This window comes from Kitasatospora sp. NPDC051984 (assembly GCF_044593455.1).
Lineage (GTDB): Bacteria > Actinomycetota > Actinomycetes > Streptomycetales > Streptomycetaceae > Kitasatospora.
Genome location: NZ_JBIUCB010000009.1, coordinates 54,586 through 153,096, shown reverse-complemented (window position 1 = coordinate 153,096; position 98,511 = coordinate 54,586). Strand labels below are relative to the sequence as shown.

Below are 98,511 nucleotides of genomic sequence, written 5' to 3'. Positions count from 1 at the left end.
AGCCGCTGCCGGGCCATCGGGACGCGGCCGGCAGCCGGATCGGCGTCGGCGCGGGCGAGGGTGGCTTGCAGGGGCATGAGGGGATGCTGGCCGAGTGGCGGCGGGGTGGTCAACTCGGTTTCTTTACAGGTCAGCGGGTGGACCGCAGGTCGGTCGGGTGGTCCGCGATCAGGCTGCGCAGCCGCTGCCGGGCCATCGGGACGCGGCCGGCAGCCGGATCGGCGTCGGCGCGGGCGAGGGTGGCTTGCAGGGGCATGAGGGGATGCTGGCCGAGTGACGGCGGGGCGGTCAACTCGGTTTCTTTGCAGGTCAGCGGGTGGACCGCGGGTCGGTCGGGTGGTGCGGGGGTGCTCGGGGAGCGGTGGTGCGGCGGTCAGTGGCTGGAACGCAGGTTGAGCAGGATCACGCCGACGATCACCAGGGCGATGCCGCACCACTGGAGACGGCCCAGTGACTCGCCGAAGAAGGTGGCGCCGATGGCCGCGACCGCGGCCGTGCCCGCGCCGGACCAGACCGCGTACGCGACGGAGACCGGTATGTGCTTGAGGGCGCGGCCCAGCAGGTAGAACGACAGCACGTAGCCGACGGCGACCGCGAGGCTCGGCCACAGGCGGGAGAAGCCGTCGGTGAGCTTGAGCAGGCTGGTGGCGCAGACCTCGCTGGCTATCGCGAGGGCGAGCAGCAGATACGGCATCAGGACGCCGGGGCGGCGGTGAGGGAGCCGAGGAGCGCGAGGTCCGCGCGCTCCAGGCTGTCCAGCACGGTGATGCCGTCGCCGGCCGGGATCGGGACGGTGGACGGCACCGCGAGGACGGCGCAGCCGGCGGCGTGCGCGGAGGCGACACCGGTCGGGGTGTCCTCGACGGCGACGCAGGCGGCCGGGTCAAGGCCGAGACGCTCGGCGGCGGCCAGGTACGGGTCCGGGGCGGGCTTGGTGCGGGGGGTGTCCTCGGCGGCGAGAGTGGTGGCGAACCAGTGCGGGCCGAGAGCGCTCAGCACGAGATCGACGACGCGGCGCGGGGACGCGGAGACCAGGGCGGCCGGGATCCGGGCCTCCTGGAGCGCGGCGAGCAGGGCGAGGGCGCCCGGGCGGGGCACGATCTCGGCCTCGACCTTGGCGGCGAAGGTGTTGTTCAGGTGCTCGACGAGCTCGGACTCGGCGCGGGCGGTGCGACTGGTGCGGTGCAGGTGGGCGGCGGTGTGCTCGACGGCCTGGCCCAGGACGTCCGGCAGGTCGGCGTCGGTGAGGGTGAGGTCGAGCTCGGCGGCGAGCTCGGCCGCGGCCTGCCACCAGAGGTGCTCGGTGTCGACCAGGGTGCCGTCCATGTCGAACAGGACGGCGGCGGGGTGGGTTGCAGGCATGGCGGTACCTTACGTGGCTCATCGGGCAGCGCGACGGGTCGCGGTGCGAGGTGACGCGGTGCGGCGGGACGCGGTGCGGGGCGGCAGGTGGTTGTCGGAGGGCGGCTGCGGCTCGTTGCCTTGCGCTTCGCGCAGTTCTCCCCCAGCCCTGGCGGGCTGGGAGGTGCCCCCACGCGCCCCTGCGGGGCGCGGAAAATTCTTGGGGGCGAGAGGAACGGAGAGGGCGCTACGGGGCGGCAAGTGGGTGTCGGCGGGCGGCTGCGGCTCGTTGCCTTCCGTCTCGCGCAGTTCCCCGCGCCCCTGCGGGGCGCGGGATTTCAGCGGCACTGACGCTCAGGGTGCGGGACTTGGGCGCAGGACGACGGTGCCCTGGCGGGGCGTCAGGATGCGGCCGGGGCCCGGTCGACGAGGACGGGGCGGGTGGGGAGGGTGAGGGTGGCGTGGGTGCCGAGGGGGAGGGTGGCGGCGGTTTCGGTGGGGAGGTCGGACTTGATTTCGGTGCCGTCGGGGAGGCGGACGGTGAGGCGGGTGACGGCGCCGAGGAAGGAGGCGGCGATGACCTGGGCGGGGCCGTCCGTCGCGGGGGTGAGCTGGACGTTCTCGGGGCGGACCAGGACGTGCAGGTCGCCGTCGGCGGGGAGGGTGCCGTCGACGGGGTGGCGGCGGCCGAGCACCTCGACCTGGCCGTCGGCGGTGCGCACGCACGGGATGCGGCTCATGGTGCCGACGAACTCGGCGACGAACGCGGTGGCCGGCCGGGAGTACAGCTCGGAGGGCGTCGCGCACTGCTCGAGCCGGCCGGCGCGCAGGACGGCGACCCGGTCGGCCATCGAGAGGGCCTCTTCCTGGTCGTGGGTCACGAACAGGGTGGTGATGCCGAGTTCCTGCTGGAGGCGGCGGATCTCCTCGCGCAGCGAGAGGCGGACCTTGGCGTCGAGGGCGGACAGCGGCTCGTCCAGGAGCAGGACGCGCGGCTGGAGGGCGAGCGCGCGGGCGAGGGCGATGCGCTGCTGCTGGCCGCCGGACATCTGGTGCGGGTAGTGGTCGGCGCGCTGCGGCAGGCCGACGAGTTCGAGCAACTCGTGGGCGCGCCCCCGGCGTTCGGCCTTGGCGGCGCCGCGCATGCGGAGGCCGAAGGCGACGTTGTCGGCGGCGGTGAGGTGCGGGAAGAGGCTGTAGGACTGGAACACCATGCCGGCGTCGCGCTTGTGGGCGGGGATCCGGGTGATGTCCTCGCCGTCGACCAGCACCTCGCCGGAGTCGTGGGTCTCGAACCCGGCGAGGATGCGCAGCGCGGTGGTCTTGCCGCAGCCGGACGGGCCGAGCAGGGCGAGGAGTTCGCCCGGGTTGACCGTGAGGTCGAGGCCGTCGAGGGCGGTGGTGGCGCCGAACTGCCGCCGCAGCGAGCGGAATTCGACGGTGGCGCTGGTGCCGGTGGCTGCGGTGGGGGCGGCGGTGGCGGTGCTCATGGGTGGTGGTCTCCGGGGAGGCTCAGGAGGCGGTGGCGGTCTTGTGGCGGCGCTCGCGGCCGGCGGCGGCCAGCAGGAGCAGCAGCACCCAGGTGATCAGCAGGCTGAGCACGGACACCGCGACGGACATCTGGCCCTGGCTGTTGCCGACCGAGTAGATCCACACGGCGAAGGGCTGGTAGCCGAGGATCGAGGCGGTGGTGAACTCGCCGAGGACCATGGCCAGGGTGAGGAAGGAGGCGTTCAGCAGCGCGCCGCGCAGGTTCGGCAGGATCACCTGGACGACGGCCCGCGGCCAGCTCGCGCCGCAGTTCCGGGCGGCCTCGACCAGGGTGCGGACGTCCACGGCGCGCAGGCCGGAGTCAAGGGCGCGGTAGGCCAGCGGCAGCGCCATCAGCACGTACGCGATCACCAGGACCAGCGGGAACTCCGGCTGCTGGATGAACACGAAGGTCTGGAAGAACGGGGTTTCCATCAGGTAGTCCGGGCCCCAGCGGAGCACGCCGATCAGGCCGGCGGTCAGCGCGACCGGCGGCACCACCAGCGGCAGGGTGCAGACGATTTCGAGCACCGGGCGGAGTTTCGGCGAGCCGAGCCGGACGGCGATCATCGCGGGCACCAGCAGGAGCAGCAGCACCACCACGGTGACGGCGGCGAGCTCCAGGGTGAGCAGCAGGCTGTCGGTGAAGCCGGGGGCGGACAGCAGGCCGGTGTAGGCGTCGAAGGTGATGCCGCCCCGGTTGTCGATGGAGAACCACACCGACGCGGCCATCGGGATCAGGAAGTACAGGCCGGCCAGCAGCAGGACCGCCCCGCGCCAGACCCGCAGACGGGAGATCAGCTGAGCCATCGGGCACTCCGGCGCTGGAGGGGCAGGTAGACGGCCATCACCAGGACGGCGACGATGATCATGTCCAGGCTGAGCGCCAGTGCCAGGTTGCCCTGGCCGGTCAGCACGTTGCCGGACAGCGCGTCGGCGATCTGGCGGCTGATCAGTGGCACGGTGGCGCCGACCATCGCGGCGGCGGTGGCGTACGCGGCGAACGCCGAGCCGAACAGCAGCACGAAACCGCCGAGCAGCGACGGGAACAGGATCGGCAGGGCGACGTGCCGCCAGTACTGGAGGCTGGTGGCCCGGTTGTTCTGGGCGGCCTCGCGCCACTGGACCCGCAGGCCCTCCAGCGCGGGGGTGATGGTGAGCACCATCAGCGGCACCAGGAAGTACAGGTAGGCGACCGTCAGGCCGGTGAAGCTGTACAGCGACCAGCCGTGGTCGGTCAGGTGGAACATCTTGGTCAGCTCGCCGGCGTTGCCGAGGGTGGCGACGAAGGCGAACGCCAGCGGCAGGCCGCCGAAGTTGGCGAGCACGCCGGAGGCGGTCAGCACCGCTTCGCGCAGCACCCGGAAGCGGGAGGTGAGCACCGCCTGGGCGATCGGCACGCCGACCGCGGTGGCGATCAGGGCGGTGAGCGCGGACAGCTTCACGCTGGAGACCAGCGCCGTCCAGTAGGCGCCCTGCACCGAGTCGGTGAGGTTCGCGGTGGTGAACGAGCCCGCGCCGGTCTCCGCGTCGCTGGAGACGGTGAACGCTCCCGTGACGATGGCGACGGCCGGCAGGCCGAAGCCGATCAGGAAGAAGGCCAGCAGCGGGACGGTGGCCAGCCAGGACTTGCCGCGCAGCAGGCGGCGTCCGGCGGCCTCAGGGGTGGAGTTCAGCGGGGTGGGGGCGGGGGAGGTCGTGGCGGTGTCGGTGGCCACCGGGCCGCCGCTGAGGTCAGCGGCGGCCGGGGCCGGCACCGGGGTGGGAGCCGTGGTCATGTCGGTGATCAGCCCGCGATCGCCTTGGCCCAGTTCTCGGTCACGACCTTCTTGGCCGCGTCGATCTGCTCCGAGCTGGGGAAGGTGGTGAACGGCTTCTCGACGACCGGCAGCTTGGCCGCCGCGGCGGCGTCCAGGGTGCCGTCCTTCTTCATCGCGTCGAACAGCGCCGGGGTGGCGTAGCCGCCCATGAAACCGTTCTGGCCCTCGGCGGAGTACAGGTACTCCATCCACAGGCGGGCGGCCGCCGGGTGCGGGGCGTCCTTGTTGATGGCCTGGTTGTAGAACTGGGCGTAGGAGCCGTCCGAGGGGATCGACACCTGCCAGTCGACGCCCTTGCCCTTGAACTCGTCGGTGTAGCCGGCGTTGAGGTACGACCAGTCGATCGAGATCGGGGTCTCGCCCTTCTCGACGGTCGCCGGGGTGGACTCGACCGGGTTGAAGTTGCCGGACTGCTTCAGCTTGGCGAAGAAGTCGATGCCGGGCTGGACGTTGTCCAGCGAACCGCCGTTGGCCAGCGCCGCCGCGTACACGCCGCCGAACGCCGAACCGGACTTGGTCGGGTTGCCGTTCAGCGCGACCTGGCCCTTGTACTCGGGCTTGAGCAGGTCGGCGAAGGTCTTCGGGCAGTTGGCGACCTTCTTGGCGTCGCAACCGATCGAGACGTAGCCGCCGTAGTCGTTGACCCGCAGGCCGGCCGCGTCCTTCATGGTGTCCGGGATCTTGTCGAACGACGCGACCTTGTACGGGGCGAGGATGCCCTCCTTGGCGGCGGACAGCGCGAACGCCGAACCCAGGTCCAGGGTGTCGGGCGCGCGGTCCTGGCCCTTGCGGGACTTGACCGCGTTGATCTCGTCCTGGCTGGAGCCGTCCGGGTTCTCGTCCTCGATCTCGATGCCGTACTTCGCCTTGAAGTCGTCCATCAGCTTGCCGTAGTTGGCCCAGTCGCGCGGGAGGGTGATGACGTGCAGCTTGCCCTCCTTCTTCGCGGCGGCCACCAGACCGTCCATGCCGCCGAAGTCGGCCAGCGAGGTGGCGGTCTTGGCGTTGCCCGAACCGCCCTTGGCGTCACCGGACTTGGCGGCCTGGCCGGCGGAGCCGCAGGCGGAGAGGGAGAGCGCGGCAGCGGTCAGCACGGCCGCGAGGGCGGCGGCGCGGTGGCGGTGCACGGTCACGGGAGGGTCTCCTGAAGGAAGTGGAGCTGCAGAGATCACGAGAGGTGTTCGGTGCGCGGCGCGGGATGTGTCGGGTAGTGACACGTGTCGGGTCCTGGCCAAGTTGGCCAGCCAACTTCCGTCGCCCGAGGTAAGTACGCCCGAGGCCGGTGACGGGAAAGTGAACGGACGGCCCAGTGCAGGGGGCGGCTGTCGGAACGGTCGCGCCCGGCGCCGGACGGTGCGGTGACAGCGGTTACAGTCAATGGTGTACGCGCGATCACAGCGCGGACACGGCCCAATCTCCTTACCAGGCAAGGGAAATCGACGCACGTGGCATCCGACCAGGACAGCGCCGCCGGCTCGCTCTACCGCAAGGTGGCCGCCGACCTGCGCGAAGCGATCACCTCCGGCTCGTTCGGCGACGCCGGACGACTGCCGGCGGAGGGCGCCCTCGCCGAGCAGTACGGCGTCTCCCGCGGCACCGTCCGGCAGGCCCTCGCCCTGCTGCGCGCCGACGGACTGGTCACCTCCCGCCGCGGCACCCGCCGGGTCGTCCTCGGCAGCGCCCGCGTGCAGTCCTTCTCCGAACTGCTCTCCTTCACCCACTGGGCCCGCTCCATGGGCGAAGAACCCGGCGGCCGACTGGAATCCATCGTCCGCCGCCCCGCCGACGCCGCCGAACGCGAACAACTGCGCCTCGAACCCGGCACCGAGGTCTACGCGATGCTCCGCCTGCGCACCCTCTCCGGTACCCCCGTCATGGTCGAACGCACCGTCTACCCGCCCCGGGTCGGCGAACTCGTCGCCCAACTGCCCCCCGACGCCGTCTCGCACACCGAACCGCTGCGCGAACACGGCATCCTGTTCAGCGACGCCGACCACACCATCGACGTGGTCGGCGCCAACGCCGACGACGCCCGGCTGCTCGGCTGCCGGCGGGGCAGCCCGCTGCTGCGCGAGAAGCGCCGCACCACGGACCCGACCGGCACGCCGGTGGAATGGTCGCAGGACCGGTACCTGCCCGGGACGGTGGCCTTCTCCATCCACAACTCCCTTGCCTCGTCGGCACTTTCGCGGCACGCGCGGGAGAACGACTGATATTCGGGTGCCCGCGGCTCCGCTCGCGGGGCATCATCGGCGGATGACCGACATCACCCGCATCAGCCCCGCCGAACTCCACCCCACCGCCGGCTACGCCCACATCACCATCACCGAGACCGGCCGCACCGCGCACCTGGCCGGGCAGTGCCCGCTCGACCGCGACGAGCTTCTGGTCGGGGAGGGCGACCTGTTCGCCCAGATCGACCAGGTGGTGGCCAACTCGCTCGTCGCCCTGGCCGCCGCCGGCGTCGGCCCCGAGCGGGTGGTCCGCTCGGTGATCTACGTCGTCAGTGACCGGAGCGAGGAGCTGGGGGCCGCCTGGAAGCACCTGCAGGACGGCCCGCTCGCCCCCGCGTTCGCCACCGCCAGCACGCTGCTCGGCGTCGCCGCGCTGGGCTACCGCGGGCAGTTGGTGGAGATCGACCTGACGGCGGCGCTGCCCTAGCGAGCCGGCGCGGCGGCCTCGTCCTGGCGCTGGCGTCTCGCGCTGGCGCCTCGCGCTGGTGGCGCGGCCGCTCGCACGCGTCGCGGCGACTGTCGTGTTCCGGGTGGCTGTGGGCTCACCCCCCGGGGCGTCGTCCCGGGGGTGGACCGGACGCTGCCGCGTACGCCCGCACGGCTACGTCAGTGGACTGACGCACCGTCAGGTTCGGAGCCGCAAGATGGAGTTGTCGCCGTCCGGGCCGCTTCCCGGCCGCCCGCCTCGGTCAGGACAGAGCTCCCATGTACCGCACCGCACTGCGCAATCTGCTGGCCCACAAGGGCCGACTGCTGATGACAGCGCTGGCCATCATGCTCGGGACCGCCTTCGTGGCCGGCAGCATGGTCTTCTCCGACACCGTCGACCAGGCCACCAGGAACAGCTACTCACGGAGCTTCGACGACCTGTCGGTGATGGTCACCGACCCCGCCGCGAACGCCGCCGGCGGCTTCCGGGGCCCGCGGAGCCCCGCCCAGCTGAACGAGGAGACCGTCGCCAAGGTCGCGGCGCTCCCCGGGGTGGCGAAGACCCGGGCGGTGGTCAGTGACTTCACCGGCGTCGCCGACAAGCAGAACAAGCTGATCGGCCCGGCGTGGAGCGCCAGGTCCGCGAACTTCGTGCCGGACGCCTCCGGCAACGACCCGCGCTACCCGATGGTCCAGGGCCGCGGCCCGCGCGCCACCGGCGAGATCGCCCTCGACCGGAAGACCGCCGAGTCCGGCGGTTACCAGGTCGGCGACACAGTGCGGATCGCCACCAACGGCCCGGCCGTGGACACCCGGCTGACCGGGATCTTCACCACCACCGACCCGATGGTCGCCGGCGGCGGCTCACTGACCCTGCTGGACACCGCCTCCGCGCAGCAGGCGCTGCTGACGCCCGGCCAGTACAGCAGCATCGAGGTCACCGCCGAGCCCGGCGTCTCCGCCCAGGCGCTGCGCGAGCAGATCACGCCGGTGGTGGCGTACAGCAAGCGGTTCACCGTGCAGACCGCCGAGCAGCTGCGGACCGCCCAGTCCGAGACGATCTCCCGCCGCACCCACAGCCTGGAGCAGGTCCTGCTGGCCTTTGCCGCGGTTTCGCTCTTCGTCGGCATCTTCATCATCGCCAACACCTTCACCATGCTGATCGCCCAGCGGACCAAGGAACTGGCGCTGCTGCGCGCGATCGGTGCGGCCCGGTCCCAGGTCACCGGGTCGGTGCTGGCCGAGGCCGCGCTGATCGGCCTGGTCTCCGCGGCGGGCGGCCTGCTGGTCGGAATCGGCGTCGGCGCCGGCCTCCAGTGGGGCCTGAAGTCGGTCAACCGGGGCATGCCCACCGGCTCGCTGGTCGTCTCGCCGGGTACCACCGTCACCGTGCTCGCCGTCGGCGTGCTGGTCACCGTGGTCTCCGCCCTGCTGCCCGCCGTCCGGGCCTCCCGGATCGCGCCGGTGGCCGCGATGAGCAGCGGCGACCGGCCGGCCACCCCGAAGAGCCTGCTGATCCGCAACAGCATCGGCGGGCTGATCACCGCCCTCGGCCTCGGGCTGATCACGCTCGGCATCGTGTCCGACCACAGCAAGCAGCAGTTCATCCGGCCGGGTGCGCCGCTCGCCGCGATCGGGATCCTGATCCTGCTGCCGCTGCTCTCCCGTCCGGCGATCGGCCTGGCCCGCCCGGTCCTGGTCCGGCTGTTCGGCACCCCCGGCAAGCTGGCCGCACTGAACGCGGTACGCAGCCCGCGCCGCACCGCGGCCACCGCCGGCGCGATCGCCATCGGCCTCACCCTGGTCACCGCGATGACCGTGGTCGGCGCCTCGGTGACCGACGTGACCGCCCGATCCGTGGACGGCGCGGTCAAGGCCGACCTCGCCGTCGCCATGACCAACGGCCGAGGACTGTCCGCCCAGATCCCCGCGGACATCGCCAAGGTGCCGGGCGCGACCTCGGTCAGCGCCGTCACCTCGATGAACGCCAAGGTGAACGGCAACCCGCACACCGTCGAGGGCCTGGACGCGGACACCTTCGACCAGCTGGTCAAGCTGTCCATGACGGCCGGCTCCGCCGACACCCTGAAGCAGGGCCAGCTGCTGATCGACGCCGGCCTGGCGAAGAGCGAGGGCCTCGAGGCCGGCTCGACCGTCAAGATGAGCAACCCCGACGGGACGGAGAGCGCGCTGACCGTCGGCGGCGTCTTCGAGAACAACCAGCTGCTCTCCCCGGTCCTGCTCGCCAACTCCGTGATCGCCGCGCACAACCCGCAGCCCTTCATCGTCCAGGCACTGGTCAAGGGCAGCAACGGGCCGACCCGGGCACTCAAGCAGGCCATCGCCACCGCCACCGGGAACAACCCGGTGATCGTGATCCGCGACAAGCAGGCCATGGCGGACGACTACAGCTCCACCGTGAACGCCACGATGAGCCTGCTGTACGTCATGCTCGGCATGTCCGTGCTGGTCGCGGCCCTCGGCGTGGTCAACACCATGGCGATGTCGGTCTTCGAACGAAAGCGTGAGATCGGCCTGCTGCGCGCACTCGGCCTGGACCGGGCCGGCGTCCGGCGGATGGTCCGGCTCGAATCGGCCGTCGTCTCGGTCTTCGGCGCCGTGGTCGGCATGGCCCTCGGCAGCTACCTGGCCAAGGCCGCGGTCAGCACCCTGTCCGTGCCGCTGCCCGGCATCAGCACCGTGCTGCCGTTCGGGGAGCTGCTCCTGTTCCTGGTCACCGCCGGCGTGGTGGGCACCATCGCCGGCCTCTGGCCCGCCCGGCAGGCTGCCGGGACGGACATCCTGCACAGCATCAGCGCCTCCTGAACCGACCGTCCCTGACGGCCGGACGGACCACCGGCCCTGGACCCTAGCTCCGGGACAGGACGGTGTCCGTCCAGCGGCGGAGCAGGGTGAGCAGGGCCGTGAGGCGGCGTATTCCGCCCGGGAAGGCGGGCAGGAGCAGGACGGCGGGCAGGCAGGCCACGGTCACCAGGATCATGGGCAACAGGGCCAGGGCCACGACCACTGCGCGCTGGCAGGCGGCCAGCTGTCGGACGACTGCGGTGAACATCAATGCGCCTTTCGCTGCGGGGGGTTGAGGGTTTCTCCTAGTCTTCGACGCAGGCCGAGGGTTGCACCAGGCGCAACGGGTTGCCACTTCCCGGCAACGGCCGGGGAGGGGAGCCCATGACGCTCGAACCGCAGGGCGGCGAGCCGGAAGTCGCTGCCTTCACGGCCTTCCTGGGCCAGCTGTTCCAGGCCCTGCGGACCTCACTCACCCGCTACGCGGCGCGCTGCAACTACGACAAGGGCACTGTCTCGCGGTACCTCAGCGGGGTGCGGATCGCTTCGAAGGACTTCGTGGACGAGCTGCTGCGTCAAATCGCGGAGACCACGGGGGAGTCGGTCACCTCCGAGGTGCAGGAGCACGTCCACCGGCTGCGGATGGAGGCGTTGCGGGTGCGCAACGCCTCCCGGCACGAGGTCGAGGAGCTGCGCGACCGACTGGGCGCCGCGGAACGCGAGTTGCAGTTGGCGGACGTGCGGGAACGGCACCTGCTGGCCTCGCTGAAGGCGACGGAGGCGCAGGCGCAGCAGGCCGAACAGCGCTACCGGCAGCTGGAGGCGGACCGGGCCGCGGCGCGTTACGGGACGGGCGAGCTGGAGCGGTGGGCGGACGGGCCGGACACCGAGCACGCCCGGGAGGAACTGCGGTCGCTGAAACGGGAGTTGGACCTGCTGCGGGCGGAGCTGGCGCGGGCCCAGTCGCTGCGCCACGACGCGGAGGAGCAGTGCGTCCGCCTGGAGGCCCGGCTGCTGGCGGCAGAGGCCGCGCTGGCCACGCAACGGGCGCGCCACGAGCGGGAGTTCAGGTACCGGGCGGAGCTGGAGTCGCCGGTGGCGGTGCTGACGCGGGAGTTCGGCCGCAGGGTTGGCACCACCGTGGACCTGGACACCACGACCACCGAGCTGTGCGAGGTGTTCGTGCCGGGCTGGGCCGACCTGGCCTCGGTCTATCTGCGGACCGAGTTCGTCTTCGGCTCCCACCCGGAGGACGAACTGCCGTGGCGGAACAGCAGGTTTCAGCTGGCCGGTCACGCCGGGGACAGCGACGGCCTGCTCGGGCTGTCGCCGCGGATAGGCGCGGTACTGATTATCGGGCCCGGCACCCCGATCGGCCGCGCCCTGCAGGGCGGCGAACCCGTCCTCACGCTGGTGGACGAGGGTCACGAGCCCGGCCCGGAATCGTCGGTGCTGGCCCTCCCGCTGACGGTTCGGGGGCGGGTGTTCGGGGTGCTGCAACTGTTGCGGATGTCCAGCCGGGTGCCGTTCGAGTCCGCCGACGTTCCGCTGCTGCGCGGACTCGCCGAGCGCGGGGCGCTCCTGCTGGACAGTGCGCGGCTGCACCAGGCGGAGGCGCGGCTGGCGGAGGCCCTGCAGCGTTCGATGATCCCGCTCGACCCGCCCAGGATCGCCGGTGTCCGGACCGCACACCGCTACCTGCCCGGCGACCGCAAGGCCGGGGTGGGCGGCGACTGGTTCGACGTCATCCAACTGGCCGGCCAGCGGGTCGCCCTGGTGGTCGGCGATGTGATGGGCCACGGTCTGGAGGCCGCCCAGACGATGAGCCGGCTCCGCGCGGGGGTGCAGGCCTTCGCCCTGCTCGACGTACCGCCCGCACAACTGCTGCGGCACCTGGACGACTTGGTCCTGCGGCTCGGTGTCGCCCAGCTGGCGACCTGCCTCTACCTGGTGTACGACCCGATCGCCCGGCGCTGCGAGATGGCCTCGGCCGGCCACGCGCCCCCGCTGCTGCGCCACCCGGACGGCAGCGTCGAGTGGCTCGCCGTGCCCTCCAACCTTCCGGTCGGGACCGGGGGGCTGCCGTTCGAGGCCATCACGGTGGACGTCCCGGACGGAGCCATGCTGGTGCTCGGCTCCGACAGCCTGCTCCCGGTGCACGACTACGACGGGTTCGGGGAGTTCGCCGACCGCTGCGCCGACCTGATCGGGCCGGAGTCCACACCCGGCCAGGTCTGCGCGGACCTGCTGGACGAACTGTCCGCGACGGCCCGCCGGGACGACCTCGCCCTCCTGGTGGTGGGGCTCGACGGCATCCCCGCGGAGCGGGTGGCGCACTACCTACTGGTGCCGTGGGAGCAGGAGGTGCGGGCCGCCCGGCGGTTCGTCCGGGACCGGATCGCCGAGTGGGGCGTGGAGATCGACCTCGACCTCGCCGAACTGCTGGCCGGTGAACTGATCACCGACGCCGTGCTGGTGGCGACAGTACCTGTCGGGGTGCGGCTGGTGCACACCGATCGCCTGCTGGTCGAGGTCACCGACGACCACCACCGGCTGCCCGTCCTGACGGCAGTCGATCCGCTCGACGAGGAGGCCGATCGCGGTCTCCTGATGGTGGCCTGGTCCGCCGACGGATGGGGGGCCGAGCTCCGGCCGGATGGGCGGACGGTGTGGTTCGAGCTGCGGCCCCGGGAGCGTTAGCTCGTCAACTCCCTGAGCAGCGGCCGGAATTCGGCGAATGCCGGGATGTCGGCCGGCGGGTTCTCGGCGGGCATGACTTTCGGCAGATCCGCAGGTGGGGGCGGCCCCCGTAGGGTCGTGGGCATGCGGATGAGTGGGGCGGCGCTGCCGGTGGTGGCGGCGGGGTGTGTCGGGCTGGGTGTCACGAGCCTGTGGTGGGTGTTGCCGGCGGTCGGGTTCTCGTTCCTGGCGGGGCTGCGGACGGAGCGGGTGCGGTCGGCGGTGGTGGTGTTCGCCGTGCTGGTGGCGGGCGGGGTGCTGGTGGTCGGGGCGGTGCCGGCCTGGATCCTGTTGGGGCTGCGGTTCGTCGTGCTCGCCGTGTGCACGGGGATGGGGCCGTGGTTGCTGGGCCGGTTCTGGCGGCAGTCGCAGGAGTTGGTGCGGGCCGGGTGGGAGCGGGCGGAGCGGCTGGAGCGGGAGCAGCAGTTGGTTGCCGAGCAGGCGCGGTTGCGGGAGCGGGCCCGGATCGCGCAGGACATGCACGACGCTCTCGGGCACGATCTCAGCCTGATCGCTCTGCGCGCCGGGGTGTTGAAGCTCGCCCCCGACCTTGCTGAGCCCCATCGGGAGGCGGCCCAGGAGATCCGGGCGGGTGCGGCCGCTGCCGTCGATCGGCTGGGCGAGGTGATCGGGATCCTGCGGGACGAGGGCGACGCGGGTCGCGGGCCGGCCGACGCGGACATTCCGCACCTGGTGGCGGAGGCGGCCGCGGCCGGCCTGGCCGTCCGTTCGGAGATCACCGGTGAGCCGGACGGGTTTCCGCGCGCCACCGAGCACGCCGCGTACCGGGTGGTGCAGGAGGCGCTGACCAACGCGGCCAAGCACGCCCCGGGGGCGGGCGTCACCGTGGAGGTGGCGTACGCGTCCGAGGGTGCCCGGGTCAGGGTGGCCAACGGCCCGGCGCCCGTCGCCCCGGGAGTGCGGGCGGCGGGCGGTGGGCGTGGCCTGGTCGGGCTGGCGGAGCGGGTCCGGCTCGCGGGTGGGAGCTTCGCGCACGGTCCGGGAACGGACGGCGGGTTCGAGGTGGTGGCCGAGCTGCCGCGCCGTCCCGCCGGGCCCGTTCCGCCGGGGCCCGCCGCCCCGCCGTCGCCGGTGCGTGAACTGCGGCGGGCCCGGCGCAGGGTCGGCCGGACGCTGGCTGCCGTGGTGCTCGTCCCGCTGGTGACGGCCGTGCTGCTGACCGTGGCGCTGCGGGTGTGGACGCTGTACGTGGTCAGCCTGTCGGTGCTGGACCCGGAGGTGTACGCCACCCTCCAGGTGGGGCAGGACCAGGCCTCGGTCGAGCGGGTGCTGCCCGGCCACCGGCTGCCGTACCAGGTGCCGAGCGGGCCGTCGACGCCCGCGCCGCCGTCGGGGGAGGGCGTTTCGTGCGTGCACTACGCCATCACCGCGCAGCTGTTCGTGGACCGGGCGGACGACGCGTACCGGCTGTGCTTCCAGGACTCCCGGCTGGTCTCGCGCGACGTGCTCGTCTCCTGACCATCCCCCATACGTGCTGAATACGTGCCGAACGACCGACAGGAGTTGCTGATGACACCCGCACCGATCCGGGTGCTGCTCGCCGACGACGAGCCGATGATCCGCGCGGGGCTGCGCGCCGTGCTCACCACCGACCCGGGCATCGAGATCGTCGCCGAGGCCGGGGACGGCCGGGAGGCCGTCGAGCTGGTCCGGCGTCACCGGCCGGACGTCGCCGTGCTGGACATCCGGATGCCGGGGACGGACGGCATCGCGGCCGCCGCCGAGATCCGTCGCAGCGGCCTGGCCACCGGGGTGCTGATGCTGACCACCTTCGGCGAGGACGACTACATCCTGCGCGCGCTCAGCGGGGGCGCGAACGGCTTCCTGATCAAGTCCGGCGAGCCCGAGGAACTGCTCGCCGGGGTGCACGCGGTGGCCGCCGGGGCGGCCTACCTCTCACCCAAGGTGGCCGCCCGGGTGGTCGCCCACCTGGCCGCCACCGGGGCCGGTGGCCCCGCCGACCGGCGTGCCGGGGCCCGGGAACAGGTAGCCGCCCTGACCGCCCGGGAACGGGACGTGCTGACGCTGATCGCGGCCGGACTGTCCAACGGCCGGATCGCCCGCCGGCTGGGCGTGGTCGAAGGCACCGTGAAGGCCCATGTGAGCTCCATCCTGGCGCGGTTGGGGGTGGCCAACCGGGCGGCGGCCGCCGTCCTCGCGCACGAGGCCGGGCTGACCCTCGGTGCGAACTGCGCGGGCGGTCCGCGGGACTGAGGCGGGCGGGGCGGACAGCAGCCACCCGAGCACCGGCACCCCGGTCAGGGCCGACACGGCGCGGGTGGCCGCCGGCCGCAGGGCGAGGACCACGGCCGCCGTGACCGTTTCGCCGAGCGCGGCGCCGGCGAGCACGTCGTGCGGGTAGTGCACCCCCGCCGCCACCCGCAGCGCGGCCGTGGCCCCGCCGACGGGGACGGCCAGCAGCGCCCAGCGCGGGCGCAGTAGCACCAGCCCCGTCGCCAGCGCGACCGCCAGGGTGGCGTGGTTGCTGGGGAACGACCAGTCGCCGGGCGGCGGGCAGTCGCCGACCGCCGTGCCGGGCAGCCCGGTCAGTGCCCGGCAGGGCCGCTCCTCGTCGAGGAGCACCTTCAGGACCTCGCTCGTCCCGTAGGCCAGCACCGTGCCGAGCCCGACCAGCGCCACCCCCGCGACCACCCCGGCGGCCCGGCGGGCCCGGGCCGTCCACCAGCAGTACGTCAGCAGCAGCCCCAGCACCAGCAGCCCGGCCTCGGTGGCCGGCTCCAGCAGCGCGGCCACGGTGTGCGGGGCATCGCCGACGGCCTCCGCCACCCGGCGGTAACCGTCGGCCGACCACCGCGCCGGTTCCGTTCCGCCGCCTTGTTCCGGTGCCAGCAGCGCCACCGCCGCGGCCCCCGCGCTGAGCACGGCCGCGGCGAGGACGGGCCTGGACCCCGTCCCGGATTTCCTGTGCGTGTACGTCATGGTCCGGACGGTACGAGTCGGCGCACCCGTGTGGCCCGGCCCGAAAGTCAACCGGCACCCCTGACGATGGTCAGGGTTGACACCGGCGTGTCAGCTCATCAACTCCAGGAGCAGCGGCCGGAATTCGGCGAACGCCGGGGTGCCGACCGCAGGGTCCTTCGCGGCCTCGTCCCAGCGGCGGACGGTCACGGCGTCGGCGGCGAACGGGCCGGCGGCGAACTCCTCGGCCTCGGTGGGGGTCATCGGGCCGCCCTGGAGGCCGAGGGTGTGGACGGAGGCGGGGGAGAGCTTGGCGAAGTAGTCGGGTTCGGCGGTGCAGAGGTAGCGCTTGGCGGGGACGTGCAGGCGGACGGGCTCGGTGACGGCGGTGGGGAAGTACCGGGAGAGCCAGTCGGCGGCGGTGTCGCCGTGGCGGTTGTCGGTGCCGGCCATCAGCTTCAGGCCGCTGCCGTGGAAGTGGCCGATGTCGTGGAGCAGTGCGGCGGCCACCAGCGCGGGCGGGGCGCCGGCCGTCCGGGCCAACTGGCCCGCCTGGAGCATGTGTTCGGCCATGGTGACGGCCTCGCCGAGGTACTCACCGGCGCCCTCGCCCGCGAACAGGGCCTCCAGTTCGTCGAGCGCGGCGACGTTGCGGCGCAGCACGGAGAGGGTCGAGGAGAGCGAGTCGAGGTCGGCGTAGCAGCCCTGGAGGTGGCGGCCGCCGGCCTGTTCGAAGGCGGTGCGGGCGTGCAGCAGACGGGTGTTGTCGAAGATCAGGCAGTCGCCCGGGCCGAGCCGGAACTCGAGCCGGAGTTCCGGGCGGAGGGTGATCGCCGCGAAGCGCCGGTACGCGGCGTAGAAGGCGTCGAGTTCCGCGCCGTCGAGCGTCCGCAGGGTGTCGATGGAGCGGTTGTTGAAGCGGATCTCGCGGATCGCGCCGCGCGGGTCGAGCCCGATCATCGGCAGCTCGGCGGCCAGGTCGGCGGTGCGGTCCCGGTAGCGGAACGGCACCGGGGTGCGGGCGAGCAGCGCGAACGCCTCCGGGTCCTCCTCGCGCAGCAGCGCGGCGGCGCGGAAGCCGTCCACCAGGCCCGAGTCGCCGCCGGCGGCCTCGTTGCGCAGGCAGTGCAGCAGCTGGAGGGTGGGGACGGGGTCGCGGTACGGGTTGTCGGTGTGAGGGGCGATGGCGGCGTCGGTGAACGCGAAGTTCACCGCGTCGGGCTCCACCCGGACGTCGAACAGCTCGCCGTAGTTGGTGTCCCGCACATACCCGAACGTCCCTGCCACGGCGAGGACTTGACGCTCCTCCGCCGGGACGCCGCGGAGCACCGCGAAGCCGGAGCGGCGGACGGCGGAGAGGACGGCGATCCTCTCCTCCGGGTCGGACAGGTAGCTCGACCAGTCGGCCTCGGGCAGGCCGCGGGCGAAGTCGGCGGCCTCCCACAGGCGCTTGCCGTGCTCGGTGCGGTGGTCGCCGGCCGCCTCCTCGGGCGCGTCCCAGCCGGTCGGGTAGTGCGAGCGGTGGCCGTCGGACCAGAGCACGTGCAGCCCCGTTTCGTCCCGGTGCGCCTCGGTGGCGGTCAGGCCGTCCGGCAGGTCGCCGATCTGGAACCTCTTCTGCCCGCTGCGCGGGTTGCGGCACTCGGTGCACGGACAGTTGTCGCGCAGCCAGTAGGGGTTGGGGACGGACATGGGAGCAGCCTCCGGTTGTACAGACAACTTCGCGGGGCTGCTCAGCCAAGTCCGCGCTTGCGTACACCGGTTGCCCAGGCGGTGAACGGTCGGCCACCGGAAGCCGAACCCTGTCCGTGGGGGCCGCTAGCGTGCGAGGCATGACGCTGGACCTTGCCCGTGACCTGCCCGCCGCCCTCGCCGACCGCGCCGCCGCGTGGCGGCTGATCGCCGACCTGGCCGCCTTCTGGGGTGCCCCGCTGATCCCGGACAGCGGCTGCACCGATGCCGAACTCGACGCCGCAGAGGCCCGGTTGGGGCTGCGCCTGCCCGCCGCGCTGCGCGAGGCGTACCGGCTGATCGGCAACCGGCCCGACCTGACCAGCAACCAGGACACCCTGCTGCCACCGGACAGGCTCTACCTCGACCAGGACTGCCTGGTCTATCGCGTGGAGAACCAGTCCTGCGCCTACTGGGGTATCCCGCTCGCCGCCCTCGGCCAGGACGACCCGCCGACCGTCGCCTGGCCGGACGTCGCACCGTCCGTGCAGGTGGAGCTCACCCCGTGGACGGCCGGCTTCTCCGCCGAGTGCCTGGGCATCCTGCTGGCCGAGCCGCTGTTCGACGACAGCGCGTTCGTGGACGGCGCCGAGGCCGACCCGAACGACCTGACTGGCTGGACGGAGCTGCCGCGCGTGCACGCACCCGGCGTGGACACCCGGTTCTTCGCGCGCCCGGACGCCCTGCTGATGATTCAGGAGGGGGCGTGGCTGGCAGTGCGCGCGGTGGACGAGGAGGCCCTGGACGCGATCTGCGACGAGCTCCCGGCGGCGCCCTGACTCGAACACCGAGTCAGAGACTGTGTGCCAGCCGCCAGGCGTCGAGCGCGGCCACCGTCCGCTGCCCGACGACGGTCGGTGCGAGCGTCGGCTTCAGCCCGGTCATCGCGTGGACGACGTCGACGAACGGGGAGTCCAGCAGGGCCCGCGCCACATCGTCCGCGTGCGGGTCGCCGTCCTGGACCAGGGTGAACCAGTCGCGGATGTTGGAGCAGGCACGGTGGAAGGCGTCCAGGCGGCCCTTGACCAGGTCGCCCCGGTTGAGGCCGAACACCTCGATCGTGCGCCGGCCTTTCCTGGACCCGACGACCGGTTCGTACTCGCCGCTCCTCAGGAACAGCACCAGGTGGTCGGCGGGGTCCTCGGCGGTCGGGTCGATCAACAGGCAGGTGCCGTCTGTGTCGACCGGGTACGCGTCCCGCTTGGCGTTGCTGTTGCAGAAGGAGCAGGCGAAGAGGTGGTTCGGCCAGTCGAACGCCCGCAGCGGGGCGCTGTCGATCGGTTGGAAGTGGTCGATGCCGGTGCCCCGGCTGTCGTCGCAGTACATGCACCGGAGGTTGCCGCGGGCCATCGGTTCCAGGGTTCGGTGAATGTGCTGCTTGGGTGCCGCGGCCCGCTTCCAGTGGTCGCGGGCCGTTTTCGAGTCGCCGCCGGCCGCCGCCACGCGTCCGGTCCACTTGGTCAGCAACTGCGCGGAGTCGGCCGGCAGGGGTGTGCGGGGGAGCGGGATCACCGGTCCGGCTCCAGCCTGGCGGACACCTCGGCCACCCTGCTGCTCAGTGAGCTCGTGAGCCGCTCGCCGAGTTCCTGGTACTCGGCGATCTCCTCGGCGGAGGCCGTTTCGGCGTACACCTTGCGCTCCAGCGCGACCAGCCGCCGGCGTTGTCGTTCGGCGCGGTTCGAGTAGGGCGTCTCCAGGCCGAACAGCTCCGAGAGCACGGCGTCGTCGCCGCTGCCGTAGACGACCCTGTGGTACAGGTCGTCATCGACGACCGCTGCGGGCTGCTGCTCGTCGACGCCCGGGAGGCGGATCAGGCTGCCCGGGTCGGCGGCCTGGCAGATGTAGGGGCTGTGGCTGGTGACGATGAACTGGATCGCCGGGAAGTGCTGCCGCAGCCAGTCGCCGATCTTGCGCTGCCAGGTGACGTGGAGGTGCGCGTCCACTTCGTCGATCAGCACCACGCCGGGCAGGTGGACCGCGATGCCTCCGCCGGGGATCGGCTGGGAGAGCAGGGTGCCGTAGGTGCTGTGGAGTTGGCGCACGATGTCGAGCACCAGCGCCACCACCGTTCGATAGCCGTCGCTCATCTCCCGCAGCGGGAAGCCCCGTCCGTTCCGGCCGTGCTCGCGGACCCACAGCCCGTCGGCCGTCACCCGCTGGATCTGGTACTGGTCCGGCAGCAGCCCGTCCTGGAGCAGGCCGAGCACCTTTGCGAGCAGTGCCGCCGCTCCGCCCGGCCGGTCCTCCTCCTCGTACGCCCGCAGCCGCAGGTCGATGAGCCAGGCCACGCCTTCGGCCAGCGAGGCGTCCTCGTGGAACAGCGTGGCCAGGCGACCTCGAGGCCCCTGATTGATCATCAGGCGCTGGGCCTCGCTGGACCCACCGGTGAGTCGCCGGAACGGGCCGTAGCCGGCGCAGAACCAGCCGAACGAGTTCTCCGCCCAGGGCCCCCGGGAGCCGCTCTTCGTCGTGCTGGGGAAGGCGCTCAGGGCGGGGCGGGCGGGGTGATCGGCATCGGCGGGCGGACGTGTCCAGCGCAGTCCCAGCGAGATGGGTCCCTGCGGGGTCTTGCCTGCTCCCGCGAAGCTGTCCAGCGGCGATTTGTGGGTCACCTCGATGTCCACCGCCCCCTGCCTGGCCCCGGTGGTCACCCACCCAGTGAAGTCCGGCACCAGGGCCTGGGCGACGCTCGGGCCGCTCACGGCCAGGGCGATCGCTTGGAGCACGGTGGACTTGCCCGAGCCGTTGCGTCCGGCCAGGACGGTCCAGCCGCTGCCGCCCGCCAGCGGCAGGTCCACGGCGCGCTTCCCGGTGAAGCCCTTCACGTTCCTGAGCTGGACTCTGGTGATGTACATCCGTGCTCCCTCGTCGTCCCGGACCGCCGCCGCAGGCTGTGGCGCAGCGTCAGATCGCCTGCTCCCAGGCCTCGGTGGCTGCCGCCACCGCTGCCGCGGCCGAGACGTCGGTGGCCTGGGCGAGGGCTTCCAGGGTGGCGATGACCGTTTCGGCGGTGGCGGCCGGGCCGTAGTGGTTGAGGCGGAGCATGGTGGTGGCGAGGGCGCCGCCGCCGGCCTGGACGGGCAACTGGGGGGCGTGGCGGCGGAGTTCGGCGGCGAGTTCGGTGGCGTCGAGGCCGTCGGCGGTGCGCAGGGTGGTGGCGACCGGGGCGGCGTGCTCGGCGGCGCGGACGTAGGGGGTGAGGGTGCCGAGGGCGGTGGCGCCCGCGCGGGTGGCGGCGGCTGCGGCGCGGTGGCGGGCGATGACTGCGTCGAGGGTCTCGGCGGTGATCGCGTCCAGGCACTCCTCGAGTGCGAGCATCTCCAACTGGGCGGGGGCGTGCGGCAGTTGGGTGCGGCCGGCGTCGGTCCAGCGGGCCTTCCAGTCGAGCAGCGAGAGGTAGGAGCGGCGCGGCGCGGCCGGGTTGGCCTCGATCCGCTGCCAGGCCCGCTCGCTGACCGAGACGGCCGAGACGCCGGCCGGGCCGCCCATCGCCTTCTGGCCGCCGATCACGCACAGGTCGATGCCCCAGGCGTCGGTCAGCAGCGGCTCGGCGGCCACCGAGGCCACCGCGTCCAGCATCAGCAGCGCGCCGTGCTCGCGCACCACGGCGGCGATCTCGGCGACCGGATTGGTGTTGCCGGTGGCGGCCTCGGCGTGCACCAGCGAGACGAAGTCGATCTCCGGGTTGGCGCGCAGCGCGTCCGCGACCTGCTCGGCGGTGACGGCGGCGTCGAACGGCGCGGCCAGGTCGACGACCTTGGCGCCCGCGTCGCGCAGCCAGCCGCCGAAGGTCTGGCCGTAGGGGCCGGTGATCACGTTCAGCGCGGTCGAACCCGGGTGCGCCGCGCCCTTGATCGCCGCCTCCAACGGCAGCAGCGCCTCGCCCTGGGTGACGATCACGTCGGCCTCGGTGTGCAGCAGCGCCGCCACCTTGTCCTCGATCGCGGCGAACCGGTCGGCGGTCATCGGGGGAAGGTCGAGCAGCATGCGGGGAGGCCTTTCGGGCAACGGGGTTTCGCCGGGGCGACGAGGGGGTCGCCGTCGAACAGTGTGCCGCAGATCGCCCCGTGCGCCCGCACGGCTGCCGAGTACAGTGCCAGGCATGACAGACGGTGGGGTGCTGCACATCAAGGGCCGGGTGCTGGTCGGGCCGGAGGACGTCCGGGACGAACTCTGGGCGGTGGACGGCCGGGTGACCTTCGCGCGGCCCGCCGCCGAACCCGCCGCCACCCTCACCGGCTGGGCGCTGCCCGGCCTGGTCGACGCCCACTGCCACGTCGGACTGGACGCGCACGGCGCCGTCGACCGGGCCACCAGCGAGAAGCAGGCCCTCACCGACCGGGACGCCGGCACCCTGCTGATCCGCGACGCCGGCTCCGCCGCCGACACCCGGTGGATAGACGACCGCGCCGACCTGCCGAAGATCATCCGGGCCGGGCGGCACATCGCCCGCACCCGCCGCTACATCCGCAACTACGCGCACGAGATCGAACCCGGCGACCTCGCCGCGTACGTCACCGCCGAGGCCCGGCGCGGCGACGGCTGGGTCAAGCTGGTCGGCGACTGGATCGACCGCGGCGTCGGCGACCTCGCCGCCTGCTGGCCCGGCGACGCGCTCACCGAGGCGATCGCCGCCGCGCACGCCGAGGGCGCCCGGGTCACCGCGCACTGCTTCGCCACCGAATCGCTGCCCGACCTGCTGGCCGCAGGCATCGACTGCATCGAGCACGCCACCGGCCTCACCGAGGAGTTGATCCCCGCCTTCGTCGAACGCGGCGTGGCGATCGTCCCCACCCTGGTCAACATCGCCACCTTCCCGGGCCTCGCGGACGGCGGCGAGACCAAGTTCCCGCAGTGGTCCGCGCACATGCGGCGCCTGCACGAGAACCGCTACGCGACGGTGGGCGCGGCCCACGACGCCGGCATCCCGATCTACGTCGGCACCGACGCGGGCGGCTCGCTCGCCCACGGCCTGGTCGGCGAGGAAGCACTGGAGCTGACCAAGGCCGGCCTCACCCCCACCGAGGCCCTCGCCGCCGCCACCTGGTCCGCCCGCGAGTGGCTCGGCCGCCCCGGCCTCACCGAGGGCGCCCCCGCCGACCTGGTGATCTACGACGCGGACCCGCGCGCGGACCTGCGGGTGCTGGGGGCGCCGCGGCACATCGTGCTCAACGGCGCGGTGGTGTGACGTGGAGCGGATGACGGACGAGCAGGCGCTCGCGTGGTTCGAGACGCTGCCCGCCGACGTCCGCGCGCAGGTGGACGACAAGGTGCTGCAGTTCCGGCTGGTCTGGGCGATGAAGATCCTGCTGGACGCGGGGCGGGTCAGCCATGGGATCGGGCTGCACCAGGCCCAGGCGATCGTCGGAGCGCGCTGCGAGCACTACGGTGACCGGGTCGCGAACCCCGCGAACGTTCCCCTCGATCCGGCGGCGGTGGTGCGGCGGGCCGGGGAGGTCGGCGAGCGGGTGCTGGCGGTCGAGGCGGTTTGGGACGGGGACACCATCCAGAACTGGTTCGTCGACCTGGTCGCGGTCGGCGGGAGCCGCGACCACCGGCTGGTGACCGTGTACTGGAGCAACGCCGCCCGCTACCTCGGCTCCGACGACCGGATCGACGGCCGCCCACACATCGCGGTCGCCGCCGAACGGATCGGGCGCGGCGTCGCGGCGCAGCTCGGCGTCCCGTTCCACTTCGCCAGCCCCGACCGGCCGGACGACAGCGCCCCGCGCTGGGTGCGGCCGCGGGCGACGCCGTGATGACGGACGAGGAGGTTCTCGCGCTGTGGGAGGCGCTGCCCGCCGAGGCGCGTGAGCAGGTGGACGACCTGGCGCGGAAGGATAAGACGTACGGGATCGTGGTGCTGCTGCAGACGGCCCACGGCTTGAGCATTCCGCAGGGGTTGGGGATCGCTGTCGCCCGCCACGCGCTGCTGCGGCCGCCGGTCCCGGACGGGCCGGTGGATCCCCGGGTGCTGATCCGGAAGGCCGGGGAGGTCGAGGAGCGGGTGCTTGCGGTCGAGGCGGTCTGGGCCGGTGACTTGGCGCACGGCTGGTTCGTTTGGCTGTTCGCGATCGGTACGACGCGGGACCACCCGCTGGAGCCGGTGTACGCGAGCACGGCGACTCGGCACCTCGGCTCGGAGGAGAGCGACGACGGGCGGCCGCACATCGCGGTGGCGGCGGAGATGATCGGCGTCGCGGTGGCGCGGGCGCTGCGGGTGCCGTTCCACTTTGCGAGTCCGCGGACGCCCGACGGGCGTGCCCCGCGCTGGGTGCGGCCGTCGACCTCGTGAACTGGCGTTGTCAGTGCGGCCGATAGGCTTTCGTCATGGCTGCTCGACCCTTGCACGAAATCGTTGAACCCGGCTGGGCCCAGGCCCTCGCGCCGGTCGCCCCGCAGGTCGCCGCGATGGGGGACTTCCTGCGCGGCGAACTCGCCGCCGGGCGTACCTACTTGCCGCCGGGGCCGCAGGTGCTGCGGGCGTTCCAGCAGCCGTTCGCGGATGTCCGGGTGCTGATCGTCGGTCAGGATCCGTACCCGACGCCGGGTCACGCCGTCGGGCTGAGCTTCTCGGTCGCCCCCGAGGTGCGTCCGATACCGGCGAGCCTGGTCAACATCTACCAGGAGTACGGCAACGACCTCGGCTTCCCGCCGCCGTCCAACGGTGACCTGACGCCGTGGGCGAACCAGGGCGTCCTGCTGCTCAACCGGGCGCTGACCACCCAGACCCGCAAGACCAACGGACACCGCGGCAAGGGCTGGGAGGCCGTCACCGAGCAGGCCATCAAGGCGCTCGCCAACCGCGGTGGCCCGCTGGTGGCCATCCTCTGGGGCCGCGACGCCCGCGAACTGCGCCCGTGGCTCGGGCAGGTGCCGAGCATCGAGTCGTCGCACCCCAGCCCGTACTCCGCGTCCAGCGGCTTCTTCGGCTCCCGGCCGTTCAGCCGCGCCAACGACCTGCTGGTCCGCCAGGGCGGGCAGCCCGTGGACTGGCGCCTGCCGTAACTGTCCGGGGGCACATGGGTGGCCCGGGTTCGGGGCCCGGGCCGGTGGGGTCAGTGCTGGGCGACCTGGAAGCAGGCGACGTCGTACTGGGACGGGGCGCCCGCGTTGTTGTAGGCCGCTCCGCCGGTGCCGCCGTTGGTGCTGCCGAAGCCGGGCTCGTTGAAGACCGAGCCGGGTGAGGTGCCGGAGTGTCCGGGGGCCCCGGCGCCGGTGCCGGGGGTCTCGAAGCTCTGGCAGGACTGGTTCGGGGGTCCGGTCCCGCTCGGGTTGGCGGCGGCCATCGCGGTGGCCGCGCCGCCGAGGCAGAGCAGACCGGTGAGGAGCCCTGTCGCCACGATGCGCAGCATTTCTCCTCCTTCGGTGGAAACGCTCACGTGAAGCCGGACGGCTTCATGTCTCCCCACCCGTGAGTACGTACCGTGGCGGCGAAGTGTTCAGCGTTGTCGTCCGCAGTCCGAACTCCCGGCCGGGTGGCGGCGGGTGGCGCATGGGGTGGGGCCATGGCCCACACGATTCGGGTGCCGATCGCGGACGACCAGGCGCTGCTGCGCGGCAGCTTCCGGCTGGCTCGGTCCTCACCACGGGTGTAGGTGTGGGGTATGGCGCGGTTCGGTACCTGGCGAGCCGCCCTGTCGCGTGGCAGAGAGGCGGCTGCAGAACCGCGGTCGTCAGGCTCTGCGGCTGATCGGGGCGGTTCCGGCCGGCGACGGCGCGCGGCGTTCCTCGTCCCGCGCAGCCTCGCGGGCCGGGTGTTCGTGATGCAGCTGGTGGTGGTGCTGCTGCTGGTCGTGACCGCCCTGGCGGAGCTGCTGGTCCAGGCACACGACGACATCAACGAAAGGGCCCGGAGCCGGGCGATGGCCGTCGCGCAGACCTTCGCCAACTCGGCCGGGGTGGTGCCCGCACTGGCCACCAGCAACCCGTCGGCGATCCTCGAGCCCAAGGCCCTGGCAGCGTCGCAAGCCTTGGGCGACACGGGCATCCAGGTCATCAACGCGCAGTACGTCCGCGTGACCGACCGCTACCCGTACCGGGTCGGCACGATGGTGGAGCCCAACATCGTGCCCACCCTGTCCCGCGACCATCCGAACTTCGCAATCGTGCACACCAGCGCCGGTGGGAAGCAGATGGTCGCCCGGGTCCCGGTCTACGACAACGGCCGGTTCGTCGGATGGGTGGCCGCGAGCACTCACATCAGCGACATCAACGGTGTCGTCGGCATGCGCGTGCGCGTCCTCACCATCGGGGCTGTCGGTGCGCTGGCGGTGTCGGTGCTGGGGACGGCCTTGATCAGCCGGAGGCTCAACCGGCAGACCCGGGGCCTGGGGCCGGCCGAGATGACCCGGATGTACGAGCACCACGACGCGGTGCTGCACGCGGTACGCGAGGGTGTCGTGATCGTCGACGGTGAGGGCCGGGTGGTGCTCGCCAACGACGAAGCGCGGCGCCTGCTGGATCTGCCGCCCGACTGCGAGGGCCGCTTGGTGCCGGAGCTGGGTCTGGAGTCGCCGACGGCGGACCTGCTGGCCGGTGGCACCACGGTCAGCGACGAGGTGGTGGCAGCCGGAGAGCGGCTGCTGGCGGTGAACATCCGGCCGACCGGCCAGGTTGACGGCCCGCCCGGCAGCGTGGCCACCCTGCGTGACACCACCGAACTGCGCAGCCTGTCGGGACGGGCGGAGCAGGCCCGCGGTCGCCTGCGCCTGGTGCACGACGCCAGCACTGCCATCGGGACGACCCTGGACGTGACCCGCACCGCCGAGGAGCTCACCGAGGCAGTCGTGCCCCGGTTCGCCGACTTCGTCACCGTCGACCTGGCCCCCGGAGTCGTATCGGGCGAAGAGCCCACCGAGCGGGACTGCCGTGAGGTGGTCCGCGTGGCGATCGGCGGCATCCGTGACGACGCCCCCTTCTTCCCGATCGGCCGCACCATCGCCTTCGGCTGGGCCACTCCCCAGGGCCGGAGCCTGGGCACCGGACGCGCCAGGCTCGCACCCCGTCTCGCCGACGACGCCGCGTGGCAGGAAGTGGACCCGCCCGCCGCCCGCGCCCTGCTGGACCACGGCGTGCACTCGATGATCGCGGCCCCGCTGCTGGCCCGCGGCATCATGCTCGGGGTGGCCGAGTTCTGGCGCGCCGACACCACGGCACCCTTCGAGGAGGACGACCGCTCCGTCGCCGAGGATCTCACCGCGCACGCCGCCCTGTGCATCGACAACGCCCGCCGGTACACCCGCGAGCACACGCTCGCCGCCACCCTCCAACGCCGCCTGCTGCCCGGCGAATTGCTGCCGCAAGCCGCCCTGGAGGTCGCCCACCGCTACCTGCCCGCCCAGGAAGGGGCCGGCGGCGACTGGTACGACGTGATTCCCTTGCCCGGCACCCGGGCCGCCCTCGTCGTCGGTGACGTCGTCGGACACGGGATCCACGCCGCCGCGACGATGGGCCGCCTGCGCACCGCCGTGCACAACTTCTCCGCTCTCGACATCCCCCCGGACGAACTCCTCGGCCACCTCGACGAACTCGTCCAACGCATCGACCGGGAAACCGCCGACGCGGAGGACACCATCACCGGCGCCACCTGCCTGTACGCCATCTACGACCCCACCGCCGGTCACTGCACGCTGGCCACCGCCGGCCATCCGCCGCCCGTCGTCGTCCACCCCGACGGCAGCGCCTACTACCCGGACATCCCCCAGGGGCACCCTCTCGGCCTGACCGCTCTGCCTTACGAGACCGCCCGGATCGACCTGCCGCCGGGCAGCCTCCTGGTCCTCTACACCGACGGACTCATCGAGAGCCGCGAGCAGGACATCGACAGCGGCCTCCAGCTGCTGCGCGAGACCGCCGCCCACCCGCACCGCACCCCGGAGGAGACCTGCACCGCCATCCTGCGCCGCCTGCCGCCCACCCACCGGAACGACGACGTCACCCTCCTGGTCGCCCGCACCCGCACCCTCAGCCCCGGCAGCATCGCCGAATGGGACGTCCCCCAGGACCCCGCCGCAGTCGCCCACGTGCGCGCGGCGGTCAACGAGCAACTCGACGCCTGGGGCATCGAGGAAGAAGCCTTCGCCACCGAGCTCATCCTCAGCGAACTGGTCACCAACGCCGTCCGCTACGGCGCCCCACCCATCCACGTGCGCCTGATCCGCGACGCCGCCCTGGTCTGCGAGGTCTCCGACGGAACCAGCACCGCACCCCACCTGCGCTATGCCGCCACCACCGACGAGGGCGGACGCGGACTCTTCCTCGTCGCCCAACTCGCCGACCGGTGGGGCACCCGTTACACCGAAACCGGCAAGATCATCTGGAGTGAACAAGCACTTGATCACGTCTCCCCACCCGTGACTACGTAGCGCGGCGGCGAAGTGTCCGGCGTTGCCGCCCGCAGTCCGAACTCCCGGCCGGGTGGCGGCGGGTGGCGCATAGAGTGGGCCATGGCCGACACGATTCGGGTGCTGATCGCGGACGACCAGGCGCTGCTGCGCGGCAGTTTCCGGCTGCTGGTGGACTCCACGCCCGGCATGACGACGGTGGCGGAGGCCGCCGACGGGGCGGACGCCGTCCGGCTCGCGCGCGAACTGCGGCCGGAGGTGAAATCCCATATCGGCAGCCTGCTGGCCAAGTTGAGCGCCGGGGACCGCGCCCAGCTGGTGATCATCGCCTACGAGGCGGGGGTCGCCGAGCCCGGCATGTCGCAGCTCTGACGCCGGCAGCGAGTTAGTGTCGGCGGCATGGTGTCCGCATTCCGAAAGGCTTACGTGGTACGGAAGTTGATCGCGATCGACGCCGCCGTCGCGCTGGGGTTGGCGTTGCTGCCGGCGTTGTCCCCGTTGCGGGGGCAGGTCGGGGACGGTGTGCCCGGGTGGATGCTGTGGGCGGCTGCCGCGGCGGTTCCGTTGGTGGTCCGACGGATCTGGCCGTGGCCGGTGTTCCTCACGGTGCTCGCGGTGGCCGTGGCCTCGGTGCCGCTGGGCCTGGCGCCGACCGCGTTCCTGGCCGCCGCCTTCGCCGCGTACCCGGTCGCGCTGCTGACCGGTCCGCCGCCGTTCGGGCGGAGCGCGGCGGTGATCGGCGGGACGAGCGTGGCGGGCGTGGCCCTGCTGGCCGTCGGCGGCAGCCCGCACTACCCGGGCGGGACGCAGGCCGTGCAGGTGCTCTTCGGCGTGCTGGTGCTCGGCGCCACCTGGGCGGCGGGCCTCGCCGTGCGGGAACGCCGGGAGGGCGTGCGCCGGACCATCGAGCAGGCCGGGGAGCGGGCCAGGCGCGAGGAGCGGCTGCGGATCGCCCGGGAGATCCACGACGTGGTCATCCACCGCGTGGGCCTGATCGCCGTCAAGGCGGGCATCGCCAACCACGTCTCCGCCACCCGTCCCGCGCCGGCGCTCGGCCTGCTGCGGCTGCGGCGCTGGGGCGGTTGAGGGGTGGCGGGTCACCACTTGGAGGTGGTGCCGAGGGTGACGGCGGCGCCGGTGTCGGTGCCGGCCACGAAGACGCACACCTGGTAGGCGTCGAGCAGCGAGCCGTGGGTCCGGCAGGCCGACCAGCCGCCGCGGCTGTCGGTGGCGAGCGGCCAGCCGGAGGCCGTCAGGTGGCCGCGGACCTGGTCGAGGACCTGGCCGGCGTTCTGGCCGGAGGTGCCGCCCACGTCCAGGTCGTGCTCGCAGAAGTCCGCGGATCCGCTGCCGCAGCCGGAGCGCTCGGAGGTGATCAGGAGCCCGGCGGGCAGCGGGGCCAGCTCCGAGGCGGCCGGGATCTCGGCGGGTCGCCCGTTGTCGTGCAGGAACGAGCCGAACAGCCAGCTCGCCGCCCCCACCAGCAGCGCGCAGCCCACCATCAGCGCGGCCGCGAACCCCCGGCGGTCGCCGCTCTCGCCCTTGTGCACGGGCCATACCAGGGCCAGACCCACCAGCGGCACCACGGCCAGGACGCACCCGGCGCCCACCAGGCCCGTCCAACGCACCTGCTGGGGAAGCCAGTTCAGCATTCCGGCCGCCGCTGTCAGCGTCGCCGCCGCGAGCACTGCCGCGATCACCGGCCTGGCCCACCCCTTCGGTGCCGCGAGCAGCCAACAGCCCAGCGGTACCGCCAAGATGATGATTCCTACCGTCATGGTTGGCCACTCTGCCCTGTGACCCGCCCCGCCGGGAAGGCTCCGATGTGTGCCGGAATCCCTCCGGAAACGGTCAGTCCGGATCGTCAACCTCACCCGAAGGAGTGAACTGACGCTCCGTGTTGCTGGGGTGACGCACGGTTCGAGAAGACTGGCGGCAGTCGAGAGCGCGAGCCCCCTCCCCGTGCCGGTGTGCCGGGTGAGGTCGCGGGTGCGCTCTGTCGTTCACCATGTGTGGGGGTTCCTGTCATGTCTGTTCTGCGCACGGTTGCCGTGTCCACCCTGGCCGTGTCCGCGCTCGCGCTCGCACTGCCGCTGCCGGCCTACGCGGCCGACGGCAGTACGCCGGCCAAGCCCGGGAAGGCGAGTGCCGTGACGGCCGAACTCGCCCTGAACGTCACGCTGTTGAATGCCGTGAAGGTGCCGGTCGAGGTGGCCCTGAACAAGGTGGAGTCGCCGGCCCAGCGGGACGGGGCGATGCTCACCGCCACGGTCGACGGCGTGGACAACGGAAAGCCGGTGAACCTGGTGAAGGCCCAGGTCGGCAAGTCCGTGACCAAGGTGGACGACAAGCTGGCCACCGCCTCGGTGCAGCTGGTCGGCGCGGACGTGCACGTCCCCGGCCTGCCGCTGACCACGCTGCTCGGGCTGGACGCGATGAGCACCGAGGTGACCTGCCCGGTGGACGGCCAGCCGACCGCCAAGGTGACCGCCCCGGTGAAGCTGACGGTGCTCGGGAAGTCGGTGACGGTGGGCCTCAACTCGCCCACCCACGTGGACGTTCCGGCGATCGGCTCGGTGGACGTCGAGTTCTCCAAGAAGACCGTCACCAGCAGCACCGCCGCCGCCTCCGCGCTGGAGGTGCAGGTGTCGATCAACCCGCTGAACCTGAACGTCGCCAAGGTGGACGGCAAGGTCACGGTCGCCGGGGTGTCCTGCGAGAAGCCGGTGGCGGCCGTCACGCCCGCCGCCGCCACCTCCGGCGCGCCGAGCCCGTCCGGCTCCGCGGCCGGGACCGCGCAGAACCGTACGGCGCCGAAGGAGGCCGGTGAGGAGCTGGCGTACACCGGCTCGACCGGCACCACCGCGATGGCCGCCGCCGGCGCCACCCTGCTGGTCGCCGGCGGGGCCGCGGTCTGGATGACCCGCCGCAAGCGCGCCGCGCACGCCCGCCAGCGCTGAACCCCGGCGGTGTGCTCACGCTCCGGCGCCTCCCGGAGGGTGAGCACACCGCTGCGGTCCGTTGGTTCACATGGGCGTTACATAGGAGGAACAACCGGGAAACGGCGGCTTGCGAGGCTACGCAGGCACCCACCACCCGAGCAGTGAGGTTCACCGCGATGGCAATCAAGGCCGAGTACATCTGGATCGACGGCACCAAGCCGACTGCGAAGCTGCGCTCCAAGACTCGGGTCCTGCCCAACGCGGACAAGATCCCCACCTGGGGCTTCGACGGCTCCTCCACCAACCAGGCTGAGGGCCACGCCTCGGACCGCGTGCTCGACCCGGTGCGCGTCGTCCCGGACCCGATCCGCGGCGGCGACAACATCCTGGTGCTGTGCGAGGTGCTGGAGACCAACGGCACCGCCCACGCGTCCAACAACCGCGCCCTGCTGCGCGAGGTCGCCGAGAAGTACGCCGCCCAGGAGTCGATCTTCGGCATCGAGCAGGAGTACACCTTCTTCAAGGGCTCCCGCCCGCTCGGCTTCCCCGAGGGCGGTTACCCGGCCCCGCAGGGCGGCTACTACTGCGGCGTGGGTGCCGAGGAGGTCTTCGGCCGCGAGATCGTCGAGCTGCACCTCGACCGCTGCATCGACGCCGGCCTGGCGATCTGCGGCATCAACGCCGAGGTCATGCCCGGCCAGTGGGAGTTCCAGATCGGCCCGGTCGACGCGCTGACCGTCTCCGACGACATGTGGATCGCCCGCTACCTGCTCTACCGCACCGCCGAGGAGTTCGGCATCGACGCCACCCTGGACGCCAAGCCGGCCCGTGGCGACTGGAACGGCGCGGGTGCGCACACCAACTTCTCCACCAAGGCGATGCGCGAGGGCTACGACGCCATCATCACCGCCTGCGAGTCGCTCGGCGCCTCCCAGGAGAAGGTGCTGGAGCACGTCAACCAGTACGGTGACGACATCCAGTCCCGCCTGACCGGCAAGCACGAGACCGCCCCGTGGAACGTCTACTCGTACGGCGTCTCCGACCGCGGCGCGTCGGTCCGCATCCCGTGGCAGGTCGAGGTGGAGCAGAAGGGCTACATCGAGGACCGTCGCCCGAACGCGAACGTCGACCCGTACGTGGTCACCCGCCTGATGATCAACACCTGCTGCGAGGCCCTGGAGAAGGCCGGCCAGGTCTGATCCGCCACGCGTCACGCAACGGCGCCCGCTGAACCCTTGCTCGGGGGTTCGGCGGGCGCCGTCGTGTTTCTCGGTTACATCTTGACGAAGCCGTGGGTGCGGCCCACCGTCACGAAACCGCGCCGGGCGTACCACGCCTGCGGCCAGTCCTCGGCGTCCGCGACCAGGAAGCGCAGGCCGTCCGGGGCCTGCTCGGCGGCCAGGTGCAGGGCGGTGGTCAGCACCCGGTCCGCGAGGCCGCGGCGCTGATGGTGCTCCGCCGTCGCCAGATCCTCGACCTGCGCGGTGCCCGCCGCGTCCTGGTACAGGTCCGCCCAGGAGCCGAACTCGCCGTCCTCGTCCCGCGCGGCCAGGATCAGCACTCGCTCCGCGCCGGCCTCGCGGGCCGTGCGCCGCGACACCAGCTGCGCGATCGAATCGTCCGGGGCCGACGGCAGCCAGCAGCGCCACTGGCGCTCCAGCATCGGCGCCAGCTCCGCCAGTTCGACCTGTTCGGCGCCGCCGCGAGCGGGCACCGGGCCCTGGTGGACCATCACCAGCTCGACCTCGTGCCGGTACCCCGCCGCGACCAGGCCCGGGGCCAGCGCCTGCGCGGACGCGTCGTCGAACACCGCGATCCGCCGGTGCTCCAGGTGCCCGAGCACCTCCTCGGCCAGGCCCGCCACGTCAACCCCGCTCGGCGGGGCGTCCAGGATCAGCTGGTTGTGCTCGTGCGAGTACCGGTATCGCTCGCTCAACACCGCGAACCCGTCCGGCAGTTCGGTTACCTCGTCGGCCTGCCGGCGGGCGAACCCGCGACGGAAGTCCAGTGCAGTCCGCAGACTCTCTTCGCCCACCATCGGGCCATCGTAGGCCGGACCGCCCGCTCCGGCCGAAGGGATATTCGGCTTCAGTCTCCTGTGGGGGGAGACCGCAGAGTCGGGGTCATGGACGGCGAGGAGCTCGTGACGATCGGGGCACTGGCACGGCGGTGCGGCTGGCCGGTGCCGCCGCCGCTGACGCCCGTGTTCGGGTGGCTCGCGGCGGCGTCGGCGGCCTGACGGTCGGCCGGGCCGCTCGGCGGGTGGCAGGCGCCGGGCGCCCCCGATTTCGCGCCCGCCTGCCTCTCGCTCGTCCGGCGGCGCCGGGCGCAGGGGTCCGACGGCGCGCCCGGTCACTACGCTGGGGGCATGGCCGACACACCGACCCCCGTTCCGTCCGGTGACTTCACCCCGCAGGAGGTGGCTCGCGGCCGGGCGTTGCGGCGGGCGCAGCTGCCGTGGGCGCTCGGCGGGCAGCTCGCCTCGCTGGCGCTGTCGGCCGTGCTCGGGTTCACGGCGGCCGGGGCGGGGCTGGTGACGGCGGTCGGCGGCTGGTTCGGCGGCAGCTGGGCGGCCGAGGTGCTCGGCGGGAGCGCCGCGCTGGTGCTGCTCGGACGGGCCGTGACGCTGCCGTTCTCGGCCAAGGTTCGTACCGCCCGCGCCGGTTTCGGCCTCGTCACCCAGGGCTGGAAGGGCTGGGCGGTGGACGCGGCGCGCGGGACGGCGGTGACGCTGGCGCTGTTCCTGCCGCTTGCGCTCGGCCTGTACGCGCTGATCGGGCACTCGCCGACGGGCTGGTGGGTGCCGGGCGCGCTGGCCGCGGCGCTGCTGACGGTGGCGATGTCGTTCCTGCACCCGCTGGTGTTCGAGCCGCTGTTCAACCGTTTCTCCCCGATGCCGGACGGCGAACTGCGCACCGCCCTGTTGGAGTTGGCCCGCCGCGACGCCATCGCGGTGCGCGACGTGCTGGTCGCCGACGCGTCCCGCCGCACCACCGCGCTGAACGCGTACGTGTCCGGCTTCGGCCCGACCCGGCGGATCGTGGTCTACGACACCCTGCTGGAGACCGCCGAGGCACGCGAGGTCGAACTCGTCGCCGCGCACGAACTCGGCCACGTCAAGCACCGCGACGTCGCCACCGGCACCGTGCTCGGTGCACTCGGCGCGGCCGTCGTGGTGCCGGTGCTGGCCGCGCTGCTGGCCTGGCAGCCCCTGCTGGACGCGGCGGGCGCCGCCACCCCGCAGGACCCGCGTTCGCTGCCCCTGCTCGCGGCCCTCGCCGCCCTGCTCGGCGCGCTCAGCCTCCCCGCCCAGTGCGCGGTCAGCCGCCGGATCGAGACCCGCGCCGACCGGCACGCCCTCGAACTCACCGGCGACACCGAGCAGTTCATCGCCATGCAACGCCGCCTCGCGGTCGCCAACGTCTCCGACCCCAACCCACCACGCGCCCTGGAACTCCTCCTCGCCACCCACCCCAGCGCCACCCGCCGCATCGCCGCCGCCCGCAACTGGCAGGCGGAGCAGCATTCCTGACTGCGGGTGCCCTGGGACCCGGCCCGCTTGGTCCAAAGCGGTGGTCGGACGGCCCGGGTGCGGGAGAGAATCCGGCACGGGCCGACCGAGGGGGAACACATGACAGACCGTCCGTTGCTGATGCTGGACGTCGACGGGCCGATCGCCCCGTTCGACCGCTTCTTCCGCCCCTGGGGCTACCGGACGCACCGGGTGCCGTCGCAGACCTGGCGGCAGCGGCAGCTCGACAAGGGCGTGACCGACCCGAAGCCCTTGCGGGTCTGGCTGAACCCCGCCCACGGTCCGTCCCTGCTCGCCCTGCCGTACGACCTGGTGTGGGCCACCGCCTGGCAGGCGGAGGCGGACGAGCACCTGGCGCCGCTCCTCGGCCTGCCGCAACTGCCCTACGTGAGCTGGGAGTCGATGCACCACAAGGACCCCGACGGCCTGCACTGGAAGACCCGGCAACTGGTCTGCTGGGCCGACCAGCGGCCTTTCGTCTGGATCGATGACGAGATCGGACCCCAGGACACCGAGTGGATCGCCGCCAATCACCCCGGCGAGGCACTGACGATGAAGATCGACCACCGGTCCGGGCTGCGGCCCGAGCACTTCGCCCGACTCACCGCCTGGGCCGGGGAGCTCGGCCGCTGAAGGTCGCCGCGCCGCGCCGCCCCGAGGGCAAAAGCGCTGGCCGGAGGGTGCGCGGGTGGGGGAGAATCCGGCATCGGCCGCCGAGGAGGAACGCATGACGGACCGTCCCTTGTTGATGCTGGACGTCGACGGACCGATCGCGCCGTACGTCGGGAGTCCGTACCGGCGGCCCGAGGGGTACCTGACGCACCGGGTGGAGTCGCAGGCCTGGCGGCAGCGGCAGCGCGAGATGGGCGTGCGCAATCCGAAGCCGCTGCGGGTGTGGTTGCATCCCGGCCACGGCCCGTCCCTGTTGGCGCTGCCGTACCGCCTGGTGTGGGCGACCACGTGGCGGGCGGAGGCGAACGAGCACCTGGCGCCGCTGCTCGGGCTGCCGCAACTGCCGTACGTCGACTGGGAGTCGATGCACCACGGCGATCCGGACGGCTTGCACTGGAAGACCCGGCAGTTGGTGGCCTGGGCGGCGGGGCGGCCGTTCGCCTGGGTGGACGACGAGATCGAGCCGCAGGACGCGGCGTGGATCGCCGACCATCATCCCGGGCCGGCCCTCACCCTGAAGATCGATCACCGGTACGGGCTGCGGCCCGAGGACTTCGTACAACTCACCGACTGGGCCGAGGAGATCACCCGTTGAAGGTTGCCGCGCTGTACCGCCATCCCGTGAAGTCGATGCTCGGCGAGGAGATCGTCCGGGCCCGGATCGACGAACGCGGCATCGAGGGCGACCGCCGCCGCGCCCTGCTGGACGTCACCACCGGCCGGATCGCCAGCGCCAAACAGCCGCGCGCCTGGCGGCAGTTGCTGACGATGAGTGCCGAGACCAAGGACGACGGGGTACGGATCACCGGCCCCGACGGCGGCGAGCTGGACGAGGACGGGATCAGCGCGCTGCTGGGCCGCCCCGTCCGGCTGATCACCGAGCGGCCGGCCGGCTCCGTGCTGCTGCGCTCGGTGCCCGAGCAGGTGCTGGCGGACGGCATCGAGGCCGAAGTGGAGTACACCGTCCAGGACTTCGGCAAGGCCGCCGCCCCCGGCAGCTTCTTCGACTTCGCGCCGCTGCACCTGATCACCACCGCCAGCCTGGCGGGCACGCCGGCGGTCCGTTACCGGCCCAATCTGGTCCTGGAGACGGACGGGGAGCCGTTCGACGAGAACGCCTGGGTCGGCCGCGAGCTCACCGTCGGCCCGGACCTGCGGCTGCGGCTGATCGCCGCCAGCCCGCGCTGCGCCGTCCCGACCCTCGCGCACGGCGAGCTGCCCGCCGACCCGGAGGCGCTGCGTCGCCCGGCCCGGCTGAACCGGGTCGAACCGCTGCCCGGCATGGGCCCGTTGCCGTGCCTGGGGGTGTACGCGCAGGTGCTCACCCCGGGCACCGTGGAGGTCGGCGACCGGGTGGAGGTGCACTGACCGTCAGCGGGAGATCGCGGCCGCCAGGGCGGTGAGGAAGCGGTCGGTGGTGTCCCGGTCGCGGACGGCCAGGCGCAGCCAGTCGGGGCCGAGGCCGGGGAAGGTGTCGCCGCGGCGGACGGCGAAGCCGGCGGTGCGCAGGCGGTCGCGGACGGCGGCGGCGTCCGGGAGCTGGATGAGGACGAAGGAGGCGGCGGGGTCGCCGTGCACCCGGACGTCCGGGAGTGCGGCGAGGCCCTTCAGCAGGTGTTCGCGGTCCAGGGCGGTGGCGCGGGCGGCGGCGTCGGCCTCGGCGAGGGCGGCGGGGGCGGAGCAGAGTTCGGCGGCGGCGAGCGCGGGCGTGGAGACCGGCCACAGCGGCTGGGCGGCGGCGAGTTCCGTGACCAGCTCGGCGGGGGCGAGCAGGTAGCCGATCCGCAGGCCGGCCAGGCCCCAGGTCTTGGTGAGGCTGCGCAGCACCACCACCCGGCCGGGCAGGTCGCGGGCCCCGGCGAGGGTCTGGGTCTCGCCCGGGTCGGTGTCCATGAACGCCTCGTCGACCACCAGGGTCCGCCCGGGCCGGGCGAGTTCGGCCAGGTCGGCGGCCGGGTGCAGGATGGAGGTGGGGTTGGTGGGGTTGCCGACCACCACCAGGTCGGCGTCCTCGGGAACGGCCCCGGGCAGCAGGCGGAAGCCCTGCTCCGGCGTGAGGAGGACGCGGTGGACGGTGCGCCCGGCGTCCCGCAGCGCCGCCTCCGGTTCGGTGAACTGCGGGTGCACCACCACCGCGTGGCGCGGCCGCAGCACCCGGGCGAGCAGCACGAAGGCCTCCGCCGCGCCGGAGGTGAGCAGCACCTCGGCGACGGGGCGGCCGTGCCGGGCGGCGACGGCGGCGCGGGCCGCGGTGCCGTCCGGGTAGGCGGCCAGGGTGTCGAGGGTGGCGGCGAGGTGCGCGCGCAGCCAGGGCGGCGGGGTGCCGGTGCGGACGTTCACCGCGAGGTCGACCAGGCCGGCGGAGCGGACTTCGGCGTCGCCGTGATGGCGCAGATCGGGCTCGGTGTTCACCTGGTGGCCTCCTGGGCGGGTACGGCGAGGGCCGCGGTGGCGGTCGCGGTCGCGGTGCGCGGCGCGAGCAGGCGGCCGCCGGGCCCGGCCGAGGTCAGCGCGGCGGCCTCCGCGACGCTCGGGGTGCCGACCGCGGCGGCCACCCGGGCGGAGCCGACCACCGGGACGGCGGCCAGCGCGGCGGCCGGGTGGCCGACCAAGGGGACGTCCAACTCCCTTGCGGCGGCGCACAGTCCGGGCTCGGCGAGCTTGCTCTCCAGGGTGGCGACCAGGGCGACGGCGGAGCGGTCGAGGCCGCAGGCGGCGAGCGCAGCGTCGGCGGTGCGGAGCAGTTCGGCGGCAGGGGTGCCGCGGCGCAGCCCGAGCCCGAGCACGACACGGGGAGTGGCTGTCACGCCCGGCCCTCCCGTTGCTCGTTCACCTGCTTGTTCACCTGCTTGTTCACCGCGCCGGTCGTGCGCTCCGGGCCGGAAAGATCCCACCATGTCGGTCCGAGGCGGGTCAATCGGGACAGGTGTGAGCCGCGCCGCTTCTCCGCTGGCCGAAAAGCGCCCGTGCGGGCTTGTGGGCCGACCAAGCGTTCGCTTGTTCTTAACCTGTCAAAAGGCGTGCCGGTCACCGCTCACCCCTAGCGTTTCCGGCGCCCCAAGCTCCAAGCTCCGAGCTCCAAGCTCCGAGCTCCGAGCTCCGAGCTCCGAGCTCCGAGCTCCGAGCTCCGAGCTCCAGGTTCCAGGCTCCAACGCGTGTTCCACCAAGCGTGCTCCAACAGCCCTGTCCCGCACGTTCCTTGCCCCGGAGGGACCTCGCCATGACTGCCGCACCGCTCAGCCGCCGCACCAAGCGCCGCCTGACCGCGATCGGAAGCACCGTCGCCCTGGCCGCCGCCTCGCTCGGCCTGTGGGCCGCCACCGGCTCCACCGCGCAGGCCGCCGCGCTGCCCGCGCCCGACCACGTCATCGTGGTGGTGATGGAGAACCACGCCTACAGCCAGGTGATCGGCAGCTCCAGCGCCCCGTACCTGAACGGCACCCTGGTGGCCGGCGGCGCCAACCTCACCCAGTCCTACGGCCTGACCCACCCGTCCGAGCCGAACTACTACATGCTGTTCTCCGGCTCCAACCAGGGCCGCACCGATGACAGTTGCGTCAAGGTCGGCTCGATGACCGCGCCCAACCTGGCCTCCGAGCTGATCGCCGCCGGAAAGAGCTGGGGCTCCTACAACGAGACCCTGCCCAGCCAGGGCTCCACGGTCTGCTCCAGCGGCAAGTACGCGCAGAAGCACAACCCGTGGTTCGGCTTCTCCAACGTGCCGACCAACACCGCCTACACCTTCGCCCAGTTCCCCACCGACTACACCCTGCTGCCGAAGGTCTCCTTCGTGGTGCCGAACCTGTGCAGCGACATGCACGACTGCTCGGTCTCCACCGGCGACACCTGGATCAAGAACAACCTCAGCTCGTACGCCACCTGGGCGCAGACCCACAACAGCCTGCTGGTGGTCACCTTCGACGAGGACAACAGCCTGTCCGGCAACCGCATCCCCACCGTGGTCTACGGCCAGCACGTCATCCCCGGCTCCACCAGCGCCACCACCTACAACCACTACAACGTGCTGCGCACCCTGGAGGACCTGGCCGGCCTGAGCGCCCACGCGGGCAACGCCGCCTCCGCCTCCGACATCACCGGCATCTGGAACTGACGCCGGATGTACCTCGCGGACGCCCGTTCCACCAAGACGGCCGCCGCCCCGGGCACCCGCCCGGGGCGGCGCGCCGCCGTCCCCGGCACCGTGCTCGCGCTCGGCGCGGTCAGCCTGGTCACCGACGTCTCCTCCGAGATGGTCAGCGCCGTCCTGCCGCTGTACGTGGTCGCCGCGCTCGGCCTGTCCCCGCTCGGCTTCGGCCTGCTCGACGGCATCAACAACGGCGTCGGCGCGCTGGTCCGGCTGCTCGGCGGCCACCTCGCCGACCGCAGCCCGCGCGGCCACAAGCTCGTCGCCGGGATCGGCTACGGCCTGTCCGCGCTGTGCAAGCCACTGCTGCTGCTCGTCTACACCGTGCCGCTGATCGGCGGCGTCCTCGCCATCGACCGCACCGGCAAGGGGCTGCGCACCGCACCCCGGGACGCGATGATCTCGCTGGCCACCGCGCCCGAGCACCGCGGCCGGGCGTTCGGCGTGCACCGCGCGATGGACACCACCGGCGCACTGCTCGGCCCGCTGCTCGCCTTCGCGGTGCTGCGGATCGCCGACGACCGGGCCGAACGCGCCGGCTACAGCGCGGTGTTCACCGTCTCCGGCTGCATCGCGGTGCTCGGCGTGCTGCTGCTGGTGCTGTTCGTGCCGGGACGGGCCACCACTACTGTTGTCGAGTCGGGGGCGCGCCCCACCCTGCGGGACGCGCTCGCGCTGCTGCGACGCCCCGCGCTGCGCCGGCTCACCCTGGCCGCCGTACTGCTCGGCCTCACCACCGTCAGCGACTCCTTCCTGTACCTGCTGCTGCAACGCCGACTCGGCCTGCCCGCCCACCTGTTCCCGCTGCTGCCGCTCGGCACCGCCGCCGTCTTCCTCACCCTCGCCGTCCCGCTCGGCATGATCGCCGACCGGATCGGCCGCCGCACCCTGTTCCTGGCCGGCCACGCCCTGCTGCTCACCGGGTACGGCGTGGTGCTCTCCCCGCTGCGCGGCGCGAGCGCCGCCGTGCTGGTCCTGCTGCTGCACGGCACCTTCTACGCCGCCACCGACGGGGTGCTCGCCGCCGCCACCGCCGCGACCGTCCCCGACGGGCAGCAGGGCGCCGGGCAGGCCCTGGTCGGCACCGGCCAGGCGCTCGCCCGCTTCGTCTGCTCGCTCGCCTTCGGCGCCGCCTGGACGCTGTGGGGACCGCGCGCCGCCCTCACCGGCACCGCCCTGGCCCTCGCCGTCGCGGCCGTTGCCGCCACCCGCCTGCTCCGTCCGACCGCCGTTCCCGAACCCCCGTCCGGAGGGCACCTCGCATGACCGCTCCCGTTGCCGTAGACCCGGACCCCGAGGCGCCCGAACCCCCGGTCGGGGACGCCCAGTTGCGGCGGAAGCTGGTGGTGCTGGTGGCCGCCGTGGTGCTGCTCGCCGGCATCGGGACGTTCGCCGTCCGGTACGCCGCCGGCCGGGCGGACCGGCGCAACCAGGAGCAGGCCGGCGGGCCACCGGTGCGCGAGGGGGCGGTGACGCTGGAGCCGGCGGGCCGTCAACTGCTGCTGCGCAACCTGGCCTGGGGCCCGCACCGCGACGAGGTCGCCGCCGTGCCCGCCGACCACCCGGACGGCGCCCGCACCGCGTCCGGTGTGAAATGCCTGCGCTTCCACGCCGCCGCCGGCACCGGCATCTGCCTGCAGGCCGAACACGGCGCGCTCGACGACACCTACCACGCGTCCGTGCTGGACGCCTCGCTGCACGAGATCAAGCGCTTCCCCGCGCCCGGCATCCCCACCCGCGCCCGGGTCTCCCCGTCTGGACACCTGGCCGGCTGGACGGTGTTCGTCAGCGGCGACTCCTACGCGGGTACCGGCTTCTCCACCCGCACCGCGATCGTCGACACCCGCAACTGGCAGTTCTACGACAACCTGGAGACCTTCCAGGTACTGAAGGACGGCCACCCCGTCCAGGCGTCCGACCTCAACGTCTGGGGCGTCACCTTCGCCACCGACGACAACCGCTTCTACGCGACGGTCGCCACCGGTGGCCAGACCTACCTGGTCCAGGGCGACCTCGCCGCCCGCACCCTGACCACCCTGCACCAGAACGTCGAATGCCCGTCACTCTCCCCGGACGGCACCCGGGTCGCCTACAAGAAGCGGGTGGCCGGCGCCGACCCGGCCGCGCCGTGGCGGCTGTACGTGCTCGACCTCGCCACCATGACCGAGACCGCGACCGCCGAGCAGCGCAACATCGACGACCAGGCACTCTGGTCCGACGGCCACACCCTGATGTACTCGCTCCCCGGCGACTACGGCTCCGACCTGTGGACCGTCCCCGCCGACGGCACCGGCGCCCCCGCCGTCCTGGTGCGCTCCGCCGTCGCCCCCGCGTATCTCGGCTGACAGCCCGGCCGCGCCGCCGGTAGGGTCCCCGCGTCAAGATCGACACGAAGGACGCGATGAACGAGAAGACCGGTACCGGCCGGCCCTGGCGCGGGTCGCTGTACGCGCTGCTCACCCTGCTCTGCTGCGCGGCGCCGATCGGCCTGCTGACCTACCTGTTCGGCGGCTCGGAGGCCGTCGAGCTGCTGCACGCCGTCACGCCGACCGCGCTGATCCTGGTGGTCGCGCTGAACTACCGCACCCCCCGGGGAGGGGTGGCGGCATTCGTCGCCGGCGGGCTGGCGCTCTGGCTGAGCTTCGCCGGGATGGCGGCGGTCCGGACCGGGTCACTGGCCGACCACGGGCAGCAGATCACCGTCACCGTCACCGCCGTCCACCCGCGCAACGGCACCCACCTCCCCACCTGCGAGGTGAGCCGACCCGACGGCACCGCCATCCGCCACCCGCTCGACGCCTGCAACCTCCATGTCGGCCGCCAGCTGACGGTGACCGCCGACCCGTCCGACCGGCAGGCCCCGATCTGGGAACCCCTCGACGCGGACACCCCCCTCCACTGGACGGCGGGCGTCGGCACCGCACTGGTCGCGCTGCTGGTCTCCCTCCCGTTCTGGGCCGGCCGCCGCCGGCAGCGCCCCGGCGGGCCGTCGGAGCCGGTGGCCGCAGGCGGGCCCGCGGACTGGCGGGTGTAGCCGGCCACCGACGGCCGGCAGCTGCTCGCGACGGTCGTCGGACGCTCGCCGTGGTCACCGCCACCCACCCCCGCCAGGGCAAGCGGTGGGCCGGGCACCCCGACTGACGGTGGCTCATGGGCAGGAGTAGTGTCCCTCTTGATCCGAATGATCAATGGGGGGATCGACATGGACGTGAAGTCCGAGGAACACCCGCACCGTTTCTGGGCGTGGTACACGGTGCCCGCGCTGTTCGGGAGCCTTGCGCTGTCGTGGCTGGCGGTTTGGCAGTTCGGCGCGGCCAACCCCGTTGCGTGGGTGGTGATTTGCCTGCTGGGGATAGCTCTGACGGGTCTGGTCGGGTATGCGTACCGCACCCAGGCCACGTCGATCGCGGCGCTCCTCGTCCTCGTGCTGTTCGCCGGGATCGGGTTCTTCGGCACCGGCGCGGTGAGCGGGACCGTGCTGAGCACGGACGGGAAGCGCACGGTCGCCCAGATCACCGCCGTCCATCCCCGCAACGGTAAGGCGGCCGGGTACTGCCTGCTGCGCACCGCCGAGGGTCAGGACATCGCCAAGCGGCTGAGCCCCTGCGAGGGCCGCGACGTCGGCAACCGACTGGAGGTCACGTACGACCCGGCCGGCCGGCAGTATCCGACCGAGAACCTGCCCGATCCGGGCGGTGCGGTGCGGTGGACCGCGGGGCTGGTGGCCGTGCTGGTCCTGTTGGTCCTCTCGATGCCGCTGTGGGGGCCGCGGGGCCCGCGGGTGCGGGAACGGCAGCGATAGCGGTCGCTCACTTCTCGCGGTCGCGCCAGCGCTGCATCATCTGTTGGAGCTCGACCCGCAGGAAGGCGAAGAACTCCAGGGATTCGGCGAGGCGTTGACCGGCCGGGGTGTCCGGGCCGAGCGCGTCGACGCCCTCGGCCAGGCTGGAATCGAAGCGGGACAGTGTGCGGTCGCGGTTGGCGGTGGCCTCGTACCAGACGTGGTCGTGGATGCGGTAGCGGTCCCGGCGGGTGCCGGGTTCGCGCTCGCGGCTGACCAGGTCGACCTGGGTCAGGTAGCGGACCGCGCCGGAGACGGCGGCGGGGGAGATCTGGAGCAGTTCGCCCAGTTCGGCGGAGGTCAGCCGCCCGGAGTCGGCGGTCAGCAGGGCGGTGAACACCCGGGCCGACATCCGCGGGAACCCGGCGTCCGTCAGCACCGTGGCGAACCGCTCCACGAACTCGGACACCGCCGCCGGATCCCGCTGCGCGTCCACGCCGCTCACGTCGCCCACCTCACTCACCTGCACCACCGGAACCCTCCCCGACATCCGTCCGACCGGGCGTCCGCCCACCTTCACACACCTTCGGCGGCAACGCGAAGATCCGGGACTTTCGGCAGCTTCACGGATTTGTGAAACAAGAGTAGCGTCGAGCTCATGACGACCGCCATCTCGGTGTCCGGCCTGGTGAAGACCTTCGGCCGCACCCGCGCCCTGGACGGACTGGACCTCACGGTCGAGCAGGGCGAGGTTCACGGGTTCCTCGGCCCCAACGGGTCGGGCAAGTCCACCACCATCCGCGTCCTGCTCGGCCTGCTGCGCGCCGACTCCGGCACCGCCACCCTGCTCGGCGGCGACCCGTGGCGCGACGCCGTCCCGCTGCACCGCAGAATCGCCTACGTGCCGGGCGATGTGACGCTGTGGCGCAACCTCTCCGGCGGGGAGGCGATCGACCTGCTCGGACGGCTGCGCGGCGGACTCGACCCGATCCGCCGGGCCGCGCTGCTGGAGCGCTTCGAGCTCGACCCCACCAAGAAGGGCCGCGCCTACTCCAAGGGCAACCGGCAGAAGGTCGCGCTGGTCGCGGCGTTCGCCGGCGACGCCGACCTGCTGATCCTGGACGAGCCCACCTCCGGCCTGGACCCGCTGATGGAGGAGGTGTTCCGCGAGTGCGTCGCCGAGGCCCGCGACCGGGGCGCCACCGTGCTGCTGTCCAGCCACATCCTGTCCGAGGTGGAGGCGCTCTGCGACCGGGTGTCGATCATCCGGGCCGGGCGCACCGTGGAGACCGGCACCCTGGACGACCTGCGCCACCTCACCCGCACCTCGGTGGACGCCGTCCTCACCGGGCCGCCGCCGCACCCCGCCTACGCCCACGACCTGACGATCGACGGCAACCGGCTGCGCTGCCAGGTCGACACCGAACAGCTCGGCACCCTGCTCACCGAGCTCACCGCCGTCGGCGTGCACAGCCTCACCAGCCGGCCGCCCACGCTGGAGGAACTCTTCCTTCGCCACTACGAGAACGATCCGGCCGACACCCCCTCGACCTCGACGGCGGCCGCCCGATGAGCGGCTACGCGCTGACCGGCACCGGCACCCTCTACCGCCTCGCCCTGCGCCGCGACCGGATCGCCCTGCCGGTGTGGGTGTACGTCGGCACCGGCATGGTCGCCTCCACCGCCTTCTCCTTCCGCACGCTGTACGGCGACGAGGCCTCCCGGCGGACCTTCGCGGCCAGCATCGACGGCAACGGCTCGCTGCGCGCCCTGTACGGCCCGATCTTCGACGGCTCCACCATCGGCGGGCTGACCGCGTGGCGGATGGGCGTCTTCGGGGCGGTGCTGGCCGCGCTGATGTCCACCCTGCTGGTGGTGCGGCACACCCGCGCCGAGGAGGAGGACGGGCGGCTCGAACTGATCGGCGCCGGCGCCGTCGGCCGCCGCGCCCCGCTGACCGCCGCACTCGCCACCGCCCTCACCGCCGACGCCGCGCTGGCCGCCCTGGTGACGATCGTCCTGCTGGCCGCAGGTCAATCCGCCGCCGGGGCGCTGGCGTTCGGCCTCGCGCTCGGCGCCACCGGGGTGTTCTTCGCCGCGCTGGCCGCCGTCACCGCGCAGATCGCCGAGACCGGGCGGGCCGCCAACGGCCTTGCCGGGGCGGCGATCGGCCTCGCCTTCGTGCTGCGCGCCGTCGGAGACTCCGGCAGCGGCACGGGCTGGGTGAGCTGGCTCTCCCCGATCGGCTGGAGCGAGCAGGTCCGCGCGTTCGCCGGCGACCGCTGGTGGGTGCTGGTGCTGCCGCTGGGCGGGGCCGCGCTGCTCACCGCGCTGGCCCGCACCCTGGTCGAACGACGCGACCTGGGCGCCGGGCTGCTCCCGCAGCGCCCCGGCCCCGCCGTCGCCGCGCCCGGCCTGGCGGACGCCGCCGCACTGGCCCGCCGCCTGCAGCGCGGCGCCCTGATCGGGTGGACACTGGCCTTCGCGGCGGGCGGCGCGGTGTTCGGCAGCGTCGCCAAGGGCGTGGTCGACCTGGTCGGCGACAACCAGCAGATGGCCGACGTGATGGCCCGGCTCGGCGGACAGCAGGGCGTGCTGAACGCCTATCTCTCCACCATCGCCGGGGTGTTCGGGATGATCGCCGCCGTGTACGCCGTGCAGTCCGTGCTGCGGCTGCGCGCCGAGGAGAGCGCCGGCCGGGCCGAACCCGTGCTGGCGGGTGCCGTCTCCCGGCTGCGCTGGGCGGGCGGACACCTGCTGTTCCCGCTGCTCGGCACCACCGTGCTGCTGGCCGCCGCCGGCCTCACCGCCGGGCTGGCGCAGAGCGCCGCGCTCGGCAGCGCCGCCGGCCACGGGACGGGCGACGCCGTCGCCCGGATGCTCGGTGCCACGCTGGTCCAGCTGCCCGCGGTGTGGCTGACCGCCGCCGTGGCGCTCGCCGTGTACGGCCTGCTGCCGCGCTGGACGGCGGCCGGCTGGGTCGGCTTCGGCGTGTTCGTGCTGGTCGCCTGGCTCGGCCCGATCCTGCAACTGCCGCAGTGGGTGCTCGACCTGTCGCCGTTCACGCACCTTCCGCACCTGCCCGGCGGGACGTTCACCGCCGCGCCGCTGCTGTGGACCACCGCGCTGGCCGCGCTCGCCGCCGGGGCGGGCCTGGCCGGGCTGCGCCGCCGCGACCTGGGCTGACGAACGGGCGCGGCCCGACGCACCGCCACCGGCCGGACGAACCCCGGACGGACGGGTGCTGATCGGGCCGCGCACCGGCCTCACCCGGCCTTCGGGCAGAACGCGTCCCGGGCCGGGCGGCGGCCAGTGGCCAGGAACTCCGACACCAGCGCGTCGCCGCAGGCGTTCCCGTGGGACAGGTAGGAGCCGTGGCCGCCGGAGTCGACCGTGACCATCCTGGCCCGGTCGCCGAACGCCGCGCGCAGCTTGAGCGCCCCCGCGTAGGGCGTGGCCGGGTCGCGCAGGTTCTGCACCATCAGCACGTTGGACGGCCCGTCGTCGGTGACCCGGACCGGCGGCTCGGCGGGCTGCCAGTGCCAGAACGCGCAGGCCGAGGCGTTCACCGGCATGCCGGCCGTGAGCGGGTGCGCGACCCGGTCGGCGGCCACCGCCGCGGCGTACGAGCCGAGGTCGCGCGGCCAGCTGACGTCGTTGCACAGGGTGGCGACCGTGACCGCCGTGGAAGCCTGCATCTGCGCAAGCTCCGCCGCGTCCGGCGCGGGCCCCTGCTCGGGCAGCGGGCGGTGGCCCTGGGCGGCCTGGATCAGAGCGGCCGCGGCGGGGAACTTGGCGTCCGCGTACAGGCTGTTCAGCAGCGTGCCGCGCACGCCGTTGCCGTCCAGTACGCCCGGGTTGTGGCCGGGCCAGGGCAGCGGGGCCGCGTCCAACTGCTGGGCGGCCGTCAGGTAGGCGGTGCGGACCTGCTCGGGGGTGTCGGCGATCCGGAACTCGCCGGCCTCGGGGGAGGCCGCCCAGGCCGCGAAATCCGGGAAGCGGTCCTCCGCGCCGGTGGCGAAGGCGGCCAGCCAACTGCGCTCGGCCAGGACCGGATCCGGGTTGTCGTTGCTGTCCAGCAGGATCCGGTCGGTGCGGTCGGGGAACATCGTGGCGTACGCGGCGCCCGCGTAGGTGCCGTAGGAGACGCCCCAGGTGGAGATCCGGCGCTCGCCGAGGGACTGCCGGATCCGGTCGATGTCCCGCGCCTCGTTCCGGGTGGTGATGCTGCGCAGCACCGGGCCGCCGTTGGCCGCGCAGCGGTCGGCGATGCGTTGGCCGGTGGTCAGGTTGGCATCGCCGCCGTGCCCGTCGGGCGCGGGCCAGGGCAGCAGCTTGCCGGGCGCCAGGTCGGCGTAGTCGAGCCCGCAGGAGACCGGACTGGAACGCCCGACGCCGCGTGGGTCGAAGCCGATCAGGTCGTACCTGTCCAGCACCGACTGGGGCAGCCGCTTCACGGCGCTGCTCGGCCCGTTCAGGCCGGAGCCGCCCGGCCCGCCCGGGATCAGCACCAGCACGCCGCGCCGCTGATCCGGCTTGGCGGCGGTGATCCGGGAGACCGCCAGCGTCAGTGACGGCCCGTCGGGTTGTCGGTAGTCGACCGGGACCGTCACCTCGGCGCACTGCTGCCGCCCGTCCGCCGCCCCGCCCGTGCAGGCGGCCCAGGCGGGCCGGGCAGGGGCGGGAGCGGCGGCGGCGAGCGGCGCCGTCAGGCCGAGCAGGACGGTGGTGGCGGCGGCGAGGGCGGCGCCTCGTTGAGTGATTCGCATGACCACGAGTCTTCGCCGTCATCACGCCCGGATCGATCCGGCAGGCCTCCGTCTTTCTCCTGGAGTCAGCCTCAGCGGAAGCACTGTAGCCAGCTATACCAAGGAAGTTGACTGAGCATCAAGGAGGTCCGTCAGGAGGCGGCGCGCACCGTGATGACGGGCTCGTGGTGGACCGGGAAGTTCACCGAGGACGCGATGAAGCAGTCCCGGCCGGCCGGGCCGTGCAGGGCCTCGGCCTGCTCGCGCATCGACTCGTCGGCGATCTCCACCCGGGGCCGCAGCATCGCCTCGGTGAAGTGGCCGCCGCCGCCCGCGGTCTCCATGGTGGCCTCCGCCTCGTCCGTGTAGGACAGCACCACCACGCCCTGGCGCGCGCAGTGCGACAGGTACGACAGCATGTGGCACTGGGCGAGCGCGGCCAGCAGGAACTGTTCCGGGTTCCACCGCGAACGGTCGCCGCGGAACGTCGGGTCGGCGCTGCCGAGCAGCGTCGGCACCCCGTCCGAGGAGATGTCGTGGGCGCGGGAGTACGAGCGGTAGGTGTCGGTACCGGTACCGAGGTTGCCGGTCCAGTCGACACGGACCGCGTAGTGGTGGGACAGGGCCATCAGGTCACTCCTTCTCGGGCGGCCGGGCGGCGGCGCAGGTGTCCAGGACGTGCCGCCGGGCGGCCGCCCCGGCAGCGGCCGGATCCCCGGCGATCACGGCGGCCAGCAGCTCACGGTGCTGGTCGTCCACCAGGGCGGTGCGGTCGGGCGCGTGCAGAGAACGGTGGGTGGAGACCTGGATCTGGTCCCACAGCCGCTCCAACGAGTGCAGGGCGACCGGGTTGGCGGAAAGCTCCGCGACCCGCCGGTGGAACTGCCGGTTCAGCCGCACCGCCTCCGTCAACTCGCGTTCCACGGTGGCCCGGTGCGTACGGTCGGCGAGCGCCGCCAGGTCGGTCAGCTCGGCCGGGGCCAGCCGGCCCGCCCGCTGCCGCTCGGCCGCGAGCTCGGCGGTCAGCGCCTCCAGCGCGGCCCGCACCCGGTAGACGTGCGACAGCTCCTCAGCGGACAGCTCCACCACCCGGACGCCGCGCCCGGCGGCGGCCAGCAGGCCGTCCGCGGTCAGCGTCCGGAACGCCTCCCGGACCGGCGTGCGGCTCACCCCCAGGGTCTCCGCGACCTCCACCTCGCCCAGCCGCGCCCCCGGTGGGTAGCGGCCGTCCAGGATCAGTTCCCGCAGGCTGCGGCGGGTGCTCTCGGTCTGCACGGCGGCAGCGTAGTGCGATGCATGCATTGCATGCAATGGTCAGGCTCCTGGTGCTGGAACTTCGGCGCGGAACTCGTTGGGAGAGCGACGGACCGGTCCGCTATATTCGCGCAGCCGTCGAACAGTTCCACGCCCCAAGGGGGAAACCCATGTCGTTCGACCAGGAGCGCTCCGGGGAGGCCGTCCCCGACGCCGCCCGGGACGACTCCCCGACCACGCCCGCCACGCCCACGGTTGACGCCGCAGACGCAGGGCCAGCGGCCGCGGTCTCCTTCAGCAAGCAGCCGGCCGCGCCCGAGTCGGCCCCCGCCGCGGAAGCGGCGGACGCGGGGAGCGCTGACGCCGTCGCGGTCGGGCCTGCCGCGGATGCACCGGCGGCGATCTCGTTCAGCAAGCAGTCCGACGCGCCGGAGCCCGCGCCCGTCGACGCTCCGGCTGTCGCCGCCACGTCAGTTGACGCACCGCCGGCCCCCGCCGCGGAAGCGGCGGACGCGGGGAGCGCTGACGCCGTCGCGGTCGGGCCTGCCGTGGATGCACCGGTGGCGATCTCGTTCAGCAAGCAGTCCGACGAGCCGGAGCCTGCGTCCGTCGACGCTCCGGCTGTCGCCGCCACGCCAGTTGACGCGCCGCCGGCCCCCGGCGCGCCGCCGGCGCCCGCGAACCCGTGGGCGCCGCCCGTCGCGCCGCCGCCCGCCCCTGGCGTCGCGCCGGCCGGTGCGCCGGTGCCGCCCGGGGCGAACCCGTGGGGCGCGGCCCAGCCCGACGCGACCGCCGGGGGCAACCCGTGGGCGCCGACGGGTGTTCAGCAGCCGTGGGGGGCGGGCGGGTACCCGCCGCCCGGCGTGCCCGGCGCGCCGACCGGGCCGATGGTGATGTACCCGCAGCAGCAGCGGTCGCTGTACACCAACAACCTGGCCATCGCCTCGCTGATCACCGGCATCGTCTGCTGCTACTTCGGCTTCATCGGCATCGGTCTGGGCATCGGCGCGCTGCGCCAGATCAAGCGGACCGGTGAGCGCGGCAAGGGCCTGGCCATCTCCGGCATCGTGACCGGCAGCCTCGGCATGGTGCTGTTCGTGCTCTCGGTGATCGGCGGCACCTTCAGCGTCCAGGACTTCGAGGACGACAGCTCCACGCCCTCGCACGTCACGTCGACGTCGAACGCCGCCACGCCGGACTCGCCGTTCCGGCTGCGGGTCGGCCAGTGCTTCAACCGGGCGATGACGGGCTTCGCCAAGCCCGTGGACTGCACGTCCTCGCACCACGGCGAGGTCTACTGGACGCAGCCCACCAGCAAGCAGGACGGCAAGTACCCGGGCGAGGACGCGCTGAAGGCGGAGGCCGACGAGGTCTGCCCGGCGCATGTCGACACCTATGTGGCGGACACCTGGACGATTCCGGACTCGGTGTCGACCTTCTACTACTTCCCCGACCGGCTGGGCTGGAACACCTCCGGCAGCCGCCGCATCGTCTGCTTCCTGGGCAACGAGGACAAGTCGTCGCGCACCGGCTCGCTGCAGAAGTACCCCAGCACTCTGACCACCGACCAGCGTCAACTGCTGGACGCCACCAACCAGTTCGACCGTGCCTGGATCAACGGCCCGGACGAGGACAGTGAGGTCGAGGACGACCCGCAGGCGTTCCGGACCTGGGCCAAGGACATGAGCGTGGCCGCCACCAAGCAGGCCACCATGCTGAAGGCCGCGCACTGGAACACCGCCGACAAGGCGACCGTCGACCGCCTGATCGCGAAGTCCATGACCGCGTCCGACCACTACCTGGCGGCCTACCGGTCCACCGACAACGCCACCCTCCGCCGTGAACTGGGCGTCGCCGAGGACAACTTGGGCGACGAGGAAATCATCTCGCTGCGCCGCGCGCTGGGTCTGGCGACCGCGCAGGAGGAGCCGTCCAAGAAGGGCAGCCAGCCGGTCTGACCGGCCGTCCCCCGGCCGTCCCCCGGCCTGACCGGCCCGGTCGGCCGCGCGAGCCCGGCTCGCGCGGCCGATCCGTCGTCGGCTCCCGTCAGCTGCCGGCAGCTCCGGCAGCTCCCGTCAGCTCCCGTCGTGCGAGGCGGCCCAGGCGGCGGCGTGCCGGACCAGCCGGGTCGGCAGGGCGGGGGCCCCCGTCCAGTGCAGGTGCAGGTAGGAGGCGTGCACCGAGCCGTGCAGGTGGCCCTCGGTGTGCGGGCCGGTGGGGGTGCGCCAGCCCCAGGCGGGGGACGGGCCGGCCGCCGGGTCGGTGACGGTGCGGTGGAACTCGTGGCCCCGCACCCGGGACCCGGCCGCAGCGAGCGGCGAGTCGGCGAGCGCCACTGCCTCCCGGTAGCCGAGGGTCAGCCGGGGCGTCATCCGTGCCGTCGTGTCCAGTACCCCGCACATCGGCAGGCCGTCCAACTCCCGCCCCAGGTACAGCAGTCCGGCGCACTCGCCGACCACCGGGGCGCCGCTGGCGGCGAGTTGGGCGACCGCCGCCCGCAGGGAGGCGTTCGCGCTGAGCTCGGAGACGTACACCTCCGGGAAGCCCCCGCCTATCACCAACGCCGAGGTCCGCTCCGGCAGTTGCTCGTCGTGCAGCGGGTCGAAGGGCACCACCTCGGCCCCGGCGGCGGTCAGCAGTTCGGCGTTCTCCGCGTACGAGAAGGAGAACGCCGCGCCGCCGGCCAGCGCGATCCGCGGCCGGGGACCGACCAGCGGTTCCACCTCGGCCGCCGGGTCCCACGCCGTGCAATCCAGCGGCGGGGCGGTCCGGGCCAGCGCCAGCACTTCGTCCAAGTCGACGGAGGCGGCGACCAGTTCGCCCATCTCGCGGACCGCCCGCAGCGCCTCCGCCGAGCGTTCGACGGCCGGCACCAGACCCAGGTGGCGGGACGGGGTGTCCACCGCCTTCGCCCGCCGTACCGCGCCGAGCACCGGCACCCCGGAGCCCTCCTCCAGGGCCTCCCGCAGCAGCGTCTCGTGCCGGTCCGAGGCGACCTTGTTGAGGATCACCCCGGCGAGGCGCACCTGCGGGTCCCAGGACGCGAAGCCGTGCACCAGCGCCGCCACCGAACGGGACTGCGAGGAGGCGTCCACCACCAGCACCACCGGCGCCCGCAGCAGCTTCGCGACCTGCGCCGTGGACGCCAACTCGCCGCGCCCCGCCGCCCCGTCGTACAGGCCCATCACGCCCTCGACCACCGCCACGTCCGCCCCGGCCGCGCCGTGCGCGAACAGCGGGGCGATGCGCTCCGGGCCGCTCATCCAGGCGTCCAGGTTGCGGCCCGGACGCCCGGCGGCCAGCGCGTGGTAGCCGGGGTCGATGTAGTCCGGGCCGACCTTGTGCGGGGACACCTTCAGCCCGCGCGCGGCCAGCGCCGCGATCAGGCCGGTCGCCACCGTGGTCTTGCCCGCGCCGGAGGACGGGGCGGCCACCACCAGCCGGGGAATGCTGTCGTTCAAGGGTCTACCACTCAATACCGCGCTGGCCCTTGCGGCCCGCGTCCATCGGATGCTTCAGCTTGGTCATCTCGGTGACCAGATCGGCCAGTTCGAGCAACTGCTCGGGCGCGTTGCGGCCGGTCACCACCACATGCTGGCTGCCCGGTCGGTCGCGCAGCACCTCCACCACCTCCGCCACGTCGATCCACCCCCAGTGCAGCGGGTAGGTGAACTCGTCCAGTACGTAGAACCGGTACGTCTCGGCCGCCAAGTCCCGCTTGACCTGCTCCCAGCCTTCCCGGGCCGCCTCCTCGGACGACTCGATGTCGCGCTGCACCCACGACCAGCCCGAGCCCATCTTGTGCCACGCCACCGTGCCGCCCTGCCCGGACTCGCCGAGCACCCGCAGCGCGTTCTCCTCGCCGACCTTCCACTTCGCCGACTTGACGAACTGGAACACCCCGATCGGCCAGCCCTGGTTCCAGGCCCGCAGCGCCATTCCGAACGCCGCCGTGGACTTCCCCTTGCCCGGACCGGTGTGGACCGCCGTGATCGGCAGCGTCCGCCGCTGCCGGGTGGTCAGTCCGTCGTCCGGGACGTTCTCCGCAACTCCCTTGGGCATCCTGCTCACGCCGCCTTTCGTGTCGTAGAGGTCGTAGAGGTCGTGGAGGTCGTAGCAGTGGAGGTCATCGCCGTCCGGGCCTCGCGCACCAGCGCGGCCACGCCCTCGGCCCGCAGCTCGTCCAGGCTCACCGCGTCGCCGTTCAGGTGCGCCGCCAACTCCCTTGCCAGGCCCAGCCGGACGGGGCCGGACTCGCAGTCCAGCACCACCGCGGCCACCCCCTGCGCAGCCAGCAGCCCCGCCGCCCGGTGCGACCGCGCCACCGCGTCGCGCGTGCCGGTCGCCCGGCCGTCGGTCACCACCACCAGCAGCGCCCGCCGGTCCGGGTCGCGCAGCCGCTCCACCCGCAGCACCTCGTGCGCCCGCAGCAGGCCCGCTTCCAGCGGCGTCCGCCCGCCGGTCGGCAACTGCTCCAGCCGGGCCGCGCCCACCTCCACCGAGGAGGTCGGCGGCAGCGCCAGCTCCGCGCCGGAGCCCCGGAACGTCACCATGCCGATCTTGTCGCGCCGCTGGTAGGCGTCCATCAGCAGCGACAGCACCGCGCCCTTGACCGCCGTCATCCGCTGGCGGGCCGCCATCGACCCGGACGCGTCCACCACGAACAGCACCAGGTTCGACTCCCGCCCCCGGCGCACCTGTTCGCGCAGATCGTCCCGCCGCAGCACCAGCGCCCGGCCGGCCCGCCCGCGCGCCACCTGGTGCGGCGCCGCCGCGCGCAGCGTGGCACTCAGGTGCAGCCGGGTCAGCCGGCCCTGCGGCCGGCGCGCCCGCACGGTGTGCCCGGCGTCCGTCTCGGCGGGGGAGCGCCGTCCCTGCGCGCCCCGGCCGGTGCCGTCCACCTTGAACAGCCGCGTCCGGTAGGGGTGTTCGGACGCCACCGGGGACGACTCCCGGGAGCCGCCCGGCCGTTGCTGCGGCGGCGCGGGCGGGGCCTCCGAACTCGCCTCCTGCGCAGGGGAGTTGGGGTCGGACGGTGCGGGGGAGCCGCCGCCGTCCGGGCCGTTGCCGCCGTCGCCCGGACCGTCGCCCGGACCGTCGCCCGGACCGTCGCCGGGGCCCTCGTCGTCCGGGCCCTCGCCGTCCGGCTCCTGGTGCTCGGCCAGCGTCCGGTCCAGCTGCTCCTGATCCAGGCCCGGCGCGTCGAACGGGTTGCGCCGCCGCCGGTGCGGCAGTGCCAGCTGGGCGGCCTTGCGGACGTCCTCCTCGAGCACCTCGGTGCGCCCCGCCCACGCGGCCAGCGCCACCGCGGTGCGGGCCATCACGATGTCGGCGCGCAGGCCGTCCACCTCGAACGCCGCGCACACCGCCGTGATCTGACGCAGCGCCAGGTCGGAGAGCTCGACCGACGGCAGCAACTCCCGTGCCGCGCCGATCCGTTCGGCGAGCTCCCGCTCCCGCTCGTCCCAACTCGCCGCGAAACCGGCCGGATCGGCGTCGTACGCGAGCCGGCGGCGCACCACCTCGGCGCGCTCGTCCGCGTCCCGGGTGGCCGCGATCTCCACCGTCAGGCCGAACCGGTCCAGCAGCTGCGGCCGCAGCTCGCCCTCCTCCGGGTTCATCGTCCCCACCAGCAGGAACCGCGCCGCATGCCGCACCGACACGCCCTCGCGCTCCACGTACGAACGCCCCATCGCCGCCGCGTCCAGCAGCAGGTCCACCAGGTGGTCCTGCAGCAGGTTCACCTCGTCGATGTACAGCACGCCCCGGTGCGCCTTCGCCAACAGCCCCGGCTCGTACGCCTTCACGCCCTCGGCGAGCGCCCGTTCCAGGTCCAGCGAGCCGACCACCCGGTCCTCGGAGACGCCGACCGGCAACTCCACCAGGAATGCCGGACGTTCTGCCGCGCCTTCATCGGAGTGCGGGCCGTCCGGGCACTGTGCGTCCGGCGAGGCCGGGTCGCAGGCGAACCGGCAGCCGGCCACGGTGGCGATCGACGGCAGCAGCCCTGCCAGCGCGCGCACCATGGTCGATTTCGCGGTGCCCTTCTCGCCCCGCACCAGCACGCCGCCCACCGCCGGCGACACCGCGTTCAGCAACAGGCCCAGCCGCAGGTCGTCCATCCCCACGACAGCCGTGAACGGGTAACGGGCATCGGTCAGTTCAGTCACTTCGACCTCTCCATCTCCACCGGGGCCGGAGCTCCGGGCGGCACGAACGGCAGACCTGCCGGCGCCCCGTTCTCGATCAGCTTCCACAGCGCGTCCGTGTCGGCGTGCTCCGCCACCAAGTCGCCCAGCGCGTCCAGCCGTTGCTCCCGCGCCGCCGCGAACGAGGTGTCCGGCGCCGGGACGAACGCCCGTCCGGCGGCGCGGGCCACCTCGGCGAGGAACGCCCGGCGGAACGCGTCGTTCTCCAGCACCCCGTGCCAGGTCGTCCCCCACACCGGCCCGACCCGGCAGCCGTCCAGCGCCCGGCCGTCGGTGTCGGTGACGAACGGCTCGCCACCGTCCACCGACACCACCCCGTGGTGGATCTCGTAACCCGCCACCCGCTCACCGAGCGCCACGCCCGTCGGACGCGCCAGCACCTTGTCCGCGCCGAACACCACCCGGGTCGGCAGCAGCCCGAGCCCGTCCACCGTGCCGGCCCGGGACTCGACCGCGTCCACGATCTCCCGGCCCAGCATCTGGTACCCGCCGCACACGCCCAGCACCGGCAGCCCCGCCGCGACGCGCCGCGCGAGCGGCTCCACCAGGCCCTGCGCCCGCAGCCAGGCCAGGTCCGCGACCGTCGCCCGCGTCCCCGGCAGCACCACCAGGTCGGCGTCCGCGAGCTCCTCCGGACGGGTCGCCCAGCGCACCAGCACACCCGGCTCCTGCGCCAGCGCGTCCACGTCCGTGAAGTTCGACAACCGCGGGAACCGCACCACCGCGACCCGCAACACCTCCGCCCCCACCGGCCCACCCGCCGCCGGGCGCTGCGCGACCGACGCCAGATCCAGCGAATCCTCCGCGTCCAGCCACAGCCCCTGGAGCATCGGGAACGTCCCCAGCACCGGACGCCCCGTCAACTGCCGCAGCATCTCCAACCCCGGTGCCAGCAGACGCGCGTCACCGCGGAACTTGTTCACCAACCAGCCCGCGACGAGCGACTGGTCGTCCGCCGACAGCAGCGCCAGCGTCCCGAACATCGAGGCGAACACCCCGCCGCGGTCGATGTCCCCGACCACCACGACCGGCAGCCGGGCGGCCGACGCCAGGCCCATGTTGGCGATGTCCCGGTCCCGCAGATTGATCTCCGCCGGCGAGCCCGCACCCTCGCAGACCACCACGTCGAACCGCGACCGCAGGTCCGCCAGGCACTCCAGCGAGCGCTCCAGCAGCACCGGCTTCCGGTCCCGGTAGTCCAGCGCCCCGACCTCCGCCACGGCCCGCCCCATCAGCACCACCTGACTCCGGCCGTCCGCCCCCGGCTTCAGCAGCACCGGGTTCATCGCCGCCTCCGGCTCCACCCCCGCCGCCTGCGCCTGCATCGCCTGCGCACGCCCGATCTCCGCCCCGTCGGCCGTCACGAACGAATTCAGCGACATGTTCTGCGCCTTGAACGGCGCCACCCGCACCCCCTGCCGCCACAGCCACCGGCAGATCCCCGCCGTCACCACACTCTTTCCGGCGTCCGAGGTCGTCCCGGCCACCAGCAGCGCGCCGTTCACCGGCGACCTCCTTCGAATCGGGCGAAAGCCCAACAATCGTCGAACTCGCCGTTCCGCACGGCCAGTTGCACCCACCGCGCGGTCGGCGCGGCCGGGTTCACCCGCGCCGCCGTCCGGCCAGAGCCGCCCGCGCGGCGAGCGTCACGCCAAGCGCGAGCACGCCGACCCGGCGGGAGAGACGGCAGGCACGGTCGATGTCGGCCGGGCCGACCGGCGGCAGGCCCGCGCCCAGCACCGGCCGGTGCTCGACCCGCTCGCCGTAGCGCAGCGTCCCGCCCAACCGCACACCGAGGGCACCGGCGAACGCGGCTTCCGCCTGGCCTGCGTTCGGGCTCGGGTGCGCGGAGCCGTCCCGGCGCCAGACCCGCCAGGTCCGGGCGGGGGAGTCGGACGCTGCGACAGTCAGCAGCGCGGTGAGCCGGGCGCCCGGCCAGCCCGCGAGGTCGTCGAGACGGGCCGAGGCCCAGCCGAAGCGGCGGTAGCGCGCCGACTTGTGACCGACCATCGCGTCCAGCGTGTTCACGGCCCGGAACGCCAGCAGCCCCGGAACGCCCGCCAGACCGCCCCACACCAGCGCGTTGACGACCGCGTCGGCGGTGTTCTCCGCGACGGACTCGACCACCGCCCGGGCCACCTGCTGCTCGTCCAGCCCCGACGGGTCACGCCCGCACAGGTGCGGCAACCGCTCCCGAGCCGCCGTCAGATCCTCGGCGGCCAGCGACCGTCCGATGGCCCGGGCCTCCCGGGTGAGCGACGTCCCGCCCAGGACGGTGAACGTCGCACCCGCGGTCAGCGCCGCCGCGGCGAGCGGCGAGCGACGGACGGCCCGCGCGACGAGTGCCGCCCCGCCCCCGACGGCGCCGACGGCGAGTGCGGTGTGCAGGGCTCCCACCCCGCGGTGGTCGCGCCACAGCCGGCGCTCCAGCCGGGTCGCGGCAGTGCCGAACAGGGCGACGGGGTGTCCGCGCCGGGGGTCTCCGAGCCGGGCGTCCGCGAGATACCCCGCGACCGCGCCCACCAGGTACGGGGCAGCCCGCATGGCGTTGTGTCCTCACTCAGGGTCCGCGCCCTGGATCGACGGAACGAAGGCCAGAGTCTCCTGACTTCCGGTCACCCCCGCGCGGGGTGAACGGTCACAGTGGCGGGACCGCGCCGGACTCGAACCGGCTTCCTCTGCTTGCCTCCGTTTGGCCCGAAGATCCCACCACGCCCGCTTCGGGCCAGTCAACCGAGGCGCCGGACGAGTTGGTCACACCCCGCCCACTGCTGGGGCCGAGGTCAGCGCGCATCCGACGGGCCCTAGGATGCAGCCACGTTCGACGCCCGGACGGGCGGGGCGGGGGAGGAATCGTGCGACAACTGGTCCGGCGCACCGTGCCGGTGGCCGCGGTCCTGGCCGCCCTGGTGGCGCTCTCGGGGTGCACGGTTGCGAGCGATGCCGTCGCCGGGATCTCCGTGAACGAGGACGGCCGGCCGCTCGGCGTCATGCTGGTCTGCGGCCACCGGATCGACGGAGCGACGCTCTCCACCAGCGAGGGCAGCCACCAGGAGACGATCGGCACCTGGACCGCCCGCACCGCCCTCGAGCCCGGGCTGACCACCTGGACCCTGGACGCCCCCGCCGACGGCTGGGAGACGGGCAAGTCCGCCACCACGCTCGATGCCGGCACCACCTACCACCTCCACGGCTGGACCAAGGACAACTCCCGGTCGTCGACCGCCACTTCCTTCACCCCCGAGGACCTGAAGCAGCTCACCCCGGGAACCGTCCGCTACGACGGCACCGCCTCCGACGGCAGCGGCACCACGCTCACCGTCCCCGTCGCGGAGTTCCAGGCCTCGGCCTGCCGGAAGCGCTGACCGCGCCCGGGCCGAGCCTCATCCGCACCCTCGCCGGCCCCGGTTGGTGACCTGCGTCACGGGAACCGGTGTGCCTGCCCGGACAAGGCATGACGTGAACCATCCACACTCCCGGCTGCGCGCCGGGAATCCCGAAGCGTTCCGTGACCTGTTCCGGGACCACTCCTCGCTGGTGTACCGCCACGCCGTGCGCGTGACCGGGAACTGGGCCCTGGCCGAGGACGTGGTCTCGCTGACCTTCCTCGAGGCCTGGCGCCTGCGCGGGAAGCTCCGCGACGAGGGCGACAGCCCGCGCCCCTGGCTGATGGGCATCGCGGTGAACGTGCTGCGCAACACGACGCGCGCCGCCCGCCGCCACAGCGCGGCCATGTCCCGGGTACCGGCCGCCGACGTGGTCCCCGACTTCGCGGACGAACTCGTCGGCCGGATGGCCGACTCCGAGGAACTCGCCGCCGCCCGCAAGGCCCTGGCACGGCTGCGGCGCTCGGAACGCGAGGTCTTCGCGCTGTGCGTCTGGTCCGGGCTCGGCTACGCCGAAGCGGCGACCACCCTCGGCGTACCCGTCGGCACCGTGCGCTCACGCCTGTCCCGCGCCCGCACCCGACTGCGCAAACTCGCGGACGAAGAATTGCGCACCGCGAGGAAAAACCCGGAACCCCTCCCGATCCCCGGACAAGTACAGGGCAGCCGCGACACCGCGGCCCGGCCGCACAAGGAGACGCACCGATGATCCGCAACCTGCGGCGGCGCAACGAACCGCTCGACCACGCGGAACTGGCCCGCCTCCTGCCCGCACCGGCCGACCCCCGCCTGGCGGCCGACCGCCAGCACCTGCTCGAGGAGCACCTGATGAGCGAGATCCACCAGTCCGACCCCACCCCCGCGCCCGTCCCGGCCCGGCGCCCGCTGCGCCGCACCGCACTGATCGCGGTGCCGGTCGCCGCGGCCGCTGCCCTCGCCGTGGTCGTCTCGATGGCCGGCTCGCCCGACACCACGACGGTGGCGGCTCCGCAGCTGGTCAAGGCGCCCGTCGTGCAGATCGACGAGGGGAGCGCGGTCAAGGTCACCTCGACGGTGCGCGAGCTCGCCGCCGCCGCGACGGCGAACCCCACGCCCCAGCCCGGAGCGGGCCAGTACATCTACATCAAGAGCCGGGTCTCCTTCCTGGCCTCCAGCTTCAACGGGGACACCGGGGAGTCCGCCACCTGGGTCCAGCCGCTGCACGACCGCGAGGCGTGGAAGTCCCTCGACGGCACCAAGGGGTGGCTGGACGAGCCGGGCTACCAGGCCAAGGGCGGCATCGAGCTGGGCAGCGACGAGCCCCGCAAGGACCTGACCTACAAGTGGCTCGCGGCCCAGCCCGCCGACCCCGACGCGCTGCTGAAGTTCGCCTACTCGACGGCGAGCGGCAACCACGACCGTGACCAGGAGGCGTTCAACGAGATCGGCTCCATCATCCGCGAGCAGCTCGTGCCCTCCGCCCTCGCCGGCGCGCTCTACGAGGCGGCCGGCAAGATCCCGGGCGTCGTGGTGGTCGAGCACGCGCAGGACGCCTCCGACCGTGACGGGATCGCGCTGGCGCGGCTGGACCCGCGGACCGGCGAGCGGTCGGAGTGGATCTTCGACCGGGACAGCCACCAGTACCTCGGCAGCCGCGGCGTGCAGATCCGGGAGGTCAACGGCGTCAAGCCCGGCACCGTCGTGGAGCGCACCAGCATCGTCACCCGCGCGGTCGTCGACGCCAACAAGCAGCGCCCCGGGGCCGGCCAGGGCAAGGCCTGACACCCCCGCACCGGCCGGGGCCACCACCCCGGCCGGTGCCGCCGGTGAGACGCGTGCCGGCCAGGGCGGTCATGGGGGGATCGCGTTGGAGTGACGGGCGCCGGCAGCGGCCACACCACGAAGCTGTGGTTCGACCGCCGCACCGAGACCGTCCGTTTCCGGGCGATCAACCCGTACGGCTGAGACGCTCCCGGCAGGGACCGTGCGTCACCCCCAGCGGGGCCCCGGCTCGCCGGACGGCCGGTGGGCGGGTGCACTGGAGGCAAAGGACCCGCCAGCCTCCGGGAGACCGCCATGCGTTGGGGAACCGCCGCCGTTGTCGCAGCCGCCGCCGCAGGGACCGGAGCGGCGGCGTTCCTGCTGCTCGGCCGGAAGGTGTCGGACCAGGTGGTGCAGCCGGGTACGGCCGCGCCGCCGCGGGTCGAAGTGCTGGAGCTCGGGCCGGGCCGGGTGACGCTGACCGCGACCCCGGACACCGTCCGGCGCGGGCACTACGCGCTGGAGTGGGACGAGGGCGGCCACGCCGTGGTCGGCGAGGTGCTCGGCTCGGGCGGCGGGCGGGTCACCCGGCGGCTGGAACGCGCCGAGTACGGGACGCTCGCCGTCGGCACCGAGGTCCGGATCACGGCCCGGGTGCTGACCGGCGACCCGCGCTCCGCGCTCGGCCTGGACTTCGCGGAGACCGCCGTGGTCGGCGAGCTGGGGGCGTTCCCGGCCTGGCGCACCCCCGGGATCCGCGGCACCTGGGCGGTGCTGATCCACGGCGCGGCCGCCGACCGTTCGCAGGCGCTGCCCGTGCTGCGGCTGATGCACTCGCTGCGGATGCCCACGCTGACGGTCACCTACCGGGGCGACGCCGGCGCCCCCGCGTCGCCGGACGGGCTGGCGCACTTCGGCGAGACCGAGTGGCAGGACATCGACGCGGCGATCCGCACCGCGCTCGACCTCGGCGCGGGCAAGGTGGTGCTGTGCGGATGGTCGATCGGCGCGACCATCGCGCTGCACACCGCCGCGCACTCCGCCCACCGGGGGCAGATCGGCGGGCTGGTGCTGGACTCCCCGGTGCTGGACTGGGAGGAGTCGGTGCGCCGGGCGGCGGGGTGGTTCGGGGCGTCCCCGATGCTCGCCGAGCTCGGCACCCTCGCCGCGCAGGGCCGCACCGGCGTGGACCTGGCCGGGTTCGCCCGGATCTCGTCCGGCGCCGACCTCGCCTCGCCCGCACTGCTGCTGCAGAGCCCGGACGACCCGCTCACACCGTGGGCGGCGGCCCGGCGGTTCGCGTCCGATCGGGACGACCTGGTGAGCCTGCACCCGGTGCCGCACGCGCAGCACGCGGCGCTCTGGAACGCCGACCCGGCCGGGTACACCGAGGCGCTGCGCCGGTTCCTCACCCCGCTGCTGTGACGGCCGGGCGGGAACCGGAAGCGGGCCCGCCGCGTCCTCATATCGGAGTGATCACGCTTCACGCCATGTCCATGCCGGAAAGCGGAGTTGTTCGTCCCGCTTTGGCCCGGCTTGTCCGTCCGTCGTCCGAAGGGTTCGGACAATACTCCGAGACAGCCCGGCAGCCGATGTGACAGAAGGCCCGTGCAAGGGGAAGACTGCACGGCGTGACGTCTCGGAACCCGCGCGACCGTGATGCCCCGCACCCGCCCCACCGCACCGGTGCGACGGTGACCCGTCTGCCCGGTACGGCCGTCGGGCGTGCGGAGGGCACCGTACCCGCAGCCAACCGCCGCCGGGTACCCGCCAAGCCCGGACGAGGCCGAGTGCCCGTCCCGGACGGCTTTCCCGCACCCGCCGAACTCGCCCCGCTGGCCCGCCGGATGCTCGCCGACGCGGTCCGCGTCGCCCGCTGGGCCGGCGAGCTCACCGAGGTCGACAAGCGCGGCGAACTCCTCCCCGAGGACGCCCGCGCCGCCGGCCGCGCCCTCGCCATGACGGTCGGCGCCGCCGCCAACGCCTGGGGTCAGGCGCTGCTTGTCGGCCTGGTCGAGCTCCGCGACGGCGGCGCCGGACCTGGCTGGCGGCTGCACGCCTGGGAACGCGACGACGAGGCGGTGGTCCGCGGCTGGTCCGCGCTGTTCGACGCCTGGACGCTGCTCGCCCCGGTGCCGCCCGCCGCGCTGCGCGGGGTGTTCGCCCAGCTGGCCGGCCAGGCCGTCGACCAGGCCCCGCAGCTGCTGTCCTTCCTGCACCTGGTGGACGGGCCGGTCGCCGACAGCGAACTGCTCGAACTGCTCCGCCGCGGCCTCGACGAGCGCCGCCTCGGCCCGAGCAGCGGCACCTTCCCGCTCTCCCCGGTCCCGCACGCCGCCTCCGCGGTCTCCGCGGTCCGCGGCACCTGCCGGGAGCCGCAGATCGACACCCCGCACTCGTCGGCCGACGTGGCCGCCGTGCTGGACTGGATGCTCGACGGCCTGGCCGCCGTCGGCGCGCTCGGCCGGCAGGACGAGGCCGCCGAGCTCTCCCCGCTCGGCCACTGGGCGGTGCGCGCCAAGCTGGAGGAGATCTGCACCGTCGCGCAGACCGCCGCCGGGCACATCGAACAGAGCGCCCTCGAACTGCTCAGCGCCTGCGCCGACTACAGCCCAGGACCGGCCCGCGCCGAGTTCCGGGCCTGGGTCGCCGCCCGCCCCGCCGACCGGGCCGTCGCCGAACTCCTCGAAGCCGCCCGCGGCGAGGACGCGCTGGTCCGCGGCCTGGCCTTCGAGGCACTGCGGGTGGTGGCCGGCTCCACCGCCGAGCAGGGCGTCCGGGGCGCCGTCGAGGAGGCCGTCCTGCGGCCCTACGCGCTGCTCTGGCTGGCCGAACAGCTGGACGAGGGGGGCGCCTCCCCGGCCGACGTGCTGGGCGCGGAGGACGCCGCCTGGCTGTGGGTGGACACGGCGGCCGCCGTGCTCGACCACGGCGAGACCGATCTGCTGGTCGGCCACGTCGAGGGCGCCTCGGCGGGCGAACCCGTCCGCCTGTTCAACCGCGCCCGCCAGTCCGGCCACCCGCGCGCCGCGAGCGTCCTGACGGCCGTCGCCTCCGTCCACCCCGACCCGGCAGTCGCCCGCGCCGCCCGCCGCAGCGCCTTCTCGGTCCACACCGGCGGGGCGTAGGTTCCAGGCAACGCGAAAGCCCCCCGCTCGATTCGAACGGGGGGCTTTCCGCTGTGCGTGTCAGCCGCGGTTCTCCGCGCGGCGGGCGCGGACCACGCCGACCTTCTCGCCGACCTTGCGGCGGATGACCAGCAGCGGCGCCATCGCGGCCAGCGCGATCTGGGCGAGCGCGCCGATGTGCATCAGGGTGTCGCCGCCGGGCAGGCCTGCGGCCCAGGCCGCCAGGCAGCCGATGGAGACCACGATCCAGGCCACCGTCGCGGTGGCCAGCAGGCCCTGCGGCTTGGGGTACTCGATCCGGCTGACCATCAGGTAGGCCACGCCGAAGATCAGCAGCAGGCCGGGGACGAACGGCGGGTCGAGCAGCACGATCGCGATGACGGTCATGGCGCCCATCGGGCAGGGCATGCCCTGGAAGATCCCCGGCCGCATCTTCACGGCGGAGAACCTGGCAAGCCGCAGCACCACCGCCAGCAGCACGGTCAGCGCGATGAACGCGGACAGTTGCTGGTTGGAGCCGGTGGAGACCAGGCCCCAGACCGCGACGAAGTACGCCGGCGCGATGCCGAAGCTGATCAGGTCGGCGAGGTTGTCGAGCTCGGCGCCGAGCGCGGAGGAGCGCAGCTTGCGCGCCACCAGGCCGTCGAAGAGGTCGCACATGGCGCCGACCAGCAGCAGCGTGACGACGGTGGCCGCACTGTGCTTGACGGGCGCGTTCGACTCACCGGTGAGGTGCGGCATCAGGATGCCGGTGGTGGTCGAGTAGATGGCCAGGAAGCCGCAGACGGCGTTTCCCAGCGTCAGGAAGTCGGCGGTGGACAGGTGCTGGGGGGAGCGGGGCGTGCGGAGTTCGCGGTCCCGCGCCCAGCGGCGGCGGCGCAGTTCGGTGGATTCCTCGTCACCGAGGCCCACTAGGGTTTCCGGATCAGTCACGGTCAAGGCGAGTCACCCCGGCGGTGGTCTTCTGGCCGACCGTGACGCCAACCTCGACGCCCGCCGGCAGGTAGGTGTCGACGCGGGAGCCGAAGCGGATCAGGCCGACCCGCTCGCCCTGCTCGACCTTGGTGCCGGCGTCCATGTACGGGACGATGCGGCGGGCGACGGCGCCCGCGATCTGCACCATCTCGATGTCGCCGAGCTCGGTGTCGAAGTGCCACACGACGCGCTCGTTGCGGTCGCTGTCCTTGTTGAACGCCGGGACGAATCCACCGGCGATGTGCTCGACGGACGTCACGCTGCCGGCCAGCGGCGCGCGGTTGACGTGGACGTTGAGCGGGCTCATGAAGATCGCGACGCGGGTGCGGCCGTCCGGCCACTCGTCGATGGACTGGACCACACCGTCGGCCGGGGAGATCACTCTGCCGGCGCCGATCTCACGCTCGGGGTCGCGGAAGAACCACAGCATGCCTGCGCTGAGCGCGCAGGCCGGCACGGCCGCCAGGGCCCACTTGCCGGAGCGCCGGGTGAGGGCGGTCGTCACGGCGGCGGTGGCCAGCGTGGGAACGAACCAGGGGGTGGCACCGCGCGCGATGGTCACGCGGGGACGCCGACCCTCGGGGGCGAAACCCTGGGCGGAGGTGTGAGGGGACGGGCTGATGGGCATCGAGGACCTTTTGTCGCGGGCCCCGCGCGGGAACACTGAATGGCCCCTGGACGAGGGCCACCGCGGGGATCGAGTTGTGTGGGACGGCTGCTGTCCCGGTGGATGCTATCGGGACCTGCCGGTATCTGGGCAAGCCGCCTGCTAGTCGAACTACGCCTGCCTGCCGAGTCGGGCACCTGCTATGTGTACGACCGTAACCGGACTGGGTCCGGTTCCCCAAGAGGTCCCGGGTCACGGGTGATTCACGTCTCAGCGACACGCCGGTCACAGTCAGTGCGGGGAAGCGGCCGCCCGGCGCGTACCTGGGGAAACGCGCCGGGCGACCGCATCAAGTGCCGTGCCCGCCTGGTCCGGCTGACCAGGCCGGGGGCGGGCACGGGCGGGCCGGCGGCGGGCCCGCACGCCCGCCTTTCCGGCCCGGTATCAGGACGGTCTCAGTCGGCGAGCCGGTACTCCTCGAGCAGACGGCGTCCCACGATCATCTTCTGGATCTCCGCCGTACCTTCACCGATCAGCAGCATCGGGGCCTCCCGGTACAGCCGCTCGATCTCGTACTCCTTGGAGAAGCCGTAGCCGCCGTGGATCCGGAACGAGTCCTCGACGACCTCCTTGCAGTACTCGGAGGCCAGGTACTTCGCCATGCCGGCCTCGAGGTCGTTGCGCTGCCCGCTGTCCTTCTTACGGGCGGCCATCACCATCATCTGGTGCGCGGCCTCGACCTTGGTGGCCATCTCGGCGAGCTTGAACTGGATCGCCTGGTGCTCGGCGATCTTCTTGCCGAAGGTGGTGCGCTGCTGGGCGTACGCGATGCCCAGCTCGAACGCCCGGCGGGCCACGCCGCAGCCGCGGGCGGCCACGTTGACCCGGCCGACCTCGACGCCGTCCATCATCTGGTAGAAGCCCTTGCCGGGGACGCCGCCGAGGATCCGGTCCGCCGGGATGCGGACGTCCTGGAGCACCAGCTCGGTGGTGTCGACGCCCTTGTAGCCCATCTTCTCGATCTTGCCGGGCACGGTGAGGCCGGGGACGGTCTCGTTCGGCCCGAAGCCCGGGGTCTTCTCGATCAGGAAGGTGGTCATGTTCTTGTAGGGCGTGTTGCCGCCCTCGTCGGTCTTGCACAGCACCGCGACGACGCTGGACGTGCCGCCATTGGTCAGCCACATCTTCTGGCCGTTCAGGACGTAGAAGTCCCCGTCCTTGACGCCCTTGGTGGAGATCGCCGAGACGTCGGAGCCGAGGCCCGGCTCGGACATCGAGAAGGCGCCGCGCAGCTCGCCGGCGGCCATCTTCGGCAGGAAGTAGTCCTTCTGTTCCTGGGTGCCGTGCGCGTTGATCATGTGCGCCACGATGAAGTGGGTGTTGACGATGCCGGAGACCGACATCCAGCCGCGGGCGATCTCCTCCACCACCAGGGCGTAGGTGAGCAGCGACTCGCCGAGGCCGCCGAACTCCTCGGGGATGGTCAGCCCGAACAGGCCGAGCTGCTTCATGCCCTCGACGATGGCGGTCGGGTACTCGTCCTTGTGCTCCAGCTCGGTCGCGACCGGAATGATCTCCTTGTCGACGAACTCCCGCACGGTGGCGAGGATGTCCCGCTGGATCTCGGTGAGGCCGTCGGTCTGTGCGAGGCGTCCCATCGTGCGGCTCCGTGACTGCTCAAGAGGGTTGGGGGTTGGGGGGCTCCGCGGCGCGTGGCTGCCGCGGAGCCCCCGGGAACCGGGTAGGGGCTGGGCCGATGACGGCGGCCCGCCCGTCCGGGGTCTGGAAGGGGCGTCAGGCCAGCGGCTCGGGGCGACCGGGCTGCTCGCCGCCGCGCTCCTTGATGTACGTCTCGGTCGGCACCATCACCTTGCGGCGGAAGATGCAGACGACCGTGCCGTCCTGCTTGTAGCCCTTGGTCTCGACGTAGACGATGCCGCGGTCCGGCTTCGAGGTGAGGTTCTTGTCGAGAACGGTGGTCTCGCCGTAGATGGTGTCGCCGTGGAAGGTCGGCGCGATGTGGCGCAGCGACTCGATCTCCAGGTTGGCGATCGCCTTGCCGGAGACGTCCGGGACGGACATGCCCAGCAGCAGCGAGTAGATGTAGTTGCCGACCACCACGTTCTTGCCCTGCACGGTGGTGGTCGCGTAGTTGGCGTCCATGTGCAGCGGGTGGTGGTTCATGGTCAGCAGGCAGAAGAGATGGTCGTCGTACTCGGTGACGGTCTTCCCGGGCCAGTGCTTGTAGACCGCGCCGACCTCGAACTCCTCGTAGGTGCGTCCGAACTGCATGGTCACGCCTCCGGGATCTCGAACTTGCTGGTGCGCTGCATGCCCGCGGCGCGGCCCTTGCCGGCGATGACCAGGGCCATCTTGCGGCTGGCCTCGTCGATCATCTCGTCGCCGAGCATCGCCGAGCCCTTGGCGCCGCCCGCCTCGGAGGTGCACCAGTCGTAGGCGTCGAGGATCAGCTCGGCGTGGTCGTAGTCGTCCTGGCCGGGCGAGTAGATCTCGTTCGCGGCGGCGACCTGGTCCGGGTGCAGCACCCACTTGCCGTCGAAGCCGAGGGCGGCGGAGCGGCGGGCGACCTCGCGGTAGCCCTCCTGGTTGCGGATCTGCAGGTAGGGGCCGTCGATGGCCTGCAGGTCGTTGGCGCGGGCGGCCATCAGGATGCGCATCAGGATGTAGTGGTAGGCGTCGGCGCCGTAGCCGGGCGGCTGCTCGCCGACCACCAGGGACTTCATGTTGATGGAGGCCATGAAGTCGGCCGGGCCGAAGATGATGGTCTCCAGACGCGGCGAGGCGGCGGCGATCGCGTCGACGTTGATCAGGCCCTTGGCGTTCTCGATCTGCGCCTCGATGCCGATCTTGCCGACCTCCAGGCCGACGGTCTTCTCGATCTGGGTGAGCAGCAGGTCCAGCGCGATCACCTGCTGGGCGTCCTGCACCTTGGGCAGCATGATGCAGTCCAGGTTCTGGCCGGCGCCCTCGACGACGGTGATGACGTCGCGGTAGGTCCAGTGCGTGGTCCAGTCGTTGACCCGGACGACCCGGGTCTTGCCGCCCCAGTCACCGTTGTTCAGGGCGTCCACGATGGTGTGGCGGGCGCCTTCCTTGGCCAGCGGGGCGCAGGCGTCCTCCAGGTCCAGGAAGACCTGGTCGGCGGGCAGGCCCTGGGCCTTCTCCAGGAAGCGCGGGTTGCTGCCCGGTACGGCCAGGCAGGAACGGCGCGGACGGAGGCGGTTCACAGTCATTTTGAGAGGTGTTCCTTCCGGGGTCAGCTGGTCGCGGCGGTGGTCGCGGCCCACGGCTGAAGCCTGTTGGCCAGCCGGATCTCGTCCACGATCCGGCCGATGATGGTGGTGATGCCGAAGTCCTTGGGTGTGAACACGGCAGCGACTCCGGCGGCCTTGAGGGCCTCGGCATCCGCTGCGGGGATGATTCCACCCACGATCACCGGCACATCCTCCACCCCGGCCCGGTTCAACCGCTGTATGACGTCGGGCACAAGCTCCGGGTGCGCGCCGGAGAGGATGGACAGGCCCACGCAGTGCACGTCCTCTGCGACAGCGGCGGAGACGATCTGCTCGGGCGTCAGACGGATGCCCTGGTAGACCACCTCGAAACCGGCGTCGCGGGCCCGGACGGCGATCTGCTCGGCGCCGTTGGAGTGCCCGTCCAGGCCGGGCTTGCCGACCAGCAGGCGGAGCTTGCCGGTGCCGAGCTCGGCGGCGGTGGCGGCCACGGCCTCGCGGACGGCGGCGAGTTCGCCGCCCGGCTCGGCGGCGACAGCGACCGGCGCGCCGCCGACCCCGGTGGGGGCGCGGTACTCGCCGAACACCTCGCGCAGCGCGAACGACCACTCGCCGGTGGTGGCGCCGGCCCGGGCGCAGGCCAGGGTGGCGTCCATCAGGTTCTCCTCGGTGACGGCCACCTCCTTGAGGCGGGCCAGCGCGGTCTGCACCGCGGCCTCGTCCCGACTGCCGCGCCAGGCCTCCAGGTTGGCCAGCACGGACCGCTCGGACGCCGGGTCGACCACCATGATGGCGGTGTCCAGGTCGGCGGTGAGCGGGCTGTCCTCGGTGGTGTCGAAGCAGTTGACGCCGACGATCCGGTCCTCGCCGGCCTCGATCCGGGCCCGCCGGGCGGCGTGCGAGGCCACCAGGTTGGACTTCAGGTAGCCGGACTCGACGGCCGGGATCACCCCGCCCATCCCCAGCACCTTGGCGATCTCCGCCTCGGCACCGGCCAGCAGCTCCTCGGTCTTCTCCTCGACCACGTGCGAGCCGTTGAACAGGTCGCCGTACTCCAGCAGGTCCGACTCGTACGCCAGCACCTGCTGGATCCGCAGCGACCACTGCTGGTCCCACGGCCGCGGCAGGCCCAACGCCTCGTTCCAGGCCGGGAGTTGGACGGCGCGCGCGCGGGCGTCCTTGGACAGCGTGACGGCCAGCATCTCCAGCACGATGCGCTGGACGTTGTTCTCCGGCTGCGCCTCGGTCAGGCCCAGCGAGTTGACCTGCACGCCGTAGCGGAAGCGCCGCTGCTTGGCGTCCTCGATGCCGTAGCGCTCGCGGGTGACCTTCTCCCAGAGCCGGGTGAAGGCCCGCATCTTGCACATCTCCTCGACGAAGCGGACGCCCGCGTTGACGAAGAAGGAGATCCGGGCGACCACCTCGCCCATCCGCTCGGCCGGGACCTGCCCGGAGTCGCGGACGGCGTCCAGGACGGCGATCGCCGTGCACATCGAGTAGGCGATCTCCTGGACCGGGGTGGCCCCGGCCTCCTGCAGGTGGTAGCTGCAGATGTTGATCGGGTTCCACTTCGGGATGTGCGCCACCGTGTAGGCGATCATGTCGGTGATCAGCCGCACCGACGGGCCGGGCGGGAAGACGTGCGTCCCGCGCGACAGGTACTCCTTGACGATGTCGTTCTGGGTGGTGCCGGTGAGCCCCGCGATGTCCGCGCCCTGCTCCTCGGCGACCACCTGGTACAGCGCCAGCAGCCACATGGCGGTGGCGTTGATGGTCATCGAGGTGTTGGTGCGCTCCAGCGGGATCCCGTCGAACAGGGTCCGCATGTCGCCCAGGTGCCCGACCGGCACGCCGACCCGGCCGACCTCGCCGCGGGCGAGGACGTGGTCGGAGTCGTAGCCGGTCTGGGTCGGCAGGTCGAAGGCCACCGACAGGCCGGTCTGGCCCTTGGCGAGGTTGCGCCGGTACAGCGCGTTGGAGTCGCTCGCGGTGGAGTGGCCGGCGTACGTGCGCATCAGCCAGGGGCGGTCGCGTTCCTGAGCAGCCATCAGATGTCCCGGCTGTGCTTGTTGTTCCGCTCGTCAAGCTCGCGGAAGAGATTGATCTTGTCGAGGTGCTTGGCGCGGAACTCGTGGTCGCGCACGCCCAGGCCCTCCTGCGGGGCCAGGCAGAGCACGCCGACCTTGCCCTGGTGCTTGTTGTGGTGCACGTCGAGGGCGGCCTGGCCGGTCTCCTCCAGCGTGTACACCTTGGACAGGGTCGGGTGGATCTTGCCCTTGGCGATCAGGCGGTTGGCCTCGAACGCCTCGCGGTAGTTGGCGAAGTGCGAGCCGACGATGCGCTTCAGCGACATCCACAGGTAGCGGTTGTCGTACTGGTGCATGTAGCCGGAGGTGGAGGCACAGGTGACGATGGTGCCGCCCTTGCGGGTGACGTAGACGGACGCGCCGAAGGTCTCCCGGCCCGGGTGCTCGAAGACGATGTCGACGTCCTCGCCGCCGGTGAACTCGCGGATCTTCGCGCCGAGGCGCTTCCACTCGCGCGGGTCCTGGTTGTTCTCGTCCTTCCAGAACTTGTAGCCCTCGGCGGACCGGTCGATGATCGCCTCGGCGCCCATGGCCCGGCAGATGTCGGCCTTGGCGTCGTTGGAGACCACGCAGATCGGGGTGGCGCCGCCGGCCAGCGCGTACTGGGTGGCGTACGAGCCGAGGCCGCCGCTGGCGCCCCAGATCAGCACGTTGTCGCCCTGCTTCATGCCGGCGCCGTTGCGGCTCACCAGCTGGCGGTAGGCGGTGGAGTTGACCAGGCCCGGGGAGGCGGCCTCCTCCCAGGTGAGGTGCTTGGGCTTGGGCAGCAGCTGGTTGGTCTTCACCAGCGCGAGGTGGGCCAGGCCGCCGAAGTTGGTCTCGAAGCCCCAGATGCGCTGCTCCGGGTCCATCATCGTGTCGTTGTGGCCGTCGGCGGACTCCAGCTCGACGGACAGGCAGTGCGCGACAACCTCGTCGCCGGGCTGCCAGGCGTTGACGCCGGCGCCGGTGCGCAGCACCACGCCCGCCAGGTCGGAGCCGACCACGTGGTACGGCAGGTCGTGGCGCTTCGTCAGCGGGGAGAGCCGGCCGTAGCGCTCCAGGAAGGAGAAGGTGGAGACCGGCTCGAAGATCGAGCTCCACACGGTGTTGTAGTTGACGGCGCTGGCCATCACGGCGACCAGGGCCTCGCCCGGGCCGACCTCGGGCAGCGCGACGTCGTCCAGGTGGAGCGACTTGCGCGGGTCCTTGTCGCGGCTGGCGAGGCCGGCGAACATCTGCTCCTCGTCCTTGTGGAGCGTCACGGCCCGGTAGGACTCGGGCAGCGCGAGGCCCGCGTAGTCGGCGGACGTGGCGTTGCCGCTGAGGATCGCGTCGAGAATTTCCTGCATGGCTGCCTCCGAAGGCGTACCTGTGCGAGGGTCACAGGGCGTCTGGGGGAGCCGGGAGCGGACACCGGCTTCGCTGAGGGTCTGAGGTCTGGGGTACTGCGGTGGTGCGACGGATGGGTGGAGTCGCGAGCACATGTCCCCAGGGTGACGGGGACACCGGACGACGGCGCGCCGAGGTGGGGAGCCGCGGCGCCGCGACCGGTGGCAACAAAGTAGTGGCACCCTGTGCCACTCGTAAAGACACAGGGTGCCAACTTCTGGCGTGAGCCAGGACACGCGGCTCAGGGGGTTGACGGGAACACGCGAAGGCCCGTTCCCGAAACCGGGAACGGGCCTTCGATTCTGTCTGTCACCTGCGGAAACTGCCTGGATTACAGGGAACTTCGCCCGGCCAGCGCGGCCCGGATCGAATCCACCACGGTCTCCAGCGGGGCATCCGTGCGCGCCACTGTGATCAGCACCTCACCGCTCGGGCTGGCACTCAGTGCGCTCACGGCCGCCGGGTCCTCCGGCAGCACTCCGTCCCCATTGGCACCCGGTGCCAAGGTGGTTCCGCGGCGGCGGGCACCGCTCGGCGGGGTCGGCCAGAACGTCCCCCGGATCACCTCGAAGGAGTGGTCGAGCTGCGCCTCCACGTCGCCGTACCCGCCGGCCCGCAGCCAGCGCCGCAGCACGTGGTTGTGCGCCGCGACCACCGCCGCCGCCGACACCTCGGCCAGCATCGAGTCGTCGTCCCCGCCGCGCTGCCAGCCCGGCGGGGTCTGCTCGGCCGCGTCGAACCGGCCCAGCAGGTACCGGGTGAACAGCCGCTCGTACCGGGAGACCACCGCGATCTCCCGCTCGCGCAGCGCCGGAACCTGCCGGATCAGCTGGTAGCGGGCCACCGACATGTCCGGGGTGGAGGCGTACATCCGCAGCACCTCCTTGATACCCCGGCACACCACGTCCAGCGGGTGCTCCTCCGGTTCCGCGCTGGCCAGCAGGTCCGCCACCCGCACCAGGGTGTCGTCGTGGTCCGGGAAGATCGCCTCCTCCTTCGACCGGAAGTACCGGAAGAAGGTGCGCCGCGCCACGCCGGCGGCGGCCGCGATCTGATCGACCGTCGTCTCCTCGTACCCCTGGGTGGCGAACAGCTGCATGGCCGCTGCCGTGAGGTCCTGGCGCATCTGCAGCCGCTGGGCGGCGGCCCGGCGACTGCCCGGCCCGGACTCCACCCCCGACCGCGACTGGTCCGGCCCGGCGGCCGGCTGCTGCTGCTGGGAAAGCGAGGTCTGGCGATCCATGTCCGGAACGCTACACGCACCCGGTGCCGCCCCCGCCGGCCTGGCCCTGCGCACCGGCACCGAGGGCGGCACCACGGCGGGCCGCGGCCACCGAGAGGAGACCGCGCCGGACCCCCACGGGGGCCTCGGCACAGCCGGGTTGACGCCCCCGGCGGGCGACGGCCGCGGGCTCGGCGAGGACGCCGGACGGCCGGTCATCGCCGCGCGTGGTCGCGGAAACCGCGGCCGGTCTTGCGGCCCAGGCAGCCCGCCGCCACCAGGTGCTCCAGCAGTGGCGCGGCCGCCAGACCCGGCTCCCGGAACTCCTGGTGCAGCACCTTCTCGATGGTCAGCGACACGTCCAGGCCCACCACGTCCAACAGCTCGAACGGGCCCATCGGGTAGCCGCAGCCCAGCTTCATCGCGGTGTCGATGTCGTCCACCGTCGCGTAGTGCTCCTCCAGCATCCGCACCGCGTCGTTCAGGTACGGGAACAGCAGCGCGTTCACGATGAAACCGGCCCGGTCGCCGCACTCCACCGGGTGCTTCTTCACCTTCCCGCACAGCTCCAGCACCGTCGCCGTGACGTCCTCGGCCGTCAGCACCGTGGAGACCACCTCGACCAGCTTCATGGCCGGCGCCGGGTTGAAGAAGTGCATGCCGATCACGTCCTGCGGACGGCCGGTCGCCGTCGCGCAGGAGATCACCGGCAGCGAGGAGGTGGTGGTGGCCAGCACCGCGCCCGGCTTGACGATCTTGTCCAGGGTGGTGAACAGCTCGCGCTTCACCGCGAGGTCCTCCGCCACCGCCTCCACCACCAGATCGACGTCCGCCAGATCCTGGTAGCCGCCGGTCGGGGTGACCAGCGCCAGCGCCGCGTCCCGGGCCTGCTCGGTCAGCCGGCCCTTGGCCACCGAACGCTCCAGCGACTTCGCCAGCTGCGCCTTCGCCCGCTCCGCCTTCTCCTGGCTGCGGGCCGCCAGCAGCACCGGGAAGCCCGCCTTCGCGAACACCTCCACGATGCCGGTCGCCATCGTCCCGCTGCCGCACACGCCGACACTGCGCACCTCGCGGCCGGCCGGACGGGCCTCTGCCTCCGAGGCCTCCTCGGCGATCACGTGGGACGAACCCGGGGCCTCGTACGTGTAGAAACCGCGGCCCGACTTGCGGCCCAGCAGACCCGCCGCGACCAGCTGGCCGAGGATCGGCGCCGGGGCGTGCAGCCGGTCCCGGGACTGCTCGTACATCGCCTCCAGCACGGTGCGGGCAGTGTCCACACCGATCAGGTCCAGCAGCGCGAGCGGGCCCATCGGCAGGCCGCAGCCCAGCCGCATCGCCGCGTCGATGTCCTCCCGGGTCGCGTACCGGGACTCGAACATCGCCGCCGCCTGGTTCAGGTACGCGAACAGCAGACCATTGGCGATGAAGCCCGCCCGGTCGCCCGCCGCGACCGGCTCCTTGCCCAGGTCACGCGCCAACTCGGCGACCTGCGAGGCCGCCTGGGGCGACGTCAGCACGGTGCGGACCACCTCGACCAGCTTCATGGTGTGCACCGGGTTGAAGAAGTGCACCCCCAGCACCCGCTCCGGGCGGGCGGTGGCCGCCGCGATCCGGGTCACGCTCAGCGCGGTGGTGCCGGTCGCCAGCACCGTCTCCGGCGGGCAGATCCGGTCCAGCTCGGCGAACAGACCACGCTTCAGCTCAAGGTCCTCCGGGACCTCCTCGATCACCAGATCCGCCTGCGCGGCCGCCGCCAGGTCGTCACCGACCTCGATCAGCGCGAGCAGCGCGGCGCGCTCCTCGGCAGTCAGCCGCTCACGCGCCACCGCCCGGGCGGTGGACGCCTCGATCCGGGCCAGCGCCCGCGCCGCCTGCGACGGACCGGCCTCCACGCCGATCACCCGCCGGCCACTACGGGCCACCGCCACGGCCACCCCGGCACCCATGGTGCCCAGGCCGACCACGGCAACAGTGGGGAAGGGACGCTCCATTGACCAGACTCCTTAGTCATGGGCCCGCGCCGACGGCCCCCGCCACCTGCCCGGGCATGCCGGGGGTACGACGGGGGAGGGTGCGCCGACGGCGCGGGAGAAAAGGGGAACGGAAGAAGAACAGCGGCGACCCCGCGCTACGGACCGGTCCGCTCCGGTTCCGTCGAGGGGCAGTGCCGTGGTGCTCAGGCGCTCCGACAGATCATGAAGCGACGCCGACGCGCACACAGAGAGAAGAACGCAACCGCCCGGTGCGGCTCCCGAAGCCCGGCGCTGGCGCGTGCCGACACTGTAGCCCAGCTACTGGCGGGTAGGAAGAGGGGAAGTGCCACGGGCCGGGTGCCGAACTGCTCATACTGTGGCCGCGGCTCCCGAAGGAGGTCACCATGGCTGTCATGACAACTGAGCGCCCTCAGATGGAACTCGACCAGTTCAGAAACATCGCTGCCATAGCGGCGGAGCGAGAAGACGTGGTGTTCGAGTTCATCAACGGCAGGATCGGAGTCAAGCCGGTGCCCGACGGCGACCACGGCGAGATCATTCGCTGGGTTTCGAAGCGCTGCATGCAGCACCGCCCGGATCTGTGGCTGTACGCGGAGCAAGGGCTGAAGGTGGAGCGCTATCGGGCCGGCCACGCCAAGCCCGACGGTGCGCTCGCCCACGACGGTGCCTTCGCGGGGCAGGGCGAGTGGGCCGACCCGGACCAGGTGCTGATGGTGGTCGAGGTGACGTCCTACGACGCCGACACTCATCGGCGCGACCGGGTCGAGAAGCCGGTGGCGTACGCCGAGGCCGGGATCCCGGTGTACCTGCTGATTGATCGTCAGGCCGGGACGGTCACCGTCCACAGCGAGCCCCGTGGCGATGGCTACGGGAACATCTCGACGATGGACTACGGGCACGAGGTGGTACTGCCCACCCCGTTGGGCATCACGTTGGACACCGAGGAGCTGAAGCGCTACTCGCGCTGACACGCGGAACGGCCTGCCCGGAGGGTTTCCGGGCAGGCCGTTCGTGTGTGGTTGGGGGTCAGTGCGCCATGACCGGGACGGCGTCCTCGATTTCGGACTTGGACTCGTGGTGTTCGGGCTTGCCGGCGTTGATCAGGGTGAAGGCGGTGAGGGAGGCCAGGGCCAGGATGCCGACGGCCCACCAGATGGCGGTGGAGTAGGAGTGGACCTGGGCCTGCAGGGCGAACAGTTGCGGGTCGGTGGCGGTGGCGGCGTGGGCCTTGGCCCACTCGGTGCCGGCGCTGTGGGCGACGGTGCTGAGCAGGGCGGTGCCGATCGCGCCGCCGACCTGCTGGGAGGTGTTGACCATCGCGGAGGCGACGCCCGCGTCGCGGGGCTGGACGCCGTAGGTGGCCAGGCTCATGGCGGGCATGAAGGCGGTGCCCATGCCGAGGCCCATCAGGATCAGGCCGGGCAGGATCTGCCAGTAGGAGGTGCCGACCTCGATCCGGGTGAGGATCAGCAGGCCGAGCGAGGCGACCAGGAAGCCGGGCGCCATCAGGTAGCGGGCCGGGACCCGGGTCATCAGGCGGGCGCCGATCTGGGTGGAGCCGGTGATCATGCCGGCCACCATCGGGAGGAAGGCCAGGCCGTTGACGACCGGCTTGTAGTGCAGCACGCCCTGCATGTAGAGGGTGAGGAAGAGGAACAGGCCGAACATGCCGATCACGGCCATGCCGAGCGAGAGGTAGACGCCGCCGCGGTTGCGGTCGGTGAGCACGCGCAGCGGCAGCAGCGGGGCCTTGACCCGGCTCTCGACCACGACGAACGCGGCGAGCAGCACGGCGGCGGCGACGAACAGGCCGATGGTGGAGCCGTCGGTCCAGCCGGCGCTCTCGGCGCGGGTGAAGCCGTAGACCAGGGAGACCAGGCCGGTGGTGACCAGCAGCACGCCGGGGATGTCGAGGCGGTTGCGGTTCAGGCTGCCGGCGGGCTCGCGGATGACCAGGACCGCGCCGGCGATGGCGGTCGCCGCGAACGGGATGTTGATGTAGAAGGTCCAGCGCCAGTTCAGGTACTCGGTGAGGGCGCCGCCCAGGATCAGACCGAGCGCACCGCCACCGCCGGCCACCGCGCCGTAGATGCCGAACGCCTTGGCGCGCTCCTTGCCGTCCGAGAACATCACGGCGAGCAGCGACAGCGCGGCGGGGGCGAGCAGCGCGCCGAACACGCCCTGGAGGGCGCGGGCGCCGAGCAGCATGGCGGTGTTGACGGCGGCGCCGCCGATCGCGGAGGCCGCGGCGAAGCCGACCAGGCCGAGGATGAAGGTCCGGCGGCGGCCCCACAGGTCGGCGACCCGGCCGCCGAACAGCAGCAGTCCGCCGAAGGCCAGGGCGTAGGCCGTGATGACCCACTGGGTGGTGCTGTCGGCGAAGCCGAGGTCTTCCTTGGCGCTCGGGAGCGCGATGTTCACCACGGTCGCGTCGAGGACGACCATCAACTGGGCCAGCGCGATGAAGATCAACGCCTTCCAGCGGCGCGGATCCGGCTGGAGGGTTTCGGACATGGAGGTACCCACCTGTGAGTGCGAGAGAGCGTACGAAGCAAGCGAAAACTGGCAGGCGGCCCGGTCGGGCGCCTGTCGGAAGAATGGGAGTGCCGGGGGTCGGCGGCCTGGAACGGCGGGGTTTCAGGCGCGCTGGCTGAGGTCCTCCATGGTCACGGCGTGGCCGGGCAGGGTGGACGGGGAGATGGTGCGCAGTCCGTCCAGCAGGATTTGCAGGTGACGGTGGACCAGCGGGTGCAGGTCGAGGCAGTCGGCTCCGGGGAGCGGGCGGGTGAGCTGGGCGACGGCGACCACCAGGTCGCCCGCCCCGATGTCGGTGCGGAGCAGTCCGTCGGCCTGCGCGCGGGTGATCAGGTCTTCGGTGGCCTGCTTCATCTCGGCGCGGGCGTCGGTGAGTTCGGGGTCGTGCGGGTCGATGGTGCCGGACAGCAGGGAGCACAGCGCGCCGATCCGTTCGTCGGCGGCGGCGTGCACGAAGCGGCTGAGCGCGGCGAAGGAGTCGGGCTCCTCGGCGGTGGCCGCGTGCGCGTGCGCCACGATCCGGTCGATGACGGCGAGCGACACCTGGTGGATCAGCGTCCGGCGGTCGGCGAAGTTCCGGTAGAGCGTGGCGTTGCCGACGCCGGCCCGGCGGGCGATCTCGTCGAGCGGGGCCATCGCCCCGTGGTCGACGAAGGCCTCGCAGGCGGCGGCGACGATGCGCGCCCGGTTGCGGGTGGCGTCCGCGCGCCGGCGGGGAGCGGTGACGGTGGTCATGGTGCGGTGCTCCCTTCGAGCGGGCGGAGAGGTTCCGGAAGAGTGGGGAGGGACTCCCCGTTTCTGCTTGGACAGGGTTTCAAACGGGGACTTGGTCCCCGGAATTTCATCATTCGATGTGACTCGCGTCACGTTTGAAACCTCCACGGACGGGTGACCTCTCGGCCGAGTCGCCCGGGCGCCGCATCGCCGCAGGCCAGCATGGGCGCATGAGCACCGTGAAGCCGCGCACCGAGCGCGCCGCCGAGGCCCGATTGGCCGCCACCCGGATCGAGGCCGAGGGCGTCGACGGGGTGATCGTCAGCTGGGTCGACAACGCCGGCGTCACGCGGGTCAAGTCCGTGCCCGTCCGCGGCCTGGAGAACGCCGCCCGGTGGGGCGTCGGCGCCTCGCCCTGCTTCGACCAGATGCTGGTCGACGACTCGCTCGCCCCGTCCGGCAGCGCGCTCGGCGACCTGCGGCTCGTCCCCGACCTGGCCGCGCTGCGCCGGCTCGCTGCCCAGCCCGGCTGGGCCTGGGCGCCCGGCGACCGCTGGACCCAGCAGGGCGAGCCGCACCCCGGCTGCCAGCGGCAGTTCGCCCGCCGCACCGTCGAGGCACTGGCCGAACGCGGACTCACCGTGCAGGCCGGCATCGAGGTCGAGTGGATCGTCGAGGGCGGCGAGGCCGGGCCCGCGTACGGCATGCGCCGGATGATCGGCAACAGCGACTACCTGCGCGACCTGCTGCGCACCCTGCGCGAACAGAAGCTGACGGTGCTCCAACTGCACCCCGAGTACAGCGACGGCCAGTTCGAACTGTCCGTCGCCCCGAGCGGCCCGGTCGAGGCCGCCGACACCGCCCTGCTGGTCCGGCACACCGTGCAGGCCGTCTCGCTGCGGCACGGCCTGCGGGCCAGCTTCGCGCCCGTCGCCACCCCCGGCGGCGTCGGCAACGGCGGCCACCTGCACCTCAGCCTCTGGCGCGACGGCCAGAACCTCGGCCACGGCGGCAGCGGCCCGCACGGCCTCACCCGGGAGGCCGAGGCGTTCCTCGCCGGAGTGCTGGCCGAACTGCCCGCACTGCTCGCGCTCGGCGCCCCGTCGGTGGCCAGCTACCTGCGGCTGGTCCCCGGCCACTGGGCCGGCCCGCACCGCTGCTGGGGGCTGGAGAACCGGGAGGCCGCGCTGCGGCTGATCACCGGCTCCGCGCCCGAACAGGCCAACGCCGAGGTCAAGTGCTTCGACGCCGCCGCCAACCCCTACCTTGCCGTCGGCGGCGTGCTGGCCGCCGGCCTGGCCGGCCTCGGCGACGCGCTCCACCTGCCCGCCGAGACCACCGGCGACCCCGACGGCGTCGCCGAACGCCTGCCCACCACCCTCGGCCAGGCCGTCGACGCGCTGCGCAAGTCCGAGGTGCTGCGCGCCGCGATGGGGGAGTCGCTGTGGCAGTCGGTGATCGACGTCCGGGAGGCGGAGATCGCCCGGTTCGCCGAACTCGGGCCGGGGGAGATCGTCGAGGCGCTCCGCTACCGGTACTGACCCGAGGCCGGCGGGCGCGGCTCACTTCGGGTGCGGCACCGTCCAGCCCGGGCAGGTCGCGATCGCGGTCAGCTGGTCGAGCGTCAGCAGCGGGGGCCGGCCCGCGTCGGGCGAGCCCGCGCCCGCCGGGTTGACCGCCGTCACGCGGACCCGGTGGCCGTCACGGCCCAGCACGTCGACGATCGTCTCGGTGGCGCCCTGGGCGTTCGGGACGGGGCGGCCGGTGACACTGCGCACGCGGGTGCCGTCCGGCTGCGCGGGGGCGTCCGCGAACCAGGACTCCACCGACGGTTCCGCCTGCTCCTCCACCACGGTCAGCTCGACCATCCGGTCGCCGGCGGCCAGCATCGTCCGCTGCATCGGGCCACCGGGGCCGGTGCTGGACACCACCTGCAGGCCGGCCGGCAACAGGTCGGGCTGCTGCACCCGCTCGGGCGGGTCCTTGGGTGTGACTGCTGGTCGGAGCATCGCCTTGAAGGTGCGCCAGCCGGGGTCGGTGGCCAGCGTCCGGAGCCGGTCGACGGTCAGCAGCGGGTCCGGCCGGGTCGAATCCCCGGCGTGCGTCGCGGAGTTGAACGAGGTAGCGGTGACCCGCGTCCCGTCCGGGGCGTCCACCTGCACCTCGGAGTACCTGTGCGGGGTAGGGCCCGGGTCCGCGCCGGTCCACTGCGTGACGGCCACCTTGGTGCCGTCGTCCTCGGCCGTCTGCACGCACGTCACGCCCTCGATGTCGTAGCCGGCGCACGAGTGCGCCGGTCCCCACCCGGTGGTGTTCGTGATGTCCAGCGTCAGCAGGCTCGGCCCCTGACCGTCCTCCAGGGTCAGTTGCGCGTTCGCCGAGCCGAACGGGGCGAGCGTCGCGCCGAACGTCGAACCGTTGGAGCGGACGATCCGCAGGCCCGCCGGAAGCCGCTCCGCCACCGCCGACACCAGGTGCGCCTCCTCCGGGATCCCCGCGTCGGACGGACGCGAGTCCGCCGGGGTGGGCGCGACGGACGCCGCCGGGCCGACGCTGTCCGTGTACAGGGCGTTCGGCAGGACGACCGCGGTCACCCCGCTGACGGCCAGCACCGCGGCGGCCGAGCCCAGCGCCAGCCGGCGACGGTGGCGGCGGCGGCCCCGGGCCGCGCCGACCATGGCCAGCAGCGGGGTGTCCGGGACGAAGCTGTCCCCGGTCTCGCGGAAGACCTGGCAGAGCCGGTCCTCGAAGTCTTGCTCGGGCAGTGCGGGCATGCGTGATCACCGTCTCCGGGAACGAAAAGGAAAGAACAGGGGCGGTGCCGGCGGTGGTCAGTGCGCGGCGAGGTCGGTCAGGCCGTCGCCCAGCAGGACCCGCAGCCGGGCCAGCGCCCGCGAGGACTGGGAGCGGACCGCGCCCGGGCGGCAGCGCAGGATCGTCGCCGTCTCCTCGACACTGACGTCCTCCCAGTAGCGCAGCACCAGCACCGCGCGGTCCCGCGGCGCGAGTTGGGCCAGCGCCTGGAGCAGCGTCATCCGCAGGGTGCTGTCGTCGCCCGTCGGGTCCGGCAGGTCGGGGAGATCAGCGGTCGGACGCTCGCGCGAACTGCGCCGCCGGTGGTGGTCGATGAACTGCCGGTACAGCACCCCCTGCGCGTAGCCCGCCGGATTCTCTATCGCCCGGCCGCCGAACAGCCGCCCCGGCCGGCGCCACACCACGTACATGCGGCTCAGCGTCTCCTGCACCAGGTCCTCGGCGAGGTGGGTGTCACCACCCGTCAGCAGGCACGCCGAACGGTACAGCGGGGCCGACCGGTTGGCGGCGAACTCCGCGTACTCCAGGTCGCCGCTGCGCACTGCTGCTCCTGCCACGTCGATGTTCTCCCCGGCCGTGCATCTTGTTCACCCGTCAGACGTGACGGGACGCCGAGAATGTCACGGGGTCGGCGCGGAAATTTTTTCGGGGAGCTCAAAGACCCAGGGCGGGTCTCAGCGGGCCGGCCGCTCGCCCGCGCCGCGGCAGAACGGGCACGTCCGGCTGCCCTGGCAGTCGCCGCAGCGGACCCGGCCGTCGGTCCGCCCGCCCCAGGTGACGCCGCCCATCACCCAGCCCCGGCCCCAGCAGCGGTCGCACGCGCACCGCCCCTCGCACTCCGGGCACAGCTCGTAGCCCGGCTGGACGTCCTCCGGCGCGAGCAGCGGCTCGGGGCGGACGAACACTTCCGGCTCGTACAGCGCCATCGGCTCCAGATCGGCCCGGCACAGCGTCAGGCCGCGCACCGGATTGATGTGCAGCCGGATCGTCATTCCGTCCCGCCAGGCGTGCAGTACCGCCGAGCCGGTCTCGGTGTACTCCACCGTCCGCTGCCAGTCGGCGAGTTCGGCCTCGGCCCGGGCCAGCAGGCTGGGGTCGGCCGGCTGCGGGTCGAGGACGATCTGCCGGTGGTGGGCGAAGCTCAGCGGATTGCCGAACGCGGTGATGTCCGGATACTCCGGCAGCACGGCCGGCGGCGCCACCCCGGGCGCCAACGCCTCCAGCACCGCCGCGAATTCGGCGTACAGCCGCTCGCCGCGTCGCTGCAACTCCTCCCGCGCCCCGGGTATCTCCTCGCCCGACATCGCCCGCCCCTCGCCTCGAAGTGCTGTCAACTGGCCGGGGGCGTCCGGGTGTTGCTCGGTACGCGCGCCGGGCGGGGCCGATTCTAGTGCCGGTGCCGCCGGGCGGGGCGTTTTGGCGAGCTGCGGTGGTTCGCGGAACGGCCGGACGGGCTGCCGCGGCGAGTGGTACGAAGATCGAATGACGAGTTACTGGCTGGGTGAACGCATACGCCTGCGGGCGGTCGAGACCGAGGACGGGCCGCTGCTGGCCCGCCTGTCCGAGCAGGAGGAGCGCCTCGGCGACCTGCTCAACCCGCCGCGCTCCACCGAGGGTTGGCAGGCCCTCGCCCGCGAGTACGCCACCGCCGACCCGTCCGGCGACACTTACGTCCTGATCGTCGAGTCACGCACCGACGGCACCCCGGTCGGCTCGGTCGGCGTCCACCGCGCCGACCCGCGCAACGGCTGGTTCGAGTACGGCATCACCATCGCCGCCGAGCACCGCCGCCGCGGCTACGCCGGCGAGGCCGCCCGGTTGGTGATCCGCCACCAGTTCGAGGAGCGGCGCTACCTCAAGGCCACCGCCAGGGTCTTCGCCCACAACCACCCCTCGCTGGAGCTCCAGCACCGCCTCGGCTTCACCGAGGAGGGCCGCCTGCGCCGGCACGTGCTGCTCGCAGGCCGCCCCACCGACGTGGTGCTGCTCGCGCTGTTCGCCGAGGACTTCGCCGCATCGCCGAGCTGAGCGACCTGCTGCTGAGCGCCCTGCACGTTTCTGCACGATTCCGGGCGCCGGATCAACGGACCGGCGGTGGCGCGAACGGCCCGTGCAGGGCCGCCCACTGCAGCAGCAGGACGGTCTTGCCGTCGGCGATCCGCCCGTCCCGGGTCATCGCGAGCGCCTCGGCGAAGGGGAGTTCGAGCACCTCGATGTCCTCGCCGTCCTCGGCCAGCCCGCCGCCGGGGCCGGTGCGGTCGGCGGGCCGGTAGGGGGCGGCGTAGAAGTGCAGCCGCTCGGTCACCGAACCCGGGCTCATGAACGCGTCCAACACGTGGGTGAGCGGGCCGAGTTCGACGCCGAGCTCCTCGGCGCTCTCCCGGCGGATCGCGGTGGCCGGGTCGTCGTCGTCCAGCAGGCCGGCCGCGGCCTCGATCAGCATGCCGTCGGGGTGGCCGTTGACGTACGCCGGGAAGCGGAACTGCCGGGTGAGCAGGACGCGGCCGCGTTCGGTGTCGTACGGCAGCACCACCGCGCCGTTGCCGCGGTCGTAGGTCTCGCGCTGCTCGGTGGTCCAGCGGCCGTCGCGGCGGCGGTGGTCGAAGGTGGTGCGGCGCAGCACGTGCCAGCCCTGCGAGGTGAGTTCGACCTCGCGCACCACCACGTCCGGATTGCCGCGCAGGTCGCGCCCGGCCCGGTCGAGGCCGGTGCGGCCGCGGTGGTCGGGGACGTCGATCCCCGGGCGTCCGTTCATCGGTCCACCTGCGGTGCGCGGCGCGGGAGTTCGGACACGTCGATGCCCGGGCGTCCGTTCATCGGTCCACCTGCGGTGCGCGGCGCGGCAGTTCGGACACGTCGTGGTAGACCGGCAGGCCGCGGCGGCGGGCGGTGGCGACGTCCTGGTCGGCGCCGGCCGAGTCGCCGGGCAGCCGGAGCACGGCGTCGCAGCGGGCGAGCAGCCGGTCCGCGGCCGGGTACAGCACCTCGTCGGCGAGCGGGTCGGTGGGCCCCGCGCCGGCCGAGCGCAGCACGGGCAGCGCGATCCACTCGCCGATCACCGGCAGGTGTCCGGCCGCGAAGACCGGCCAGGCGGCCGCCTCCAGCCGGGCCAGGTTGGCGGCCATCGCCTGCGGGTCTCCGTCGGTGCCGGAGCGGTACGGTCCGGCGATCAGGACGAGCATGGGTGTGTCGGTGTCGGTCATGGGGCGTTACCATACACGCAGAAACGTGCAAGAACAGGAGAGAACGAGAAATGCTGGCTGCTGAACGGCGCGACCACCTGCTCGCCCTGCTGGCCCGCGAGGGCAAGGTGGTGGCCAAGGATGTCGCCGCCGACCTCGGCATCTCCGAGGACAGCGTCCGCCGCGACCTGCGCGACCTCGCCGCCGAAGGACTCTGCCAGCGGGTCTACGGCGGCGCGCTCCCCGCCTCGCCCGCCACCGCCGGCTACGCCGAGCGGCAGTCGGTGACCCCCGACGGCAAACGCCGGGTCGCGGCCGCGGCCGTCGAACTCGTCCGTCCCGGCAGCGCCCTGATCCTGGACGGTGGCACCACCGCGCTCGCCGTGGCCGGCCTGCTCCCGCCCGACCTCGACTGCACCGTGATCACCCACAGCCCCACCGTGGTGGCGGCCCTGCTCGAACACCCGCGGGCCGAACTCTTCCTGCTCGGCGGCCGGATCTTCAAGCACTCCGCCGTCGCCTGCGGAGCCGCCGCCGTCGAGGCCGCTCAGAACGTCTCCGCCGACCTCTGCCTGCTCGGCGTCACCGGCGTCCACTCCGACGCCGGCCTGACCACCGGCGACGCCGACGAGGCCGCCATGAAACGCGCCCTCGCCGCCCGCGCCGCCGAAACCTGGATCCTCGCCTCCGCCGAAAAGATCGGCGCGGCCTCCCCCTTCCGCGTCCTCCCCTGGGACCGCATCACCGGCCTGATCACCGACGCCCCCCCGACCCACCCGGCCCTGGAACGCCTCACCGCCGACGGCGTCGAGATCCTGACGGCCCGTTGACGGCCTCGCGGCCGAGCCGGACAGGCCCTCGGCGACGCCTCGTCTAGTCTCGGCTGGAGCCGACGGGCCCGCTGCCCGCCGATGACGAGAGAGACGAGCCCCGATGTGTCGAACGCACCCGTGATTCGCGCCGACGTCCCCGGGTCCTTCGCCTGGGGCGTCTTCCACAAGCGCCACCCCGAGCTCGTCCGGCGGGTGCTCGACGCGCTGCCGTACGGCCCCGCCGAGCGGGCGGTGGTCGAGCGGCTGCTGGTGGAGAGCACCACCGGCGTCCTGGAGCCGCTGCGCGCGGACGCGCCGGACGCCGCGCGGTGGCTGGCGTGGGGCGAGGGGCTGTGGGGGCGGCCCTGGGGGGAGGCGCCGTTCCTGTGGGCGGAGAGCTACTTCTACCGCCGACTGCTCGACGCCACGGGGTACTTCGGGCCCGGCGCGTGGCAGGGCGTCGACCCGTTCGCGCCGTTCAAGAACGCCGAGCTGGCCGGTGCGGCGGTGGACGAGGAACTGGCCGCGCTGAGCGCGCTCGACGGCCTGCCGGAGACCCGCCGGGCGGAGGCACTGCTGTCGTCCGCGCTGTGGGGCAACCGCGCGGACCTCAGCTTCGGGATCACCGCGGAGACCACCGGGACGGCCGCCGCCGACCTGGTCGCCGACGACAGTGCGACGCTCTGGACCGCGCTCGGACGGGCGACGGGCGGGCAGGTCTGCGTCATCGCGGACAACGCCGGCCGGGAGCTGCTGCCGGACCTGGTGCTGATCGACCACCTGCTGACCGGCGGCCCGGCGGCGCAGGTCGTCCTGTACGTGAAGCCGCAGCCGTACTTCGTGTCGGACGCGACGACGGCCGACGTCCTCGCCTCGGTCGAGCGCCTGCGCACCGCGCCCTCGGCCGCCGCGGGGGCGGTCGGCGGGCGGCTGTGGCGGGCGATGAACAGCGGTGCGCTCGTCGTCCGCACGCACCCGTTCTTCTGCGCGCCGCTGCCGTTCCACGACATGCCGGCCGACCTCCGTACCGAGCTCGCCGCCGCGACGATGACGATCCTCAAGGGCGACCTCAACTACCGCCGCCTGGTCGGCGACCGGCTCTGGCCGCCGACCACGCCGTTCGGCGAGACGGTGCGTCACTTCCCGTCGCCGGTCGCGGCCCTGCGGACGCTGAAGTCGGATGTGATCGTCGGCCTCGACGCCGCGACCGTCGCCCGGCTCGACGGCACCGGGACCTCGTGGCGCACGGACGGCCGCCACGCCCTCGTCCAGGTCGACGCCCGCCCGTAGATCCTGCCGTTTCGCTGCCCGGAGAAGCCCAAGTGCCCACCCCCGCCGACCGTCTGGCCGAGGCCCGCGCCTCCACCGACCCCGCCGCGCTGCGTGCCCTCACGGCCGTCGGCCTGCCGTTCGTCGACCAGGCGCTCGCCGAGAACCCGCACACCCCGCCGGACGTGCTGGCGCGGCTGGCGGAGGTCCGGCACAGCGACTGGAACGACAACCGGCTGCTGTACCTGCTGGCCGAACATCCGGGCGCGGACGGGGCGGTGCTGGACGCCGTGCTGGCGGCGGTGGCCGAGTGCCTCGCGGCGGGGCGGCGGCCGTTCGCCGCCGTGCTCGCGCTGGCGGCGCGGCTGGACGTTCCGGCCGAGCGGGTGCGGGCGCTGGGGCGGTCGGCCGGGGCCTCGGCGCGGCTGCGCGCCGGGTTGGCCCGGGTGCTGGCGGAGCGTTCGTAAGTTCACTCCGGTGACGGTGCGGGTCGGCCAAGTCCGGTAGTGCGGCGGCGAAGAGCGCGGTGCAGAAGCTGCTGGGCGCAGGCCGACATCGCCACCGCGCCGGCCGCCCATGGCGAGCTGTTCGGCGGCCGGGCCGGCACCGGCGGACCGGGGCGGGTGCCCGACCGGCAGTGGGTCGGGCACTCGTTCGGTCTACGACGATTGCTTTACTCCCTCTTGATTTTTGTCATATCGGCTGAATAGTCTCCCGGCCATTCGCGTGTCTTCGATCACACCGATCGCGTCCGCCGACAGTCGGGAGAGTCAACCCCCATGAGCGTTCCCCGCATCCGTCGCTCCGCCCTCCTCGCCGCAGGTCTCGCGCTGGTCACCGCCGGCGCCCTCGCCGGACCCGCGGCAGGCGCCGCCACGGCGGCCACCGCGTCCGCCACCGGCCAGCCGATGAACTACGTGGTCAACACCAAGGCCAACCACGGGCAGACCAAGAAGGCCGAGCGCGAGATCCAGGCGGCCGGCGCCAGTGTGGTCGCGTCGTACGAGCAGATAGGCGTGGTGATCGCCCGCTCCAACGACCCCGGCTTCGCCGCCAAGCTCCGCCAGTCGAAGACCATCGACTCGGTCGGCGCCAGCCGCACCGCGGGCATCCAGGCCGGCGGCATGGAGACCACCGTCGAGGTGTCCGACGTTCCCACGGGCGCGACCGCCGACGGCAGCGAGCCGCTCTGGGCCAACCAGTGGGACATGCGGCAGATCGGCGTCGACCAGGCGCACAAGACCACGCTCGGCAGCCGTGACGTGGTGGTCGGCGTCCTCGACTCCGGCATCGACGCCACCCACGAGGACCTCGCCGCCAACGTCGACCCGGCGCTCTCCGCGTCCTGCCTCAGCGGCAGCCCCGACACCAACTGGAAGTCCTGGCAGCCCACCACCAGCACCCACGGCACCCATGTGGCCGGCACCATCGCCGCCGCCAAGAACGGCAAGGGCGTCGAGGGCGTCGCCCCCGGCGTCCGGCTGGCCGCCGTCAAGGTGGTCGACGACGGCGGGTTCATCTACCCCGAGTACGCGATCTGCGGCTTCGTCTGGGCCGCCGAGCACCACTTCACCATCACCAACAACAGCTACTACGTGGACCCGTGGATGTTCAACTGCGCGGGCGACCCCGACCAGGGCGCGGTCAGCGAGGCCGTCCGCCGGGCCGTCGACTACTCCCGCCGTGGCGGGGTGCTGAACGTCGCCGCCGCCGGCAACGAGAACATCGACCTGGCGCACAAGACCGTCGACGTCAGCAGCCCGGACGACACCACCCCCGGCGGCCGGCCGATCGACGCCAGCTGCCTCGACCTGCCCGCCGAACTGCCGGGCGTGATCGCGGTGTCGGCGATCGGCGCCAAGGGCGACAAGTCCTACTACTCCAGCTACGGCCTGAACAAGGTCGCCGTCGCCGCCCCCGGTGGCGACGCCACCGTCTTCCAGACGCCCGACACCCCCGACCGCCGCGGCGGCATCCTTTCCACCCTCCCCGGCAACAAGTACGGCTACAGCTCGGGCACTTCGATGGCCACCCCGCACGTGGCCGGCGTCCTCGCGCTGCTCGCCTCCAGCCACCCGGGCGCCGGCCCGGAGAAGCTGCGCAGCCTGCTGGTGAAGCAGGCCGACCCGCACGCCTGTCCGGCCGGCGTCTTCAACCCCGGCGGCACCGGCGCCTACAAGGCCACCTGCGAGGGCACCGACGCCAACAACGGCTTCTACGGCGCCGGAGTGGTCAACGCCGCCAAGGCCGTGGACGCCTGGCGCAACTGACCTCGCGTCAACACCCGGTGCGTGGGCGGCTCGCACGTCGCCCACGCGCCTGCGTCAACCCTGGTGCGTGGGCGGCTCGTTCAGCGTCCACGCGCCTGCGTCAACCCCGGTGCGCGGGCGGCTCACTCCTCGCCGACGTGCCGGGAGCCCGGCAGGCTCACGCGTGCCGCAGCCGACCGCAGGTCAGTTCTCCTCGCCGACGTGCCGGGACCAGTCCGATTCCACCGAGGCCAGGCCGGCCCGGTTCGGCACCTGCTTCAGCCAGGCCGGCCGGGCCGCCGTGCGGGCCGCCGCGGCCCGCTCCTCGGCGGCGCGGATCTGCTCCGGGGTGGCGAACCCCTCCGGCAGCCAGGCCGCCGAGTTCGTGACCCGGGCCGCCAGGTGTTCCACGTACGCGGCCCGGACGGCGGCGGGCGAGTCGAAGCCCGGCTCGTCGGCCAGCCAGGCGTCCGGCACCAACTCGGTGATCTCGGCCAGCAGTTGAGCCGTCACCAGGGGCGCCAGCGCGGCGTCCGCGGCGGCCACGTCGGGGCCGTAGCCGCCCAGCGCGTGGCCGCTCAGGTCGTAGCGCTTGTGCACCGAGGCGTGGGCCGAGGACCAGCGGTGGTGGAAGATCAGCCCGGCGCCGTTGTCGATCAGCCAGAGCTTCCCGTGCCAGACCATCAGGTTCGGGTTGTGCACGCTGCGGTCGACGTTGCCGGTCAGCGCGTCCAGCCATACGATCCGGCCGGCCTCGGCGGGGGAGACCTCGATCATTCCCGGCTTGAAGTCGCGGGCGCCCGGCAGCAGGTCCATGCCCAGGTTGCGGCCCGCGCTGGCCTTCAGCAGGTCCTGGATCTCCTGGTCCGGCTCGCTCGCCGCCACCGCCGGGTCGAAGTCCACCAGCACCAGCGGCGGCACCCGCAGGCCCAGCCGCCGCGCCAGCTCACCGACGATCACCTCGGCCACCAGTGCCTTGACGCCCTGAGCCGCACCGGTGAACTTCACCACGTACGTGCCGAGGTCGTCGGCCTCCACCACCCCGGGCACCGAACCGCCCGCCCGCAGCGGATCGACGTACCGCAGCGCCGTCACTTCATCCAGCATCCGCCCACCCTAACGCCTGTCCGGCCGGTCTTGCCGGGCGCCCGACGCCGGATCATCCCGCCTGGAAGCACCGGCAAAACATCCAAGTACGTCCAGTACGAGGACGTTTCGCCGGCACTCCCAGCCGGGCGCGAAATGGGGGCACCTCCCAGCCCGCAAGGGCTGGGGGAGCCGCGCGCTGATCCGACAAGACCGACCGGACAGGCGTTGCGACCCCGGTTTCCGGTTTGGCGGGGGCAGGTCGCGATGGTTGGCTTGGCGGCGACGCCGAGTGCAGATGTGCAGAGGCGCAGATGACCCGGACCGAGGAGAAGTGAGCGAATGGGCAAGGTGCACGCCACCACCGAGCGGACGTACGGGGCCGACCCGGCCCGGGTGTACGAGGCGCTGGCCGACTACGCGGTGACCCGGCCGAAGCTGCTGCCCGCGCAGTACAGCGAGTACGAGGTGCGGGCCGGCGGCACCGGCGCGGGCACCCAGGTGCACTGGAAGCTCCAGGCCACCGAGAAGCGGGTCCGGGACTGCCTGTTCACGGTGACGGCGCCGACCCCGGACACCCTGGTGGAGACCGACGCCAACTCCTCGATGGTGATCACCTGGACGGTCGCGGCGGCCGGCGAGCACGGCAGCAAGGTCACGGTCGAGGCGACCTGGACGGGGGCGACCGGCATCGGCGGCTTCTTCGAGCGGACCTTCGCGCCCAAGGGCCTGAACCGGATCCACGACCAGGTGCTGGCCAACCTGGCGGCCGAACTCGGCTGAGCCCTGTTCGTCCCCGAGGCTATTCACACACCCGTACGGCGCATCAGCCGTACGGGTGTGCCCGTTCCCCGGGACGGGTGAAGCGGCCCCGGCCGGGTGCGGTCGTCAACTTAGGCTCCGGGCCGTGCAGATGACGATCCTTCATGTCTCCCAACCGACCGACGGCGGCGTGGCCCGGGTGGTGGTCGACCTGGTGCGCGGGCAGCGCGCGGTCGGCTGCCGGGTCCTGGTGGCCTGCCCGCCCGGCGGCCGGCTCGCCCAGGAGGCCGCCGCGGCCGGCGCCCGGGTGCTGGACTGGCCGGCCGAGCGCTCTCCCGGGCCGGGCACCGTCGGCGAGGCCTGGCGGCTGCGCCGGATCATCCGCGGCGCCGCGCCGGACGTGCTGCACCTGCACAGCGCGAAGGCGGGGCTGGCCGGCCGGCTGGCCGCCCGCGGCGCCGTGCCCACGGTGTTCCAGCCGCACGCCTGGTCGTTCGCCGCCGCCGAGGGCGCCCTCGCCGAGGTCAGCCTGCGCTGGGAGCGGCACGCCACCCGGTGGGCCCGGATCGTGCTGTGCGTCAGCGAGCAGGAGAAGGCGGACGGCGTGGCGGCGGGGCTGGTCGCGGACTGGCGGGTGGTGCCGAACGGCGTGGACCTGGCGCACTTCGCGCCCGCCGACCAGGCGTCCCGGCGGTCCGCCCGGATGGCCCTGGGCCTGGAGCAGTCCGTCCCGTTGGCGGTGTGCGTGGGCCGGCTGTGCCGGCAGAAGGGCCAGGACGTCCTGCTGGACGCCTGGGAGCAGGTGCAGCGCCGGCTGCCGGCGGCCCGGCTGGTGCTGGTCGGCGGCGGCCCGGACGCGGAGGCGCTGGCGGGCCGGGTGCGGGCGCTGCCCGACCCGTCGCGGGTGCGGCTGGTGGGCGATGTGGCGGATCCGCGGCTGTGGTTGGCGGGCGCCGACCTGGTGGTGCTGCCCTCGCGCTGGGAGGGGATGGCGCTGGCGCCGCTGGAGGCGATGGCCTGCGGGCGGCCGGTGCTGCTGACCGATGTGCCGGGGGCGCGGGAGTGTGTGCCGCCGGGCGAGCTCGGCCGTTCGGTGGTGCCGCCGGAGAATTCCCGTGCGATGGGTGAACGGTTGGCCGAATTCCTGTCGGATCGGATCGAATGCGAACGGCGCGGTGTTCTGGCCGGGTCGCACGTGGCTGAAAATCACGATATCCGGCAAGTAATCTCGCAGGTGGCGGCGATTTACCGGACTATTGTTCGAACCCGGGTGGTCCCGGCGGGCCGCACATCCCGTGTCCCGCAGTGGTTTTGATCGTTTGTCAGGCCGTGAACGCCCGCCCGTGCAGGTGTGGCCTTCCCTCATGGATGTCCGATTATTAGGCGGGTGGAATGAAATGGCATGTCAGCTCTCTGCGCGTGCAATGGCGTTCGGTAATGTCTGATTCTGCCTGCTTCATCCCCATTTTCTGTCAGGGGAATGGCCGACCGCCGTGCTCGGCAGCAGGTGATTTCCCGGACGGGTTCACAGCAGGGGAGTTCGTGCGCCGATGACCATTGACCACGAGAGCGTGTCGCGGTCGGCCGACGTGCTGGCGGGTACCGGTCGCCATGGCAATCATCACGGTGCGGGACTGCTCGACCGGCCGAGCTCCTGGGCGCTGCCGACCAGGACCTACGCCGGCGTCGGCCGCCACCGCGGCCGGCTGCACTCTCGGGTCGCCCTGCCGCTCGCCCTCGCCACCGCCGACACCCTGGCGGTCGCACTGGCCGCCGCCGTGACCGCCCCGGCCGCCACCCGGCCGGTCGCCACCGCCCTCCTGCTGCTGCCCGCACTGCTCCCGCTCAACCTGGCCGGCGGCCTCTACCGCAGCCGGCTCAGCCTCTCCGCCCTCGACGAGTTCCCCGCGCTGGCCGCCCGCGCCGCCGTCGCCACCGCGTTCGCCGTCACCGTCGACGCCTGCCTGACCGGCCACTGGACCGACCTCGGCGCGATGGGCCCGCTGCGACTGCTCAGCCTGCTGCTGCTGATGCTCCCGCTCGCCGCCCTCGGCCGCGCCTACGTCCACCACCTGACCCGCCGGGCCCGCCGCCGCCGTCCCAGCCCGGTGCTGATCCTCGGCGCCGGCGAACTCGGCCAGCGGATCGCCGGCGTGCTCACCGCCCGCCCCGAGTACGGCCTGCGGCCGGTCGGCTACCTCGACGCCGACCCGGTGCTGCTGCCCCCCGGCGGCCCGCTGCCGGTGCTCGGCGGCCGCGAGGTGCTCGGCCGGGTGCTGCGCCGCTACCGCGTCCACCACGTGCTGGCCACCGGCGGCGCCGCCGACGACGCCGACACGCTGGCCGCGATGCGGCACGCCGCCCGGCTCGGCTGCCAGGTTTGGCTGCTGCCCGGCCTGCGCGAGTTCGACTCCGTGCAGGGCACCGGCGACCACCTGTGGGGTTTCCCCTGTCTGCGGCTCGGCGCCCCCGCGATGCGCCGCAACGGCTGGGCAGTCAAGCGCGGCTTCGACATCGCCGCGGCCGGCCTCGGCCTGCTGCTGATCTCCCCGCTGCTGGCCGCCTGCGCCCTCGCGGTGCGCTGGGAGACCGGCCCGGGCGTGCTGTTCCGCCAGCAGCGCACCGGGCTGGACGGCCGGGTGTTCACCCTCCTCAAGTTCCGCACCCTGCGCCCCAGCAACGAACACGAGTCCGCCACCCGCTGGAACATCGCGCAGGACCACCGGATGGGCACCGTCGGCAAGTTCCTGCGCAAGGCCTCGCTGGACGAACTCCCGCAGCTGTGGAACGTGCTCCGCGGCGACATGAGCCTGGTCGGCCCGCGCCCCGAACGCCCCTACTTCGTCATGCGGTTCGGCCAGGCCTACCCCGAGTACGCCGACCGGCACCGCGTCCCGTCCGGGCTCACCGGCCTGGCCCAGGTCAGCGGCCTGCGCGGGGACACCTCCATCGAGGACCGGGCCCGCTTCGACAACCGCTACATCGAGGGCTGGACGCTGTGGCAGGACGCCAAGATCCTGCTGCGCACCGCCGCCCTCGTGGTCCGCCCGGACGGGAGTTGACCGCAGGCCGTGGCCGTCACCCTCCGACTCCCGCCCGCCACGGGCCGGTTCACCGGCACAGCCGCACCCCGGCAGCGCCGGCTCGCACCCCGGCCGAGCTGGCTCGCCGCCGCCACCGTGCTGCTGGTCTGCGTCCCCACCGGCGAGAAGGACGTCACCGCCGCCGTCCACGTCACCCCGGCCGACCTTGCCTCGCTCGCGCTGGTCGCACTGACCGCCGTCCAACTGCTGCGCGCCAGGCTGCCCCGGCTCGACCCGGCGGCCGCCGTGCTGTTCGGCGGCGTGGTGCTGGCCGCCGCCGCGGCCACCGTGCACTCCGTCGACCCGTCGGCCAGCCTCACCGGCTTCGTCCGGCTGGTGCAGATCTTCGTACTGGTGCCCGCCGCCGTGCTGCTCGCCGTCCGCGACCGCGACGACCGGCGGCTGGTGCTCGGCTCGTTCGTGCTGGCCGCGCTGATCGAGGGCGCGGTCGGCGCCACCCAGTACCTGACCCGCACCGGCGCCTCCTACACCGGGCAGCCGATCCGCGCCGTCGGCACCTTCGGCGCGCTCGACATCATGGCGATGTCCGGCGTGGTCTCGTTCGGGCTGCTCGCCGCCCTCGGTCTTGGCCTGGCCGAACGCGGCCCCGGCGGCAGCCGCGCGCTGCGCCGCGCGATGTGGGCGAGCGCCGCGTTCCTGGCCTTCCCGCTGGCCGTGTCGTTCAGCCGGGGCAGCTGGATCGCCACCGCGGTCGCCGCCTCCGTGCTGCTGCTGCGCGCCGACGCCCGGCTGGCCGTCAAGGGGGTGCTGGTCGGCGCCGCCGCCGCGGTGGTGCTGGTCGGGGGGCTCGGCCTCGGCGCGTCCGGCGTCACCGAGCGGCTCAGCTCGATCGGCTCGGTCTCCGCCGCCCCCGACCAGTCCGTCTCCGACCGCTACGACCTGTGGGCCACCGCCGGCCGGATCTGGCAGGACCACCCGGTGGCCGGCGCCGGACCCAAGGCGTTCCAGCAACTGCGCGACAGCCACGCCCCGCTGAGGCTCTCCTCCGGCAGCGACGCCGCGGACTCCACCATCGGCTTCCAGCGCGAACCGCTGCTCTCCCCGCACAACATGTACTTCCTGGTGCTCAGCGAACAGGGCCTGCTCGGGGTGGTCGCCTACCTCGCGCTGTTCCTGACCCTGCTGCTCGGCTGCCTGCGCCGCGCCACCGGCCCCGGCCTGGCCGCCCTCGCGCTGCTCTGCTGGGTGCTCTGGGACTTCCTGTACGCCGACATCGGCGGCACCACCACCGTGCTGACCTCCGTGGTGCTCGGCCTCGCCGCCCGCACCGCGCTGCCGGGGCCCGACTCCCGGGCCGCGAACGGTCCCGACTCCCGTGGAGCGAACGGCACATGACCACAGACCAGCCGGTGGCGCAGGTCACCACCGGCGTCCCCGTACCGGCCCCCCGCAGCGAGGGCGACGACGCCGCACCCCGGGGCGGCTTCCTGGCCAAGGCGTTCGGCGTGACGGCGCTGCTCAGCGCGGCCGGCTCCGGCCTCGGCCTGCTCCGCGACCTGCTGCTGGCCCGCTACTTCGGCGCCAACCAGGGCACCGACGCGTTCCTGGTCGCCTGGACGGTGCCGGAGACCGCCGCGCCGCTACTGATCGAGGACGCGATGGCCTTCCTGATGGTCCCGGCCTTCAGCCTGGCCCTGGTACTGCGCGAGGAACGCCCTCAAGGGTCGGACCCGGTACGGCAGTTGACCCGCTCCACGCTGCCCTGGCTGCTGCTCGCGCTGTGCACGCTGTCCGGCACCGTCGCGCTGTTCGCCCCGCAGCTGGTCGACCTGGTCGCCCCCGGCCTGGCCGACCCGCGGCTCGCCGTCACCTGCACCCGGATCACCGCGTTCACCGTGGTGCCGTTCGGCGTGGCCGGCTACCTGGCCTCCGCGCTGCGCGCGCTGCACGCCTTCACCGCGCCCGCCGTCATCTACGTGATGTACAACCTGGGCATCCTGGCGCTGCTGCTCAGCGGCCACCGCCTGCTCGGGGTGCGCTCCGCCGCGCTCGGCGTGGCGCTCGGCAGCCTGCTGATGGCGGGCGTGCTGGTGGTGCCGTTCGCCCGCAGGCTGCGCGTCCGCAAGCGGCGGGCCCGGCGGCGCGGCGCCGTGCGCGGGCTGGTGCTGATCCCGCTGGCGCTGCTGCCGGTGGCCGCGTTCTCGCTGACCCGGCAGTCCCAGGTGTTCATCGAGCGCTACCTCGGCTCGGCGCTGCCGCCCGGCACCATCTCGCACCTCAACTACGCCGCGAAAATCAGCCAGTTGGCGATGACCTCGGCGATCCTGATCGTCACCGTGACGTTCCCCGTGGTGGCCCGGGCGATGGCCGCCGGCGACCTCACCGCCGCCCGCGACCGGGTCGAGAAGGACCTCGGCCAGGCAGCGGCGCTGGTGCTGCTCGGCACCGCCTTCCTGCTGTCCTGTGCACCCGCCGTGGTCTCGCTGCTGTTCCAGCGCGGCGCGTTCGGCCCCGCCGACACCGAGGCCACCGCGGCCGTCATCCGGGTGTACAGCTTCGGCCTGCCCGCCCAGGCGATGATCGGCGTGATGGTGCGGCCGTACTTCTGCGTCCGCCCGGTGGTGCGGCGCGCCGAGGCCCCGCGCGCCGAGGGCGACCGGACCACCTGGCTGGACTGGTACCCGGTCGGCGCGATGACGCTCGGACTGGTCGTCACCTTCACCCTCGGCGTCACCCTCACCCCGCACTTCGGGGCGCCCGGCCTGGCCGCCGGAAACGCGGTCGGGATCACCTTCACCGCGGCGCTGCTGATGCGCGGCCTGATGCTGCGCGGCATCGCCCTGCGGCTCGGCCTGGTGCTCGGCGGGCAGGCCAGGCTGCTGGCCGCCGCGATCACCGCCGCCGCGGCCGGCTCGCTCGCCGTCCGGGCGGCCACCGCGCCGCTGCCCGCCGCCCTGCTCGGCGGCGCCACCGTCCTGCTGGTCTTCGCGGCCCTCGGCACGCTGTTCGGCGTCCCCGAGGTCCGCGGACCGGTCCTGGCACTCCTCGCCCGGGCCCGGCGACCGCACGCCCCCTCACCCGCCGAAGGGAAGCCGCATGGTTGAAACCTGTCTGCCGGCGCAGGTGCTCGCACCCCGGCTCGCACCCTGGATCCTGATGTACCACTCGGTCGCCGAGGAGGACGAGGATCCCTACCAGCTCACCGTCAGCCCGGAACGGTTCGCCGAACAGATGGACTGGCTGCACCGCTCCGGCCGGCGCGGTGTCAGCGTCCGCGAACTGCTCGACGCCCAGGCCCTCGGCCGGGAGTCCAAACTGGTCGGCCTGACCTTCGACGACGGCTACGCCGACTTCGCCCGGCACGCCGTCCCGGTGCTGCGCGAGTACGGCTTCACCGCCACCGCGTACGTGATGCCCGACCTGCTCGGCGCCGCCAACCACTGGGACGTCGAAGGCCCCCGGAAGAAACTGCTGACCGTCGACCAGGTCATCGAACTCGCCGCCTCGGGCTGGGAGATCGGCTCGCACGGCCTGGGCCACCAGGCCCTGTCCGGGCTGCCGCCCGCCGCACTGGAACGCCAGACCAAGGAGAGCCGCCGCGACCTGGAAGACCTGGTCGGCGGCCCCGTCACCGGCTTCTGCTACCCGTACGGCGCCGTCGACCTGCCCGCCACCCGGGCCGTACGGGACGCCGGCTACGACTACGCCTGCGCCATCGAGCACTCCTCGCTGACCGGCCGGCACGCCCTGCCGCGCAGCTACGTCGGCGACCGCGACGGCGCCTGGCGGCTGCGCGCCAAGCGCAGCCGGCACCGCTGGCGCGAGGCCGTCACCGGACTGCGCTGGGCCCCGCCGAAGTTCGCCGCGGGGGAGCGGTGGTGAAGGTCCTGCACGTGGTCACCGGCCTGCACGCGGGCGGCGCGGAACGCCAACTCGCCTTGTTGCTACGTCATTTGCCGGAGGACCAGCGGCACGAGGTGGCCACCCTGACCAACCCCGGCACGGTGGCCCGCGAACTGCGCGCCGACGGCTTCACTGTCCACCACCTCGCCATGCGCGGCAACCGCGACCTCGGCGTACTGCCCCGGCTCACCCGGCTGATCCGGGTCGGCCGCTACGACCTGGTCCACACCCACCTGTACCGGGCCATGCTGTACGGCCGCCTCGCCGCCCGGCTGGCCGGGGTGCGGGGCGTGCTCGCCACCGAGCACTCGCTACAGGCCGGCGAGATCGAGGGCCGGCCCACCTCGGCCGGCGTCAAGGCGCTGTACCTGGCCGCCGAACGGCTCGGCGGCACCACCCTGGCGGTCTCCGGCCAGGTCGCCGCCGTGCTCGACTCCTGGGGCGTGCCCGCCCACCGGGTCCGGCGGCTGCCGAACGGCATCGACGCCGCCCGGTACCGCTTCCCACCCGCCGAACGGGCCGCCCACCGCGCCCGGCTGCGCGCCGAACTCGGCATCCCCGCCGACGCGTTCGTGGCCGGCGGGGTCGGCCGGCTGGTGCCCGGCAAGCGCTTCCACGTTCCGCTGGAGGCGCTCGCCGCGCTCCCGGCGGGCACCAGGCTGCTGCTGGTCGGCGAGGGCCCCGAACGGGCCGAACTCACCGCCCGCGCCGAGCAGTTGGGCGTCCGCGAACGGCTGGTGCTCACCGGCGAACGCGACGACGTGCCCGAACTGCTCACCGCGATGGACGTGCTGGTCTCGCCGTCCCGCGCGGAGACCTTCGGACTCGCCGCCCTGGAGGCCCTGGCCGCCGGACTGCCGGTGCTGCACTCCGCCTGCCCGGCACTGGCCGAACTCCCGGTCGGCGCCGCCCCGCACGCCCGCCTGCTGCCGTCCGAACCCGCCGCCTACACCCGCGAGTTGACCGCCGCCGCCGCCGCACCGCCAGGACCCGTCCCGGTCCCGCCCGCCGTCGCGCACTACGACATCACCCGGATCGCGGCCGAACTGGCCGCCCTCTACCGGGAGTCCGCCGGCGCCCTGCCCGGCCCCCGGGCCGGAACCGCGCGCCGCCGCGCGGGCGCCCACTGACCCCCGCCATCCCGTCTCTGGAGTCCCCCGATGCCTGCACTTCGCCGTCG

90 protein-coding genes, 2 pseudogenes and 1 riboswitch are annotated in these 98,511 nt (G+C 73.1%); of the genes and pseudogenes, 48 read left to right on the top strand and 44 right to left on the bottom strand.

Annotated elements, in window-relative coordinates; translation table 11 throughout:
- Positions 1-130: 130 nt before the first annotated feature.
- From ACIHEI_RS19890 to ACIHEI_RS19860, 7 genes are all read right to left on the bottom strand, one after another.
- A complete protein-coding gene (locus ACIHEI_RS19890; RefSeq protein WP_396607539.1) occupies positions 131-256 on the bottom strand; it encodes a DUF6584 family protein in 126 nt (41 codons plus the stop codon).
- Between the two features lie 117 nt (positions 257-373).
- The gene (locus tag ACIHEI_RS19885) at positions 374-694 is read right to left on the bottom strand and encodes a DMT family transporter (protein WP_396607538.1); all 321 of its coding nucleotides are present in this window, start codon (positions 692-694) and stop codon (positions 374-376) included.
- Positions 694-1,362 (bottom strand): HAD family hydrolase, encoded by a 669-nt coding sequence (locus tag ACIHEI_RS19880; RefSeq protein WP_396607537.1) that lies wholly within the window; start codon positions 1,360-1,362, stop codon positions 694-696. Before ACIHEI_RS19880 ends, ACIHEI_RS19885 begins: the two co-directional genes overlap by 1 nt.
- 380 nt (positions 1,363-1,742) lie before the next feature.
- Positions 1,743-2,831 carry an ABC transporter ATP-binding protein gene (locus ACIHEI_RS19875; RefSeq protein WP_396607536.1) on the bottom strand — a complete coding sequence of 363 codons (1,089 nt, stop codon included), beginning with the start codon at positions 2,829-2,831 and terminating at the stop codon, positions 1,743-1,745.
- Positions 2,832-2,853: 22 nt separating this feature from the next.
- Complete coding sequence (locus tag ACIHEI_RS19870; RefSeq protein ID WP_387646325.1) at positions 2,854-3,681, bottom strand: ABC transporter permease; 828 nt, start codon at positions 3,679-3,681, stop codon at positions 2,854-2,856.
- Complete coding sequence (locus ACIHEI_RS19865; RefSeq protein ID WP_396607535.1) at positions 3,669-4,649, bottom strand: ABC transporter permease; 981 nt, start codon at positions 4,647-4,649, stop codon at positions 3,669-3,671. Before ACIHEI_RS19865 ends, ACIHEI_RS19870 begins: the two co-directional genes overlap by 13 nt.
- 8 nt (positions 4,650-4,657) lie before the next feature.
- Entirely contained in the window at positions 4,658-5,824 is a 1,167-nt protein-coding gene (locus tag ACIHEI_RS19860) for an ABC transporter substrate-binding protein (RefSeq protein ID WP_392951845.1), read from the bottom strand.
- 312 nt (positions 5,825-6,136) lie between these two features.
- On the opposite strand from ACIHEI_RS19860, the gene ACIHEI_RS19855 reads away from it, so the two are divergent.
- The 3 genes from ACIHEI_RS19855 (at position 6,137) to ACIHEI_RS19845 (ending at position 10,180) form a co-directional block, all read left to right on the top strand.
- Positions 6,137-6,904: a GntR family transcriptional regulator gene (locus ACIHEI_RS19855; protein ID WP_387646318.1), complete on the top strand. Its 768-nt coding sequence runs from the start codon at positions 6,137-6,139 to the stop codon at positions 6,902-6,904.
- Positions 6,905-6,947: 43 nt separating this feature from the next.
- Complete coding sequence (locus ACIHEI_RS19850; protein ID WP_387862826.1) at positions 6,948-7,352, top strand: RidA family protein; 405 nt, start codon at positions 6,948-6,950, stop codon at positions 7,350-7,352.
- A 278-nt stretch (positions 7,353-7,630) separates the two neighbouring features.
- Positions 7,631-10,180 carry an ABC transporter permease gene (locus ACIHEI_RS19845; RefSeq protein ID WP_396607534.1) on the top strand — a complete coding sequence of 850 codons (2,550 nt, stop codon included), beginning with the start codon at positions 7,631-7,633 and terminating at the stop codon, positions 10,178-10,180.
- Positions 10,181-10,223: 43 nt separating this feature from the next.
- On the opposite strand, the gene ACIHEI_RS19840 is transcribed toward ACIHEI_RS19845, so the two are convergent.
- Entirely contained in the window at positions 10,224-10,427 is a 204-nt protein-coding gene (locus tag ACIHEI_RS19840; RefSeq protein ID WP_387646310.1) for a hypothetical protein, read from the bottom strand.
- A 116-nt stretch (positions 10,428-10,543) separates the two neighbouring features.
- Between ACIHEI_RS19840 and ACIHEI_RS19835 the strand changes: the two genes are divergently transcribed.
- The 3 genes from ACIHEI_RS19835 to ACIHEI_RS19825 all read left to right on the top strand — a co-directional run bounded on the left by ACIHEI_RS19835 (position 10,544) and on the right by ACIHEI_RS19825 (position 15,133).
- The gene (locus ACIHEI_RS19835) at positions 10,544-12,859 is read left to right on the top strand and encodes a SpoIIE family protein phosphatase (RefSeq protein WP_396607533.1); all 2,316 of its coding nucleotides are present in this window, start codon (positions 10,544-10,546) and stop codon (positions 12,857-12,859) included.
- Between the two features lie 123 nt (positions 12,860-12,982).
- Positions 12,983-14,377, top strand: coding sequence for a sensor histidine kinase (locus tag ACIHEI_RS19830; RefSeq protein WP_396607532.1), 1,395 nt, complete (start codon positions 12,983-12,985; stop codon positions 14,375-14,377).
- Between the two features lie 51 nt (positions 14,378-14,428).
- A complete protein-coding gene (locus ACIHEI_RS19825) occupies positions 14,429-15,133 on the top strand; it encodes a response regulator (RefSeq protein WP_396607531.1) in 705 nt (234 codons plus the stop codon).
- A 141-nt stretch (positions 15,134-15,274) separates the two neighbouring features.
- Here ACIHEI_RS19825 and ACIHEI_RS19820 read toward each other — a convergent pair.
- Positions 15,275-15,502 (bottom strand): annotated as a pseudogene (locus ACIHEI_RS19820) (phosphatase PAP2 family protein); the annotation flags it as partial.
- Positions 15,503-15,536: 34 nt separating this feature from the next.
- Between ACIHEI_RS19820 and ACIHEI_RS19815 the strand changes: the two are divergent.
- Positions 15,537-15,716, top strand: coding sequence for a hypothetical protein (locus ACIHEI_RS19815; protein WP_396607618.1), 180 nt, complete (start codon positions 15,537-15,539; stop codon positions 15,714-15,716).
- 233 nt (positions 15,717-15,949) lie between these two features.
- Here ACIHEI_RS19815 and ACIHEI_RS19810 read toward each other — a convergent pair whose 3' ends face one another.
- Positions 15,950-17,530 (bottom strand): TauD/TfdA family dioxygenase, encoded by a 1,581-nt coding sequence (locus ACIHEI_RS19810; RefSeq protein ID WP_396607530.1) that lies wholly within the window; start codon positions 17,528-17,530, stop codon positions 15,950-15,952.
- Positions 17,531-17,670: 140 nt separating this feature from the next.
- Between ACIHEI_RS19810 and ACIHEI_RS19805 the strand changes: the two genes are divergently transcribed.
- The gene (locus tag ACIHEI_RS19805) at positions 17,671-18,348 is read left to right on the top strand and encodes an SMI1/KNR4 family protein (RefSeq protein WP_396607529.1); all 678 of its coding nucleotides are present in this window, start codon (positions 17,671-17,673) and stop codon (positions 18,346-18,348) included.
- 13 nt (positions 18,349-18,361) lie between these two features.
- On the opposite strand, the gene ACIHEI_RS19800 is transcribed toward ACIHEI_RS19805, so the two are convergent.
- The 3 genes from ACIHEI_RS19800 to ACIHEI_RS19790 are packed head-to-tail and all read right to left on the bottom strand — an operon-like array spanning position 18,362 to position 21,556.
- Positions 18,362-19,081 (bottom strand): hypothetical protein, encoded by a 720-nt coding sequence (locus tag ACIHEI_RS19800; protein ID WP_396607528.1) that lies wholly within the window; start codon positions 19,079-19,081, stop codon positions 18,362-18,364.
- Entirely contained in the window at positions 19,078-20,424 is a 1,347-nt protein-coding gene (locus tag ACIHEI_RS19795) for an AAA family ATPase (RefSeq protein ID WP_396607527.1), read from the bottom strand. Before ACIHEI_RS19795 ends, ACIHEI_RS19800 begins: the two co-directional genes overlap by 4 nt.
- Positions 20,425-20,473: 49 nt before the next feature.
- On the bottom strand, positions 20,474-21,556 hold the full coding sequence (locus ACIHEI_RS19790; RefSeq protein ID WP_396607526.1) for a pyridoxal-phosphate-dependent aminotransferase family protein: 1,083 nt from the start codon (positions 21,554-21,556) through the stop codon (positions 20,474-20,476).
- Positions 21,557-21,671: 115 nt separating this feature from the next.
- Here ACIHEI_RS19790 and ACIHEI_RS19785 point away from each other — a divergent pair, with 115 nt between their 5' ends.
- The 4 genes from ACIHEI_RS19785 to ACIHEI_RS19770 are packed head-to-tail and all read left to right on the top strand — an operon-like array spanning position 21,672 to position 24,577.
- Complete coding sequence (locus ACIHEI_RS19785) at positions 21,672-22,757, top strand: amidohydrolase family protein (protein WP_396607525.1); 1,086 nt, start codon at positions 21,672-21,674, stop codon at positions 22,755-22,757.
- Positions 22,758-22,767: 10 nt separating this feature from the next.
- Positions 22,768-23,328 (top strand): hypothetical protein, encoded by a 561-nt coding sequence (locus ACIHEI_RS19780; protein WP_396607524.1) that lies wholly within the window; start codon positions 22,768-22,770, stop codon positions 23,326-23,328.
- The gene (locus tag ACIHEI_RS19775; protein ID WP_396607523.1) at positions 23,328-23,864 is read left to right on the top strand and encodes a hypothetical protein; all 537 of its coding nucleotides are present in this window, start codon (positions 23,328-23,330) and stop codon (positions 23,862-23,864) included. Before ACIHEI_RS19780 ends, ACIHEI_RS19775 begins: the two co-directional genes overlap by 1 nt.
- 35 nt (positions 23,865-23,899) lie before the next feature.
- Complete coding sequence (locus ACIHEI_RS19770) at positions 23,900-24,577, top strand: uracil-DNA glycosylase (RefSeq protein WP_387646283.1); 678 nt, start codon at positions 23,900-23,902, stop codon at positions 24,575-24,577.
- 50 nt (positions 24,578-24,627) lie between these two features.
- On the opposite strand, the gene ACIHEI_RS19765 is transcribed toward ACIHEI_RS19770, so the two are convergent.
- Positions 24,628-24,924, bottom strand: a complete 297-nt coding sequence (locus ACIHEI_RS19765) for a hypothetical protein (protein ID WP_380485970.1) — start codon at positions 24,922-24,924, stop codon at positions 24,628-24,630.
- 411 nt (positions 24,925-25,335) lie between these two features.
- Between ACIHEI_RS19765 and ACIHEI_RS19760 the strand changes: the two genes are divergently transcribed.
- The 3 genes and pseudogenes from ACIHEI_RS19760 to ACIHEI_RS19750 all read left to right on the top strand — a co-directional run bounded on the left by ACIHEI_RS19760 (position 25,336) and on the right by ACIHEI_RS19750 (position 29,001).
- The gene (locus tag ACIHEI_RS19760; RefSeq protein ID WP_396607614.1) at positions 25,336-27,936 is read left to right on the top strand and encodes a SpoIIE family protein phosphatase; all 2,601 of its coding nucleotides are present in this window, start codon (positions 25,336-25,338) and stop codon (positions 27,934-27,936) included.
- A gap of 81 nt (positions 27,937-28,017) precedes the next feature.
- Positions 28,018-28,176 (top strand): annotated as a pseudogene (locus tag ACIHEI_RS19755) (response regulator transcription factor); the annotation flags it as partial.
- 138 nt (positions 28,177-28,314) lie between these two features.
- Positions 28,315-29,001, top strand: coding sequence for a histidine kinase dimerization/phosphoacceptor domain-containing protein (locus ACIHEI_RS19750; RefSeq protein ID WP_396607522.1), 687 nt, complete (start codon positions 28,315-28,317; stop codon positions 28,999-29,001).
- An 11-nt stretch (positions 29,002-29,012) separates the two neighbouring features.
- On the opposite strand, the gene ACIHEI_RS19745 is transcribed toward ACIHEI_RS19750, so the two are convergent.
- Complete coding sequence (locus tag ACIHEI_RS19745) at positions 29,013-29,693, bottom strand: hypothetical protein (protein WP_396607521.1); 681 nt, start codon at positions 29,691-29,693, stop codon at positions 29,013-29,015.
- A gap of 249 nt (positions 29,694-29,942) precedes the next feature.
- Here ACIHEI_RS19745 and ACIHEI_RS19740 point away from each other — a divergent pair, with 249 nt between their 5' ends.
- Positions 29,943-30,875: an SCO1860 family LAETG-anchored protein gene (locus tag ACIHEI_RS19740; protein ID WP_396607520.1), complete on the top strand. Its 933-nt coding sequence runs from the start codon at positions 29,943-29,945 to the stop codon at positions 30,873-30,875.
- A gap of 158 nt (positions 30,876-31,033) precedes the next feature.
- A complete protein-coding gene (gene glnII, locus ACIHEI_RS19735) occupies positions 31,034-32,056 on the top strand; it encodes a glutamine synthetase GlnII (RefSeq protein ID WP_387646263.1) in 1,023 nt (340 codons plus the stop codon).
- A gap of 74 nt (positions 32,057-32,130) precedes the next feature.
- On the opposite strand, the gene ACIHEI_RS19730 is transcribed toward glnII, so the two are convergent.
- Positions 32,131-32,895 (bottom strand): GNAT family N-acetyltransferase, encoded by a 765-nt coding sequence (locus tag ACIHEI_RS19730; protein ID WP_396607519.1) that lies wholly within the window; start codon positions 32,893-32,895, stop codon positions 32,131-32,133.
- Positions 32,896-33,225: 330 nt separating this feature from the next.
- Here ACIHEI_RS19730 and ACIHEI_RS19725 point away from each other — a divergent pair, with 330 nt between their 5' ends.
- The 4 genes from ACIHEI_RS19725 (at position 33,226) to ACIHEI_RS19710 (ending at position 36,429) form a co-directional block, all read left to right on the top strand.
- The gene (locus ACIHEI_RS19725; RefSeq protein WP_396607518.1) at positions 33,226-34,389 is read left to right on the top strand and encodes a M48 family metallopeptidase; all 1,164 of its coding nucleotides are present in this window, start codon (positions 33,226-33,228) and stop codon (positions 34,387-34,389) included.
- Positions 34,390-34,488: 99 nt separating this feature from the next.
- Positions 34,489-35,022 (top strand): hypothetical protein, encoded by a 534-nt coding sequence (locus ACIHEI_RS19720; protein ID WP_396607517.1) that lies wholly within the window; start codon positions 34,489-34,491, stop codon positions 35,020-35,022.
- 94 nt (positions 35,023-35,116) lie between these two features.
- The gene (locus ACIHEI_RS19715) at positions 35,117-35,656 is read left to right on the top strand and encodes a hypothetical protein (protein WP_392951902.1); all 540 of its coding nucleotides are present in this window, start codon (positions 35,117-35,119) and stop codon (positions 35,654-35,656) included.
- Positions 35,653-36,429, top strand: coding sequence for an MOSC domain-containing protein (locus ACIHEI_RS19710; protein WP_392951905.1), 777 nt, complete (start codon positions 35,653-35,655; stop codon positions 36,427-36,429). The genes ACIHEI_RS19715 and ACIHEI_RS19710 overlap by 4 nt, the downstream gene beginning before the upstream one ends.
- 3 nt (positions 36,430-36,432) lie before the next feature.
- On the opposite strand, the gene cobC is transcribed toward ACIHEI_RS19710, so the two are convergent.
- Both cobC and ACIHEI_RS19700 read right to left on the bottom strand, forming a co-directional pair.
- Complete coding sequence (gene cobC, locus ACIHEI_RS19705; RefSeq protein WP_396607516.1) at positions 36,433-37,473, bottom strand: Rv2231c family pyridoxal phosphate-dependent protein CobC; 1,041 nt, start codon at positions 37,471-37,473, stop codon at positions 36,433-36,435.
- Positions 37,470-37,868: a cobalamin biosynthesis protein gene (locus tag ACIHEI_RS19700; protein ID WP_396607515.1), complete on the bottom strand. Its 399-nt coding sequence runs from the start codon at positions 37,866-37,868 to the stop codon at positions 37,470-37,472. The genes cobC and ACIHEI_RS19700 overlap by 4 nt, the downstream gene beginning before the upstream one ends.
- A gap of 413 nt (positions 37,869-38,281) precedes the next feature.
- Between ACIHEI_RS19700 and ACIHEI_RS19695 the strand changes: the two genes are divergently transcribed.
- From ACIHEI_RS19695 to ACIHEI_RS19675, 5 genes are all read left to right on the top strand, one after another.
- Positions 38,282-39,172 carry an alkaline phosphatase family protein gene (locus tag ACIHEI_RS19695; protein WP_396607514.1) on the top strand — a complete coding sequence of 297 codons (891 nt, stop codon included), beginning with the start codon at positions 38,282-38,284 and terminating at the stop codon, positions 39,170-39,172.
- A 6-nt stretch (positions 39,173-39,178) separates the two neighbouring features.
- Positions 39,179-40,471, top strand: a complete 1,293-nt coding sequence (locus ACIHEI_RS19690; RefSeq protein ID WP_396607513.1) for an MFS transporter — start codon at positions 39,179-39,181, stop codon at positions 40,469-40,471.
- Positions 40,468-41,550: a TolB family protein gene (locus ACIHEI_RS19685; RefSeq protein WP_396607512.1), complete on the top strand. Its 1,083-nt coding sequence runs from the start codon at positions 40,468-40,470 to the stop codon at positions 41,548-41,550. The genes ACIHEI_RS19690 and ACIHEI_RS19685 overlap by 4 nt, the downstream gene beginning before the upstream one ends.
- A 56-nt stretch (positions 41,551-41,606) precedes the next feature.
- Positions 41,607-42,239, top strand: coding sequence for a hypothetical protein (locus tag ACIHEI_RS19680; RefSeq protein ID WP_392951923.1), 633 nt, complete (start codon positions 41,607-41,609; stop codon positions 42,237-42,239).
- Positions 42,240-42,407: 168 nt separating this feature from the next.
- Positions 42,408-43,007 (top strand): hypothetical protein, encoded by a 600-nt coding sequence (locus ACIHEI_RS19675; protein ID WP_396607511.1) that lies wholly within the window; start codon positions 42,408-42,410, stop codon positions 43,005-43,007.
- A 7-nt stretch (positions 43,008-43,014) separates the two neighbouring features.
- Here the strand turns inward: ACIHEI_RS19675 and ACIHEI_RS19670 are convergent, their stop codons facing one another.
- The gene (locus tag ACIHEI_RS19670) at positions 43,015-43,536 is read right to left on the bottom strand and encodes a GbsR/MarR family transcriptional regulator (RefSeq protein WP_396607613.1); all 522 of its coding nucleotides are present in this window, start codon (positions 43,534-43,536) and stop codon (positions 43,015-43,017) included.
- A gap of 108 nt (positions 43,537-43,644) precedes the next feature.
- Between ACIHEI_RS19670 and ACIHEI_RS19665 the strand changes: the two genes are divergently transcribed.
- On the top strand, positions 43,645-44,559 hold the full coding sequence (locus ACIHEI_RS19665; RefSeq protein ID WP_392951940.1) for an ATP-binding cassette domain-containing protein: 915 nt from the start codon (positions 43,645-43,647) through the stop codon (positions 44,557-44,559).
- Positions 44,556-46,172, top strand: a complete 1,617-nt coding sequence (locus tag ACIHEI_RS19660) for an ABC transporter permease (protein ID WP_396607510.1) — start codon at positions 44,556-44,558, stop codon at positions 46,170-46,172. Before ACIHEI_RS19665 ends, ACIHEI_RS19660 begins: the two co-directional genes overlap by 4 nt.
- A gap of 80 nt (positions 46,173-46,252) precedes the next feature.
- Here the strand turns inward: ACIHEI_RS19660 and ACIHEI_RS19655 are convergent, their stop codons facing one another.
- From ACIHEI_RS19655 to ACIHEI_RS19645, 3 genes are all read right to left on the bottom strand, one after another.
- A complete protein-coding gene (locus tag ACIHEI_RS19655; RefSeq protein WP_396607509.1) occupies positions 46,253-47,755 on the bottom strand; it encodes an alpha/beta hydrolase in 1,503 nt (500 codons plus the stop codon).
- Between the two features lie 131 nt (positions 47,756-47,886).
- On the bottom strand, positions 47,887-48,363 hold the full coding sequence (locus tag ACIHEI_RS19650) for an OsmC family protein (protein WP_396607508.1): 477 nt from the start codon (positions 48,361-48,363) through the stop codon (positions 47,887-47,889).
- A 4-nt stretch (positions 48,364-48,367) separates the two neighbouring features.
- Positions 48,368-49,009: a GntR family transcriptional regulator gene (locus ACIHEI_RS19645; protein WP_396607507.1), complete on the bottom strand. Its 642-nt coding sequence runs from the start codon at positions 49,007-49,009 to the stop codon at positions 48,368-48,370.
- A gap of 149 nt (positions 49,010-49,158) precedes the next feature.
- Between ACIHEI_RS19645 and ACIHEI_RS19640 the strand changes: the two genes are divergently transcribed.
- A complete protein-coding gene (locus ACIHEI_RS19640; protein ID WP_396607506.1) occupies positions 49,159-50,946 on the top strand; it encodes a DUF4190 domain-containing protein in 1,788 nt (595 codons plus the stop codon).
- A 117-nt stretch (positions 50,947-51,063) separates the two neighbouring features.
- On the opposite strand, the gene ACIHEI_RS19635 is transcribed toward ACIHEI_RS19640, so the two are convergent.
- From ACIHEI_RS19635 to ACIHEI_RS19615, 5 genes are all read right to left on the bottom strand, one after another.
- The gene (locus ACIHEI_RS19635; protein WP_387646209.1) at positions 51,064-52,449 is read right to left on the bottom strand and encodes a cobyrinate a,c-diamide synthase; all 1,386 of its coding nucleotides are present in this window, start codon (positions 52,447-52,449) and stop codon (positions 51,064-51,066) included.
- A gap of 4 nt (positions 52,450-52,453) precedes the next feature.
- Entirely contained in the window at positions 52,454-53,050 is a 597-nt protein-coding gene (cobO, locus tag ACIHEI_RS19630; RefSeq protein ID WP_387646657.1) for a cob(I)yrinic acid a,c-diamide adenosyltransferase, read from the bottom strand.
- A 5-nt stretch (positions 53,051-53,055) separates the two neighbouring features.
- Complete coding sequence (locus tag ACIHEI_RS19625) at positions 53,056-55,110, bottom strand: putative cobaltochelatase (protein WP_396607612.1); 2,055 nt, start codon at positions 55,108-55,110, stop codon at positions 53,056-53,058.
- A 44-nt stretch (positions 55,111-55,154) separates the two neighbouring features.
- A complete protein-coding gene (locus tag ACIHEI_RS19620; protein WP_396607505.1) occupies positions 55,155-56,702 on the bottom strand; it encodes a cobyric acid synthase in 1,548 nt (515 codons plus the stop codon).
- A 97-nt stretch (positions 56,703-56,799) separates the two neighbouring features.
- Positions 56,800-57,741 carry a cobalamin biosynthesis protein gene (locus ACIHEI_RS19615; RefSeq protein WP_396607504.1) on the bottom strand — a complete coding sequence of 314 codons (942 nt, stop codon included), beginning with the start codon at positions 57,739-57,741 and terminating at the stop codon, positions 56,800-56,802.
- A gap of 53 nt (positions 57,742-57,794) precedes the next feature.
- Positions 57,795-57,877: riboswitch (cobalamin riboswitch) on the bottom strand.
- A gap of 175 nt (positions 57,878-58,052) precedes the next feature.
- On the opposite strand from ACIHEI_RS19615, the gene ACIHEI_RS19610 reads away from it, so the two are divergent.
- From ACIHEI_RS19610 to ACIHEI_RS19590, 5 genes are all read left to right on the top strand, one after another.
- Positions 58,053-58,562, top strand: coding sequence for a hypothetical protein (locus tag ACIHEI_RS19610; protein ID WP_396607503.1), 510 nt, complete (start codon positions 58,053-58,055; stop codon positions 58,560-58,562).
- Positions 58,563-58,656: 94 nt separating this feature from the next.
- Entirely contained in the window at positions 58,657-59,292 is a 636-nt protein-coding gene (locus tag ACIHEI_RS19605) for an RNA polymerase sigma factor (protein WP_396607502.1), read from the top strand.
- Positions 59,289-60,344, top strand: a complete 1,056-nt coding sequence (locus tag ACIHEI_RS19600; RefSeq protein WP_396607501.1) for a CU044_5270 family protein — start codon at positions 59,289-59,291, stop codon at positions 60,342-60,344. The genes ACIHEI_RS19605 and ACIHEI_RS19600 overlap by 4 nt, the downstream gene beginning before the upstream one ends.
- A 294-nt stretch (positions 60,345-60,638) precedes the next feature.
- A complete protein-coding gene (locus tag ACIHEI_RS19595) occupies positions 60,639-61,748 on the top strand; it encodes an alpha/beta hydrolase (RefSeq protein WP_392951966.1) in 1,110 nt (369 codons plus the stop codon).
- A gap of 206 nt (positions 61,749-61,954) precedes the next feature.
- Entirely contained in the window at positions 61,955-63,451 is a 1,497-nt protein-coding gene (locus ACIHEI_RS19590; RefSeq protein ID WP_392951968.1) for a hypothetical protein, read from the top strand.
- 60 nt (positions 63,452-63,511) lie between these two features.
- Here ACIHEI_RS19590 and ACIHEI_RS19585 read toward each other — a convergent pair whose 3' ends face one another.
- The 9 genes from ACIHEI_RS19585 to ACIHEI_RS19545 form a co-directional block, all read right to left on the bottom strand.
- A complete protein-coding gene (locus tag ACIHEI_RS19585; protein WP_396607500.1) occupies positions 63,512-64,390 on the bottom strand; it encodes a CDP-alcohol phosphatidyltransferase family protein in 879 nt (292 codons plus the stop codon).
- Positions 64,377-65,054, bottom strand: coding sequence for a phosphatidylserine decarboxylase (locus ACIHEI_RS19580; protein ID WP_387646187.1), 678 nt, complete (start codon positions 65,052-65,054; stop codon positions 64,377-64,379). Before ACIHEI_RS19580 ends, ACIHEI_RS19585 begins: the two co-directional genes overlap by 14 nt.
- 434 nt (positions 65,055-65,488) lie before the next feature.
- Positions 65,489-66,691 carry an acyl-CoA dehydrogenase family protein gene (locus tag ACIHEI_RS19575; RefSeq protein ID WP_380486031.1) on the bottom strand — a complete coding sequence of 401 codons (1,203 nt, stop codon included), beginning with the start codon at positions 66,689-66,691 and terminating at the stop codon, positions 65,489-65,491.
- A 136-nt stretch (positions 66,692-66,827) separates the two neighbouring features.
- Positions 66,828-67,325 carry a MaoC family dehydratase gene (locus ACIHEI_RS19570; protein ID WP_387646653.1) on the bottom strand — a complete coding sequence of 166 codons (498 nt, stop codon included), beginning with the start codon at positions 67,323-67,325 and terminating at the stop codon, positions 66,828-66,830.
- A 2-nt stretch (positions 67,326-67,327) separates the two neighbouring features.
- Positions 67,328-68,287 carry an HpcH/HpaI aldolase/citrate lyase family protein gene (locus ACIHEI_RS19565; RefSeq protein WP_387646182.1) on the bottom strand — a complete coding sequence of 320 codons (960 nt, stop codon included), beginning with the start codon at positions 68,285-68,287 and terminating at the stop codon, positions 67,328-67,330.
- A 23-nt stretch (positions 68,288-68,310) separates the two neighbouring features.
- On the bottom strand, positions 68,311-70,335 hold the full coding sequence (locus ACIHEI_RS19560; RefSeq protein ID WP_392951972.1) for a protein meaA: 2,025 nt from the start codon (positions 70,333-70,335) through the stop codon (positions 68,311-68,313).
- Complete coding sequence (gene ccrA, locus ACIHEI_RS19555) at positions 70,335-71,705, bottom strand: crotonyl-CoA carboxylase/reductase (protein ID WP_387646177.1); 1,371 nt, start codon at positions 71,703-71,705, stop codon at positions 70,335-70,337. The genes ACIHEI_RS19560 and ccrA overlap by 1 nt, the downstream gene beginning before the upstream one ends.
- 371 nt (positions 71,706-72,076) lie before the next feature.
- A complete protein-coding gene (locus ACIHEI_RS19550; RefSeq protein WP_396607499.1) occupies positions 72,077-72,988 on the bottom strand; it encodes a TetR family transcriptional regulator in 912 nt (303 codons plus the stop codon).
- 194 nt (positions 72,989-73,182) lie between these two features.
- On the bottom strand, positions 73,183-74,958 hold the full coding sequence (locus ACIHEI_RS19545; protein WP_396607498.1) for a 3-hydroxyacyl-CoA dehydrogenase family protein: 1,776 nt from the start codon (positions 74,956-74,958) through the stop codon (positions 73,183-73,185).
- Between the two features lie 386 nt (positions 74,959-75,344).
- On the opposite strand from ACIHEI_RS19545, the gene ACIHEI_RS19540 reads away from it, so the two are divergent.
- Positions 75,345-75,929, top strand: coding sequence for a Uma2 family endonuclease (locus ACIHEI_RS19540; RefSeq protein ID WP_396607497.1), 585 nt, complete (start codon positions 75,345-75,347; stop codon positions 75,927-75,929).
- Positions 75,930-75,987: 58 nt separating this feature from the next.
- Here the strand turns inward: ACIHEI_RS19540 and ACIHEI_RS19535 are convergent, their stop codons facing one another.
- Positions 75,988-77,475, bottom strand: coding sequence for an MFS transporter (locus ACIHEI_RS19535; protein ID WP_396607496.1), 1,488 nt, complete (start codon positions 77,473-77,475; stop codon positions 75,988-75,990).
- 123 nt (positions 77,476-77,598) lie between these two features.
- Positions 77,599-78,231 (bottom strand): TetR/AcrR family transcriptional regulator, encoded by a 633-nt coding sequence (locus tag ACIHEI_RS19530; RefSeq protein ID WP_396607495.1) that lies wholly within the window; start codon positions 78,229-78,231, stop codon positions 77,599-77,601.
- Positions 78,232-78,440: 209 nt separating this feature from the next.
- Between ACIHEI_RS19530 and ACIHEI_RS19525 the strand changes: the two genes are divergently transcribed.
- Positions 78,441-79,751 carry a glutamine synthetase gene (locus ACIHEI_RS19525; RefSeq protein ID WP_396607494.1) on the top strand — a complete coding sequence of 437 codons (1,311 nt, stop codon included), beginning with the start codon at positions 78,441-78,443 and terminating at the stop codon, positions 79,749-79,751.
- Between the two features lie 21 nt (positions 79,752-79,772).
- On the opposite strand, the gene ACIHEI_RS19520 is transcribed toward ACIHEI_RS19525, so the two are convergent.
- From ACIHEI_RS19520 to ACIHEI_RS19510, 3 genes are all read right to left on the bottom strand, one after another.
- Positions 79,773-80,984 carry a hypothetical protein gene (locus ACIHEI_RS19520; RefSeq protein ID WP_396607493.1) on the bottom strand — a complete coding sequence of 404 codons (1,212 nt, stop codon included), beginning with the start codon at positions 80,982-80,984 and terminating at the stop codon, positions 79,773-79,775.
- Positions 80,985-81,041: 57 nt separating this feature from the next.
- Positions 81,042-81,581, bottom strand: a complete 540-nt coding sequence (locus ACIHEI_RS19515) for a SigE family RNA polymerase sigma factor (RefSeq protein WP_387646155.1) — start codon at positions 81,579-81,581, stop codon at positions 81,042-81,044.
- Positions 81,582-81,698: 117 nt separating this feature from the next.
- The gene (locus tag ACIHEI_RS19510; protein ID WP_396607492.1) at positions 81,699-82,328 is read right to left on the bottom strand and encodes a hypothetical protein; all 630 of its coding nucleotides are present in this window, start codon (positions 82,326-82,328) and stop codon (positions 81,699-81,701) included.
- Between the two features lie 178 nt (positions 82,329-82,506).
- Between ACIHEI_RS19510 and ACIHEI_RS19505 the strand changes: the two genes are divergently transcribed.
- Positions 82,507-83,052, top strand: a complete 546-nt coding sequence (locus tag ACIHEI_RS19505) for a GNAT family N-acetyltransferase (protein WP_396607491.1) — start codon at positions 82,507-82,509, stop codon at positions 83,050-83,052.
- Positions 83,053-83,104: 52 nt separating this feature from the next.
- On the opposite strand, the gene ACIHEI_RS19500 is transcribed toward ACIHEI_RS19505, so the two are convergent.
- Complete coding sequence (locus ACIHEI_RS19500; RefSeq protein ID WP_396607490.1) at positions 83,105-83,779, bottom strand: NUDIX domain-containing protein; 675 nt, start codon at positions 83,777-83,779, stop codon at positions 83,105-83,107.
- A gap of 58 nt (positions 83,780-83,837) precedes the next feature.
- Positions 83,838-84,227, bottom strand: coding sequence for a DUF4406 domain-containing protein (locus tag ACIHEI_RS19495; RefSeq protein WP_387862950.1), 390 nt, complete (start codon positions 84,225-84,227; stop codon positions 83,838-83,840).
- Between the two features lie 50 nt (positions 84,228-84,277).
- On the opposite strand from ACIHEI_RS19495, the gene ACIHEI_RS19490 reads away from it, so the two are divergent.
- The 4 genes from ACIHEI_RS19490 to ACIHEI_RS19475 all read left to right on the top strand — a co-directional run bounded on the left by ACIHEI_RS19490 (position 84,278) and on the right by ACIHEI_RS19475 (position 88,557).
- On the top strand, positions 84,278-85,036 hold the full coding sequence (locus ACIHEI_RS19490) for a DeoR/GlpR family DNA-binding transcription regulator (RefSeq protein ID WP_396607489.1): 759 nt from the start codon (positions 84,278-84,280) through the stop codon (positions 85,034-85,036).
- A gap of 105 nt (positions 85,037-85,141) precedes the next feature.
- On the top strand, positions 85,142-86,308 hold the full coding sequence (locus tag ACIHEI_RS19485) for a damage-control phosphatase ARMT1 family protein (protein WP_396607488.1): 1,167 nt from the start codon (positions 85,142-85,144) through the stop codon (positions 86,306-86,308).
- Between the two features lie 32 nt (positions 86,309-86,340).
- Positions 86,341-86,754 (top strand): hypothetical protein, encoded by a 414-nt coding sequence (locus ACIHEI_RS19480; RefSeq protein ID WP_387862958.1) that lies wholly within the window; start codon positions 86,341-86,343, stop codon positions 86,752-86,754.
- Positions 86,755-87,066: 312 nt separating this feature from the next.
- On the top strand, positions 87,067-88,557 hold the full coding sequence (locus ACIHEI_RS19475) for a S8 family peptidase (RefSeq protein WP_396607487.1): 1,491 nt from the start codon (positions 87,067-87,069) through the stop codon (positions 88,555-88,557).
- A gap of 183 nt (positions 88,558-88,740) precedes the next feature.
- Here ACIHEI_RS19475 and ACIHEI_RS19470 read toward each other — a convergent pair whose 3' ends face one another.
- Complete coding sequence (locus ACIHEI_RS19470; RefSeq protein WP_396607486.1) at positions 88,741-89,643, bottom strand: HipA family kinase; 903 nt, start codon at positions 89,641-89,643, stop codon at positions 88,741-88,743.
- 321 nt (positions 89,644-89,964) lie between these two features.
- Between ACIHEI_RS19470 and ACIHEI_RS19465 the strand changes: the two genes are divergently transcribed.
- The 7 genes from ACIHEI_RS19465 (at position 89,965) to ACIHEI_RS19435 (ending at position 98,461) form a co-directional block, all read left to right on the top strand.
- Complete coding sequence (locus ACIHEI_RS19465) at positions 89,965-90,405, top strand: SRPBCC family protein (protein WP_387646129.1); 441 nt, start codon at positions 89,965-89,967, stop codon at positions 90,403-90,405.
- A 130-nt stretch (positions 90,406-90,535) separates the two neighbouring features.
- Positions 90,536-91,699, top strand: a complete 1,164-nt coding sequence (locus ACIHEI_RS19460; protein ID WP_396607485.1) for a glycosyltransferase — start codon at positions 90,536-90,538, stop codon at positions 91,697-91,699.
- 235 nt (positions 91,700-91,934) lie between these two features.
- A complete protein-coding gene (locus ACIHEI_RS19455) occupies positions 91,935-93,446 on the top strand; it encodes a sugar transferase (RefSeq protein WP_396607484.1) in 1,512 nt (503 codons plus the stop codon).
- Positions 93,447-93,455: 9 nt separating this feature from the next.
- A complete protein-coding gene (locus ACIHEI_RS19450; RefSeq protein WP_396607483.1) occupies positions 93,456-94,823 on the top strand; it encodes an O-antigen ligase family protein in 1,368 nt (455 codons plus the stop codon).
- Complete coding sequence (locus ACIHEI_RS19445) at positions 94,820-96,532, top strand: lipid II flippase MurJ (RefSeq protein WP_396607482.1); 1,713 nt, start codon at positions 94,820-94,822, stop codon at positions 96,530-96,532. The genes ACIHEI_RS19450 and ACIHEI_RS19445 overlap by 4 nt, the downstream gene beginning before the upstream one ends.
- Positions 96,525-97,310: a polysaccharide deacetylase family protein gene (locus ACIHEI_RS19440; RefSeq protein WP_396607481.1), complete on the top strand. Its 786-nt coding sequence runs from the start codon at positions 96,525-96,527 to the stop codon at positions 97,308-97,310. Before ACIHEI_RS19445 ends, ACIHEI_RS19440 begins: the two co-directional genes overlap by 8 nt.
- A complete protein-coding gene (locus ACIHEI_RS19435) occupies positions 97,307-98,461 on the top strand; it encodes a glycosyltransferase (RefSeq protein WP_396607480.1) in 1,155 nt (384 codons plus the stop codon). Before ACIHEI_RS19440 ends, ACIHEI_RS19435 begins: the two co-directional genes overlap by 4 nt.
- Positions 98,462-98,511 lie beyond the last annotated feature (50 nt).

Coding starts and splice junctions, on each gene's coding strand:
- ACIHEI_RS19890 (WP_396607539.1), bottom strand. CDS start 256: ATGCCCCTGCAAGCCACCCTCGCCCGCGCCGACGCCGATCCGGCTGCC.
- ACIHEI_RS19885 (WP_396607538.1), bottom strand. CDS start 694: ATGCCGTATCTGCTGCTCGCCCTCGCGATAGCCAGCGAGGTCTGCGCC.
- ACIHEI_RS19880 (WP_396607537.1), bottom strand. CDS start 1,362: ATGCCTGCAACCCACCCCGCCGCCGTCCTGTTCGACATGGACGGCACC.
- ACIHEI_RS19875 (WP_396607536.1), bottom strand. CDS start 2,831: ATGAGCACCGCCACCGCCGCCCCCACCGCAGCCACCGGCACCAGCGCC.
- ACIHEI_RS19870 (WP_387646325.1), bottom strand. CDS start 3,681: ATGGCTCAGCTGATCTCCCGTCTGCGGGTCTGGCGCGGGGCGGTCCTG.
- ACIHEI_RS19865 (WP_396607535.1), bottom strand. CDS start 4,649: ATGACCACGGCTCCCACCCCGGTGCCGGCCCCGGCCGCCGCTGACCTC.
- ACIHEI_RS19850 (WP_387862826.1), top strand. CDS start 6,948: ATGACCGACATCACCCGCATCAGCCCCGCCGAACTCCACCCCACCGCC.
- ACIHEI_RS19845 (WP_396607534.1), top strand. CDS start 7,631: ATGTACCGCACCGCACTGCGCAATCTGCTGGCCCACAAGGGCCGACTG.
- ACIHEI_RS19840 (WP_387646310.1), bottom strand. CDS start 10,427: ATGTTCACCGCAGTCGTCCGACAGCTGGCCGCCTGCCAGCGCGCAGTG.
- ACIHEI_RS19835 (WP_396607533.1), top strand. CDS start 10,544: ATGACGCTCGAACCGCAGGGCGGCGAGCCGGAAGTCGCTGCCTTCACG.
- ACIHEI_RS19830 (WP_396607532.1), top strand. CDS start 12,983: ATGCGGATGAGTGGGGCGGCGCTGCCGGTGGTGGCGGCGGGGTGTGTC.
- ACIHEI_RS19825 (WP_396607531.1), top strand. CDS start 14,429: ATGACACCCGCACCGATCCGGGTGCTGCTCGCCGACGACGAGCCGATG.
- ACIHEI_RS19810 (WP_396607530.1), bottom strand. CDS start 17,530: ATGTCCGTCCCCAACCCCTACTGGCTGCGCGACAACTGTCCGTGCACC.
- ACIHEI_RS19805 (WP_396607529.1), top strand. CDS start 17,671: ATGACGCTGGACCTTGCCCGTGACCTGCCCGCCGCCCTCGCCGACCGC.
- ACIHEI_RS19795 (WP_396607527.1), bottom strand. CDS start 20,424: ATGTACATCACCAGAGTCCAGCTCAGGAACGTGAAGGGCTTCACCGGG.
- ACIHEI_RS19790 (WP_396607526.1), bottom strand. CDS start 21,556: ATGCTGCTCGACCTTCCCCCGATGACCGCCGACCGGTTCGCCGCGATC.
- ACIHEI_RS19785 (WP_396607525.1), top strand. CDS start 21,672: ATGACAGACGGTGGGGTGCTGCACATCAAGGGCCGGGTGCTGGTCGGG.
- ACIHEI_RS19780 (WP_396607524.1), top strand. CDS start 22,768: ATGACGGACGAGCAGGCGCTCGCGTGGTTCGAGACGCTGCCCGCCGAC.
- ACIHEI_RS19775 (WP_396607523.1), top strand. CDS start 23,328: ATGACGGACGAGGAGGTTCTCGCGCTGTGGGAGGCGCTGCCCGCCGAG.
- ACIHEI_RS19770 (WP_387646283.1), top strand. CDS start 23,900: ATGGCTGCTCGACCCTTGCACGAAATCGTTGAACCCGGCTGGGCCCAG.
- ACIHEI_RS19765 (WP_380485970.1), bottom strand. CDS start 24,924: ATGCTGCGCATCGTGGCGACAGGGCTCCTCACCGGTCTGCTCTGCCTC.
- ACIHEI_RS19760 (WP_396607614.1), top strand. CDS start 25,336: ATGCAGCTGGTGGTGGTGCTGCTGCTGGTCGTGACCGCCCTGGCGGAG.
- ACIHEI_RS19750 (WP_396607522.1), top strand. CDS start 28,315: ATGGTGTCCGCATTCCGAAAGGCTTACGTGGTACGGAAGTTGATCGCG.
- ACIHEI_RS19745 (WP_396607521.1), bottom strand. CDS start 29,693: ATGACGGTAGGAATCATCATCTTGGCGGTACCGCTGGGCTGTTGGCTG.
- ACIHEI_RS19740 (WP_396607520.1), top strand. CDS start 29,943: ATGTCTGTTCTGCGCACGGTTGCCGTGTCCACCCTGGCCGTGTCCGCG.
- glnII (WP_387646263.1), top strand. CDS start 31,034: ATGGCAATCAAGGCCGAGTACATCTGGATCGACGGCACCAAGCCGACT.
- ACIHEI_RS19730 (WP_396607519.1), bottom strand. CDS start 32,895: ATGGTGGGCGAAGAGAGTCTGCGGACTGCACTGGACTTCCGTCGCGGG.
- ACIHEI_RS19725 (WP_396607518.1), top strand. CDS start 33,226: ATGGCCGACACACCGACCCCCGTTCCGTCCGGTGACTTCACCCCGCAG.
- ACIHEI_RS19720 (WP_396607517.1), top strand. CDS start 34,489: ATGACAGACCGTCCGTTGCTGATGCTGGACGTCGACGGGCCGATCGCC.
- ACIHEI_RS19715 (WP_392951902.1), top strand. CDS start 35,117: ATGACGGACCGTCCCTTGTTGATGCTGGACGTCGACGGACCGATCGCG.
- ACIHEI_RS19695 (WP_396607514.1), top strand. CDS start 38,282: ATGACTGCCGCACCGCTCAGCCGCCGCACCAAGCGCCGCCTGACCGCG.
- ACIHEI_RS19690 (WP_396607513.1), top strand. CDS start 39,179: ATGTACCTCGCGGACGCCCGTTCCACCAAGACGGCCGCCGCCCCGGGC.
- ACIHEI_RS19685 (WP_396607512.1), top strand. CDS start 40,468: ATGACCGCTCCCGTTGCCGTAGACCCGGACCCCGAGGCGCCCGAACCC.
- ACIHEI_RS19680 (WP_392951923.1), top strand. CDS start 41,607: ATGAACGAGAAGACCGGTACCGGCCGGCCCTGGCGCGGGTCGCTGTAC.
- ACIHEI_RS19675 (WP_396607511.1), top strand. CDS start 42,408: ATGGACGTGAAGTCCGAGGAACACCCGCACCGTTTCTGGGCGTGGTAC.
- ACIHEI_RS19670 (WP_396607613.1), bottom strand. CDS start 43,536: ATGTCGGGGAGGGTTCCGGTGGTGCAGGTGAGTGAGGTGGGCGACGTG.
- ACIHEI_RS19665 (WP_392951940.1), top strand. CDS start 43,645: ATGACGACCGCCATCTCGGTGTCCGGCCTGGTGAAGACCTTCGGCCGC.
- ACIHEI_RS19660 (WP_396607510.1), top strand. CDS start 44,556: ATGAGCGGCTACGCGCTGACCGGCACCGGCACCCTCTACCGCCTCGCC.
- ACIHEI_RS19655 (WP_396607509.1), bottom strand. CDS start 47,755: ATGCGAATCACTCAACGAGGCGCCGCCCTCGCCGCCGCCACCACCGTC.
- ACIHEI_RS19650 (WP_396607508.1), bottom strand. CDS start 48,363: ATGGCCCTGTCCCACCACTACGCGGTCCGTGTCGACTGGACCGGCAAC.
- ACIHEI_RS19640 (WP_396607506.1), top strand. CDS start 49,159: ATGTCGTTCGACCAGGAGCGCTCCGGGGAGGCCGTCCCCGACGCCGCC.
- cobO (WP_387646657.1), bottom strand. CDS start 53,050: ATGCCCAAGGGAGTTGCGGAGAACGTCCCGGACGACGGACTGACCACC.
- ACIHEI_RS19625 (WP_396607612.1), bottom strand. CDS start 55,110: ATGGACGACCTGCGGCTGGGCCTGTTGCTGAACGCGGTGTCGCCGGCG.
- ACIHEI_RS19615 (WP_396607504.1), bottom strand. CDS start 57,741: ATGCGGGCTGCCCCGTACCTGGTGGGCGCGGTCGCGGGGTATCTCGCG.
- ACIHEI_RS19600 (WP_396607501.1), top strand. CDS start 59,289: ATGATCCGCAACCTGCGGCGGCGCAACGAACCGCTCGACCACGCGGAA.
- ACIHEI_RS19595 (WP_392951966.1), top strand. CDS start 60,639: ATGCGTTGGGGAACCGCCGCCGTTGTCGCAGCCGCCGCCGCAGGGACC.
- ACIHEI_RS19580 (WP_387646187.1), bottom strand. CDS start 65,054: ATGCCCATCAGCCCGTCCCCTCACACCTCCGCCCAGGGTTTCGCCCCC.
- ACIHEI_RS19575 (WP_380486031.1), bottom strand. CDS start 66,691: ATGGGACGCCTCGCACAGACCGACGGCCTCACCGAGATCCAGCGGGAC.
- ACIHEI_RS19570 (WP_387646653.1), bottom strand. CDS start 67,325: ATGCAGTTCGGACGCACCTACGAGGAGTTCGAGGTCGGCGCGGTCTAC.
- ACIHEI_RS19565 (WP_387646182.1), bottom strand. CDS start 68,287: ATGACTGTGAACCGCCTCCGTCCGCGCCGTTCCTGCCTGGCCGTACCG.
- ACIHEI_RS19560 (WP_392951972.1), bottom strand. CDS start 70,335: ATGGCTGCTCAGGAACGCGACCGCCCCTGGCTGATGCGCACGTACGCC.
- ccrA (WP_387646177.1), bottom strand. CDS start 71,705: ATGCAGGAAATTCTCGACGCGATCCTCAGCGGCAACGCCACGTCCGCC.
- ACIHEI_RS19550 (WP_396607499.1), bottom strand. CDS start 72,988: ATGGATCGCCAGACCTCGCTTTCCCAGCAGCAGCAGCCGGCCGCCGGG.
- ACIHEI_RS19545 (WP_396607498.1), bottom strand. CDS start 74,958: ATGGAGCGTCCCTTCCCCACTGTTGCCGTGGTCGGCCTGGGCACCATG.
- ACIHEI_RS19540 (WP_396607497.1), top strand. CDS start 75,345: ATGGCTGTCATGACAACTGAGCGCCCTCAGATGGAACTCGACCAGTTC.
- ACIHEI_RS19535 (WP_396607496.1), bottom strand. CDS start 77,475: ATGTCCGAAACCCTCCAGCCGGATCCGCGCCGCTGGAAGGCGTTGATC.
- ACIHEI_RS19530 (WP_396607495.1), bottom strand. CDS start 78,231: ATGACCACCGTCACCGCTCCCCGCCGGCGCGCGGACGCCACCCGCAAC.
- ACIHEI_RS19525 (WP_396607494.1), top strand. CDS start 78,441: ATGAGCACCGTGAAGCCGCGCACCGAGCGCGCCGCCGAGGCCCGATTG.
- ACIHEI_RS19520 (WP_396607493.1), bottom strand. CDS start 80,984: ATGCCCGCACTGCCCGAGCAAGACTTCGAGGACCGGCTCTGCCAGGTC.
- ACIHEI_RS19510 (WP_396607492.1), bottom strand. CDS start 82,328: ATGTCGGGCGAGGAGATACCCGGGGCGCGGGAGGAGTTGCAGCGACGC.
- ACIHEI_RS19505 (WP_396607491.1), top strand. CDS start 82,507: ATGACGAGTTACTGGCTGGGTGAACGCATACGCCTGCGGGCGGTCGAG.
- ACIHEI_RS19500 (WP_396607490.1), bottom strand. CDS start 83,779: ATGAACGGACGCCCGGGGATCGACGTCCCCGACCACCGCGGCCGCACC.
- ACIHEI_RS19495 (WP_387862950.1), bottom strand. CDS start 84,227: ATGACCGACACCGACACACCCATGCTCGTCCTGATCGCCGGACCGTAC.
- ACIHEI_RS19490 (WP_396607489.1), top strand. CDS start 84,278: ATGCTGGCTGCTGAACGGCGCGACCACCTGCTCGCCCTGCTGGCCCGC.
- ACIHEI_RS19475 (WP_396607487.1), top strand. CDS start 87,067: ATGAGCGTTCCCCGCATCCGTCGCTCCGCCCTCCTCGCCGCAGGTCTC.
- ACIHEI_RS19470 (WP_396607486.1), bottom strand. CDS start 89,643: ATGCTGGATGAAGTGACGGCGCTGCGGTACGTCGATCCGCTGCGGGCG.
- ACIHEI_RS19465 (WP_387646129.1), top strand. CDS start 89,965: ATGGGCAAGGTGCACGCCACCACCGAGCGGACGTACGGGGCCGACCCG.
- ACIHEI_RS19460 (WP_396607485.1), top strand. CDS start 90,536: ATGACGATCCTTCATGTCTCCCAACCGACCGACGGCGGCGTGGCCCGG.
- ACIHEI_RS19455 (WP_396607484.1), top strand. CDS start 91,935: ATGACCATTGACCACGAGAGCGTGTCGCGGTCGGCCGACGTGCTGGCG.
- ACIHEI_RS19445 (WP_396607482.1), top strand. CDS start 94,820: ATGACCACAGACCAGCCGGTGGCGCAGGTCACCACCGGCGTCCCCGTA.
- ACIHEI_RS19440 (WP_396607481.1), top strand. CDS start 96,525: ATGGTTGAAACCTGTCTGCCGGCGCAGGTGCTCGCACCCCGGCTCGCA.